The 113,674-nt window shown below is 64.8% G+C and carries 95 protein-coding genes, 3 tRNA genes, 1 other RNA gene and 6 pseudogenes (2 of these 105 only partly in view); 71 read left to right on the top strand and 34 right to left on the bottom strand.

Annotation, left to right across the window (positions count from 1 at the left end; translation table 11 throughout):
- On the top strand, positions 1-626 hold the final stretch of the coding sequence (locus D573_RS0103500; protein WP_018937725.1) for a TolC family outer membrane protein. The gene continues 760 nt to the left of window position 1, outside the view; only the last 626 of its 1,386 coding nucleotides appear in the window; the start codon falls outside the window, past its left edge; its stop codon occupies positions 624-626.
- Between the two features lie 229 nt (positions 627-855).
- On the opposite strand, the gene D573_RS0103495 is transcribed toward D573_RS0103500, so the two are convergent.
- Together D573_RS0103495 and D573_RS0103490 are read right to left on the bottom strand one after the other, a co-directional pair.
- Positions 856-931 (bottom strand) — tRNA-Thr (locus tag D573_RS0103495).
- A 68-nt stretch (positions 932-999) separates the two neighbouring features.
- Positions 1,000-1,086: transfer RNA gene (locus tag D573_RS0103490), tRNA-Leu, on the bottom strand.
- Between the two features lie 104 nt (positions 1,087-1,190).
- Between D573_RS0103490 and queA the strand changes: the two genes are divergently transcribed.
- From queA to secF, 5 genes are all read left to right on the top strand, one after another.
- Positions 1,191-2,267, top strand: a complete 1,077-nt coding sequence (gene queA / locus D573_RS0103485) for a tRNA preQ1(34) S-adenosylmethionine ribosyltransferase-isomerase QueA (protein WP_018650223.1) — start codon at positions 1,191-1,193, stop codon at positions 2,265-2,267.
- On the top strand, positions 2,257-3,372 hold the full coding sequence (gene tgt / locus D573_RS0103480) for a tRNA guanosine(34) transglycosylase Tgt (protein WP_018937724.1): 1,116 nt from the start codon (positions 2,257-2,259) through the stop codon (positions 3,370-3,372). The genes queA and tgt overlap by 11 nt, the downstream gene beginning before the upstream one ends.
- A gap of 84 nt (positions 3,373-3,456) precedes the next feature.
- The gene (gene yajC / locus D573_RS0103475; protein ID WP_018145833.1) at positions 3,457-3,786 is read left to right on the top strand and encodes a preprotein translocase subunit YajC; all 330 of its coding nucleotides are present in this window, start codon (positions 3,457-3,459) and stop codon (positions 3,784-3,786) included.
- A gap of 21 nt (positions 3,787-3,807) precedes the next feature.
- Positions 3,808-5,676 (top strand): protein translocase subunit SecD, encoded by a 1,869-nt coding sequence (gene secD, locus D573_RS0103470; RefSeq protein ID WP_018937723.1) that lies wholly within the window; start codon positions 3,808-3,810, stop codon positions 5,674-5,676.
- A 14-nt stretch (positions 5,677-5,690) separates the two neighbouring features.
- Positions 5,691-6,638 carry a protein translocase subunit SecF gene (secF, locus tag D573_RS0103465; protein WP_018937722.1) on the top strand — a complete coding sequence of 316 codons (948 nt, stop codon included), beginning with the start codon at positions 5,691-5,693 and terminating at the stop codon, positions 6,636-6,638.
- A gap of 117 nt (positions 6,639-6,755) precedes the next feature.
- Here the strand turns inward: secF and D573_RS0103460 are convergent, their stop codons facing one another.
- The 4 genes from D573_RS0103460 to D573_RS0103445 form a co-directional block, all read right to left on the bottom strand.
- A complete protein-coding gene (locus D573_RS0103460) occupies positions 6,756-7,274 on the bottom strand; it encodes a DUF302 domain-containing protein (protein ID WP_018937721.1) in 519 nt (172 codons plus the stop codon).
- Between the two features lie 99 nt (positions 7,275-7,373).
- Complete coding sequence (locus tag D573_RS0103455; protein WP_018169633.1) at positions 7,374-7,766, bottom strand: C40 family peptidase; 393 nt, start codon at positions 7,764-7,766, stop codon at positions 7,374-7,376.
- A gap of 132 nt (positions 7,767-7,898) precedes the next feature.
- Positions 7,899-8,699 carry a hypothetical protein gene (locus tag D573_RS0103450; protein ID WP_018937720.1) on the bottom strand — a complete coding sequence of 267 codons (801 nt, stop codon included), beginning with the start codon at positions 8,697-8,699 and terminating at the stop codon, positions 7,899-7,901.
- A gap of 117 nt (positions 8,700-8,816) precedes the next feature.
- On the bottom strand, positions 8,817-10,379 hold the full coding sequence (locus tag D573_RS0103445; protein WP_018937719.1) for a bifunctional aminoglycoside phosphotransferase/ATP-binding protein: 1,563 nt from the start codon (positions 10,377-10,379) through the stop codon (positions 8,817-8,819).
- Between the two features lie 139 nt (positions 10,380-10,518).
- Here D573_RS0103445 and mrcB point away from each other — a divergent pair, with 139 nt between their 5' ends.
- From mrcB to truD, 5 genes are read left to right on the top strand one after another with little or no spacing between them, the layout of a single operon-like run.
- Positions 10,519-12,873: a penicillin-binding protein 1B gene (mrcB, locus tag D573_RS0103440; RefSeq protein WP_155984855.1), complete on the top strand. Its 2,355-nt coding sequence runs from the start codon at positions 10,519-10,521 to the stop codon at positions 12,871-12,873.
- Positions 12,870-13,442, top strand: a complete 573-nt coding sequence (locus D573_RS0103435; RefSeq protein WP_026287907.1) for a tetratricopeptide repeat protein — start codon at positions 12,870-12,872, stop codon at positions 13,440-13,442. The genes mrcB and D573_RS0103435 overlap by 4 nt, the downstream gene beginning before the upstream one ends.
- 19 nt (positions 13,443-13,461) lie before the next feature.
- A complete protein-coding gene (locus tag D573_RS0103430) occupies positions 13,462-15,423 on the top strand; it encodes an ATP-dependent DNA helicase (protein ID WP_018937716.1) in 1,962 nt (653 codons plus the stop codon).
- Complete coding sequence (gene tsaB / locus D573_RS0103425) at positions 15,414-16,097, top strand: tRNA (adenosine(37)-N6)-threonylcarbamoyltransferase complex dimerization subunit type 1 TsaB (RefSeq protein WP_018169639.1); 684 nt, start codon at positions 15,414-15,416, stop codon at positions 16,095-16,097. Before D573_RS0103430 ends, tsaB begins: the two co-directional genes overlap by 10 nt.
- A 14-nt stretch (positions 16,098-16,111) precedes the next feature.
- Positions 16,112-17,167, top strand: a complete 1,056-nt coding sequence (gene truD, locus D573_RS0103420) for a tRNA pseudouridine(13) synthase TruD (RefSeq protein ID WP_018937715.1) — start codon at positions 16,112-16,114, stop codon at positions 17,165-17,167.
- Between the two features lie 7 nt (positions 17,168-17,174).
- On the opposite strand, the gene D573_RS0103415 is transcribed toward truD, so the two are convergent.
- The 3 genes from D573_RS0103415 to D573_RS0103400 all read right to left on the bottom strand — a co-directional run bounded on the left by D573_RS0103415 (position 17,175) and on the right by D573_RS0103400 (position 19,246).
- Positions 17,175-17,606: a PAS sensor domain-containing protein gene (locus D573_RS0103415; protein ID WP_018650214.1), complete on the bottom strand. Its 432-nt coding sequence runs from the start codon at positions 17,604-17,606 to the stop codon at positions 17,175-17,177.
- A gap of 222 nt (positions 17,607-17,828) precedes the next feature.
- A complete protein-coding gene (locus D573_RS0103405) occupies positions 17,829-18,437 on the bottom strand; it encodes a DUF3365 domain-containing protein (RefSeq protein ID WP_018937714.1) in 609 nt (202 codons plus the stop codon).
- Between the two features lie 251 nt (positions 18,438-18,688).
- Positions 18,689-19,246 (bottom strand): Smr/MutS family protein, encoded by a 558-nt coding sequence (locus D573_RS0103400; protein WP_018650212.1) that lies wholly within the window; start codon positions 19,244-19,246, stop codon positions 18,689-18,691.
- A 110-nt stretch (positions 19,247-19,356) separates the two neighbouring features.
- Between D573_RS0103400 and surE the strand changes: the two genes are divergently transcribed.
- Genes surE through rpoS form a run of 5 tightly spaced genes read left to right on the top strand, consistent with a single transcriptional unit; the run spans position 19,357 to position 23,298 of the window.
- The gene (surE, locus tag D573_RS0103395; protein ID WP_018145818.1) at positions 19,357-20,127 is read left to right on the top strand and encodes a 5'/3'-nucleotidase SurE; all 771 of its coding nucleotides are present in this window, start codon (positions 19,357-19,359) and stop codon (positions 20,125-20,127) included.
- Positions 20,117-20,782 carry a protein-L-isoaspartate(D-aspartate) O-methyltransferase gene (locus D573_RS0103390; RefSeq protein WP_018169643.1) on the top strand — a complete coding sequence of 222 codons (666 nt, stop codon included), beginning with the start codon at positions 20,117-20,119 and terminating at the stop codon, positions 20,780-20,782. Before surE ends, D573_RS0103390 begins: the two co-directional genes overlap by 11 nt.
- Before the next feature lie 59 nt (positions 20,783-20,841).
- Positions 20,842-21,426: a YqaA family protein gene (locus tag D573_RS0103385; RefSeq protein ID WP_018145816.1), complete on the top strand. Its 585-nt coding sequence runs from the start codon at positions 20,842-20,844 to the stop codon at positions 21,424-21,426.
- Position 21,427: 1 nt separating this feature from the next.
- Positions 21,428-22,198, top strand: a complete 771-nt coding sequence (locus D573_RS0103380; protein ID WP_018169644.1) for a peptidoglycan DD-metalloendopeptidase family protein — start codon at positions 21,428-21,430, stop codon at positions 22,196-22,198.
- 23 nt (positions 22,199-22,221) lie between these two features.
- Complete coding sequence (rpoS, locus tag D573_RS0103375; RefSeq protein ID WP_018937713.1) at positions 22,222-23,298, top strand: RNA polymerase sigma factor RpoS; 1,077 nt, start codon at positions 22,222-22,224, stop codon at positions 23,296-23,298.
- A 22-nt stretch (positions 23,299-23,320) separates the two neighbouring features.
- On the opposite strand, the gene D573_RS0103370 is transcribed toward rpoS, so the two are convergent.
- Positions 23,321-23,695, bottom strand: coding sequence for an Mth938-like domain-containing protein (locus tag D573_RS0103370; RefSeq protein WP_018145813.1), 375 nt, complete (start codon positions 23,693-23,695; stop codon positions 23,321-23,323).
- A gap of 189 nt (positions 23,696-23,884) precedes the next feature.
- On the opposite strand from D573_RS0103370, the gene alaC reads away from it, so the two are divergent.
- The 3 genes from alaC (at position 23,885) to thrC (ending at position 27,677) form a co-directional block, all read left to right on the top strand.
- Positions 23,885-25,108, top strand: coding sequence for an alanine transaminase (alaC, locus tag D573_RS0103365; protein WP_018937712.1), 1,224 nt, complete (start codon positions 23,885-23,887; stop codon positions 25,106-25,108).
- Between the two features lie 73 nt (positions 25,109-25,181).
- Positions 25,182-26,495: a homoserine dehydrogenase gene (locus D573_RS0103360; protein WP_018145811.1), complete on the top strand. Its 1,314-nt coding sequence runs from the start codon at positions 25,182-25,184 to the stop codon at positions 26,493-26,495.
- A 39-nt stretch (positions 26,496-26,534) separates the two neighbouring features.
- Positions 26,535-27,677 carry a threonine synthase gene (thrC, locus tag D573_RS0103355; protein ID WP_026287905.1) on the top strand — a complete coding sequence of 381 codons (1,143 nt, stop codon included), beginning with the start codon at positions 26,535-26,537 and terminating at the stop codon, positions 27,675-27,677.
- 52 nt (positions 27,678-27,729) lie between these two features.
- On the opposite strand, the gene D573_RS0103350 is transcribed toward thrC, so the two are convergent.
- Positions 27,730-28,515 carry a RibD family protein gene (locus tag D573_RS0103350; RefSeq protein ID WP_018145809.1) on the bottom strand — a complete coding sequence of 262 codons (786 nt, stop codon included), beginning with the start codon at positions 28,513-28,515 and terminating at the stop codon, positions 27,730-27,732.
- A 149-nt stretch (positions 28,516-28,664) separates the two neighbouring features.
- Here D573_RS0103350 and ribA point away from each other — a divergent pair, with 149 nt between their 5' ends.
- Positions 28,665-29,810 (top strand): GTP cyclohydrolase II RibA, encoded by a 1,146-nt coding sequence (gene ribA, locus D573_RS0103345; protein WP_018650207.1) that lies wholly within the window; start codon positions 28,665-28,667, stop codon positions 29,808-29,810.
- Between the two features lie 16 nt (positions 29,811-29,826).
- Here the strand turns inward: ribA and D573_RS0103340 are convergent, their stop codons facing one another.
- Positions 29,827-30,630, bottom strand: coding sequence for a creatininase family protein (locus D573_RS0103340; RefSeq protein WP_018937710.1), 804 nt, complete (start codon positions 30,628-30,630; stop codon positions 29,827-29,829).
- Between the two features lie 45 nt (positions 30,631-30,675).
- The gene (locus D573_RS0103335; protein WP_018937709.1) at positions 30,676-31,455 is read right to left on the bottom strand and encodes an FkbM family methyltransferase; all 780 of its coding nucleotides are present in this window, start codon (positions 31,453-31,455) and stop codon (positions 30,676-30,678) included.
- A 159-nt stretch (positions 31,456-31,614) separates the two neighbouring features.
- Here D573_RS0103335 and D573_RS0103330 point away from each other — a divergent pair, with 159 nt between their 5' ends.
- The 3 genes from D573_RS0103330 to D573_RS0103320 are packed head-to-tail and all read left to right on the top strand — an operon-like array spanning position 31,615 to position 35,152.
- Complete coding sequence (locus tag D573_RS0103330; RefSeq protein ID WP_018937708.1) at positions 31,615-32,772, top strand: ChaN family lipoprotein; 1,158 nt, start codon at positions 31,615-31,617, stop codon at positions 32,770-32,772.
- Positions 32,773-32,775: 3 nt separating this feature from the next.
- A complete protein-coding gene (locus D573_RS0103325) occupies positions 32,776-34,740 on the top strand; it encodes a M1 family metallopeptidase (protein WP_018937707.1) in 1,965 nt (654 codons plus the stop codon).
- Entirely contained in the window at positions 34,730-35,152 is a 423-nt protein-coding gene (locus D573_RS0103320) for an HIT domain-containing protein (RefSeq protein WP_018176866.1), read from the top strand. Before D573_RS0103325 ends, D573_RS0103320 begins: the two co-directional genes overlap by 11 nt.
- Positions 35,153-35,179: 27 nt before the next feature.
- Here the strand turns inward: D573_RS0103320 and D573_RS0103315 are convergent, their stop codons facing one another.
- Both D573_RS0103315 and D573_RS0103310 read right to left on the bottom strand, forming a co-directional pair.
- On the bottom strand, positions 35,180-35,845 hold the full coding sequence (locus D573_RS0103315; protein WP_018937706.1) for an OmpW family protein: 666 nt from the start codon (positions 35,843-35,845) through the stop codon (positions 35,180-35,182).
- Positions 35,846-35,939: 94 nt separating this feature from the next.
- The gene (locus D573_RS0103310; RefSeq protein WP_018937705.1) at positions 35,940-36,644 is read right to left on the bottom strand and encodes an SDR family NAD(P)-dependent oxidoreductase; all 705 of its coding nucleotides are present in this window, start codon (positions 36,642-36,644) and stop codon (positions 35,940-35,942) included.
- A 60-nt stretch (positions 36,645-36,704) separates the two neighbouring features.
- Between D573_RS0103310 and D573_RS0103305 the strand changes: the two genes are divergently transcribed.
- The 4 genes from D573_RS0103305 (at position 36,705) to D573_RS0103290 (ending at position 40,331) form a co-directional block, all read left to right on the top strand.
- A complete protein-coding gene (locus D573_RS0103305; RefSeq protein ID WP_018169656.1) occupies positions 36,705-38,216 on the top strand; it encodes a DUF1538 domain-containing protein in 1,512 nt (503 codons plus the stop codon).
- A gap of 3 nt (positions 38,217-38,219) precedes the next feature.
- Entirely contained in the window at positions 38,220-38,567 is a 348-nt protein-coding gene (locus D573_RS0103300) for a hypothetical protein (protein ID WP_018145799.1), read from the top strand.
- Between the two features lie 12 nt (positions 38,568-38,579).
- Entirely contained in the window at positions 38,580-38,972 is a 393-nt protein-coding gene (locus D573_RS0103295) for a CBS domain-containing protein (protein WP_018145798.1), read from the top strand.
- 84 nt (positions 38,973-39,056) lie between these two features.
- Positions 39,057-40,331, top strand: coding sequence for a diguanylate cyclase (locus D573_RS0103290; RefSeq protein ID WP_018937704.1), 1,275 nt, complete (start codon positions 39,057-39,059; stop codon positions 40,329-40,331).
- A 109-nt stretch (positions 40,332-40,440) separates the two neighbouring features.
- On the opposite strand, the gene D573_RS0103285 is transcribed toward D573_RS0103290, so the two are convergent.
- Entirely contained in the window at positions 40,441-41,202 is a 762-nt protein-coding gene (locus D573_RS0103285; RefSeq protein ID WP_018176861.1) for a class I SAM-dependent methyltransferase, read from the bottom strand.
- Positions 41,203-41,385: 183 nt separating this feature from the next.
- On the opposite strand from D573_RS0103285, the gene D573_RS0103280 reads away from it, so the two are divergent.
- The 5 genes from D573_RS0103280 to D573_RS0103260 all read left to right on the top strand — a co-directional run bounded on the left by D573_RS0103280 (position 41,386) and on the right by D573_RS0103260 (position 47,341).
- Entirely contained in the window at positions 41,386-42,729 is a 1,344-nt protein-coding gene (locus D573_RS0103280; RefSeq protein ID WP_018937703.1) for a phosphomannomutase/phosphoglucomutase, read from the top strand.
- Positions 42,730-42,734: 5 nt separating this feature from the next.
- A complete protein-coding gene (locus D573_RS0103275; RefSeq protein ID WP_018937702.1) occupies positions 42,735-44,165 on the top strand; it encodes a mannose-1-phosphate guanylyltransferase/mannose-6-phosphate isomerase in 1,431 nt (476 codons plus the stop codon).
- 86 nt (positions 44,166-44,251) lie between these two features.
- Positions 44,252-45,337, top strand: coding sequence for a GDP-mannose 4,6-dehydratase (gene gmd, locus D573_RS0103270; protein WP_018145793.1), 1,086 nt, complete (start codon positions 44,252-44,254; stop codon positions 45,335-45,337).
- Positions 45,330-46,295 (top strand): GDP-L-fucose synthase, encoded by a 966-nt coding sequence (locus tag D573_RS0103265; protein ID WP_018937701.1) that lies wholly within the window; start codon positions 45,330-45,332, stop codon positions 46,293-46,295. The genes gmd and D573_RS0103265 overlap by 8 nt, the downstream gene beginning before the upstream one ends.
- Positions 46,292-47,341 (top strand): glycosyltransferase family 10 domain-containing protein, encoded by a 1,050-nt coding sequence (locus D573_RS0103260; RefSeq protein ID WP_018937700.1) that lies wholly within the window; start codon positions 46,292-46,294, stop codon positions 47,339-47,341. The genes D573_RS0103265 and D573_RS0103260 overlap by 4 nt, the downstream gene beginning before the upstream one ends.
- A gap of 17 nt (positions 47,342-47,358) precedes the next feature.
- On the opposite strand, the gene D573_RS0103255 is transcribed toward D573_RS0103260, so the two are convergent.
- Positions 47,359-50,517, bottom strand: a complete 3,159-nt coding sequence (locus D573_RS0103255) for an error-prone DNA polymerase (RefSeq protein WP_018937699.1) — start codon at positions 50,515-50,517, stop codon at positions 47,359-47,361.
- A gap of 182 nt (positions 50,518-50,699) precedes the next feature.
- Here D573_RS0103255 and D573_RS0103250 point away from each other — a divergent pair, with 182 nt between their 5' ends.
- Positions 50,700-51,968, top strand: a complete 1,269-nt coding sequence (locus D573_RS0103250) for a phosphatidylserine/phosphatidylglycerophosphate/cardiolipin synthase family protein (RefSeq protein WP_018937698.1) — start codon at positions 50,700-50,702, stop codon at positions 51,966-51,968.
- 33 nt (positions 51,969-52,001) lie between these two features.
- On the top strand, positions 52,002-52,547 hold the full coding sequence (locus tag D573_RS0103245) for a cyclin-dependent kinase inhibitor 3 family protein (RefSeq protein WP_018937697.1): 546 nt from the start codon (positions 52,002-52,004) through the stop codon (positions 52,545-52,547).
- Positions 52,548-52,562: 15 nt separating this feature from the next.
- Here D573_RS0103245 and D573_RS0103240 read toward each other — a convergent pair whose 3' ends face one another.
- The 3 genes from D573_RS0103240 to D573_RS0103230 are packed head-to-tail and all read right to left on the bottom strand — an operon-like array spanning position 52,563 to position 55,555.
- Positions 52,563-53,819 (bottom strand): FAD-binding domain-containing protein, encoded by a 1,257-nt coding sequence (locus D573_RS0103240; RefSeq protein WP_018937696.1) that lies wholly within the window; start codon positions 53,817-53,819, stop codon positions 52,563-52,565.
- Positions 53,816-54,775: an NAD(P)/FAD-dependent oxidoreductase gene (locus D573_RS0103235; RefSeq protein ID WP_026287904.1), complete on the bottom strand. Its 960-nt coding sequence runs from the start codon at positions 54,773-54,775 to the stop codon at positions 53,816-53,818. Before D573_RS0103235 ends, D573_RS0103240 begins: the two co-directional genes overlap by 4 nt.
- A gap of 6 nt (positions 54,776-54,781) precedes the next feature.
- Positions 54,782-55,555: an SDR family NAD(P)-dependent oxidoreductase gene (locus tag D573_RS0103230; protein ID WP_018937694.1), complete on the bottom strand. Its 774-nt coding sequence runs from the start codon at positions 55,553-55,555 to the stop codon at positions 54,782-54,784.
- A 210-nt stretch (positions 55,556-55,765) separates the two neighbouring features.
- On the opposite strand from D573_RS0103230, the pseudogene D573_RS14935 reads away from it, so the two are divergent.
- Together D573_RS14935 and D573_RS0103210 are read left to right on the top strand one after the other, a co-directional pair.
- A pseudogene (locus tag D573_RS14935) lies at positions 55,766-57,298 on the top strand (FAD-binding domain-containing protein).
- 141 nt (positions 57,299-57,439) lie between these two features.
- A complete protein-coding gene (locus D573_RS0103210; RefSeq protein WP_018937690.1) occupies positions 57,440-58,108 on the top strand; it encodes a bifunctional 2-polyprenyl-6-hydroxyphenol methylase/3-demethylubiquinol 3-O-methyltransferase UbiG in 669 nt (222 codons plus the stop codon).
- On the opposite strand, the gene ubiG is transcribed toward D573_RS0103210, so the two are convergent.
- Positions 58,055-58,813: a bifunctional 2-polyprenyl-6-hydroxyphenol methylase/3-demethylubiquinol 3-O-methyltransferase UbiG gene (gene ubiG, locus D573_RS0103205; RefSeq protein ID WP_038039605.1), complete on the bottom strand. Its 759-nt coding sequence runs from the start codon at positions 58,811-58,813 to the stop codon at positions 58,055-58,057. The genes D573_RS0103210 and ubiG overlap by 54 nt on opposite strands.
- An 85-nt stretch (positions 58,814-58,898) precedes the next feature.
- Here ubiG and D573_RS0103200 point away from each other — a divergent pair, with 85 nt between their 5' ends.
- Positions 58,899-59,570: a DUF429 domain-containing protein gene (locus tag D573_RS0103200; protein ID WP_018937688.1), complete on the top strand. Its 672-nt coding sequence runs from the start codon at positions 58,899-58,901 to the stop codon at positions 59,568-59,570.
- Positions 59,571-59,583: 13 nt separating this feature from the next.
- Here D573_RS0103200 and D573_RS0103195 read toward each other — a convergent pair whose 3' ends face one another.
- A complete protein-coding gene (locus D573_RS0103195) occupies positions 59,584-59,790 on the bottom strand; it encodes a LexA family transcriptional regulator (protein ID WP_018937687.1) in 207 nt (68 codons plus the stop codon).
- Between the two features lie 116 nt (positions 59,791-59,906).
- Between D573_RS0103195 and D573_RS14075 the strand changes: the two are divergent.
- From D573_RS14075 to D573_RS0103185, 3 genes and pseudogenes are all read left to right on the top strand, one after another.
- Positions 59,907-60,270, top strand: a pseudogene (locus tag D573_RS14075) (hypothetical protein); the annotation flags it as partial.
- 61 nt (positions 60,271-60,331) lie between these two features.
- Positions 60,332-60,847 carry a type 1 glutamine amidotransferase domain-containing protein gene (locus D573_RS0103190; RefSeq protein ID WP_018650190.1) on the top strand — a complete coding sequence of 172 codons (516 nt, stop codon included), beginning with the start codon at positions 60,332-60,334 and terminating at the stop codon, positions 60,845-60,847.
- Positions 60,848-60,987: 140 nt separating this feature from the next.
- Positions 60,988-61,308, top strand: coding sequence for a hypothetical protein (locus D573_RS0103185; protein WP_018145781.1), 321 nt, complete (start codon positions 60,988-60,990; stop codon positions 61,306-61,308).
- 293 nt (positions 61,309-61,601) lie between these two features.
- On the opposite strand, the gene D573_RS0103180 is transcribed toward D573_RS0103185, so the two are convergent.
- Positions 61,602-63,032: a phospholipase D-like domain-containing protein gene (locus tag D573_RS0103180; protein WP_018937686.1), complete on the bottom strand. Its 1,431-nt coding sequence runs from the start codon at positions 63,030-63,032 to the stop codon at positions 61,602-61,604.
- Positions 63,033-63,298: 266 nt separating this feature from the next.
- On the opposite strand from D573_RS0103180, the gene D573_RS0103175 reads away from it, so the two are divergent.
- The 10 genes from D573_RS0103175 to D573_RS14770 all read left to right on the top strand — a co-directional run bounded on the left by D573_RS0103175 (position 63,299) and on the right by D573_RS14770 (position 83,693).
- Positions 63,299-63,541, top strand: a complete 243-nt coding sequence (locus D573_RS0103175; protein WP_231362670.1) for a hypothetical protein — start codon at positions 63,299-63,301, stop codon at positions 63,539-63,541.
- Positions 63,542-63,660: 119 nt separating this feature from the next.
- Complete coding sequence (locus tag D573_RS0103170; protein ID WP_018937684.1) at positions 63,661-64,626, top strand: 1-phosphofructokinase family hexose kinase; 966 nt, start codon at positions 63,661-63,663, stop codon at positions 64,624-64,626.
- A gap of 331 nt (positions 64,627-64,957) precedes the next feature.
- Positions 64,958-69,073: a trehalose-phosphatase gene (otsB, locus tag D573_RS0103160; RefSeq protein WP_018937682.1), complete on the top strand. Its 4,116-nt coding sequence runs from the start codon at positions 64,958-64,960 to the stop codon at positions 69,071-69,073.
- Between the two features lie 26 nt (positions 69,074-69,099).
- On the top strand, positions 69,100-71,760 hold the full coding sequence (locus D573_RS0103155; protein WP_018937681.1) for an AMP-binding protein: 2,661 nt from the start codon (positions 69,100-69,102) through the stop codon (positions 71,758-71,760).
- 1,132 nt (positions 71,761-72,892) lie between these two features.
- Positions 72,893-73,987 carry an acetyl-CoA carboxylase biotin carboxylase subunit family protein gene (locus tag D573_RS0103140; RefSeq protein WP_018937678.1) on the top strand — a complete coding sequence of 365 codons (1,095 nt, stop codon included), beginning with the start codon at positions 72,893-72,895 and terminating at the stop codon, positions 73,985-73,987.
- Between the two features lie 490 nt (positions 73,988-74,477).
- Positions 74,478-75,608 carry a cyclopropane fatty acyl phospholipid synthase gene (gene cfa / locus D573_RS0103135; RefSeq protein ID WP_038039601.1) on the top strand — a complete coding sequence of 377 codons (1,131 nt, stop codon included), beginning with the start codon at positions 74,478-74,480 and terminating at the stop codon, positions 75,606-75,608.
- Entirely contained in the window at positions 75,605-76,942 is a 1,338-nt protein-coding gene (locus D573_RS0103130; RefSeq protein ID WP_018937676.1) for an FAD-binding protein, read from the top strand. Before cfa ends, D573_RS0103130 begins: the two co-directional genes overlap by 4 nt.
- Before the next feature lie 716 nt (positions 76,943-77,658).
- Positions 77,659-77,874: a hypothetical protein gene (locus D573_RS0103125; RefSeq protein ID WP_018937674.1), complete on the top strand. Its 216-nt coding sequence runs from the start codon at positions 77,659-77,661 to the stop codon at positions 77,872-77,874.
- Positions 77,875-78,508: 634 nt separating this feature from the next.
- Positions 78,509-80,539 (top strand): hypothetical protein, encoded by a 2,031-nt coding sequence (locus D573_RS0103115; protein WP_026287903.1) that lies wholly within the window; start codon positions 78,509-78,511, stop codon positions 80,537-80,539.
- 139 nt (positions 80,540-80,678) lie between these two features.
- Entirely contained in the window at positions 80,679-83,693 is a 3,015-nt protein-coding gene (locus D573_RS14770) for a site-specific integrase (protein WP_231367852.1), read from the top strand.
- A 21-nt stretch (positions 83,694-83,714) separates the two neighbouring features.
- Here the strand turns inward: D573_RS14770 and D573_RS14060 are convergent, their stop codons facing one another.
- Both D573_RS14060 and D573_RS14930 read right to left on the bottom strand, forming a co-directional pair.
- Positions 83,715-84,005 carry a nucleotidyltransferase family protein gene (locus D573_RS14060; RefSeq protein ID WP_081618733.1) on the bottom strand — a complete coding sequence of 97 codons (291 nt, stop codon included), beginning with the start codon at positions 84,003-84,005 and terminating at the stop codon, positions 83,715-83,717.
- Between the two features lie 219 nt (positions 84,006-84,224).
- A pseudogene (locus D573_RS14930) lies at positions 84,225-84,290 on the bottom strand (nucleotidyltransferase); the annotation flags it as partial.
- A 25-nt stretch (positions 84,291-84,315) separates the two neighbouring features.
- Here D573_RS14930 and D573_RS0103100 point away from each other — a divergent pair.
- The 3 genes and pseudogenes from D573_RS0103100 to D573_RS0103090 all read left to right on the top strand — a co-directional run.
- Positions 84,316-84,585 (top strand): annotated as a pseudogene (locus tag D573_RS0103100) (ribonuclease H-like domain-containing protein); the annotation flags it as partial.
- 75 nt (positions 84,586-84,660) lie between these two features.
- Complete coding sequence (locus D573_RS0103095; protein WP_018937668.1) at positions 84,661-85,065, top strand: transposase; 405 nt, start codon at positions 84,661-84,663, stop codon at positions 85,063-85,065.
- The gene (locus tag D573_RS0103090) at positions 85,062-86,156 is read left to right on the top strand and encodes an IS3 family transposase (protein WP_018937667.1); all 1,095 of its coding nucleotides are present in this window, start codon (positions 85,062-85,064) and stop codon (positions 86,154-86,156) included. The genes D573_RS0103095 and D573_RS0103090 overlap by 4 nt, the downstream gene beginning before the upstream one ends.
- On the opposite strand, the gene D573_RS14050 is transcribed toward D573_RS0103090, so the two are convergent.
- Positions 86,047-86,643, bottom strand: coding sequence for a DDE-type integrase/transposase/recombinase (locus D573_RS14050; RefSeq protein ID WP_231367851.1), 597 nt, complete (start codon positions 86,641-86,643; stop codon positions 86,047-86,049). The two genes, D573_RS0103090 and D573_RS14050, sit on opposite strands and share 110 nt — an antisense overlap.
- Before the next feature lie 3 nt (positions 86,644-86,646).
- Positions 86,647-86,859, bottom strand: a pseudogene (locus D573_RS14925) (helix-turn-helix domain-containing protein); the annotation flags it as partial.
- A gap of 287 nt (positions 86,860-87,146) precedes the next feature.
- Here D573_RS14925 and dndB point away from each other — a divergent pair.
- The 5 genes from dndB to D573_RS0103065 are packed head-to-tail and all read left to right on the top strand — an operon-like array spanning position 87,147 to position 93,626.
- Positions 87,147-88,172 carry a DNA sulfur modification protein DndB gene (gene dndB, locus D573_RS0103080; protein WP_018937665.1) on the top strand — a complete coding sequence of 342 codons (1,026 nt, stop codon included), beginning with the start codon at positions 87,147-87,149 and terminating at the stop codon, positions 88,170-88,172.
- Positions 88,165-89,772 carry a DNA phosphorothioation system sulfurtransferase DndC gene (dndC, locus tag D573_RS0103075; protein WP_231367850.1) on the top strand — a complete coding sequence of 536 codons (1,608 nt, stop codon included), beginning with the start codon at positions 88,165-88,167 and terminating at the stop codon, positions 89,770-89,772. Before dndB ends, dndC begins: the two co-directional genes overlap by 8 nt.
- A 5-nt stretch (positions 89,773-89,777) precedes the next feature.
- The gene (dndD, locus tag D573_RS0103070) at positions 89,778-91,766 is read left to right on the top strand and encodes a DNA sulfur modification protein DndD (RefSeq protein WP_018937663.1); all 1,989 of its coding nucleotides are present in this window, start codon (positions 89,778-89,780) and stop codon (positions 91,764-91,766) included.
- On the top strand, positions 91,763-92,164 hold the full coding sequence (gene dndE, locus D573_RS14045) for a DNA sulfur modification protein DndE (RefSeq protein ID WP_081618724.1): 402 nt from the start codon (positions 91,763-91,765) through the stop codon (positions 92,162-92,164). The genes dndD and dndE overlap by 4 nt, the downstream gene beginning before the upstream one ends.
- The gene (locus D573_RS0103065) at positions 92,142-93,626 is read left to right on the top strand and encodes a DNA phosphorothioation-associated putative methyltransferase (protein ID WP_026287901.1); all 1,485 of its coding nucleotides are present in this window, start codon (positions 92,142-92,144) and stop codon (positions 93,624-93,626) included. Before dndE ends, D573_RS0103065 begins: the two co-directional genes overlap by 23 nt.
- Here D573_RS0103065 and D573_RS0103060 read toward each other — a convergent pair.
- The 4 genes from D573_RS0103060 to D573_RS14760 are packed head-to-tail and all read right to left on the bottom strand — an operon-like array spanning position 93,623 to position 96,331.
- Positions 93,623-94,606 carry a TraI domain-containing protein gene (locus D573_RS0103060; RefSeq protein WP_018937661.1) on the bottom strand — a complete coding sequence of 328 codons (984 nt, stop codon included), beginning with the start codon at positions 94,604-94,606 and terminating at the stop codon, positions 93,623-93,625. The two genes, D573_RS0103065 and D573_RS0103060, sit on opposite strands and share 4 nt — an antisense overlap.
- Positions 94,599-94,889 (bottom strand): hypothetical protein, encoded by a 291-nt coding sequence (locus D573_RS0103055; RefSeq protein ID WP_018937660.1) that lies wholly within the window; start codon positions 94,887-94,889, stop codon positions 94,599-94,601. Before D573_RS0103055 ends, D573_RS0103060 begins: the two co-directional genes overlap by 8 nt.
- Positions 94,879-96,117 carry a site-specific integrase gene (locus D573_RS0103050; RefSeq protein ID WP_026287900.1) on the bottom strand — a complete coding sequence of 413 codons (1,239 nt, stop codon included), beginning with the start codon at positions 96,115-96,117 and terminating at the stop codon, positions 94,879-94,881. The genes D573_RS0103055 and D573_RS0103050 overlap by 11 nt, the downstream gene beginning before the upstream one ends.
- Positions 96,110-96,331, bottom strand: coding sequence for a hypothetical protein (locus D573_RS14760; protein ID WP_018937658.1), 222 nt, complete (start codon positions 96,329-96,331; stop codon positions 96,110-96,112). The genes D573_RS0103050 and D573_RS14760 overlap by 8 nt, the downstream gene beginning before the upstream one ends.
- A gap of 145 nt (positions 96,332-96,476) precedes the next feature.
- Between D573_RS14760 and D573_RS0103040 the strand changes: the two genes are divergently transcribed.
- From D573_RS0103040 to D573_RS14755, 9 genes and pseudogenes are all read left to right on the top strand, one after another.
- Complete coding sequence (locus tag D573_RS0103040) at positions 96,477-96,674, top strand: ribbon-helix-helix domain-containing protein (RefSeq protein ID WP_018937657.1); 198 nt, start codon at positions 96,477-96,479, stop codon at positions 96,672-96,674.
- Between the two features lie 267 nt (positions 96,675-96,941).
- A tRNA-Val gene (locus tag D573_RS0103035) sits at positions 96,942-97,018 on the top strand.
- A gap of 146 nt (positions 97,019-97,164) precedes the next feature.
- Complete coding sequence (locus tag D573_RS0103030; protein ID WP_018937656.1) at positions 97,165-98,730, top strand: phospholipase D family protein; 1,566 nt, start codon at positions 97,165-97,167, stop codon at positions 98,728-98,730.
- Positions 98,731-98,779: 49 nt separating this feature from the next.
- Positions 98,780-99,328: an RDD family protein gene (locus tag D573_RS0103025; protein ID WP_026287899.1), complete on the top strand. Its 549-nt coding sequence runs from the start codon at positions 98,780-98,782 to the stop codon at positions 99,326-99,328.
- A 49-nt stretch (positions 99,329-99,377) separates the two neighbouring features.
- Positions 99,378-100,565, top strand: a complete 1,188-nt coding sequence (locus tag D573_RS0103020; protein WP_018937654.1) for an NAD(P)/FAD-dependent oxidoreductase — start codon at positions 99,378-99,380, stop codon at positions 100,563-100,565.
- 139 nt (positions 100,566-100,704) lie between these two features.
- On the top strand, positions 100,705-101,709 hold the full coding sequence (locus D573_RS0103015) for a class I fructose-bisphosphate aldolase (RefSeq protein ID WP_018937653.1): 1,005 nt from the start codon (positions 100,705-100,707) through the stop codon (positions 101,707-101,709).
- A 456-nt stretch (positions 101,710-102,165) separates the two neighbouring features.
- Positions 102,166-103,899, top strand: a complete 1,734-nt coding sequence (gene soxB, locus D573_RS0103010; RefSeq protein WP_018937652.1) for a thiosulfohydrolase SoxB — start codon at positions 102,166-102,168, stop codon at positions 103,897-103,899.
- 105 nt (positions 103,900-104,004) lie between these two features.
- The gene (gene rlmM / locus D573_RS0103005) at positions 104,005-105,081 is read left to right on the top strand and encodes a 23S rRNA (cytidine(2498)-2'-O)-methyltransferase RlmM (protein ID WP_018937651.1); all 1,077 of its coding nucleotides are present in this window, start codon (positions 104,005-104,007) and stop codon (positions 105,079-105,081) included.
- A gap of 224 nt (positions 105,082-105,305) precedes the next feature.
- Positions 105,306-105,707, top strand: a pseudogene (locus D573_RS14755) (magnesium transporter MgtE N-terminal domain-containing protein); the annotation flags it as partial.
- A gap of 213 nt (positions 105,708-105,920) precedes the next feature.
- Here D573_RS14755 and D573_RS14750 read toward each other — a convergent pair.
- Positions 105,921-106,109, bottom strand: coding sequence for a hypothetical protein (locus D573_RS14750; protein ID WP_018937649.1), 189 nt, complete (start codon positions 106,107-106,109; stop codon positions 105,921-105,923).
- A gap of 13 nt (positions 106,110-106,122) precedes the next feature.
- On the opposite strand from D573_RS14750, the gene D573_RS14745 reads away from it, so the two are divergent.
- A complete protein-coding gene (locus D573_RS14745) occupies positions 106,123-106,716 on the top strand; it encodes a magnesium transporter (RefSeq protein ID WP_018937648.1) in 594 nt (197 codons plus the stop codon).
- A gap of 105 nt (positions 106,717-106,821) precedes the next feature.
- Here the strand turns inward: D573_RS14745 and D573_RS0102995 are convergent, their stop codons facing one another.
- Together D573_RS0102995 and ssrA are read right to left on the bottom strand one after the other, a co-directional pair.
- Positions 106,822-107,241, bottom strand: a complete 420-nt coding sequence (locus tag D573_RS0102995) for a secondary thiamine-phosphate synthase enzyme YjbQ (protein ID WP_018937647.1) — start codon at positions 107,239-107,241, stop codon at positions 106,822-106,824.
- A gap of 59 nt (positions 107,242-107,300) precedes the next feature.
- Positions 107,301-107,661: a transfer-messenger RNA gene (gene ssrA / locus D573_RS14040) on the bottom strand.
- A 133-nt stretch (positions 107,662-107,794) separates the two neighbouring features.
- Between ssrA and purL the strand changes: the two genes are divergently transcribed.
- The 3 genes from purL to D573_RS0102980 all read left to right on the top strand — a co-directional run.
- Entirely contained in the window at positions 107,795-111,670 is a 3,876-nt protein-coding gene (gene purL / locus D573_RS0102990) for a phosphoribosylformylglycinamidine synthase (protein WP_018937646.1), read from the top strand.
- A 60-nt stretch (positions 111,671-111,730) separates the two neighbouring features.
- Positions 111,731-112,267 (top strand): PilZ domain-containing protein, encoded by a 537-nt coding sequence (locus tag D573_RS0102985; protein WP_018937645.1) that lies wholly within the window; start codon positions 111,731-111,733, stop codon positions 112,265-112,267.
- A 93-nt stretch (positions 112,268-112,360) separates the two neighbouring features.
- Positions 112,361-113,674, top strand: the 5' portion of a protein-coding gene (locus D573_RS0102980; RefSeq protein ID WP_018939166.1) for a sigma-54-dependent Fis family transcriptional regulator. The gene runs 66 nt beyond the window's last position; 1,314 of the gene's 1,380 nt are visible here — the first part of the coding sequence; the start codon lies at positions 112,361-112,363; the stop codon falls past the right edge of the window.

Below are 113,674 nucleotides of genomic sequence, written 5' to 3'. Positions count from 1 at the left end.
ATGTCGCACGCTCTGCGTTCCATCCGCGGGTCGATCTTCAGCTGCGTCACGCCTATGAAAACGACCTCCTGGATCGCGATGATACCCGTATTCGCGACACTTCCGCGTTGGTCGTGATGTCCTTTAACCTCTTCCGCGGCGGGGCGGATCAGGCGCGTGTTCGCCAGTTCACCGAAGAATTCAATCAGGCGCGCGATCAGCAGGAAGGGGTGTGCCGCAATGTGCGCCAGACGGTTTCCGTGGCGTATAACGATATCCGTTCGCTCGAGAGTCAGCTGCGTTTTCTGCGTCAGCATCGGGACTCTTCCGATCGTGTTCGCACGGCGTATCGTCAGCAGTTCGGCATCGGGCAGCGAAGCCTGCTGGATCTGCTGGATACCGAGAACGAATACTTCGAGGCGAGTCGTGCTCACGTAAATGCGCAGCATGACATGGAGATCGCCAAGGCTCGTGCCTTGAACGGGCTGGGTCGCCTGCTGGAGTACCTGGATGTGTCACGTGGCGACATGCCGACTGCGGCGGACCTCGGCCTCGTGGACGAGGCTGCGCGGATCGATCCGGAAGCGGTCTGTCCGGCCGACGCCCCGCAGATGACGGAAACGCGTCATGAGAGCATCTTCCGCTAGGAGGCGGATGGTCTCGCGGGTTTGAAGAAAGGGTCAGTCTTCGGGCTGGCCCTTTTTAATGGTGGCGTCTGGACCTAGCAGCACGTTGAACCGCCCCGGGTGTCGCGGAGAGCTCTTGTCATGTGTGGACCTGATCCGGGGAAGTCAAAGGCCGGGCAGCCAGAACGCTGACAGCTTGATGTGTGCCAGCGGGGCTCATTCACGGGGGCTATTTAACTAACTGAAAAAATGGAGCCGGCGACAGGAGTCGAACCTGCGACCCTCTGATTACAAATCAGATGCTCTACCAACTGAGCTACACCGGCCTGGTGCCAGGGGCGCATCATTGGATGCTTCCCTGGGGTTTGGGCCTGGCGGCGGGCCCGAGAAGATTTGGTGCCGGGAGCGAGAATCGAACTCGCACTCTGTTGCCAGAACCGGATTTTGAATCCGGCGCGTCTACCAGTTCCGCCATCCCGGCTTGTGGGGCCGTAGTGTAGCGCAGGTTCTCTGCGGCACAAACGGGGCAGAGCGATCTTCCGCACTCCGCGCCGCGTCGAGTGGTGCGTGGTAGGATCGCGCGCCATGCGTGTTGCCGATTTCGATTACGAGCTCCCGCCGGAGCTGATTGCACAGTATCCGCTACCGGACCGGGCGGGTTCGCGTCTGTTGGTCCTGGAGGAAGAGCGCCCGCGGGACGCTCGCTTTGCAGAGATCGAGGATCTTCTGCGGCCGGGTGACCTGCTGGTGCTGAACGATACCCGGGTGATTCCGGCGCGTGTCTTCGGGCGCAAGGAGAGCGGGGGACAGGTGGAGGTTCTGGTCGAACGAATTGAGTCGCCCGGCCAAGTGCTGGCGATGGTCCGCGCCAGCCGGGCGCCGAAGGTCGGGGCCCGGCTACGCCTGGCGGATGCCTTTACCGTCGAAGTGACCGGCCGCGAGGGCCCGTTCTTCCGCCTGGCCCTGGTTGATGCCGACGATGTGCTCGCCTTGTTGCGCGAGCATGGACACATCCCCCTGCCGCCCTATATCGAGCGCGCCGACGAGGCGCATGATGCCGATCGCTACCAGACCGTGTTCGCGGCGCGCGAGGGTGCGGTTGCGGCCCCCACGGCAGGCCTGCATTTCGATGATGCCCTGCTGGGGCGCCTGCGCTCGGCGGGGGTGGAGACCGCGACGGTGACCCTGCACGTCGGGGCGGGGACCTTCCAGCCGGTGAAGGTCGAGGACACTTCGGCGCATGAGATGCATGCGGAGTGGCTGGAGGTGTCGCCCGAGGCCTGCGCGGCGGTAGCGGCCTGCAAGGCGCGTGGCGGGCGTGTGGTCGCGGTCGGTACGACCTGCGTGCGCTCGCTGGAGACTGCGGCCGCTGGGGGAGAACTGGCGCCGTTCCAGGGCGAGACGCGGCTATTCATCCAGCCGGGGGATCGATTTCGGGTGGTGGACCGGATGGTGACCAATTTTCATTTGCCGCAGAGCACGCTGTTGATGCTGGTGGCGGCATTTGCCGGCTATCGCCGGATCCTGGATGCGTATGCCCACGCGGTGGCGCAGCGCTACCGGTTTTTCAGTTACGGCGACGCGATGTGGCTGGCGCCGGGGCAGGGCGATGATCTGCCCCCGAGTATGACCACCGCCGCGGGAGAGTCCGATGGAGTTTGAGAATCTGGCCGCCGATGGCGCGGCGCGCCGCGGCCGTCTGCACTTCCCGCGCGGGACGGTGGAGACCCCGGCCTTCATGCCGGTGGGAACCTACGGCACGGTCAAGGCGATGACGCCGGAGGAGCTGCGTGAGCTGGGCGCAGAGATCATTCTCGGTAACACCTTCCACCTGATGCTGCGCCCGGGCACGGAGGTGATCCGGGCGCATGGCGATCTGCACGATTTCATGCACTGGGAGGGCCCGATCCTGACCGATTCCGGCGGATTCCAGGTCTTCTCGCTTGCGGAGATGCGCAAGATCAGCGAGGAAGGTGTGCGTTTCCAGTCACCGGTGGATGGCTCGAAGGTGCTGATGACGCCGGAGTCCTCGATGCAGGTGCAGCGCGAGCTGGGCTCGGACATCGTGATGATCTTTGACGAGTGCACGCCATACCCGGCCACCGCGGACGAGGCGCGCCAGTCGATGGAGCTGTCACTGCGCTGGGCAGCACGTTCGCGCACGGCACACGGTGACAACCCGGCGGCGTTGTTCGGCATCGTGCAGGGCGGGATGTACCCGGACCTGCGGCGGGAGTCGGCCGAGGGGCTACAGGCGATCGGCTTTGACGGTTACGCGATCGGCGGGCTGTCGGTGGGCGAACCGGAGGACGAGCGCCTGCAGACGCTGGATGCCACCCTGCCGCTGCTGCCGCAGGATCGTCCGCGTTACTTGATGGGGGTGGGCCGGCCGGAAGACATCGTCGAGGCCGTGCGACGCGGCGTGGACATGTTCGACTGCGTGATGCCGACCCGCAACGCCCGCAACGGGTTCCTCTATACCCGCGAGGGCGTGCTGCGCATTCGCAATGCGCGCTTCCGCGACGATGTCGGCCCGGTCGATCCGGAATGCGGGTGCTACACCTGTCGTCACTATTCGCGGGCGTATCTGAAGCACCTGGACAAGTGCAACGAGATCCTCGGTTCGCGCCTGGCGACGACCCACAACCTCCATTACTACCAGGATTTGATGCGCGGATTGCGCGAGGCGATCGCGGCCGGCGCGCTGAGCGAGTTCGTGGCCGATTTCTACGGCCGACGCGGCATGGCGATCCCGCCTGTGCCATAATCCGCGCGGTATTTTTTTCGCTCGCCGGGTGTGGCCCGAGCTCCCCGGTGGCGTCCGAATCTGAACCGAAGACGGAGTGTTTCGATGGACTTTCTGATTTCTGCAGCGCATGCCCAGGAAGGTGGAGCGGCCGGCGGCGGCATGATCGAGTTCCTGATCATGATCGTTATTTTCTTTGCGATCATGTACTTCCTGATCATCCGCCCGCAGAGCAAGCGCGCCAAGGAGCACCGCTCCATGGTCGAGGCCCTGTCCAAGGGCGACGAGATCGTCACCAACGGCGGTGTGGCCGGCAAGATTACCGAAGTCAGCGACGACTTCATCAAGGTCGACATTGCCGACGGCGTGAACGTGGCGGTACAGAAGCAGTCGGTCGCCTCCGTGATGCCCAAGGGCACGCTGAAAGATCTCTAAACGCCCTCCAGGGTTTTTGATATGCGCAATTCCTATCCGGCGTGGCTGTACGCCCTGATCGTCGTGGTCGTTCTGGGCGCGGGGCTGTATGCCGCGCCCAACCTGTTCCCGGAAGACCCGTCGGTGCAGATCGGCAATCCGGTCACCGGCGAGATCGACGGGAACATCCGTGACCTGATGGGCACCATCCTGGGTGCCCAGGGCGTGACGCCGAAACAGGTGGAGGAGCAGGACGACGGGCAGCTACTCCTGCGCTTCGAGACCAGCGACGAGCAGTCGCTCGCCGCGGAGATCCTGCGCAATGCCCTGGATGACAACCACACCGTCGCCCTGAATCTGGCCCCGGCGACGCCGAACTGGCTGCGCGCGATCAACGGGCAGCCGATGGCACTGGGTCTGGACCTGCGCGGCGGGGTGCACTTCCTGATGGAGGTGGATCTGGATGCCGTGATCGGAACGGCGATGGAACGCTACTCCAACGAGCTGCGCGGCAGGATGCGCGACGAGCGTCTGACGTTCGACACGATCGAGCGCAGTTCCAGTGACCTGACCGTAATGTTCGCGGACGAGGAAAACCTCGCGGCAGCCGAGAGCTGGCTGACCCGCGAATATCGCGGCGAGCTGGAATGGGAGATCCGCGGTAGCGGCGACACCACCCGCATGGTGGGCACCCTGAGCGATGACCACCTGACCGAGCTGCGCCGTCAGGCCCTGCAGCAAAACATCTCTACCCTGCGCTCGCGCGTGGATGAGCTGGGTGTGGCCGAGCCGATCATTGCCCAGCAGGGCGAGCACCGGATCGTGGTTCAGCTCCCCGGCGTGCAGGACACTGCGCGGGCCAAGGAAGTGCTCGGCGCGACCGCCACGCTGGAGTTCCGCCTGGTCTCCGAGGCCGGTGACCCGATGGAGGCCGCTGAATCTGGCCGCGCACCGTCCGGGACGCGTCTGTACCGCGAGCGTGACGGGACCCCGGTGCTGCTGCAGCGCCAGGTGATGCTCACCGGTGACTACATTACCGACGCCTCTTCCGGGATTGCCCAGGATAGTGGCGGCCCGGCCGTGTTCATCAATCTCGATGGCCAGGGGGCGCGCATCTTCTCTCGGGTGACCTCGGATAACGTGGGCCGCCTGATGGCGTCGGTGTTCATCGAGACCACCACCGAGACGGTGGAGGAAGACGGCGAGCAGGTCATGCGTACCTCGCGCAGCGAAGAGGTCATCAACGTTGCGCGCATCAACGAGCCGCTGGGCCGACGCTTCCAGATCTCGGGTCTGGATACCACGCGTGAGGCGCGCAACCTCGCGCTGCTGCTGCGTGCCGGTGCGCTGGCCGCGCCGATGTCGATTGTCGAGGAACGCACGGTGGGTCCAAGCCTGGGCCAGGAGAACATCGATCGCGGCATGCAGTCGGTGGTGATCGGATTCATCCTCGTGATGATCTTCATGATCCTCTACTACCGCGCCTTTGGACTGATCGCGAACGTGGCGCTGGCACTGAACCTGATCTTCATCGTCTCGGTTTTGTCGATGCTGCAGGCGACCCTGACCCTGCCGGGGATTGCGGGGATCGTGCTGACCGTCGGCATGGCAGTGGACGCCAACGTGCTGATCTTTGAGCGCATACGCGAGGAGATCCGCAACGGACTGTCACCCCAGGCGGCGATTTCGTCGGGCTATGACCGAGCGTTCACCACCATCGCGGACGCCAACGTGACCACGCTGATCGCGGCGCTGGTGCTGTTCCTGTTCGGTACCGGGCCGATCAAGGGCTTTGCCATCACGTTGTCGATCGGGATCATCGCGTCGATGTTCACCGCGATCATCGTGACCCGCGCAATCGTCAATCTGACCTATGGGCGCCAGCGTCGGCTGACGCGCCTGGCCATCTGAGCGCGGAGAAAACTATGCTTCCGCATCTGAATTTCGCTGAATCGAACATCGATTTCCTCGGCAAGCGCAAGATCACGATCGCGATCTCGCTGGTCCTGATCATTATCTCGGTGGCGCTGCTGGCCACCCGCGGGCTGAACTTCGGGATCGACTTCACCGGGGGGACCCTGGTGGAAGTGGGCTACCCCGAAGCGGTGGAGCTGGATACGATCCGCGAGACCCTGTCGGCGGGCGGCTATGAGGGGGCGCAGGTGCAGACCTTCGGCACCTCGCGCGATGTCCTGATTCGCCTGCCGCCAAGCGAAGACGACGACAACCCGGCGATGTTGTCCAACCGGGTGTTGAATGCTCTTCGGGATGGCGGGCCGGACGATCCGGATCTTCGTCGGGTGGAGTTCGTCGGTCCGGCCGTCGGCGAGGAGCTTCGCGAGCAGGGCGGTCTGGCGATGATCTATGCGCTGGCCGGCATCCTGATCTATGTGGCAGTGCGTTTCGAGTGGCGCTTCTCCATTGGATCGGTGCTGGCGCTGGTGCACGACGTGCTGATCACGCTGGGGATCTTCTCGCTGCTGCAGATGGAGTTCGACCTGGGGGTGCTCGCCGCCGTGCTGGCGGTGATTGGCTACTCGCTGAATGACACCATCGTGGTGTACGACCGAATACGCGAGAACTTCCGTGTGCTGCGCAAGCAGAGCACGGAACAGGTGATGAACAATGCGGTGAACAAGACCCTGGCGCGGACCATCGTGACCAGCATGACCACCCTGCTGGTGTTGCTCTCGCTCGCCTTCCTGGGTGGGGCGGCCCTGCAGAACTTCTCGATTGCGCTGATCATCGGGGTGGTCGTGGGGACGTACTCGTCCATCTTCATCGCGGCGACCGCGGCGTTGATGCTGGGTGTCGACCGTCAGGTCCTGCTGCCGGTGAAGAAGGAAGGGGCGGAAGAGGATCAGACGCCCTGACCCGGTTCACGCCTGTCCGAATCACCCTGTCCTAGCCATATGTAGGACAGGGGACATAAAAATGCCCGGGGCCGCAAGGCTGCCGGGCATTTTTCGTTGCGACAATGGTCCCTGGGATCAGAAGGCGAGGGCTTCCTTGATGATGCGCTCGACCAGTTCGTTGACGGCGCGCAGGCTTTCCTTCGAGTCCTTGTCGCCGACCTCGGGAACCGGCGTGTAGCCCATGTAGATTGTGCCCGGTTCCTCGGAGAGCTCGTAGACCGTGATGATGTAGGGGCAGAAGAGCATGTTGTGCGGATCGGCCTCCATGGTCGCGCGCGAGTAGGTGGCGCTGCAGAAGTCGACCGATTGCCCGTTGAGGTAGATGCCTTCGCCGCTTTCCTGTCCACCGGTGCGGTCCAGCATGTTGGCGATGTAGCCGACGTTGTTGATGACCAGGCCTTCAGCGGCGATGGCCTCTTCGACCATCTCGAAGTAGAAGTCGTATTCGCCTTCGGTCGTGAAGATGACGCGTTCGTCGGTCTCCATGAACGTCTCATAGGCGCTGGCGCTGCCGCCAACGGCGAGACCGAGGCCCAGGCCGATCGCCAGGGCGGAGTGGCGCAGGGTGCGCGAAATACCGGTGAGTGTTTTCATGGTTCCTTCCTCTATTGTGATTCCAGGCCTGGCCAGGATGGGGTTGTATGCGCGCCGTCAGCGGTGGATCCGGCGACGACGGGCGGGCTCTGATCGCGGTCAGTTGAAGAAATGACCGGCAAAGCGGGTTCGGGGTGCCCAGTACGGGTTGTCCAGATGCTCGATGCGAACCTGACCCCGTGCGCTGGGCGCATGCACGAAGCGGCCGTCTCCCACGTAGACCCCTACGTGGTCGATTTGATTCCCGTTAATGGCGAAGAACACCACGTCACCCGGGGTGGGCGGTCCCTCGCGTCGGGTCGCGGCGCGGGCCTGGTCGCGTGTCGTGCGCGGGACGGCGCGCCCGGCCTCGCGGTAGGCCCGCTGGACGAGGGCCGAGCAGTCCAGCCCGGTGGCATCCGTGCCGCCGTACTGGTACGGGGTGTCGAGGTGACCGAGGGCGGTCAGCACGACCTCGGAGCGTTCCAGGCCAGCCTCGGGCGTGGGGCTCATTGGGCCGTCCGCAAGGCCTTCGGGTGTGGCAACGGGCGCGGTATCCCCTCCGCGCGGTTCGGGGCCCGCACTGCAGGCCGCAAGCAGCAGAAGCCCGGGGCCAGGGCAAGCGGCAGCCGTCGGCGCCAAGTGTCAGAAAAGATCGCGTTCGGCATAGCTGTCGGGGACGCTGAAGAGTGCGGCGCTGAGGTCGTCGGTGGAGATGCCGGCAAGCCGCGTGGTCACGCCGCCCTTTTCACTGACCTGCAGCGGGATGCCGTCGACGCGCGGCAGCAAGGAGGCGCCCATCTGCGAGGCCATCGGCCCGCCGGCCTCAAGGGCGTTCAGGGACAGCTCGTACAGGCGATCCATCAGGGCGCCCAGGGTCGCGAAATCCGCGCTGCCCAGGCCCAGGGTATCCGGCTCCGTTACGCAGACCGTGCTTTGCACCTGTCCGTCGATCAGCACCTCGTAATCGTCGCAGACGAAGTCCCCGATTTCGCGTTGTTCGCCGGTGGCGCGGGTGTCGATCTCGGCATCGAAACCTTCCGCCCCGATGCCCAGCTGCTCCTCGAGCTGCTGGCGCACCTCGGGTGGGAGCTGCTCCATTTGCCGGCGCAGGTCGCTGACCATGTCGGTCATGGCGCGCATCTGCTGGTCCATCACCTCGCGAGTCAGCGGGGTGTAGGTCTGTTCCGTGTCGTCCACGACCGTCAGCTGATCGGTTCTGGCGTCGAAGAGCATGTAGCCGGAGGTGCCGCTGATGGACTCGTTGAGCTCCATGCGCACGATGTCGCCGCGCACCAGGATCTGGCTCTCAAGTCCTTCGTCGTCGACGTAGTGCAGCAGGGCATCGGCCTGGGCGGTGGAGCCGATGGCCAGCAATCCGCCGACAGCAATGGGCGTGAGGGTGCGGCGGATTCGGTCGAGCGGACCGGGGCGGTGATGATGCATTGGGGCTCCTGCGGTTTCCTGGTCGGGTTCCGGGCTCGAGGGCGAGCGCGCCAGTTCCTGTGTCTCGAAGTTGACGGAGTATCCGGGGTCTGTCTATCGCTGATTGTACGCGGTCGCTCAGGTTGCGACGGGTTGCAGCAATTGGCGGGCGAGCGCGTCCGGATCCAGCGGTGCCTCCGGGGCCACCTCGATGAGGCCCTCCTCGGGGCCGGGCCATTCCTGCTGCGGCTGTTGCTGTTCCATCACCTCGACGCCGGCATCCGAGGCATCACGGCCCGCACGGGTGCGGGCCTCGAGTCGTTCGCGCAGTACTTCGTCCCGGGCGCGACAGGCAACCACCGCAAAGCCGGCCGCCTGTTCCAGTGCCAGACGCTGGAACGGGGCGCGCTGGTCCTGGGTCAGGAAGGTGGCGTCGACCACCACGGTCAGGCCGAGCGCTAGCAGGCGTTGGGCGCGTTCGCGCAGATGGCCGTAGATCTGGGCCCGGGCGTCGGCACTGTAGGAGACGGCGTCGGACAGGCGTTTGCGTTCGATATCCGAGCGCAGGCGCACGGCGCCCAGGGCTTCGATGATCTGAGTGCTGATCACGGTCTTGCCGCTGCCGGAGACGCCATGCATCAGGATCAGGCGGGGGGATCCAGGTTCGGTCAGGCGCTCGGCGAGGGCTAGATAGCGGCCCATCTCCGCCTGGTGGGCCGCCTGTTCGTCGGAAGGGAGCTGCGCCTCGGCCCCGTGAATGCCCTGGACCTTGGCCCGGATGAGTGCGCGGTAGACCTGGTACAGCGGCAGGAGCGCGAGACCGTCGAAGTCTTCGCGCCCGTCCAGGTAGGCATTGAGTAGCCGCCAGGCGTGGGCGCGCGACTGACGGGCCAGAAGATCCATGGTGGTAAAGGCGATCTCGGAGATCACGTCGATCCAGCGCAGGGCGGGGTCAAACTCGATCGCGTCAAAGGCGACCGGCACTTCCTCGCCGTTCTCGTCATCGACATAAACCAGGTTGCCCAGGTGCAGGTCGCCATGGCCATGGCGCACGAAACCCTCGTCATGCCGAGCTTCAAGTGTAGCCTTCAATCGATTGATTTCCGATCGCGTCCACTGTTCCAGCCGTTCCAGGCGTGCCCGGTCCGACGCACCACGAACGGTCTCCTTCAGGGCCGGAAAGTTGTCCAGCATCGGTTGGGTGGCGGCCTCTGCGGTGCCGTACTCGGACTGCGCATCGGTGCGTTCGGTGCGTTCGTGGAAGGCGGCGATGTAGTGCCCCAGGGCATCCATGGCGGCGGCGGGCAGTTGGCCCTTGTCCAGAAGGTGGTCCAGCTGCCGTTTGCGGTCGAACCGGCGCATATGCACGGCGTAGTCGAGGATGGGCCCCTCGCCGTTGATCACGGGGTGGGCATCGTCGCCATTGAGGGTGGCAACCTCCAGGTAGATCTGGGGTGCCAGACGGCGATTGACCTCCAGCTCGGTCTCGCAGTAGTGCTGGCGGGCCTCGAGGGTGGAGAAGTCGAGGAAACCGAGGTTCAGCGGTTTCTTGAACTTGTAGGCGTCCTCACCCGCGAGGATGACCGTGGAGATGTGGGTCTCGATGGTGCGCACGGAGTTCGCATCCGGCACCGGGGCGGGAAATCCACCGCTCTCGACCAGTTGGCGCAGGCGGTTATGGTGCTGTTCCAGTTCGGTCATCGGGGCTCCGCAGTAGGACGTGGGGTGTGGGGCATCCGGATCCGCATCTTTTTCCCGGAATCGCTGGCTATGCACCCGTTTTCGCTTACCCATCAGGTTACCATTGCTGCCGTTTCGGTCACCTCGCCCATCACACGCCATGCCGCGAAAAGCCACTACACGTTCCCGCAAGCGAAGCGCGCCCCGAAGGGGCCGACTCCGGCGCCTGTTCGGTGCGGGCAGCTGGACCCTGGCGGGGCTGCTGCTCGCCGGGCTTACGGTGGGTGGCATCTATGTGCATCAACTTGACCGCGAGATTCGTGAGCGGTTCGAGGGGCAGCGTTGGGCGTTGCCGGCGCGGGTGTATGCGCGGCCCCTGGAGCTCTATGCGGGTCGGCCGTTGACCGCGGATGCGCTGGAGACCGAGCTGCGCACTTTGAACTATCGCGAGACGCCGGATGGCGGCGGGCCGGGCGAGTTCCGCATCGAAGGCAGTAGCGCGCGCCTGACCACCCGGCCGTTTACCTTTGGGGACGGTCGGGAGCCGGCGCATTCGGTGCGGGTGCGCCTGTCCGAGGGCCGCGTGGAGTCGGTCGCCGAACAGTCCAGTGGGCGCAATGTGGACCTGATGCGCGTGGAGCCGCTGCTGATTGGCAGCATCTACCCGACCCATGGCGAGGATCGCATCCTGGTCGATATCGACGAGGTGCCGCGCGAGCTGATCGGGGCCTTGCTGGCGATCGAGGACCGCCGCTTCATGTCCCATCGGGGGGTGGACCCGGTCGGCATCGGGCGGGCCGCGGTCGCGAACCTGCGGGCCGGACGCACGGTGCAGGGTGGCAGCACCCTGACCCAGCAGCTGGTGAAGAATTTCTACCTGACCCGTGACCAGACGCTGACGCGCAAGCTGAACGAAGCGGTGATGGCCCTGTTGCTGGAGCACCGCTATGACAAGCGGGAAATCCTCGAGGCCTACCTGAACGAGGTGTTTCTGGGGCAGACCGGTGAACGGGCGATCCACGGCTTCGGTCAGGCTGCGCAGTTCTACTATCAGCGCCCGTTGAACGAGTTGCGGCTGGACCAGCTGGCGCTGCTCGTGGGGCTGGCGCGCGGGGCCAGTTACTACGACCCCCGACGTTATCCGCAGCGTGCCACGCAGCGCCGGGACCGGGTGCTGGAGGCGATGGCCGAGACGGGACTGGCCGAACGCGACCGGGTGGATCGGGCGCTGGCGACGGCGCTGGATGTTTCCCCGGTTATGCCGGAAGGGCGCAGTCGCTTTCCGGCGTTCCTGGATCTGGTGCGCCGGGAGCTGCGTACGGATTACGCGGACGAGGACCTGCGCAGCGAGGGCCTGCGGATCTTCACGACCATGGACCCGGTCGTCCAGATGCGCCTCGAGGAACGGCTGGTACGCGGCGTGGACGACCTGGTCCGGCGTCGCGGGGGCGGGACCGACCTCGAGGATTTGCAGGCCGCGGCCGTCGTGACCGACCCGCAGGCCGGCGAGGTGCTGGCGGTGGTCGGGGATCGCAACCCGCGTTATCCCGGCTATAACCGGGCGGTGGAGGCCCAGCGGCAGGTCGGTTCGGTGATCAAGCCGTTCGTGTACCTCGCGGCTCTGACCAACCCGAACCGATACACCCTGGCGACGCTCCTCGACGACAGCCCGCTGACCCTGCAGCTGCCGCATGGCGAGCCCTGGACGCCACGCAACTTCGACCGCGAACACCGGGGGCCGGTGACCGCGTGGGAGGCCCTGGTGCAGTCGTACAACATCGCTACGGTGCGTCTGGCCGAGGATATCGGGATCTCGCAAGTGGTCAGCTTGCTGCAGACGCTGGGTCTGCAGCGCACGCCGGCCCCGCTGCCGTCGCTGGCGCTGGGTGCGATCGAGCTTTCGCCACTGGAGGTGGCCGGGCTCTATCAGGCCCTGGCGAACGGTGGCTATGCGACCGAAACCCGGGTGATCCGCGACGTGCTGGATCAGGACGACGAGATGCTCTCGCACTACGGGCTGTCCCTGCAGGGCGCGGTGTCGGATGGTGCGGTGCGTTTGTTGACCCACGCGCTGCATGACGTGACCCGGGAAGGTACTGGGAGCCGGATCAATGCGCGCCTGAACGGTGAGGTCGTGGCCGGGAAGACCGGGACCACCAACAACTTTCGCGATAGCTGGTTTGCGGGATTTGATGATCGCCATGTGGCCGTGGTCTGGCTGGGTATGGACGATAACCGTCCCACCGGTCTGACCGGTGGGGTGTCCGCGGCGCCGGTGTGGGCGGAGATCATGGCGGGGATCGGGGTGCAATCCCTGCGCCTGGAGGGCCACCCCGGCATCGACTATCAGGGGGTCGATCTTGCCTCCGGGTTGCGTGTGGAAAGCGATGACCACGCCTGCGAGTCGGTGAAGAGGCTGCCGTTCTGGCAGAATTCGAGCCCCGAGACACGCGCCGAGTGTGATCTGCGCAGTGATTCCAGCCCGCAAGGCTGGTTCGAGAGGCTATTCCGGTGAAGATGTTGTGTACCGCACGATCCCCGTTTCGCGTCGCGCTGCCCGCCGGTTCGGCGTGGCGCCCGGCGCAGTGGCTGGGTGCTGTTGCGCTGGCCGCGCTGCTTGCCGCTTGTGCGACGCCGGCGCCCCGGGATGCGAGTGCCCCGGTGCCCGACGACGGGGATGTCACCGGGGAGGATGCAGCGCCCAGCCAAGATCGGGCCGAACCCCGTGAGCCGGAACGCGCGGCGACACCCGCCGCGGCCCTGAACCTGGCCCAGCAGGCCGAGTCCGCGCGCCAGGCCGGGGACACCGCGCGAGCGGAGCAGCGTCTGGAACGCGCCTTGCGGATCGCGCCGCGGGATGCCGGGCTGTGGCACCAGATGGCCGCGCTGCGTATGGAACAGGGGCGCTATCAGCAGGCCGAGCGGCTGGCCGGTCGTTCGTTGCAGATGGTGGGCGGTGGAGACCGCGACCTGGCCCTGCAGAATTGGCGACTGATCCTGAAGGCCCGCGAGGCGCAGGGCGACGCGGCCGGGGCCGACGAGGCCCGCGAAGCGATCCGCCGCCTGGAAGCCGACATTGTCTGACTCGTCGAACGCGGTAACGGTGGAGTCGGCGGCGGTACGGGCCCTGAGCCCGGGCGGGGATCTGGCCACCGCGGTCGCAGGCTTCCGTCCGCGCGAGCCGCAGCAACGCATGGCCGTGGCGGTGGAAGAGGCGCTGGCGACTGCGCCCACCGCCCTGTTGGTCGAGGCGGCGACCGGCGTCGGCAAGACCTTCGCATATCTCGTGCCGATCCTGCAGTCGCGCCGGCGTGCCCTGATCTCCACCGGAACCAAGACCCTCCAGGACCAGCTCTTCGATCGCGACCTGCCGGTGGTCTGCGAGGCCCTGGGATACCGCCCGCGGGCTGCGCTGCTGAAGGGCCGCGCCAACTATCTGTGCCACTACCGCCTGGAACTGGCCGCGGCCGAGGCCGGGGGTGCGACCGGCAGCCCCGTGCGCCGCGAGCAGTTGCCGGTCATCGAGGCCCTGCAGCGGTTTGCGCGTACAAGCCCTACCGGCGACCTGGGGCAGGCCGGGATCCTCGCGGAGGACTCCAGGTTGTGGCCGCAGGTCACCTCGACCGTGGACAACTGCCTGGGAGGGGAATGCCCGAGCTACAACGACTGCTTCGTGGTGCAGGCCCGCAAGCGCGCACAGGAGGCCGACGTGGTGGTGGTCAATCATCACCTGCTGCTCGCGGATATGGCCCTGAAAGAAGAGGGCTTCGGCGAACTCCTGCCGGAGGTCGACGCGGTGATTGTCGACGAGGCTCATCAGCTGCCGGATATCGCCGGGTCGTTTTTTGGCATTGCGGTCGGCACGCGCGCGTTGCGCGAACTGGCACGGGACACCCGGCGCGAGCAGGAACAGCATGCCCCGGAGATGCTGGATATCCGCCAGCGCATCGCGGAGCTGGAGGCGAGTGTGGCCGAACTGCTGGATGCCTCGCGCACCTGGGAGGGCCGCTCCAGCTGGGATACGGTCAGTCCCGGCGGCGAGCTCGATCCGTTGCTGGATCGGCTCGACACGAATCTCGGTTTTGTCGGCGACGCGCTGGAGGCCGCGGCCGCACGGGCACCAGGCCTGGAGCAGCTGCGCGGGCGCAGCGCCCTGTTGCTGGAACGCCTGCGCGACTGGCGCGAGGAGACCCCGGACACGGTGGCCTGGGCGGAGCGTTTCAGTCAGAGCCTGATCCTGCACCGGACGCCGCTGGATGCGGCACGGCCGCTGGCACAGCGGCGCGCCGCGCGGCCGGCGGCGTGGATCTTTACCTCGGCCACCCTGGCGGTGGGCGAGGACTTCGGCCATGCGGCGCGCCGACTCGGCCTGCCGGCCGATGTCGCAAGCGAACGCCTGGACAGCCCGTTCGATTTCCCCAATCAGGCCTGCCTGGTCCACCCACAGCCCCCGCTGCCCAATCCGAACGACCCGGGCTATACCCGCGCCTGCATCGCCTGGGCCTGGCCGCTGCTGCGTGACAACCCGGGCGGCGGATTCTTCCTGTTTACCAGCCATCGCGCATTGCAGGAAGCGGCGGCGATCCTGCGTGCAGAGTTGCCGGCTGATCGCGAACTGCTGGTGCAGGGCGAGCAGCCGCGAGGCGACCTGCTGGCGCGTTTCCGCGAATCGGGCAATGCGTGGCTGCTGGGGGCGCACAGTTTCTGGGAAGGCGTCGACATCCGCGGCGAGGCACTGTCGGTGGTGATCATTGATCGTTTGCCGTTTGCCGCGCCGAATGACCCGGTGCTGCAGGCCCGCGCGTCCGCGCTGGAAGCGGAGGGGCGTTCCCCGTTCATGGAATTCACCCTGCCGCAGGCCGTGCTGGCGCTGAAACAGGGCGCGGGGCGGCTGATTCGGGACGCCGACGATGCGGGCATCCTCGCCTTGTGCGATCCGCGGCTAACCGGAAAATCCTACGGCCGGCGCTTTCTGGCCAGCCTGCCGGCGTTTCACCGTACGCGGGAGCCGGCCGCCGCGCTGCGTTTTCTCGCACAGGCCCGGGGACGCAACACATGCGCTTGATCGCACTGGAGACCGCTTCCGAACAGTGTTCGGCAGCCCTTTATCTTGATGGCGAGATCCATTGTGTGCGCGAGCGCGCGGCGCGCCGGCATGGCGAGCTGATCCTGGGGCAGATCGAGCAATTGCTGCGCGAGGCGGACGTGCCGCGCAGCAGTCTGGATGGCGTGGCCGTCGGACGGGGGCCGGGGGCGTTTACCGGTGTACGCCTGGGGCTGGGCGTGGCGCAAGGGATTGCCTTCGCCCTGGACCGTCCGGTGGTTCCGGTCTCCACGTTGCAGGCGCTGGCCCAACAGGCGCTGCGCGATGATCGCCGGCCGGCGGCCGTGCTTGCGGCGCTGGATGCTCGCATGGGGGAGGTGTACTGGAGCCTTTGTCCGGTTCAGGGCGAGCGCGTGGGCCTTGGGCCGGAGCAGGTGGCCGCACCGGAGAGCCTGGTCGTGGCCTGGCCGGTGGGCGAGCGCTATGGGCTGGGGTCGGCCTTCGCCACCTTCCCCGATCTGGCCGCCGCGCAGGGGCTGGCGAGCGAGGCGGTGGACGCCGACGCGTTGCCCGATGCGCAAGAGGTTGCGCTGCTGGCAGTGGATGCCTGGGAGCGTGGCGAGGCGGTGGCGCCTGAAGACGCGCAGCCGGTCTATGTGCGTGACGATGTTGCCCGGCCGGCATCCCCCCGATGAGTCAGGAGCCCGAGATGAACGCGACACCCTACCCCTGGCACCCGCCCCTGACCGCGATGATCAAGGCATGCCCGGAAGATTTCCGGGTTGAGGAATTGCCGGCAACGACGCCCGAAGGTGAGGGGGAACATGTCTGGCTGGAGATCGAGAAGCGCCTGCTGAACAGCGAGGACGTGGCGGTCTGGTTGGCGCGCGAGTCGGGTGCAGGCCGGGGCAAGGTCAGCTACGCCGGGCGCAAGGACCGCCAGGCGGTGACGCGCCAGTGGTTCAGCGTGCAATGCCCGCCGGAGTCCGAGCCGGATTGGACGGCCCGGGCCGAGGCCTGGAATGCCGCCCAGGAAGGCGGGGAGGCGGCGGGCCGGATGCGGGTGCTGCAGATCGCCCGCCATGCGCGCAAGTTGCGTACTGGGCACCTGGCGGGCAATCGCTTCGAGATCCGTCTGGGTGATGTGCAGGGCGATCGCGCGGCCGCGGAACAGATCCTCGAGGCGATCCGTAGCGGGGGGATTCCCAACTACTTCGGGGCGCAACGCTTTGGCCGCGACAACCTGGCCAAGGCGTGCGCCTGGCTGGGGGGCGGTCGCGCGCCGCGCAGCCGCAACCAGCGCAGTCTGCTCTTGTCCGCCGCCCGTTCCGCGATCTTCAACGCGGTACTGGCCGAGCGGGTCCGCCGCGGCGACTGGGACCGGTTGCTGCCGGGCGACGTGGCCAATCTCGAAGGCTCGGGCAGCGTGTTTCCGGTGGCGGAGGTGGATGCCGAGCTGGAGGCGCGCGCTGCCCGGCTGGATCTTCATCCGACGGGGCCGCTGTGGGGCAAGGGTGCGATGCAGACGGAAGGCGAGGTTGAGGCACTGGAGACAGCGATGGCCGCTGGCGAGCCGGCGTTGGCGGAAGGACTGGCCAAGGCGGACGTGAAGGCGGCGCGGCGCGCGCTGCGCATGGTGCCAGGCGCCGTGGAGTGGCGCTGGGAGGGGCATGACCTGTGGCTGACGCTGGAGCTGGGGGCCGGGGAGTATGCGACCGGTGTGCTTGAGGCGATCTGCGTCCCGCGGGCGGCGGATCGCGCCTGAGTCGGCGTCAGGCGGAGTTCTTGAGCTTGCGTTCGGCGCGTTCGGCGCGCTGCTCGGCTTCCACGCGGTCGGTGATGTCTTTCTGGATACCGATGTAGTAGGTGAGTCGGTCTTCGTCGTTGAACACCGGGGTCAGCGACAGCTCGTTCCAGAACAGGCTGCCGTCCTTGCGGTAGTTGCGCAGGGTCACACGGCAGGGCCGGTTTTCGTCGATGGCCGCACGAATCTCCTGGCGCACCCCCTGGTCGGTATCCTCCCCCTGCAGGAAGCGGCAGTCGCGGTAGAGGATCTCCTCGGAGCGATAGCCGGTCAGTTCCTCGAAGGCACGATTCACGTAGATCAGGATGTTGTCGTCGCCCTCGCGCTCGGCGATCACGATGCCGTCATTGGAGGCATCCACGGCGAGGGCAAGCAGTTCGGCATCTATGGTTCGCGTCATATATGGCGTTTCGGTCGGGTCTGCGGGTCGTGCGCGCGGAGGGGCGTTTTTTGGGCGCCCTTCTCGGCTTCCATGGCACGAAAATAGCACGTTCCGGTGCGGTTGTGCTCAAGAATGGTGCCTGTGGTGGGTGCTCCGGGATCGTCCCGGCCACAAAAAAGGCCGCCCGGAGGCGGCCTCTTCCGATGGGCCCGGGACTCGGGCCCGATGGTCCCGGAATGCCTACATTTCCTGGGTCACGGTGAAGGCACCGCGCACGTCTCCCTCACGGAAGCCGGTCGCCTGATCGTCGGGGTAGAGACGTTCCAGCGCGTGCTTGACGTCGCCACTGACGTCGGAGCCGTGGCAGGTCAGGCAGGCGCCGCCGGTCGGGATGGCCGCCATGAAGCGGAATTTCGGGTCACCATCATCGGATTCGACCACGCCAAAGCGCGGCGGAAGATCCGTGGCTGGAGTGCCAGCCGTATGCTGGGCCTCGAAACCCTGCAGGGTCAGGCGTTCCCAGCGGTCGGGGGCGTTGTCCTGGTTGCGCAGCTTCAGGCTGGTTCTCCCGATCTCGATGCCGGTTTCCGCCGAGATGTCACGCGCAATTGCAGGGGCGCGCTCGTTGCAGACCTGGATCGCCTCGGTGGGGCCGCCGGACTGCATGGCGGACATCAGTTCGCCCTGGAGGGTGCTGGCAAACTTCTGAATGGCGTCACGATTGGCAGCGATGCGCTCTTGCAGGTCGTCCTGAGAGAGCTGCGGCATGCTGTCTGCGCCCGCTTGGCCGCTGGCGGCAGAGAAGGCGATCAGGCCGAGGGCCAGGGGGGCGAGCTTCCAGTTCTTCATGGCAAATACCTCGTAGTGCAGAGTCCGTTGCGTCCTGTGTCTGTACAAGACCTGTACAAAGCATGGACCGATCGTGGATAAAGTGCAAGGTCGGTGTTCACCAAATGATAGATGAATCCGGGTCAGGATTCCGGGGCCGCCTTGCGGGTCTGAATCCAGTCTAAGCATCCACATCGCAAAATGCGAATATATCGAAAGGCGTATGTGAGGGCGCCGTTTGTCGCGTGGAAGATGGTCTCTGGATGCGGGTTTCAGCGGCCGGGATCCGGGCTCCGGGACCGCTTGAGGAGGACATAGACGGCACCGGTGCCGCCGTCGGTCGGCCGCGCGGAGCAGAACGCAAGGACATCGTCGCGCTGGCGCAGCCAGTGGTCGGTCAGCCCTTTGAGTACCGGGCCCTTGTGGCGTGAGCGCAGGCCCTTGCCGTGCACGATGCGTACGCACAGCGCGCCGCCCCGGCGGGCATCGTCAAGGAACAGGCCAATGGCGCGGCGCGCCTCGTCGGCGAACAGGCCGTGCAGGTCGATCTCGTCCTGTACGCGGTAGTGTCCGCCCCGCAGCTTGCGGAATACACGGGGGCTGATGCCGGGGCGGGCAAAGCGGAGTTCATCGCCCGGTTGCAGATCGGCGGCGTTAAGCGGATCGCTCAGCCAGTCGGCATGGGCGCGCGCCTCGTCGGCCTCTCGCTGGCGTGCCCGGGCTGCGGGAGGCGGGGGACGGACATCGGCCTGATCACTGTGCAGCCGTCGCACGTTGCCAACAGCCTGCAGGAATTCGTCGAAATCGTTGGGATCATCCCCGGAGTTCATGGCAGGATACTCGCACTTTTCGGGGGGCGGGCGCGATCGAGTCGATTCGAGAGCGTCTCCCTGGACGGTTTCCAGTATATTGAACGCCCTCCCAACGGCCCTGTTCCTGCATGCGCATTCTGGTTAGCAACGACGATGGAATTCACGCCCCGGGCATCCAGTGCCTGGCGACGCATCTGCGGCGGATTGCCGAGGTGCACGTGGTGGCCCCGGACCGGGATCGCAGCGGTGCCAGCAACAGCCTGACGCTGGTGCGGCCGCTGCGGGCGCGTCACCTCCAGAGCGGTGATGTACAGGTCGACGGGACCCCGACGGACTGCGTGCACCTGGCGATCACGGGGTTGTTGCAGCAGGAGCCGGATGTGGTCATCTCCGGGATCAATGCCGGTGCGAACATGGGCGACGACGTGCTGTATTCCGGCACGGTGGCAGCTGCGATGGAAGGACGCTTTCTGGGGCTCCCGTCGATTGCGGTGTCGCTGGTGGGTCCGGATCTGCAGCACTACGACGCCGCGGCAAGCGTAGTGGTCGAATTGCTGGACCGCATCAACCGCGTGCCACTGCCGGCGGCCACCATCCTGAATGTGAATGTCCCCGATCTGCCGCGCTCGGAGATCCGTGGTGTGCAGGCCACGCGCCTGGGGCATCGCCATCGGGCCGAGCCGATGATCGCGGACGAGGACCCCCGCGGGCGTCCGATCTACTGGGTCGGGCCGGCCGGGTCGGAACAGGATGCCGGCCCGGGTACCGACTTCCACGCGGTTCGCGAGGGCTACGTCTCGGTGACGCCGATCCAGGTGGACCTCACGCGCTTTGACGCCATCGACACGGTGGGACGCTGGCTGGACGACTCGCTCCCGGAGGCTGGACATGGTTCCTGACGCCACCGGCGCCGGTCTGACCTCGCAGCGTGCCCGTGACCGACTGGTGCGGTTGCTGGAGGGGCAGGGCATCCGCGACCCGCGAGTACTGGAGGCGATCCGTTCGATTCCCCGCCACCTGTTTGTCGAGGAGGCGCTGAGCCATCGCGCCTACGAGAACACGGCGTTGCCGATCGGACATCGCCAGACCATCTCCCAGCCCTTTATCGTCGCGCGCATGACCGAGGCACTGCTCGAGGGCGAGCGCCCCCGGACGGTCCTGGAGATCGGGACCGGCTCCGGCTATCAGGCGGCGGTCCTGGCGCAGATCGTGGATCGGGTGTTCTCGGTGGAACGCATTCAGGCGCTCAGCCGGAACGCCCGTGAACTGTTGAGCCGTCTGGGCATCAACAACGTCAATCTTCGGCACAGTGACGGGGCCGACGGCTGGCCGGACAAGGCGCCGTTCGACGGCATCATCCTGACCGCCGCGCCGAAGGAGGTTCCCGAGGCATTGCTGACCCAGCTGGCGCTGGGCGGGCGCCTGGTCGCGCCGGTGGAAGGCCCGGACGGGCGTCAGCAGCTGGTGCGCTATACCCGGACGGAAGAGGCCTATGTGCGCGATATCCTGGATGCGGTGATGTTCGTGCCGATGCTTCCGGGGGCCGAGCAATGACGGCGGACCGTGCAGGTCGAGGCATTTGTGGCTGAACTGGTCGCGGTGGTACGGCATCGATGAAGCTCTTCGAGCCGCTCTACGACCGGGTGATGGCCTGGTCCCGCCATCGTCATGCGCCGCGTTATCTGGCTGGGCTCTCGTTTGCCGAGTCTTCGTTCTTTCCCATCCCTCCGGACGTGATGCTTGCGCCGATGGCGGCGGCGCAGCCGCGTTCCGCCTGGCGGCTGGCCGCGCTGACCACCCTGTTTTCCGCGCTTGGCGGTTTGCTCGGGTACCTGATCGGGTGGCTGGCGTTCGAGTGGATCGGGCCCTGGCTGCATCAGGTCGGGTACGGCGAGGAGTTAAGCCAGGCCGAGGCCTGGTTTGACACCTGGGGAGTCTGGGTCGTCCTGGTCGCCGGCTTTTCACCGATCCCCTACAAGCTGTTCACCGTGACCGCCGGGGCGCTTTCGATGGCCCTGTTGCCGTTCTTGATCGCGTCGCTGGTGGGGCGCGGGCTGCGTTTCTTCCTGGTCGCGTTGTTCATGGCCTGGGCCGGGCCGCGTGCGGAGCGCCATCTGCGACCGTATATGGAGCGTCTGGGCTGGGCGGCCATTATCCTGCTGGCCGTGGCCATGGCGATCTATCTGGTAATGGACTGACATGCGCCGGCGCATGGTTCAGGGATTGGTGACGGGGTTGGTGCTGGTCCTGGTTGCGAGTGTCCTGGCCGGTTGTGCGGCGCGTGCGCCCAGCGGGGCCTCAATGCCGGACACCCACGTGGTGCAGCGCAACGAGACGCTGTATCGCATTGCCCAGCGCTACGGCTTGGAATGGCGCGATCTGGCCCGACGCAATGCCATCGGTGCCCCTTATGTCATCCATCCCGGTCAGCGCCTGCGGCTGCGAGGTGCGGCGCGCTCGTCGCCGCCCAGCGCGCCACAGGCCTCTTCAGCGCCGAGCACGCGGCAACCATCCTCGGGCGCCTCTGGCCGCGACAGCGGTGGCGGAACCTCGTCCGGCTCTACCTCAAGCTCGTCGACTTCGAGTCCGCCGCCCTCCGATCCGGGTGGCTGGCAATGGCCGGCGGCGGGCGAGGTGCTGCGCGGATTCTCCAGCAGCGGCACGCGCCGAGGGCTTGCGATCGGCGGCGAACGGGGGGATCACGTACGGGCAACGCGGGCCGGGGAAGTGGTCTATGCAGGTGGCGGCCTGGTGGGGTATGGTCGATTGATCATCCTCAAGCACGACGCGCGGTTCCTCAGTGCCTACGGGCACAACGATGAATTGCTGGTGAGCGAGGGTGACCAGGTGCAGGCGGGCGACACCATCGCGCGTCTGGGGTCATCGGGGGCCGAGCGCCCGATGTTGCACTTCGAGATCCGGGTGGACGGGACGCCGGTAGACCCGGCGCGATACCTCCCGGACCGCTGACTCGATCGAGAGCAGGACACTACATGGCCAAGACCCGGCAACCGGCCGCTCCGGAACTGCACAACGACAACCTGACCCACGAGCCGGATCCGGAGGAGGCGACCCAGGTGCCCGAGGATCTGGCCCATCCGGTCGAAAAGATCGAGGAATCCGAGGATCCGGAAGACGTCTCGGAGGCGGTGCTACCCGACGTCACCGCCGGCTTGAAACCGGAAGAAGGCGCTCCGGTACGGCCGAAAACCCTGCGCGACGCCCGTCCCGCGGAACTGGATGCGATCCAGATCTACCTGCGCGATATCGAATACCGCCCGCTGCTGACCCCCGAGGAAGAGCGCAAGTACGCGCGTCTGGCGCGCGAGGGAGATGAGAGTGGCCGCCGGCGCATGATCGAGTGCAATCTTCGATTGGTGGTCAAGATCGCCCGTCGCTACCTGAACCGGGGTCTGCCGCTGCTTGACCTGATCGAGGAGGGCAATCTCGGCCTCATGCACTCGGTGGAAAAATTCGACCCGGAGCGTGGCTTTCGCTTTTCCACCTACGCCACCTGGTGGATCCGCCAGACCATCGAACGGGCCCTGATGAATCAGGGACGGACCATCCGCATTCCGGTGCATGTGAGCAAGGAGTTGCGCATGCACGCGCGGATTGCGCGCAACCTGACGCAGGAACTGGGCCGCGACCCCACCGAGGAAGAGCTGGCGGAGCGCCTGGGCCGGCCGGTGGCGGAGATCCAGAAGCTGCGCGCGATGTCCGAACCCTCCACCTCGATGGATTTGCCGTCGGGCCCGGACGGCGATCGCTCGCTGGCCGATATCCTTGCCGACGTGAATGCGCCCGAGCCCTCCACTTTGCTGGAGGATCAGGATCTTCATCATCTGGTGGATGCCTGGCTGGAAGAACTGGACTACAAGCAGCGCGAGGTGCTGGTGCGGCGGTTCGGGCTGCACGGTTTCGAGCGCTCGACCCTGGAGCAGGTCGGGGCGGAGATCGGTGTGACCCGGGAGCGGGTGCGGCAGATTCAGATGGATGCGCTGAAGCGGCTGCGGAAGCTGCTGGAGTCGCGTGGAATGAAGGGCGACGAGGTCCTGCCGAGTTCCTGAGAGGGTCGCCGGGGCGGGTCGCTTATCCGTTAATGATCAGGGCAGCGGCGACGTCGCGGCCCTCGGCCATGATCAGGTTGTACGTGCGGCAGGCGGCCGCGGTGTCCATGATCTCCACCCCCAGGCCCTGCGAGCGCAGATGACGCCAGACCGCGCGGTCCGGGAATTGCTGGACCGTACCGGTGCCGATTAGCAGGACCTCGGGCGGCGCGTCCAGTATTGCTTGCAGGTGATCCACGCCCAGTTGTTCGACCGAGTCGACTGGCCAGTCGGTGCGCAGTTCGTGCGGGCGCACGATCAGGCTGCGGCTGTGCGCGATCTGGTTGATTCCGACGCGCCCCGACTCGTAGCCGGTCACGATGTAGGAGTCTTCGCTGGTGACTTCGGAAAAGAGCATCCCCTTACGCTACTCCGAGCCCGCGACAGGCTCAAGATTCGATCCGCGCTTGGGGGAGTGCCCAAGCCTCGATTCGTTGACAGCCGGGGGCCCGGGTTATACTTTGGCGCGCTTTCCGGTGCGGCATCCGGAGGGGCCGTTTTGGCCCTGCAAAGCGTTCCCCAAGGCCCCAACCAGGACCCAGAATCCGTGACCGACGTCTTTCCCCGTATCGAGCGCCTCCCGCCCTACGTCTTCAACATCGTGAACCAGTTGAAGGCCGAGGCCCGCGCCCGCGGCGAGGACATCATCGACTTCGGCATGGGCAACCCGGACCAGCCGACGCCGCAGCACATCGTGGACAAGCTGTGCGAGGCGGCGCAGCGCGGCGATACCCACCGCTATTCCGTATCCAAGGGCATCCCGCGGCTGCGCCGGGCGATCACGCGCTGGTACAAGACCCGGTTCGATGTCGATCTGGACCCGGAGACCGAGGCGATCGTGACCATCGGTTCCAAGGAAGGTCTGGCGCACCTTGCGCTGGCGACCCTGGGGCCGGGCGATGCGGTGCTGGTGCCGAATCCGGCCTATCCGATTCATCCCTATGGTTGTGTGATTGCCGGGGCAGACGTGCGCCATGTGCCGTTGACGCCGGATGTCGACTTCTTCGCCGAGCTGGAGCGGGCGATCCAGGACTCCTGGCCGAAGCCGAAGATGCTGATCCTCAACTTCCCGGCGAATCCGACCACCCAGTGCGTGGATCGGGAGTTCTTCGAGCGGGTCGTGGCGATCTGCAAGGAACATGGCATCTGGATCGTGCACGACCTGGCCTATGCCGAGATCAGTTTTGACGGCTACAAGGCGCCTTCGATCTTCGAGGTGCCGGGGGCGAAGGACATTGCGGTGGAGTTCTACACCCTGTCCAAGACCTACAACATGCCGGGCTGGCGCGTGGGCTTCATGTGCGGCAACGCGACCCTGGTCGCGGCCCTGGCGCGGATCAAGTCGTATCTGGACTATGGCACCTTCACGCCGATCCAGGTCGCCGCGATTGCGGCACTGGAGGGCCCGCAGGACTGCGTGGAGGAGATTCGCGAGCTCTACCGGGTGCGCCGTGATGTCCTCTGCGAGGGGCTGAACAAGCTCGGTTGGCAGGTCGAGAAGCCGAAGGCGACCATGTTCGTCTGGGCGCCGATCCCCGAGCCCTACCGCGAGATGGGCTCGCTGGAGTTCGCCAAGAAGATGCTGAGCGACGCCAAGGTGGCGGTCTCGCCGGGGGTGGGTTTCGGCAACTACGGAGACGACCACGTGCGCTTCAGCCTGATCGAGAACGAACAGCGTACGCGTCAGGCCCTGCGCGGGATCAAGGCGATGTTCCGCGCGGACTCGATCCTGGCCGACGCCTCCGAGGAAAATCCGGGTTCGGGCAGCTAGTTCGACCGCCGCAGACCCTCAACGCAATGAACACGGGGCGCCGCTGGTGCCCGACGTCAAGGACAGCAAGGCTATGACGCCGGTAAAGATCGGAATTCTGGGACTGGGAACTGTCGGCTGCGGGACGATCAACGTGCTCGCGCGCAACGGCACCGAGATCGCTCGCCGCGCGGGTCGCGACATTCAGGTTGTGGCGGCCGCCGCGCGCGACATCCAGCGCGAGCGCGAATGCGATTGCTCGCAGATCCGCCTGACCACCGATCCGGCCGAGGTCGTCAACGACCCGGAGGTCGAGGTTGTCGTCGAACTGATGGGCGGGACGGATCTCGCCCTGAGCCTGGTACTGGCCGCGATTGACGCGGGCAAGCACGTGGTCACCGCCAACAAGGCCCTGATCGCGCTGCATGGCAACGCGATCTTCGAGCGCGCCCAGGAGAAGGGCGTGATGGTGGCCTTCGAGGCGGCAGTCGCCGGTGGCATTCCGATTATCAAGGCGATCCGCGAGGGTCTCGCCGGCAACCAGATCGAGTGGCTGGCCGGGATCATCAACGGTACCGGAAACTTCATCCTCAGCGAGATGCGCGACAAGGGTCGTGACTTCGAGGACGTGCTGGCCGAGGCCCAGGCATTGGGCTATGCCGAGGCCGATCCGACCTTTGACGTGGAGGGGATCGACGCCGCGCACAAACTGGCGATCCTGGCCTCGATCGCCTTCGGCATCCCGCTCCAGTTCGACCGTGTCGCGGTGGAGGGGATCAGCGATATCACCCGCGAGGATGTCGGCTTCGCCGCGGAACTGGGCTATCGTATCAAGCACCTGGGCATCGCCCGGCGGACGCCGAAGGGCTACGAGCTGCGGGTGCATCCGACGTTGATCCCGGAGCGCCGGCTGATCGCGAACGTCGACGGCGTGATGAACGCCGTACTGGTGAACGCGGATGCGGTCGGCCCGACGCTTTATTACGGCGCCGGGGCCGGGGCCGAGGCGACCGCCTCCGCAGTGGTGGCCGATCTGGTCGACGTGGTGCGCGCCCTGACCACCGATCCGGAGAACCGCGTGCCGCATCTGGCGTTCCAGCCGGATGCCCTGTCGGACAAGCCGGTGCTGGATCTTGCCGAGGTGGAGACCTCCTTCTACCTGCGCCTGCGCACCCAGGACCGCCCCGGCGTTCTGGCCGACATTACCCGTATTCTGGGCGAGCACGGCATCAGCATCGAGGCGATCCTGCAGCGCGAGCCGGACCCGGAGCGCGGCGAGGCCACGATCATCATGCTGACGCACAAGGTTCGCGAGGGCGCGATGAACGAGGCAATTGCCGCGATCGAGGCCCTGGACCATCTGTTGACCCCGATTACCCGTATCCGCATGGAAGGACTGGCGCGCTAGTTGACGCTCTATCCCTTTCGCAACGACGAAGAGAACACCATGGCCTTTGGACATCGCTATACCGGACTGATCGAGCGCTACCGTGACCGCCTGCCGGTACACGACGACACGCGCATCATCTCGCTGGGCGAGGGCAACACGCCCTTGATCCGTCTGAACAACATCCCGCGCGATCTCACGCGCGAGGTCGAGATCTACGTCAAGTTCGAGGGGCTGAACCCGACCGGGTCGTTCAAGGACCGGGGGATGACCATGGCCGTGACCAAGGCCATCGAGGAGGGCTCGCGGGCGATTGTCTGCGCCTCCACCGGCAACACCTCGGCCGCTGCCGCGGCGTATGCGGCGCGTGCGGGCATTACCGCGTTCGTGGTGATCCCGGACGGCAAGATCGCCCTGGGCAAGCTCGCCCAGGCGATGATGCACGGCGCCACGGTGATCCAGATCGAGGGCAACTTCGACGACGGCATGCGTCTGGTCAAGGAGGTTGCCTCCAATACGCCGGTGACACTGGTGAACTCGGTGAACCCCTATCGCCTGCAGGGCCAGAAGACGGCCGCCTTCGAGATCGTCGAGGAACTGGGCCGTGCCCCGGACTACCACTGCCTGCCGGTGGGCAACGCGGGGAACATCACCGCGCACTGGATCGGGTACAGCGAGATGGCGGCCAAGAGCAGCGACGACGTGACCGAAGCCTGTTCCTATTGCAAGGGCCACTGCAAGTACGCGGGTGGCGGCATGGTGGGTAACCGTCCGCACATGGTCGGCTATCAGGCGGCGGGATCCGCGCCCTTCATGCGTGGGGCGATGGTCGATAACCCGGACACCGTGGCGACCGCGATCCGTATCGGCCATCCGCAGTCCTGGGACATGGCCTGGAAGGTCCGCGAGGAATCCGGCGGCTGGTTCGACGAGTGCCAGGACGACGAGATTCTGGCTGCGCAGAAGCTCCTGGCGGAAAAGGAAGGCGTGTTCTGCGAGCCGGCTTCTGCCGCGTCGCTGGCGGGTGCGCTACGCGACATCCGCGAGGGCAAGATCCAGGAAGGCTCCAGCGTGGTGTGCACCCTCACGGGCAACGGCCTGAAGGACCCGGATACGGCCATCGCCCAGAGCGTGATTCAGCCAGCCAAGGTCCCGGCGGAGCTGGACGCGGTCTCCCGCGCGATCCGCGACAACCTGGTTTGAGGCACCCCGCCATCGCGCGTGACGCGATGGCGAAGAGCGAATCTGGGTCGGGTCAGGGCTTGCTGCGCAGGTCCAGGTCGAACAGGGTGTCGCCGCCGAGGCGGAAGATACGGCAAGGCGGGCGTAACGCCTGATCCAGCGAGTCGATCTCCGGCAGGGTCACACCCGGACGCCCGGAGCCGATCAGCATGGGCGCAATGGTCAGGTGCAGCCGGTCCAGGGTGTCGGCCTCGAGAAAGCGCGAGACCGTCTGGCCGCCGCCTTCGACCAGCAGGCGATGCAGGCCCATCTCCGCGAGTTGGCCGCGGATCCTGGCGGGGTCGAAGCGGTCGTCGGCCCCGGTGGGCATCTCCAGGCATTCGACATGCTCGGGCAGGCCGCAGGGTCCATACCCGGCCGCGTGCAGGACAATGGTCCGGACCTCGGCATTGCGAAAGACATGCGCATCAGCGGGAATGCGGCCATCGGGGTCCAGGATCACGCGGACCGGGTTGGGGCCCTCGGTCTTGCGCACGGTCAGGCGAGGGTCGTCGGCTACGACCGTGCCGGCGCCGACGATCACGGCATCGACCAGGGCCCGCAGGCGATGCAGGCGCTCGATGTCCTCGGGGCCGGTGACGTAGTGCGACTTGCCGCTCGCGGTGGCAATGCGCCCGTCCAGGCTCTGGCCGAGCTGGGCCACGGTGATGCTGGGGGCCTCGACGATCGGGCCGTAGAGATCCAGCAGCTCGTGGGCACCCGGTGCCAGGGGGCCGGGCAGGGGGCAGCACCCGGGATCGGCCCGCTGTGCCAGCAGCCAGCGCCAGGCCTGCTCCTCGGTTACCGGATAGGCCGTCATGCCGCAATCCCCGGGGTTACGGGACCGCAAGTAGCGAGTTGGGGTAGGCTAACGCCGTCTTCGACCTGCCTGGCCAAGCCGGGAGCCGCCTCCGGGGAATTCGCGGTTTGCGGGCTGGTCATAAACAAAACTCCGTATGGAAGCACCCGATGCACAACGCCGATCGCGGGATCTTTGATCTTCGCCGGGGCCATCCGGTCCTGGTGAGTGGTTCGCAGTCGAGTGTACTCGTTGCGGCCGTCGAGGGGCTGACCCCTGTGTTGCTGGATCGCCTGACCCACATGACCGGGTCCGCGCCTCGACTGATTCTAACCGCGCACCGCGCCTCTGCAATGGGCTGGTCCCAGCCGCTGCAGGAAGGCTGGGAAGGTGTGGCCCTGGAATTCGCTCCGAATACCGATCCCGAGGCCCTGTTTACACTGGCCAGCGCCCCGGAGGCCTCGAACGAGACCACCCATCCGTACGCCGCGATTGGGGAGCCCACGGTGGTTCGTGCGCTTCCCGCAGAGGTCGCGGCCCTGGAGCTTGTGCGTGCGGGGCGTCTGTTGCCGGCGGTGGTGGCCGCGCCGGTCCCCGAGCCGGTGCCGGAGGCCATTCGCACGGCGCTGGCGGACGGCATGTTCCTCGACGTCGACGAGCAGGAGGCGCGCGCGGTGGCCAAGCACCCGCGCCTGGAACTGGCCTATGTCAGTGAGGCCCCGGTGCCGCTGGCGGACGCGCCGGTGACCCGGTTTATGCTGTTCCGCGAGGGCAACGGGATCCTGGAGCACGTCGCGGTGCTGATAGGGGAGCCTCGCGACTGGCCGGATGCGGTACCGGTCCGGCTGCACTCTGCCTGTCTGACCGGGGATCTGTTCGGCAGCCTCCGCTGTGACTGCGGCGATCAGCTGCGTCTGGGCGTGAAGACCATCAATGACTCGGGCGGCGGCGTCCTGTTGTATCTGGCGCAGGAGGGGCGTGGTATTGGACTGGCCAACAAGTTGCGCGCCTATACCATGCAGACGGCCGGACTCGATACCATCGATTCCGATTGCCAGCTGGGTTTCGAGGCCGATGGCCGGCGCTACGATGCGGCCGTGGAGATGCTGGAGTTCCTCGGCATCGACAGCGTGCGGCTATTGACCAACAATCCCGGAAAAATGGATGCCCTGCGTGCCGGTGGCATCGACGTGGTGGCACGCGAGCCGGTGCATGGCAAGCTGAATCCGCACAACCTGCGCTATCTCAGCACCAAGGCCGACCGTGGCGGCCACTGGCTCCAGGAGCTGCTGGCCTCGGAGGCCGAGCGCGGCTGACGCATCTCGCTCCCTCTCAGGGCGCGAGATGCGTCAGGTCGAACCGCGCGGCGTCGCGGATCGTCGCGGCCAGGGTGCGAGCGTAGTGCTCCACCAATTGCTGTCCCAACTCGGCGGTTGCGCCGCGGGCATCACCGACGACACCGGACGGGTGGAGGTCACCCGCCATCCAGGCGAAGGCCGCGCGCCCTTCGGGTTCCAGCACTTCCAGCTTTTCTGCGAGCTCCGCGCCCAGTGAAGGCGCGTCCAGGGCCGCTTCCATGCGCACGTGCTCGGGAGCGAGGAACCGCATCATCGCGGTCTCGATCAAGCCGCCGTGCAGGCCGTGGCGGAGCTCGTCGGGCGCGATGCGGGGTGCATCCGGCGCGGGCTGGGTGAAATAGTGATGCTTGACCACAAGCATGCCGTGGGCCCGGCGCAACTCCAGGGAGGCCAGATCGCAGATCGCGGTATTGCCGCCATGACTGTTGACGAGCAACAGGCGCCGCAGGCCGCTGCGGGACAAGCTGTCGCCGAGGTCGCGCAGGGCGGCCAGGGCGGTTTCGGGCTGCAGGGACAGGGTGCCGGGGAAGCCGGTGTGTTCGGTGCTGGTGGCGATCGCCATCGGCGGCAGGACCGCGATCGGAAGGTCCTCCGGCATGGTCTCGCAGGCGGCCTGCAGAAGGCCCAGTCCGATGCGATAGTCGGTATCCAGCGGCAGGTGGGAGCCGTGTTGTTCGATGGCCGAGAGGGGCAGGATCGCGACCGCGTCGCGAGCGGCGAGCGCGGCGATCCCGTCGCTCGTGTGGTGTTGCCACCAGGGGAGGTTGTCGGCGTTCATTCGCTCAGCCTTGCCGCTCGGACCGGTTCCGTCAAGGCGACCCCATCAAGCATCGTGTCGGCGGGCGTACAGGTCGCCCGAACCCAGGTTTTCGCCGTGTCGCTCCAGCCAGGCAAGGATCGCCGCATCGGATTGCCAGACGGCGAATTGATACTCGCGGCGTTCGCCGCGGATCAGGTTGTATTCGTACGGGCCCAGTTCCGCGATCTGCTCGAGGCAGTCGCGGGTGACGTCCAGCGCGCCGGCTACGAACTCGAAGGACAGGGCGGAGATGGGGTGGCTCAGGCCGCGCAGAACCTCGGCCTCCATTCCCTCGACGTCGATTTTGCAGAAGGTCGGTAGACCGTATTCGGCGATGAGCTGGTCGAGGGTGACCATGGGCACCGCGATCTCTTCGTCCCAGCGTACGTGTTCAAAGCTGCGGTTGCGGGTGCGCAGAGATCGCACCCAGGAACGCGAGGCGGAGGAGACGGTCGGGTGACGTCGGCTGACCTGCAGCTGTGCGGTACCTGGTCGTGGCCCGGCCACCTCGCGTCGAATCGAGATGCCCGGGCGCCCGCGCACCGCGCGGCGCAGCCAGGGCAGGAGCTGCGGTTGCGGTTCCAGGGCGACCACACGCGCGCCAAGATCGGCGAAGGCGCGGGTGCGGTCGCCGACATGGGCTCCGATGTCGAACACCAGATCCCCGGACTGAATAAACGGGGCATACATATGCTGTAGTCCGCGCTGGCGTCCGGGGCGGCGATAGATGATCAGGGATCGCAGGACACCGATGGTCTGATCGAGCCAGGCCAGGTGGCGTGGGTTTTGCGGGGGTGTGCTCATCCTTTCAGGCTAACCGAGCGGAGGTCTCGGGGGAACGCTGGAGGCGCCGCAGGGTCTTCTGGATAGTTGGCCGTGCAGGGACCCGGGCTCCGGGTTCGTGGAAAAGTGGGCGTTGGAAAATGGTCCCGCGCGTAGTGGGTTCGCAACGAGGAGTACTGCATGCAGGCGGGTTTTCGGGTGGGGACATGGGTGGGCGCGGTTGGCCTGCTGGCGACCTTGTTGGCGAGTACCGTGAAGGCGGGTAGTGATTGTCCGGCTCCGGGGGCGTGGTCCACGCCGGCGGGCGAGCCGCTGGATGCCGCCGAACTGTATGCCGACCTTGCCACCCGCGAGGTGGTGCTGCTGGGCGAGCGCCACGACCGGATGGATCATCATCGCTGGCAGTTGGGCACGCTTTCTGCGCTGCATGGTCAGCGCCCGGACATGGTGATCGGGCTGGAAATGCTGCCCCGCTCCAGGCAGCCGGTGCTGGATGCCTGGGTCGCGGGCGAGCTGGACCCGGAGGCATTCCTGGAGAAGAGCGGCTGGTACGAGCACTGGGGTTTCGACCCGGAGTTGTACTGGCCGATCCTGCACTTTGCCCGCGTCCACGACGTGCCGCTGCTGGCGCTGAACCTGGAGCGGGAGTATATCCAGCGTCTTGGTCACGAGGGCTGGGATACCGTGGATGCCGATACGCGCGATGGGGTGTCGGCCCCGGCCGCGGCGAGCCAGGGCTACCGTGACTATCTGGAAGCCGTGCTGGAACGTCATCCAGCGGGCATGGGACCGGACTCGGAACGGTTTATCGCGACGCAGCTGGCGTGGGATCGGATGATGGCTGGCGGGATTGCGGCGCACATCAAGGCGGGCGGCGATACGCCGCCACTGGTGGCCGCGATCATTGGCTCCGGGCACCTGGAATACGGCTATGGGGTGCCGCATCAACTTGCCGATCTGGGCGTGAACGAGGCCGCGGTCTTGTTGCCGCGCGAGCCCGGCGGTTGTGCGGACAGCGATCCGGCGCTTGCGGACGCCGTCTTCGGTGTGCCACACGACGAGCGTTTTGAACGTTCGAGTTTGATGCTGGGCGTGCACCTGGAGTCCGATGACGCGCCGGGGATTCGCATCCTGCGCGTGCAGGAGGGGTCAGTCGGTGAGGCGGCCGGCCTGGAGGCTGGAGATCGGGTTTTGCGGGCAGGCGAACAGACCATCCGCGCCGCTGGCGATCTGCAACGCGTGGTGCAAGCGACGCCACCGGGCATGTGGCTGCCACTGCAGATCGAGCGTGAGGGCAAGCGGCTAGAGCGCGTGGCACGCTTCCCGCGCGAGGACTGACGCATGCGCCTGGGGTTGTGGGTGTGCAGTGTTGCCTTGTGGCTGGCCAGTGGAGCGGCTTCGGCCGACGCGGCATACGGGGGTGTGACGCTGGAGGTGGAACTGGATCCCAGCCATGCGCGGCTGGAGGGGCGGTTCGAGGCGGATCCGGCCCGGATCGACCCGGCCTCGCTGCGCCGGTTCCGACTGGATCCGGGCATTGCCGTGGATGCAGTGACGCTTGGCGGGCAGGTAGTCGAGTTCGACCGCAGCGAGGATGGTTGGCTGGAACTGGCGCGCGAGCCGGGTGCGGATGACGGGCCTTTGGCGATCCGCTATGGGGCGCGTCTTTCGGCACCGGACCAGGCACGTCCCGGGAGCGGATACCTGGGTCCGGACGGCGGGTATCTGCCGCCGGGCGCCGACTGGTATCCGCGCCGTCCCGATGCCGAGCCCCACGCTGTGCGGATCGAATTGAAGAGCCTTGGTGGCCATCTCGGGGTGGCTTCCGGTTCCCGCGTGGCCGAGGAGCGCCGGGGTGACGAATACCATGCCACGTTCGAGCACCCCGCTGGTCGCGCCCTGGCGATCGCTACCGGCCCCTGGGAGTCGGCCGAGCGACGGGTTGGAGATGTGGAGGTACGCACCCTGTTTCCGGTCGGCCTCGAGGAGCGATTCGGGGAGACCTATCGCGAGCAGGCGGCCAAATACCTGCAGCGCTTCAATGACGAGATCGGCCCGTACCCGTTTGCGACCTTCACGATCGCCGCGAGTCCGCAGCCCGTGGGGCTGGCGTTTTCCGGCTTTACGTTGTTGGGGGAGCGTGTGATTCCGCTGCCATTCATTCCGCACACCTCGCTGGGCCACGAGGTCCTGCACGCCTGGTGGGGAACCGGGGTGTATGTGGACTATTCGGGTGGCAATTGGTCGGAGGGGCTGACGACCTACATGGCCGACTATCAGTTCAAGCGCGAACGCGGCGAAGGGCGGGAGGAACGGGGCCAGTGGCTGCGCGATTACGCGGCCTTGCCGGCCGGGGAAGATCGCGCGCACGGGAGCTTCCGGGGTGGCAATTCCGGGGCGGCTCGCATCGCCGGCTATCACCGCGGCGCGATGCTGTGGCGAATGCTGGAGGATCGAATCGGGCGCGAGGCGCTGCTGTCGGGTGCGCGGGCCCTGTCCGACGAATGGCGCTTTCGCGAGGCGGACTGGGACGCCGTGACCGGGGTGTTCGACGGAGCGACGGATGAAGACCTGCGGCCCTTCTTTTCCCAGTGGGTAGAGCGCGCTGGCGCGCCTGCGCTGGAACTGACGGGACAGCGCCGCGAGGCGCGGGGAGAGGGCTGGCGAGTACAGGGCCGGCTGCAACAACGCGACGAGCAGGCCCCTTGGGAGCTGTATGTGCCGCTGGAGCTGGAAACCGAGAACGGCCGCGAGACGCATTGGGTCGAGCTGAATGCGGCAGAGAAGGGGGTTTCGCTGGAGACCTCCAGCCGTCCCCTGGCCATTGCCATCGACCCCGACTGGCGAATGTTCCGCCATCTGGCAGCGGACGAGTCGCCCGCCATCCTGCGTCAGGGGGCGCTGGACCCGGAAGCCCGGGTGGTGGCGCTGGAGGATGCGGAACCCTCCGAGGTCGCCCCCTGGCTGGGTCGAGTGCCGGGCTCCGCGGACGACGCAGAAGGCATGCGGATCGTGCTGGGCTCGCATTCCTCCGTGGCCGGTTGGCTGGGGCGGCATGACTTGCCGAGCGACCCGGTCGCACTGGCGAATGCAGGCGAGATCGGTCCGGGTGCGCGGGCCTGGGCCGTACCGGATTCCCGGTTGGTTGTCATCAGTGGGGCGGACGCGGATACACGGCGCGAGGTATTGGCCGCATTGCGGCATCGATCCCACTACAGTTACCTGTTGCCCGGCGCGAACGGCGAATGGCAGACCGGCCTCTGGTCCCAGCCGGGAATATGGCAGGAGTTTGATGATGACGAATGAATTTCTGCTGGATCCACGCCTGGAGGCCGATACCTGGGCTGTGGCCGAGTGGCCACTGTCGCGGCTGCGGTTGATGGATCATCACGACTATCCCTGGTTCATCCTGGTGCCGCGTCGCGCCGATGTGCGCGAACTGCATCAACTGGCCCCCGAGGATGCCATCCAGCTGGCGCGCGAGTCCGGTGCGCTGGCGCGGGCGATGGAGCAGGCCTTCGCTCCGAAGGCGCTGAACGTGGCCAAGCTTGGCAATATCGTGGAGCAGCTGCACCTGCATCATGTAGCGCGCTGCGAGGGGGACCCGGCGTGGCCCGGCCCCGTGTGGGGTGCCCCGAAATCGCGCGGGCTGGAAACGCAAGAGGCCGAGGACCGCATTGCGCGGGTCCTCGGCCTCGTCGGAGACGTCGGCGGCTAGGCCGGCGTCAGACGGTCGTGGCTAGCGTCAGAAGCGGTAGCCGACGTTCATCCCGAAGGTCCACGGATCGATCTTGACCGTGCCCAGGTCGGCGCCGCCCAGCGACACGTCGGTTTCGATGTCGATCCAGCGAACCTCGGCGTTGACGAACCAGTTTTCGTCCACGGCAAAGTCGATGCCGGCCTGCACCGCGGCACCCCAGGAGTCATCCAGGTCGATGTCCTGCCCCAAAGTCACGTCAGCCGTATCTTCGTCGAAGAAGTGGGTGTAGTTGATGCCGGCGCCGACGTAGGGTCGAACGGCCGTTCCGGTGTTGAAGTGGTACTGGAGGCTCAGGGTCGGCGGCAGGTGGCGGGTGCTGCCGATGTCGACACCGCCCACGTTCAGATCATGCTTGAACGGGATGGCGACCAGCAGTTCCAGGCCCAGGTTGTCGGTCATCATGTAGGTGATGTTGCCGGAAGGGCGGGTGTTGGAGCCGACGTCAGCTGGTGCAGTGGCGCTCAGGCCCAGGCCTCTTGCATCCAGATTGCCATTGTCGGACTTGGGGGCCACGTGGGTCAGGCCGCCACGCAGCAGCCAGTCGCCAGCGGAGACATCGGCGTTGGCAGCGGTCGCGTGGGCCGGGATCATGGCCGCGGGGGCCAGCAGGCCGGCCAGGGTCAGAGCGCGCAGGGTGGTGGAACGTTGCATGTCGAGCCTCCGAATCGGTGTATGTTCGCAGGCACTATCTCGCCATCGGTATTAGCGGTTGTTGATGCAGATCATGGTTGTGGCGGGTGAGCGTTCAGAATGGCAGGCGCTGGCCCTCGAAGTCGTGGAAGCTGCCGGACTGGTCGGCCTCCAGATGGTCCAGGACACCGAGCAGACGTTCGCTTGCGTATTCGGGGCTGAGGACCTCCGGGGCGCGTGACCGGTACGGCTCCGACAGACGGGTGTCGCAGGTGCCAGGCTGAAGCGCAATCACCAGCGCATGGCGATGGCTGAAGCGTAGTTCCAGGGCCGTGGTCCGCACGATCTGGTTGAGCGCGGCCTTGGAGGCGCGATAACTCACCCAGCCGCCCAGATGGTTGTCCTCGATGGAGCCCACCCGGGCCGAGAGGGTGGCCAGGATGCCCTTGCGGCCCCGCGGGAGCAGGGTTGCAAGGTGCTTGAACAGTAATGCAGGGCCGATGGCGTTGATGGCGAAGGCACGGGCCATAATCGTCGGGTCGAGATCGCGCAGGCGCTTCTCCGGGCCGTGGCCGTCGATGGTCAGGATCCCGGTGGCGTCGAGGATCAGGTCCCACTCGGGTGCCTGGTCTCGCAGCCAGGCGGCGGCGTGTTCGATGCTGGCCTCGTCGAGCAGGTCCACGGACGGGGTGCTTTGGCGTCCGAGGCCGACCACGCGTTCGCAGTTCGGGTCGTTCTCCAGGTGATCGACAAACGCGGCACCGAGGCCGCCCGTGGCGCCGATGACCACAGCGCGATAGGGTATCTGCAGGGATTCCATGCAGCGTAGGACCATTACGCTTGCGATTGATTCCGGGGCGGCGCCTCGGTTAGGGAGCGCATGAATTTTCTCCACACCCTGGGTCATGCGGCACGCAACCTCGCTCCGATCGTGATCGTGGTGGCGGTGTTCCAGGCGCTGGTGCTGCGCACGGTGCCGGATGGCCTGCTGTCGATGGTGGTGGGCCTGGCCATCGTGGTGTTCGGCGTGGCCTTGTTCCTGCAGGGCCTGGAGATGGGGATCTTCCCCATCGGCAAGAACCTGTCCAACGCACTGGCGCGGCGTGGATCGTTGCTGTTGCTGATGGCCTTCGGCTTTACGCTCGGGTTTGCGACGGTGATCGCGGAGCCGGCACTGATCGCGGTGGCGGAGCAGGCGGAGGTGATCAGCGAGGGCCGTATCGAGGGCATGGTGCTGCGGCTGATTGTCGCGCTTTCGGTAGGGGCCGTGGTGGCGCTGGGGATCCTGCGCACGGTGCTCGGACATCCGCTGCACTGGTACATCCTGACCGGATATGTGCTGGTGGTGCTGGTGACCTTCTTCGCCCCCGAGGAGATCGTGGGCCTGGCTTACGACTCGGGCGGGGTGACCACGAACATCGTGACGGTGCCGCTCGTGGCGGCACTGGGCCTGGGGCTGGCGGCCTCCATAAGCGGGCGTAACCCGCTGCGCGACGGCTTCGGGCTGGTGGCGCTGGCGGTGATGGTGCCGATGATCACGGTGCAGATCTACGGGATCATCGTGTTTACAGGAGCGGAGATCGCGGCTCCAACCGGCGCCGAGACAGCGGCCATGGATCCGGGAACCGATCTGCCAGGCGCAGGCGAGCGGCACTGGCTGTCCGCGATGGGCATGGACCTGTTGCTGATGCTGCGTGACGTGGCACCGATCATCGCGGTGATCGTGGTGTTCCAGTATTTCGTGCTGCGCAAGCGCATCCCGTATCTGCCGCGGGTGATGTTCGGTTTCGTGTTGGTGGTGCTGGGGCTTTATGCCTTCGTGGTGGGGCTGAAGCTGGGCCTGTTCCCGATCGGCGAGAGCATGGCCGAGCAGTTGATTACCAACGAACTGTTCGTGTGGGTCTATTTGTTCGCCTTTTCCATCGGGTTCGCGACCACCATGGCGGAACCGGCGCTGATCGCGATTGGCCAGAAGGCCGAGGAGGCCGCTCGCGGTTCGTTGCGCGGCAATGTAATCCGCATCCTGGTGGCGCTGGGCGTGGCCATTGGCATCACCATCGGAGTGCACCGCATCCTGGCGGGGGACTCCATCCACCACTACATCATGGGCGGCTACCTGCTGGTGATCGTGCTCACGATCCTGGCGCCCAAGCAGATCGTGGCACTGGCCTTCGATCTTGGCGGGGTGACCACCTCCGAGGTGACTGTGCCCCTGGTGACGGCTCTGGGGATCGGCCTGGCGACGCACCTGGAGGATCGCAACGTACTGATCGACGGCTTCGGTCTGATCGCGTTCGCGTCGATATTTCCCATCGTCACGGTGATGCTCTACGCGATCGCCGTGGACCTTTACGAACGCTGGTCCGCTCGCGACGAGCGGCAGGAGGAGTGAGCAATGCGATTTTCTGCACTGGTGGCCGTCCTCTCGGATGATCTGGAGGAACAGGCGATTGCCACGGCCAAGGAAGCGGGCGCTGGTGGCGTAACCATCATGGATGCGCGCGGGATTGGCGCCGAGGCCCGCAGGACGTTTCTCGGCATGACCTACGAGGGCAGTCAGTCGGTCCTCTTGTGGGTGCTGGAGAAGAAGGTGGCCCTGGACGTGCTCAAGTGCATCTCGAGGGAGCTGGACCTGGCCAATGACCCGCGGGGAGTGGCCTTTACGGTGGATGTGGCCCATCTCGCCGGTATCGGGCGCAAGCAGATCGAGCAGTTCCAGGAACAGGTCAAGGAAGAACTCTGACGGAGAGCCAACATGCTGGTAAGCGAAATTCTAAGACCCAATGTCGTCACGGTGTCTCCCCTGGCACCGCTGCGCGAGGCGATGCAGCTGATGCGCAAGCATGGCGTCAAGTCGCTGGTGGTGGAGAAGCAGCACGCCCACGATGCCTACGGCATCATCACCTACACGACCATCCTCAAGACGATCGTGGCGGAAGAGGGCGATATCGACCTCTCGAATGTCTATGATGTCTGCACGAAACCGGTGATCACCGTGCCCGCCGAGATGGATGTGAAGTACGTCGCGCGGCTCATGGTGAGCCAGGGGATCCGGCGGCTGGTGGTGCTGAAGGGCAACGAGCTGGAAGGGATCGTGACGACCAGCGACATTGTTGGGTCGATCCTCGAGATGGCGGACATGGACTGAACCGCGCCGCCCCAAGCGGGTCGGATTTCAGTGACCTCGCGCATGACCCCGTGTCGTGCGTTCATTTTTTGCAGAAGGCCCGATATGGCGTCCGTTTCGATCATCGAGGGGTTCGAGAAACTCCGACTGCTGGATGCCGCTATCGAGCAATCGTACAACTCAGTGGTCATTACCGACGCCGATCTGGACGGCGGTCCGCGGATCGTTTACGTCAATGCCGGTTTCGAGCGCATGACCGGGTATTCGCGGGAGGAAGCCCTGGGGAAAACCCCGCGTATCCTTCAGGGCCCGGCAACCTCGCGCGCCGTTCTGGACAGGTTGCGCGGGGCCCTCGTCAGTGGCGAGTATTTCGAGGGTGAAACGGTCAACTACCGCAAGGATGGCTCCCCGTACGAGGTTCGCTGGCACATCTCGCCCGTATATGCCAGCGATAACGACCGTGACATCACCCACTTCGTCTCGGTACAAAAGGACATTACCGAGGAGCGGCGGCGGGATGACGAGCTGCGGCTATTGTCGACCGCGCTTGAGGTGTCGGTGGACCCCGTGCTGATCACCGACCCGGACGGCACGATCACCTATGTGAACGCGGCCTTCGAGGAGCAGACCGGATACAGCCGGAATGAAGCGGTAGGCAAGAATCCGCGGTTCCTTCAGTCCGGTCAGCAGGAGGCCGGGTTCTATCGCGAAATGTGGGAAACACTTGGGCGCGGCGAAGCCTTTCGTGGCGAGTTCGTGAACCGCCGCCGCGATGGCACTCTGATGAACATGGAGCAGAGCATCAGTCCGGTGACCGATGCCCATGGCCGGGTGACGCACTACGTGTCGATCAGCAAAGATGTGACCGATCGAGTACGCATGGAGGACGAGATCCGGCGACTGGCGCATACCGACTGGCTGACGGGGCTGGCCAACCGCCTGAGCCTGGGCAACACGCTGGAGGCGGAGATGGAGCGCAGCCGCCGCTACGGACGGCCCCTTTCCCTGATCATGTTCGATATCGACCATTTCAAAGACTTCAACGACGACTACGGCCACGAGACCGGAGATGACGTCCTCAAGCGGCTGGCCGATACGGTTCAGGGCGCGTTGCGCGAGGCGGATGCCCTGGGGCGCTGGGGCGGGGAGGAGTTCATGGTCGTCGTTCCGGAGACCCCTGGGGCGGGCGCCGAGGCCATGGCCGAAAAGCTGCGCAAGGCCGTGGCGGTCATGGAAACGGCGTGCCCGGTGTCGGTTACGGCCAGTTTCGGGGTGACCGAGATGCGCCAGGGCGATACCCCCAAGACCTTCGCCCGCCGCGTGGACGAGGCGATGTATCAGGCCAAGGAGGCGGGGCGCAACCGCGTCGTCTTGCTCTAAGGCCGTGGTTCCGGTAGTGCGGCGGCGGCCCCAACGAAAACGGGCCGACCCCAAAAGGGCCGGCCCGTCCTGTCGGGGATGCCATGCCCCGAGATTGGCAGCGTCCGGACTACGCGCGGCGGCGCAGCACCCAGATCTCCAGCAGGGCCCAGTCTTCGCCCGGATAGTTCTCCTGCTCCAGCGGCGACAGGCGGCGATGGCGGCTGGCGGTGCTACCGACGAATTCCAGGTGTTCCAGCAGCAGGCGCTTGGTCGCGTCGGCCTTTTCCAGGGCGAAGGGGTTCAGGAAGTTGACCAGCATGTAGCCCTCGCGCGGGGTCTCGGCGAAGGAGCGGATCAGCTTCTCGATTGCCGGCGGGTCCAGATAGACCAGCGATGCGGTGGAGATCACGATGTCCGCGTCGGCCATCGATTTTTCGATCGCGGCCTGGGTCTCCGGTGCGGGCTGGTTCAGGTCGGCCTCGAAGGTTTCGTCGAACAGCCCGGCGCTCTTGCCATAGGCCAGCGCGTTGCCCGAGATATCGATGCCGGTGGTCTTCATCGGCAGGCGGCGCGGGGCGGCGACGGTCTTGCAGGCCTGCTCGTCGGCCCAGTTGGCGCGGATCGCCTCGACATCCATATTGTGGATGGCGGCCATGGTGGTGTTGCCAAAACAGCAGCACAGATCTACGTAGTTCAGGGTCTTGCCGGTGGCGGCCTGCTGCTCGGCCCAGGGAAGGATCAGCCGGTCGAAGGTTTGCCGGTTGAAGTCGTCGGAGATGTAGTCGAGCGCGTCGATGATGCGCTCCTTGAACGGCACCGGGGTCTCGGCGACGTAGATATCGTCGAAATGCTGTTTCTTCTCCTCGGTCTTCACTTGCGGCTCACTCATCGGCTTTTCCTCGTTGTATAAACCCACCATGCTCGGGGGTATGCGTGTAGAGCGTCAAGTAACGGCACTCACGCCAGTGATGCTGGCATGGCCTCGCGGAGCCCTTTGGCTATGTATCATGAAGGTGTACGCAGCGGATTTCCGTCCGGTGCGGGAATCGAATGATGCCGGTAAGGGGCGTGCATGAAGATCGACTGTTTCAAGGCCTACGACATACGTGGCCGGGTGCCGGACCAGCTCAATCCGGAGGTGGTGCGAGCGATCGGGCGCGCCTTTGCCGAGGAGATCCGGCCGGGACGGACGGTCGTCGGGCACGACATCCGCCTTTCGAGCCCGGAACTGGCGCGGGCGCTCACCGAAGGACTTACGGCGGGCGGGAGTGACGTTGCCGATATCGGCATGTGTGGCACCGAAGAGGTGTATTTCGCCACCGCCCACTACGGGGCCGGTGGCGGGATCATGGTGACGGCCAGCCACAATCCGCTGGACTACAACGGTCTGAAGCTCGTGCGCAGCGACGCGCGCCCGATCAGCGGGGATTCCGGGCTGCAGGCGATTCGCGCTCGCGCCGAGCGTGGTGACTTCCGGCCCATGCCCCACGGGCAGGTCCGGCACCTGGATCATCGGGCGGACTACATCTCCCGGTTGCTGGCTTCGGTCGACCGCGAAACCTTGCCGAAACTCAAGGTGGTCGTGAACCCCGGCAACGGGGGGGCGGGGCCGGTGCTGGAGGCCCTGGAGCCGCATCTCCCGTTCGAGCTGATCCGCGTCAACTTCGAACCGGATGGGCGTTTCCCCAATGGCATTCCCAATCCATTGCTGCCGGAAAACCGCGCGGCCACCGCGGAGGCGGTGCGCAAGCACGGCGCCGATCTGGGCGTGGCCTGGGACGGCGACTTTGATCGCTGCTTCCTGTTCGACGCCCAAGGCAACTTCATCGAGGGGTATTACATCGTGGGCCTGCTGGCCGAGGCATGCCTGGAGGGGCACGCCGGGGAGTGCATCGTCCATGATCCGCGCCTGACCTGGAACACCATTGAGATGGTGTGTGCCGCGGGGGGCGAACCCATCCAGTCCAAGACCGGACACGCCTTCATGAAGGAGCGGCTGCGCCACGAGGATGGAATCTACGGGGGCGAGATGAGTGCTCACCACTACTTCCGGGACTTCTACTACTGCGATACCGGGATGTTGCCCTGGTTGCGGGTGGCCGAGCTCATGGGCCGACGCGGCCAGGCATTGGGCGAGATGGTGGCCGAGCGCATGGCGCGCTTCCCCTGCAGCGGCGAGCTGAATTTCGAGGTCGAGGACGCCGCCGCCGCCACCGATCGGGTGATGCAGGCCTACGCGTCGGAAGCCGTGGGGCTGGATCATACGGACGGCGTCAGCCTGGAATTCGCGGACTGGCGCTTCAACCTGCGCAGTTCCAATACCGAGCCGCTGTTGCGGTTGAATGTGGAGACCCGCGCCGATCCGGCCCTGCTGGAACGCCGCGTGGACGAGATTTCACGCCTGATACGGGGGTAAGGCCGATGGAACATACGCAAAGCCGGACGGAACTGCAGCCGGTGATCCTGGCCGGCGGATCGGGGACTCGGCTGTGGCCGGTATCGCGCAGTCACTACCCCAAGCAGTTCCTGCCCCTGACCGGGGAGCAGACGTTGCTGCAGCAGACGGCCGAGCGGCTCGACGGTCTGGGCGCGTCGGCGCCCCTGGTGCTGGCCAACGTCGAGCATCGCTTCCTGGCGGCCGAGCAGTTGCGGGCGGCAGGTGTGGAGCATGCCCGTATCGTGCTGGAGCCGGAGGGGCGCAATACCGCCCCGGCGATCGCCCTGGCGGCATTGCAGGCGCAGGCGGAAGGGCGCGACCCGTTGTTGCTGATCTTGGCGGCGGACCACCACATTGGTGATCCCGAGGCCTTCCAGGCCGCCGTGGCGCGAGCCATGACGCTGGCGGAGGCGGGCCACCTGGTGACCTTCGGGATCGTGCCTACCGCTGCGGAGACCGGTTATGGCTACATCCAGCAGGGTGAGTCCCTGGGGGAGGCGGGGGCGCGAGTGGCGCGTTTCGTCGAGAAGCCGGATGCCGCCACCGCGCGCGAGTACGTCGACAGTGGCGATTACCTCTGGAACAGCGGCATGTTCGTGTTCCGCGCCTCGCTGTACATGCAGGAGTTGCAGCGTTTCGAACCGGGCATCGTCGAGGCTTGTCGCGCCGCGCTGGAGGGCGCCCGCGAGGACCTCGACTTCCTGCGGGTGGACCCGGAGGCCTTCGCCGCGGCCCCGAACATCTCGGTGGACTACGCCGTGATGGAGCGCACCGAGCACGCCGCCGTCACACCGCTGGCCGCCGGTTGGAGCGACATCGGCTCGTGGTCCGCTCTGGCGGGCGTGCGTGGCATGGATGAGCAGGGCAACACCCTGCGCGGGGACTGCCTGCTGGAAGATAGCGAGGGCTGCGTGGTGGATGCCGACGGCCTGCTGGTCGCCGGCATTGGCCTGCGCAACCTGGCCGTGGTCGCCACCCGTGACGCCGTACTGGTTGCCGACCGCGACCGCGTCCAGGACGTCAAACTCATCGTGGAGCGCCTGAAAGCCGACAACCGCAGCGAGCACGTCAATCACACAGCGGTTTATCGTCCCTGGGGGTGCTACGAATCCATCGATACCGGGGCGCGCTATCAGGTCAAGCGCATCACCGTGAACCCCGGTGCGCGTCTTTCCCTGCAGATGCATCATCATCGGGCCGAACATTGGGTAGTAGTCAGCGGCACCGCGCGGGTGACCAATGGCGAGCAGAACTACCTGGTCACCGAGAACGAATCGACCTTCATCCCGATTGGCCAGGTTCACTGCCTGGAGAACCCCGGCGCGCTCCCGCTGGAACTGATCGAGGTGCAATCCGGCAGCTACCTCGGCGAGGATGACATTGTCCGTCTGGAGGACGTGTACGGCCGCGCGTGACCGGGCATCGGGTGGTTCCGGGAATGCTATGATCCGCCCTTTTGGGTGGCGCGCGGACGGGGCGTGGCCTGCGAGCAGGAGTTGGCATGGCCAAAGTGGCATTGATCACCGGGATTACCGGGCAGGACGGGGCCTACCTGGCCGAGTTTTTGCTGGACAAGGGCTACGAGGTGCACGGCATCAAGCGCCGCTCCTCTCTGTTTAATACCGATCGTATCGACCACCTGTATCAGGATCCGCACGAGAGTGATCGCCGGTTCATCCTGCATCACGGGGATCTGACCGATTCGACCTGCCTGATCCGCATCATTCAGCAGGTGCAGCCGGACGAGATCTACAATCTCGCCGCGCAGTCGCATGTCGCGGTCTCGTTTGAGGAGCCGGAGTACACCGCCAACTCCGATGCCCTGGGCACGCTCCGCGTGCTGGAGGCGATCCGCATCCTCGGTATGGAGCAGACCACGCGCTTCTATCAAGCCAGCACCTCGGAGCTCTACGGGAAGGTTCAGGCCACCCCGCAGGACGAGACCACCCCGTTCTATCCGCGCAGCCCGTATGCGGTGGCCAAGCTGTATGCCTACTGGATCGTGGTGAATTACCGCGAGGCCTACGGGATGTATGCCTGCAACGGCATCCTGTTCAACCACGAATCGCCGGTGCGCGGCGAAACCTTCGTCACCCGCAAGATTACGCGCGCCCTGGCCCGCATCAAGCTGGGGCTGCAGGAACGGCTCTATCTGGGCAACCTGGATGCCAAACGGGACTGGGGGCATGCCCGTGACTACGTCGAGATGCAGTGGCTGATGCTGCAGCAGGAAACCCCGGACGACTACGTGATCGCCACCGGCGAACAGCACAGCGTGCGCGACTTCGTGGATGCCGCGGCGCGCGAGCTGGGCATGCGTATCGAATGGCGCGGCGAGGGCGTGGACGAACAGGGATTCGACGAAAAGGGCCGCTGCATCGTGTCGGTGGACCCGCGCTATTTTCGTCCCACCGAGGTCGAGACCCTGTTGGGGGATGCCAGCAAGGCCAAGCGCGAGCTGGGCTGGGAACCGCGCATTCGCTTTGACGAACTGGTGGCCGAGATGGTGCGCGAGGACCTCAGGAGCGCCGAGCGGGACGAGCTGGTGCGCGACCACGGCTACCGGACCCTGAGCCGCCATGAGTAAATCGCAACGCGTCTTCGTCGCCGGACACCGCGGGATGGTGGGCAGCGCGATCTGTCGCCAGCTAGAGGACTGGCCGGGGGTGGAACTGCTGACCCGCAGCCATGCGGAGCTGGACCTGACCGATCAGGCGGCGGTCGAGGCCTTCATGCGCGTGGAGCGTCCAGATCGGGTCTACCTCGCGGCGGCGAAGGTCGGGGGCATCCATGCCAACAACACCTATCCGGCCGAGTTCATCCGCGACAACCTCGCGATCCAGACGAACGTGATCCATGGCGCGCACATCGCGGGCGTGCGGCGGCTGCTCTTTCTCGGGTCCAGCTGCATCTATCCGCGCGAGGCGCCGCAGCCGATCCCCGAGGAGGCCCTGCTGACCGGGCCGCTGGAGCCGACCAACGAGCCCTACGCGATTGCCAAGATCGCCGGCATCAAGCTGTGCGAGAGCTACAACCGGCAGTACGGAACGGATTACCGCTCGGTGATGCCGACCAACCTCTACGGCCCGGGTGACAACTATCACCCGGAGAACAGCCACGTGATTCCCGGGCTGATTCGGCGCTTTCACGAGGCGAAGCGGGCCGGAGCCGGGCATGTGACCGTTTGGGGGAGTGGCACCCCGCGCCGGGAGTTCCTCCACGTGGATGACATGGCGGCGGCCTGTGTACACGTGATGAACCTCGATCACGTGACCTACGCAGAACACACGCAACCGATGTTGAGCCATATCAACGTCGGCACCGGCGAGGATCTTGCGATCGCCGACCTGGCGCGGCTGGTGGCGCGGGTGGTCGGCTTTGCCGGCGAACTGCGTTTTGACACCTCGCGCCCGGACGGGACGCCGCGCAAGCTGCTGGATGTCTCGCGACTCGCGGCGCTGGGATGGAAGGCCCGAATCGAACTTGAAGAGGGGCTCTCCGGGGCCTATGCCGAGTTCCTGGAACGCGGCGGAGATCGGCCGTGACCGAGCCCACCTCGCGTCCGATTCGGGTCAAGTTTCTCTCGACCATGCGCGAGGGTATCTGGCGCCACCAGTTGCCGGACGGCGAGGCGCGCTGGGGGCGCTGCGAGTTCGTTTTCGACCCCGCGGTAACGGACTACGACTGGCTGGTGGTTTACGACGAATTTCCTTCCAACACCGGGCGCAACCGGCACTACAGCGAACAGCTGACCTGTGGGGCCGAGCGCACGCTCCTGGTAACCATGGAGCCGCCGTCCATCAAGTCCTACGGCCGGCGTTTTACCCGGCAGTTCGGGCGCGTGCTGACCTCGCACCCGGAATGGGCCCTCAAGCACCGGCGGCGCATCCATTCCCAGCAGGGGATGCTCTGGTACTACGGTTTCGGCAGTCAGGGCGAGCGGGCGTACAACGATATGCACGCGAAGCCGCCGCTGGAGAAGACCCGCGAGATCGCCACCATGTGTTCGGCGAAACGCCAGCGCCACACCTTGCACCGGCGGCGCTATGACTTCACTTGGGCGCTGAAGTCCGAGTTGCCGGAACTGGAGATCTTTGGCAAGGGGGTGCAGCCGCTGGATGACAAGGCCGAGTGCCTGGACGCGTACCGGTACCATCTGGCGGTGGAGAATTACGTGGGTGCGCACCACTGGACCGAGAAGCTGGCGGACGCCTTTCTCGGCGCGACGCTCCCGTTTTACTACGGTGCGCCCAATGCGACGGACTATTTTCCGCCGGAGAGCTTCATCGCGATTGATATCGAAGACGTGGAGGGGACGGCGGAACGCATTCGCCGCGCCATCCGCGACAACGAATACGAACAACGCCTGCCACACATCCTCGAGGCCCGGCGCCGGGTGCTGGAGGAGTACAACCAGTTTGCCGTGGTCTCGCGGATTATCGAGTCTGCACACGACGCCGAGCCGGCTGGTCCCACGGGGCAGTGGATCCATTCTCGTCGCGCCCTGCGGCGCCGCGATCCGCTGGCCGCTCTGGAAGGAGCCTGGGAGAAGGTCAGCCAGCGCATCGGCCACCTCGCCGGACGTACCTGAACTGGCCGCTTTGCGGTTCAGCCGAAGTCGCGGGAGTGGGTGGCGAGTTCGCCGAGCCAGGTGCTGCGATCGATCAGGCGCTGCACGATCAGGTGGCCGACGCCCTCGCTGTACTGCCACTCGCCGTGGGCCTCCAGCAGGCGGCCGTGCAGGACCTCGGCGCGAAAGCGCTCCACCCGATCCGGCCAGACGATCAGGTTGAGCGTACCGGTCTCGTCCTCCAGGGTCAGGAATACCGTACCGTTGGCCGAGCCGGGGCGCTGGCGGGTGATCACGAGGCCGGCGTAGCGGGCGCCACTGTGGCCGGGCTGTTCAAGTAGCCGGGCGGCGGTGGCCAGGCGGTGCTGTTCCAGGGACGGGCGCATCAGCGCCAGCGGGTGCGGGCCCAGGCTCAGGCCCTGGGTGGCGTAGTCCTGCACCAGGTCGTCCACGGCATCCGGGCGGGGTAATAACGGGGTCACGTCGGCCTCGCGCACGGTCTCGCCCGGCCCCTCGGCGAACAGCGGCAGGGGCTCCTCCACCGCCTCGGTCGCCCAGCGCGCCTGGTGGCGGTTGCCGGCCAGGCCCTTGAGCGCGTCGGCGCGGGCCAGGCGATTGGCCTGGGCGCGGGTGAGCCTGGCGCGGGCCACCAGATCCGGCACGTCCGCGAAGGCCCGCTCAACGCGGGCGGTGACCACGCGCTCGGCGACGTCGCGCGCCAGCCCGCCGACGCGGTTCAGGCCCAGGCGCAGGGCCAGCGCGTCGCCCCCGGCCAGCGGTTCCACCGTGCACTCCCAGTCGCTGTGGCGCACGTCCACCGGGCGGACTTCCACGCCGTGGCGGCGGGCGTCGGCGACGATCTGCGCCGGGGCGTAGAAGCCCATCGGCTGACTGTTCAGCAGGGCGCAGGCGAAGATCGCCGGTTCGTGGCACTTGAGCCAGGACGAGACATAGGTGATCAGCGCAAAGCTCGCCGAGTGCGACTCGGGGAAGCCGTATTCGCCAAAACCGAGGATCTGCTTGTACAGCTGCTCGGCGAATCTCTCCGGATAGCCGCGTTCGCGCATGCCGTCCATCAGGCGCTCGCGGTAGCGCGCGAGCTGGCCGGTGCGGCGCCAGGCGCCGATCGCGCGGCGCAGCCCGTCCGCCTCGCCGGCGGAGAAACCGGCCGCGACCATCGCCAGCTCGATCACCTGCTCCTGGAAGATCGGCACGCCCAGCGTGCGTCCGAGCACGCGCCTGACCTCTTCGTTCGGATAGCGCACCCGCTCCGGGTGGGCGCGGCGCTTGAGATAGGGGTGCACCATTTCGCCCTGGATCGGGCCGGGCCGCACGATGGCGATCTCGATCACCAGGTCGTAGAAGTTCGTGGGCTTCAGGCGCGGCAGCATGCTCATCTGCGCGCGCGACTCGATCTGGAATACGCCCAGGGTGTCGGCCTTCTGCAGCATGCGGTAGACCGCCGGATCCTCGGCGGGGATGTCGGCCAGGCCCCAGTTGCGGCCGCGGTGACGCGCCATCAGTTCCAGCGCGCGGCGCACGCAGGAGAGCATCCCCAGCGCCAGCACGTCGATCTTCAGCAGGCCCACCGCGTCGAGGTCGTCCTTGTCCCACTGGATTACCGAGCGCTCCGGCATCGCCGCGTTCTCGATGGGGACCAGCTCGTCCAGCCGGCCCTCGGCGATCACGAAGCCGCCGGTGTGCTGCGACAGGTGGCGCGGGAAGCCGAGCAGCTCGGCGGTCAGGGTCTGCCACTGGCGGGCCAGGGCGCCGTCCGGGTCCAGCCCGACCTCGCGCAGGCGCTCGGCGGGGATGCCGTCGTCCCACCAGGCGAGGTTGGCGGTCAGCGCATCCAGCCGTGCACGCGAGATGCCCAGCGCCCGGCCGACGTCGCGCAGGGCGCTGCGGCGGCGGTAGCGGATCACCGTGCAGGCCAGCGCGGCGCGCTCGCGGCCGTAGCGCCGGTAGATGTACTGGATCACCTCCTCGCGGCGTTCGTGCTCGAAGTCGACGTCGATGTCCGGCGGCTCGCCGCGCTCGGCGGAGATGAAGCGCTCGAACAGCATGCTGGAGCGCGAGGGATCGACCGCGGTGATGCCGAGTGCGTAACAAACCGCCGAGTTGGCGGCCGAGCCGCGCCCCTGGCACAGGATCCCGCGGCTGCGGGCAAAGCGCACGATGTCGTAGACGGTCAGGAAGTACGGCTCGTAGCCCAGCTCGCGGATGATGCCCAGTTCGCGTTCGATCTGTTCCTGCACGTTCGGCGGGATGCCGTCGGGCCAGCGTTTGAGCGCGCCCTTGAGGGTCTCCTCGCGCAGGTAGGCGGACGGGGTCAAGGTCGTCGGCAACGGGTCGGTGGGGTAGCGGTAGGTGACCGCGTCCAGCGAGAAGTCGCAGTCCCGCGCGATGGCTACACTGGCCTCAAGCCAGGCGGTGGGATACAGCGCGGCCAGCTCGGCCCGTGGGCGCAGGCAGCGTTCCCCATTGGGGAAGCGTTCATGCGCCACCTCCGCGACCGTCGAACGCAGGCGCAGGGCAGTAAGCACGTCCTGCAGGGCGCGCCGGCCGCGCCGGTGCATGTGCACGTCGCCGCAGGCGACGAGCGGGAGTCCAGTGGCGGTTCCCAGCGCCCGGGCGCGGGCCGTCAGGGTGGCATCTTCGGGGGTACGCAACTGGCTCACGGCCAGGTGGCCCTGACCTGGGGCGGCCCATCCGGACAGCCAGTGGGCCGCTTCGGCGAGCGATGCCCCTGGGCTGTCGGCCTCGACCCGCAGCAGGCTGTGCCAGCCGGTGCGGCTCTCGGCGGGCAGGGTATCCAGGTCGGCGCGCGTCAGGTGGTAGTGTCCCTTGTCCGCCGCGCCGCGGGCCCGAGTGATCAATCGACACAGGGCGGAATACCCCGTGGGATTGCGCACCAGAAGCGTCAGGGTGGGGCCATCGGCCAGCCGGAAGGTCGCCCCCAGGATCAGGTGTAACCCACATTCCTTTGCTGCCGAGTGTGCTCGTACTACACCCGCCAGCGAGGCGATATCGGTCAGCGCCAGCGCGCGATAGCCCAGTGCCTGCGCCTGCTCGACCAGTTCCTCCGGGTGCGAAGCCCCGCGCAGGAACGAGAAGTTGCTGAGCGTCGTCAGTTCGGCATAGGCCGGGGGGGCGCCGGCATGCTTGCGGGTGGGGGGATGGGCTGCGGATTCCATATACTGTCGATATATACAGTATATGGAATCCGTCCCACAATGACCGGGGGGATCGCCAACCCATTACGCTTCAACGCGGTGCCGGGATAACAGGCCACCTGACGAACCTTCGCCGGTTTTTGTAACCGGCTGTGTACACTGAGCCAAAATCCTCATGTATTCGCTGCGTGCCTGGAGACCCCATGCGCTACGTCCTGCTCCCGGTGGTGCTGATTGCCCTGATCTTTGCGCTGGGGAATGTGGTGCTGTTCAATGCGTTGCCGAAACCGGACCGGCTGAAAGAGCCGCTGGCGCTGGAGTACGGGACTTCGTCGGAGCAGTTCCGGCGGGACATGGGCCTGCTCCTGCAGCAGCCGATCATGAGCGGCAACCGCATTGACCTGTTACAGGACGGCGAGGCCATCTACGCGGCCAAGATCGAGGCGATCGAAAACGCCGAGCATTCGGTCACCTTCGGGGTGTACGAGTACTGGGGCGAGCAGGCGGCGATCTTCTCCGAGGCCCTGGCGCGTGCGGCGGAACGCGGGGTTCGGGTGCATGCCATGCTGGATTTCCTTGGTTCGCGCGATGCTGACCCGGAGATGTTCGAGCGCATGGAAGAGGCCGGGGTGGAGCTGGTGCGCTGGCGCGAGCCGTCCTGGTACCAGTTGTCGCGCTTCAATCACCGCACGCACCGCAAGCTATTGGTGGTGGACGGTCATACCGGCTTCATCGGGGGAGCCAATGTGGCCGATCCCTGGGTTGACGGTGACGACCGCGATGGCTATCGCGACAATCACTTCCGCATCCAGGGCCCGGTGGTCGGCAATCTGCAGGCGGTGTTCCTGGAGACCTGGCTGGACGCCACGGGGCGGATGCCCACCGGCGAGGCGTATTTCCCCGAGCTGTCCGAAATGGGGGATCGCGACGCCCAGATGGTTAACAGTGCCCCGCGCGAGGGGCGTCACCGGGTGCGCCTGATGTTTCTGCATGCCATCGCCGCGGCGGAAGAGCACATCACGATCGGTACGGCCTATTTCTATCCCGATCCGCGGTTCCTGGAGGTACTGGAGGAGGCGGCCGACCGGGGCGTCCGTATTCGCGTGCTGGTCCCGGGCGACAGCATGAACTTCGGTTTCTTCCGTCATGCATCGGTTAATCGCTGGCGGCCGATGCTCGAATCCGGGGTGGAACTGTACGAGTATCATCCACGCATGTACCACTCCAAGCTGATGGCGATCGACGACCGCTGGGCCAGTATCGGCTCCGCGAATCTGCACAACCGGTCGTTTCGGCTGAACGACGAGGCCAACCTGAACATCTGGGACGAAGGCTTCGCCCGCGAGATCCGCGAACTGATCGAGGTGGACAAGGCCGATGCGGAGCGCCTGACCATCGAGGACTGGGAGAACCGGCCGCTGCGGCGCCGCCTGGCGGGGTGGATCACGCACCTGATTGGTCCCTACCTTTGATTCATTACCACCATATTTCTGCAGGAAAGCACCGTGACACTGACGACCACCCATTCGGCAGACACGCTTGAAATCGGCACGATCCACCTGCTGGAGGGTGGCGCGATCGGTATGACCCGTTGCCCTGGCAAGCGTCGGGATCGCGAGGTCTGTGAGGCGCGGGATGTACAGGCGGATCTGGTGGCCCTGTCTGGCTGGGGCGCAACTGCGGTCGTGACCCTGAACCAGGAGGGTGAGCTGGAAAGCCTTGGCGTACGCGATCTGGGGAAGGCCGTGCAGGCTGCGGGCATGCGCTGGCTGCATTTGCCGATCGGTGACATGGCGGCCCCCGACCGACCCTGGGAAGAGGGCTGGAAGGACATCGGACCACGGGTCCACCAGTGGTTACAGGCCGGGGAGCGCGTGGTTTTCCACTGCGGAGGGGGGCAGGGCCGAGCCGGGACCATTGCCGCCCTGACCCTCATCGAACGCGGATTGGCGTCGGAAGACGCCATTCGAGAGGTGCGATTGGCCCGCCCCGGCGCGATCGAAAGCATCGATCAAGAGCGCTACCTGCTGAATCATCCGCGCCCGACCTGATCGGACTGCCTGGCGCTACAAGCCGTTGCGGGCGAGCAGTGCGGGGATCTTGCGCTTGAAGCGGAAGAACCCGTGGGTTGCATGGGGCCAAGCGAGATCGTCCCACGTCCGGCGCAGGGGGATGATCTCGATTCCGTCTTCCGCCAACTTGTGCGCAAGAGTATCGAGGGCGTTGGCCAAGGGCCCGACGGGCGCCTCGGGTGTGGCAATGGTGGTCACGCTGGCGGCGACGCACTGCACGCGGAGGGCATCAGCGTGTAGCCGCGGGAGCACGGATGCGGGCTTTTGCAGGGCCTCGCCCGCGTGCTGCACCGCGTCCTTGGCCAGTGCGTCGACCCAGGTGGCGGCCTTGGGACCAAACGGCCAGGGCATGTCGGGGTGACCACGCGGAGTGACGGCGACCGCGGCCACGTTGGTTCCTTTCGGCAGCAATTCATGGCCATTGAAGTCGTCTCCGTGAAGCAGGAGCAGCACGCGCCGGTCCCGCGGTAGAGTTCGCGGTGCGGGCAGCGCTCCGGGCGGAGGTGGGGCCTCGTCGCGGATCGCGGGTGCCTGGGGCGCCAGGCCGGTGGGGCGGAATCGGTTATCGGTAAAGCGCGCGATGTTGTCGGCACTGGCCTGGTAGGTCTTGCCCGGCGTTTGGATGCCGGCGATCCAACGCCAGCCTAGGGTGTTCGAGGCTGGGTCGGCATCAAGCAGGTGACGCATGAAGAAGTCCGCCCCAAGGGTCCATGGAAGCCTCAACGTGAAAATCCAGATGGAGGCGAACCACATGCGGGCGTGATTGTGCAGATAGCCGGTTTCGACCAGTTCGCGGGCCCAGTGATCGAACCCCTCCAGCCCGCTGCGTCCAGCCTCGGCGGCAGCGACCGCCTCGCGCAACCCGTTGTCCCTGGCGAGGCGCGCCTGTTCGATGTCGCGCTCGTCTAGGAATGACCGCCAGACCTGGGGGCGCATCTGCAGCCACCCCTTCCAGTAGGTGCGCCAGAAGACCTCCTGGACAAATTTCTCGGCCGCCTTGGGTGAATGGTGGGCGAGCACCTTTGCGATCACCTCGTGTTCGGTAATGGCCCGATGGCGGATGTAGGGCGAGAGCAGGGATACGTTGTCGCGTTCACCTGGACCGGGGTCGCGGTTTCGCTGAGCCGCGTAGTGACGACTCGCGAGGGGGCCGAAGTCCGAGAGCCGTTCCAGGGCGGCTGCCCGCGTCGTGGGGAAGAAGGCGGTGTGACCATCCGGCGCCTGGCCGGTGGACTTGAAGGGGCTGGTCACTGGGCGTGCCGGTCCGGCGCCGGAAGGGCTTGAAGGACCGTGTCGGCCAGTGCTTCGCCGCTGTCGAATGCAGCTTCTACCCGCGGCCCCAGGGCCCAGTCGCCGCAGGCGCCGAGCCGTTGCTCCGCGTCCCAGAGACAGGACTGGTCGGCGGCCTGTTCGACCCGTGCGTATAGCCATCTATGGACCTGATGCTGGAGGAGGCGGGCTGAGCCGAGCAGGGGCCGGAGGGCCGTCAGCAGCGGTTGCGCTAGCTGATCGGGGTCTTTCTGGATGTGCTCACGGGACCAGTCTGGGCCTGCGTGGGCCACGAGCGTCTCCGGTTTTGCGTTGCGGCCGGGTTTGGTGTTGTTGCGGGCTACCCAGGCGAGCGGTTGCCCGGAGAGTTCCTGCGATGGTCGGTCCATTGTGATCTGGCCTTCGAAAGCTGCCAACAGCGCAATGCAGGGTGCGTAGCGAACCCCGTCGAGCTCCGGAAAGCCCATTCCGGCGGTAACCGCCAGTTCGGCGGCCTGGGGTGCTGGAAGCGCAAGCAATACTGCGTCGAATGGTCCGTCCAAGTCGGCGTTCTCCGACGGCCTCTCAACTCGTAGATGCCAGCCATCGACTGACCGTAGAAGCGTCTCGACGCGGGAATTGAGCCGCACGTTTAGAGGGGTGGCCAGGGCGTCGGCCGGGGCTGTCATGCCAGGGCAGCCCACCAGCCGGCCGTCTCCCCAGGTCGCTACGACACCTTGCTGCTGCCAAGCCTGGACCTGTCGCGCAAAGCGTGCGCCGCGGGCCGTGAAAAACTGGGCACCGTGATCGAAAGTCAGGTGATTAGCGCGCCGGGTCGCCATGCGCCCGCCAAGGCCCCGGCTCTTCTCCAGCACAAGGCAGTCATGTCCGGCATCATGCAGGCGCCGGGCGGCAGTGAGCCCGGAGATACCGGCGCCAATGATCGCTATGCGTGCCAAACCCCGTTAGCCGCCCGTTTGCACCAGAGGTCGCACACGGGAGAAACCGCCATCCACTGACAGGATCTGTCCGGTTACCCATTCGGCTTCGTCGGACAAGAGCCATGCGGCGGCCCGTGCGAGATCCTCCGCCTGCCCGTAGCGTTGCAGCGGATACTGCGCCGTGATCTGTTGCTCGGCACGCGGTGACGCAAACAGGCGTTCGGTAGCTCCCGTCCGGGTCAGACCCGGGGCGATGCCGTTGATGCGGATGCCGTGACCGGCGTAGGTCGCGGCAGCGGCGGGGACCAGGCTGGCGATGGCGCCTTTGGCCATGGCGATTGCCTCGTGATTGGAGACCCCGATCTGAGCGACGACGGAGCTGAACAGGACGGCACTGCCGGAGGGTTCGTTGGCTTGTAGCCGGGCCTTCACCCAGGCTCGAAGGGTGTAGAAGGCGCTGTCCTGGTTGGCGGCAATGCAGGCGCGGTACTGCGCCTCCGTCGTGCGGTGCAAGGGCGCCAGAAGCGCGCTGCCCGCGCAGTGGGCGAGTTGCGTGGGGGACTCTCCGAGATGTTCGGAGGCCTGGGCCATAGCCCGATCCGCGCCTTCCGCGGTGCTGACATCCGCGACGATTGTGTATGCCTGGAGGCTCTCTGGCAGGTGGGCACACAGGGTTTCCAGTCCGTCGGCGTCTCGCGAGATCAGGGCGATCCGGTCCCATACGGGATCGAGTGCCTGCAACAGCGCTCCCGCCACGCCGCCGGTGGCGCCGGTCACCAGTAACGAACGTCCGCTCATCGGGCGTGGCTCCTGTCGGATGGTTCCTCGGGGCAAGACAAAGCGTTCGTCCTGTGTCGGACGAGCAAGTTCAATGTCGGGTTTCGTGCAGCCATTGGGCTGGGGCTCGAGCGAACCTGGCGGCATGCTGGGGAGTCTGCACTGGGAAAGATTGGGCCGGCGCCTTCGATGCAGGCCGGTTCAGGCCCCATGTTCCGGAGTCCGTACCGAATACCCGAGCCCGTCCACCTCGTATGGTTCAAGCGCGATCTGCGCGTCGATGATCACGCCCCGCTCCAGCACGCCGCACAAGCGGGGCCGATACTGCCGCTGTACATCGTGGAACCGGGTTACTGGGAGCTCTCGGACACCAGCCGGCGTCACTGGGATTTCGTCCGCGCAAGCCTACTGGAACTGGACCAGGCCGTGTCCGAACGGGGTCGACCTCTCGTCGTGCGCGAGGGCGATGCGGTGGATGTGCTCGAACAACTGCGCGAAGAGATCCCTGTGGTCTCGGTGTACAGCCACCAGGAAACCGGAAATCGCTGGACCGATGACCGTGATGGCGCGGTCGCGCACCTGCTTCGCTATCGCGGCATCCCATGGCGGGAGTATCGCCAGCATGGGCTAGTCCGAGGTCTGCGTAACCGCGATGGCTGGGTGTCCCAGTGGGAGGAATTGATGCGCGAGTCCGCGTTTGTGCCGCCCGGGGCCCTGGCCGCCGGACCCGCCGTGGCGGGTGGCGTGGAGCGCCTGCCGCGCTGCCCGAAGGGTGTGGTGGCAGATGCCGTGATCGAACTGCAGGAACCGGGCTCGGAGGCAGGACGCGGGGTTATGCGCGATTTGCTGCCGGAACGCGGGCAGCGTTAGGCCGGCGGTATCAGCAGCCCCGGCCGTGCCTGGACGGCAAGTTCCCGCCTGAGTCCGCATCTGGCCTATGGCACGGTTTCGTTACGCCGCGTGCTGCAGGCCTTGCGTGACCGCCAGATTCAGTTACGGGCACCAAGCGGCCAGGATCGCCGGCAGGCCGCGTGGTAAAAGTCGCTGTGCCAGTTCGAAGAACGGCTGCACTGGCACTGCCACTTCCTGCAGAAGCTGGAAGATGCCCCGGACATCGAATTCCACAACCTGCACCGTGCGTGTGATGGCCTGCGCGAAGACGCCTTTGACGAGCACCGAATTTGTCCCTGGAAGGATGGCCTCACAGGATACTCGCTGGTCGATGCGTGCATGCGCGCGATGGTCGTCGCGTTCGCCTCGTATCGCCTCTGGCTCCACTGGCGGCGACCGGCGCTGCATCTGGCTCGCATGTTCACGGACTACGAGCCGGGCATCCACTACAGCCAGATGCAGATGCAGTCAGGCACGACAGGCATCAACGCCCTGCGAATCTACAACCCCGTGAAGCAGTCACTGGAGCAGGAGCCGGAAGGCCAATTTATTCGTCAGTGGGTGCCTGAACTGGCAAGGGTGCCGGGCGACTGGATTCATCAGCCATGGAAGATGCCGGAAAGCCTGCAGCGCCAATCCAGTTGCAGCATCGGACACGATTATCCGGCGCCCTTGGTGGATCATAAAGAGGCTGCGAGGAGGGCACGTGAACGCTTCAAGGCGGTGCGGGGAAACGGTGCTTTCCGCCAGCAGAATGCTGGCATCCATCGGCGTCATGGCAGCCGGCGTCGACTCTCGGCGCGTATCCAGGGCCGGGCGGGGCAGGGGCGTGCGCGGGATCAACTGGATCTCTTTCCGGACCCGGATCCATGAGTGGCTTCCGGACCTGTCGATTTGGCGCTTCCGGGTGGTCCGATCATCGTGCCCCGTCATGCGGTAGGGTGGCGCATCGCGGTCGGCGCGCTTGCACGGCCCCGCCGCGACAACCCTCCCCTGTACCTGGCGAAACGTTCCATGCGAAGCGCAATCTATGATTTTCTGATTCTCCGGCTGACGGCGCGCTGGTACGCAGCCGCACTGGATCGGATGCCCGAGGGGGCCCGGGTGCTGGACGTTGGCATCGGCACGGGCGGGGCGTTGCTGGCGAATGCTGGGGACGTGAGGCGTAAGCGGTTGCGCCTGACCGGGATCGATATCGATGGCGACTATGTCCGGCGGGCTCGGCGGCGTCTGGCGGGATCGCCGCTTTTGGACAGCGTCGAGGTGTGGAAGGAATCCGTGTATGACCACGTGGCTGGGCCCTACGACGTGGTGTATTTCTCTGCGAGCTTCATGCTGCTGCCCGATCCGGAGCGGGCCCTGCGCCACTGCAAGGGTCTGCTGGCAACCGATGGCCGGTTCGTGTTCACGCAGACGATTCAACGGCGCACTGTGCGCTGGATGGAGACGCTGAAGCCCTTGCTACGGCGGATCACGACCATCGATTTTGGGCATGTGACCTACGAGGCCGATCTCCGCGCGCAGCTCGCCGCCGCGGATCTGGTGGTGGAGGAATGGAGCGTGCTGGCCACCCATGGGTCGCGCGCTTCCTGCCTCGTGGTGGCGTGTCCGGCGAGCGAAGACGCCGGATTAGGCAGGGGGCTTGCGCGCCAGGATCATGTAGTTAACGCTCATGGATCGTGACAACCACATCCGGCGGTTGAGCGGATTTACCTTGACCCCTGTCTGCGCCGCGGGTTCCAGGCCGTCCCGGGCGAGCAGCTCCCGTGTTTCCCGCGGCGTCACAAAGCGCTTCCATTGATGGGTGCCCCGGGGCAGGATGCGGAACAGGTACTCGGCGCCGACAATCGCCACCACGAATGAGACCGGACTCCGGTTGATGGTGGCCACAAAGGTGTGGCCGCCGGGGCGGAGCATGCGGTTGACGCTCCCCATGAACGCGGGCAGGTCCGCGACGTGTTCGACCACCTCCATGTTGAGGATCACGTCGAAGGTTTCCCCGCGTGCGGCGAGGGCCTCGGCGGTGTTGACCTCGTAGCGGACATCCAGGCCTTGTTCTTCGGCGTGATGCCGCGCCGCGGCGATGTTGCGGTCGACGACATCCACCCCGAGCACGTCCGCGCCCAGGCGGGCCATCGCCTCGCTCAACAGGCCGCCGCCGCAGCCGATGTCCAGCATGCGCAGGCCGGCCAGGGGGTGGTCGGCTTCCGGGTCCCGTCCGAGCGAGTGGCAGAGCTGATCCCGGATGTAGTCGGTGCGCAGGCGATTCAGCACGTGCAGGGGCCAGAGTCTGCCATCCGGTTGCCACCACATCTCGGCCAGGGCGCGGTAGCGCTCCACCTCGTTCGGATCGACGGTTCGGTCGCGTTCCACATCCGGAGAATTCATTGGCTGCGCGGCTCACCATGTATGTGAAGGTTACTTTCGGACCACGCGATCCCGTTTTTGATCGCACCCGGCCAGGATCGATGCGATGGTGGCCCTTCGTCAGAAGCGGGCCGAGGTAGATCGAATGGGGCAGACGATCATCGGGGTGGACCTGTCCGGTCCCGGGAGTGCCGCGCATACCTCCGTCGCCGTGTTCCGTGAACAGGGTGGGGCGCTCGATCTGTTGGAGCTGGTGGCGGGGGCCGATGACCAGGCGATCCTCGACCGTGTACCCGCGGGCGCGATTGTGGGGCTGGATGCGCCCTTGTCGTATTCGCCCATCGGAGGCAGCCGCACATCCGACCAGTCCCTGCGACGCGTGGCGGTCGAACACGGATTGCCGGCCGGAACCGTCATGGCACCTTCCGCACCGCGCATGGCCTACCTGACGCTGCGGGGCGTGGCGGTCAGCCGCCTGCTCCGCAGCGAGCGCCCGGACGCCCGGGTGGTGGAGGTACACCCCACCGTGGCGATGGTCCTGAGGGACGCCTCGGTGGCGACATTGAAGGCCATGAAGCATGATTCAGAGGCGCGCCGCGAGCTGCTGGTCTGGCTGGAGGGGCAGGGGCTCCACGGGGTGTGCGATCTCGATCAGGTCAGCGATCACTCGGTGGCCGCCTGTGCCGCGGCCGTGGCGGCCTGGTGGTGGAGCCAGGGCAGCCCCGCCTGGATCCACCCGGCCGAGCCGCCGCTGCATCCGTTCGACTTCGCCTGCTGACGGGCTGCTTCGATCAGAGGTGACGGCGCATCTGCCCGACCAGTACGGCCTGGATGCGGAGTCGGTCCGGGGCGACCAAGAGGGGCGCATAGGTCCGAGTCTCCGCGTGCAGCAGGACGACATTCGGGGTCTGCTCGATACGCTTGAGGGTGGCTTCTTCGCCATTGATCAGGACCACGAGGATCTCGCCGTTGCGGGCATGGTTGCGCGATTCGATCACCACCCAGTCGGGTTCTACCCCATTTCTGCGGACGGTTTGGAAAGGGCTGAAAACTTCAGATCCTGAATGGCGATGCGGCGCCGCATCCTTGGATTGTGGAACCGCTCAATGTAGCCAAACAGATCGTCGCGTACCACGAGTCGGGGCATGCCCTTCTGGCGTATTTGTTACCCAAGGCTGATGCTCTCGAAAAGGCGACCGTGATCCCGCGCGGGCACGCCCTTGCGGTAACGGCGCAGGTGCCCGAGGAGGAGCGCTACAATTTCGGCGAGTCCTACTTGCGCGACAAGATCGCGGTGATGTTCGGGCGGGCGTCTGGCCGAATCTCTGGTATTCAACGAGGCTCGCGCTCGGGAGACACTGGAAAAACACCGCGAAGCATTCGAAACCCTTGCCCAGGCCCTGGCGGAACAGGAAACCCTGGAGGTGGAAGCAATCCGCGAGATCCTGAAGGATCAGGCGATGGAAGGGCAGGCGTGACGCTCTTCCGCCGCGGGCTTGACTACACCCGTCATGAAAACCCCTGCATGGAGGAAGCACCATGAGCCTTGCCGACAAGCATGTCGCCATCCTCGCAGAAGATAATTACCAGGAGTTGGAGCTGCACTATCCACGGCTGCGCATGCTGGAAGCCGGGATGCGGGTTTCCGTTGTTGGCGCCGGCAAGCCGGAATACGCCAGCGCCAAGGGCTATACGGTGAAGGCGGACGTCAGTGCCGTCGGGGTCGATGCGAACGACCTTGATGCGCTGATCATCCCGGGCGGCATGGCACCCGACAAGATGCGGAGGCATCGGGCAATGGTCGATCTGGTGTGCGCCGTGCACCAGCGTGGCGGGCTGGTGGCCTGGATCTGTCACGGTGGCTGGATGGCCGTATCGGCCAACATACTGGCCGGGCGGCGGGTGACCTCGTTCCATTCGATCCGTGACGATATGGTCAACGCAGGTGCCGACTGGTTCGACGAGGAAGTCGTGCAGGATGGCAACCTGATCAGTAGCCGCACGCCGGATGACTTGCCTGCATTTTGTCGGGTGTTGCTCGAAAAACTGGGATGATTCCCCCGCACATACAGCAGAGGGCTTTAGTTTGAGCCAGCAGGCCCTAGTCCCGGACCAATGCTTCCGCTAACGGATGTATTGGGGCGTGTTCAGGGCGCAGCTTTATATGCTGCGGATCCTTGGTTCGCAGCGGACCCATGCAATTCACGAAGAACAAGGATACGGACGAGATGAGTGATCGCGAACAATACGTCGAGAAGATGAAAGCAAAAATTGACGAGTGGAACCACGACCTGGGAAAGCTGGAGGCGAAGGCCAAGCAGGCGGATGCGGATCTGCGCGCCAAGTACGAAGAGCAAATCCAGGAACTGCGTAAACGGCGCGACGAGGCCGAGGAACGGCTACGCCAGGTGCGCGAGGCGAGCGAGGATTCGTGGAAGGAGTTGCGGGAAGGAATGGAGTCCGCCTGGGATGACATGGCAAAGGCACTTCGGAACGCTTCGGATCGCTTCCGGTAAGAACGAGGCCTGGCGAAATGGAAACGGTCGCGCGAGCCGCGTCGCCGCCCCGGTCGCCTTTTCTTGCTCCCCGGCCCAGTGCCTGGCATTGCCAGAGGCATGGCCGCGAGTCCGTCCCGGGGGGTGGTGCGTCCCCGGTGGAGGGAGGTCGCTTCGGTGGGTTCAGCCCAGCGTGGTGTGGCCCGCGCCTGCTGGTTCGCGAATAACCGCCATACTCGTGGGCGACCGCCCTCGGCGTGGTGTTTCCGAGTGTGGAACGGGTCCGCACCGCAGTAAGCGGTGTCTGGTGCGGATCAGAAAGAAGACAGCCCGGTTGCCTCCATCATCCGGTAGCGCCAGTAGCGCAGCCGGGAGTCGTCGGCATATTCCTGGTAGGGGAGGCTGTGAACCCGGCCCGGCTCGTTGTGCCAGCGGGTATCGAAGAATTGGGCGGCATCGGCGATAACCGGAGTCCCGGCCTCGGCCTGAATCTGCACGTTGGTCTCCAGGTTGAAATTGTCCAGGTTGCGCCGGGTGAAGTTCGCGGAGCCCGCAAGCAGCGTGGCATCTCCATCGCGAGGACGATGCAGGAGCATCTTCGCGTGGCACTGCTCGCCCTGGGTGTTGCACCAGCGCACCGAGACGCCCCCGGCGTTCAGTTCCAGCGCCACTTGCCGGTTGGGTAGTCCCTGCTTTTTCCGGCCGAATGCATCACGGTTCGGATCGAGAAGCACCCGCAGGTCGACGCCGCGCTGCTGCGCGGCCAGAAGGGCCTTCACGATGGCCCGGTGCGAGAGGTAAAACATCCACAGGTCCAGCTGGTCCCCGGGATCCGAGGCGTCAATCATCTCCAGGGCGGCGTCGCGGATCCGTGACTCGGTCAGGACTCGGATCCCGACGGGCGAATCGACGGCTCCGTTCGCTTCCACGCGATCCGGAAGGGCCGTTCGGGTTCCATTCGAGAACTCTGCGACCGCGCGCTCGGTGTGCAGCAGGTCGATGGCCGCGGCGCCCCGGAAACGCACGGCGATGTTGTCGTGCCGGCTGCTGGCGTCATGCGGATTTCCCGAGGTCACCAGTCCGGTCCAGCCGTCCGGCCCATCCGTGACCAGCGTCTTGCGGTGGTTCGCCTTGAAGTTTAGAAGCGCAAGGTACGTGCGCAGGGTGACGGGTGTATCGCCCACCGGGTTCGGGAGCCAACCACCATGCGAACTGTTGCCGAACCACTGACAACAGATGCGCCAGGTGGCCGACCACAGGGGGTTGGGATCGCGCAGGGCCCGCAGATTCGTTTCGATCACGGGGATCCCCTGCGCCTCCAGCCGGGAGAGCAGGGGCTGCTTGATGCCGCCGTAGAGGGTGTTGAAGGGATCGGTGATCAGCAGCGCCTCGACCCCGTGGCGTTGTGCGTGCCACTCCGCCAGTCCGAGGACGAACTCGCTTGAGAGTGGACGATGCGCAGCCTCGGACGTCGCCGCAAACTGGTTCACCAGAAAGAAATCCGCGACGACCAGCGACTGCGCCTGTCCGATCATCTCCAGGGCGGCATCGAATATCTCCTGCTCTGTGTGCTGATTGCCCTGCGTGTCCGTCCACGTGGCATCCGCGAGGAACTCGACCCCCTCGGCGGGATGGTAGGGCGTGACGACATCGAGCCCTTCGGGAAGCGGCTTGTACAGGTGGTAGGCGCCGGTCGAGAGGTAGACAGCCAGCAACCCAAGCAGGAACCAGCGCCCGCGCCTCATGCGCAGCCCGAAGCGCCGGCGGCCAGGGACGAACGCGGCGGCGTTCCGGTCCTGGCACCATCGCCGATCAGGCCGTGATCCTCGATCGGCACATAGCCGTCCAGAGGTGACGGGGGCATCTCAGTGACGTTCAACGGGACCCCTCCGATGGTGGGCTACACTGATGTCAGGGAACCCGCCCGGCTGCGGTGGCGGGTGGCCCCTGAAGCGCAACTGCTTGTCCGGGCCGTAGGACCGCGTAGCGTCTGCCTAGAGACTGGGGTTTGGTGGCGAAGTCTGTCAATGCGCAGGCGGGTCCCTGGACGCCAGTGCCGGACAAGTGGTCTCGCGATCCCGGCTTCGGCGAGAGCATCGCCGCGAACGGTGTGATGCTGGAAAAGGCCCGGGACGCCGGTGTGGAGACCGGCCTCGGCGGTCGGGCCCCGAACGACTACCCGGAGTTCGCCGCGTTTCGGGTGGAGCAGGGGATCGAACGCATCCTGGTGAGTGTCCGGACAGCTTCATGGTGAAGCGGAGGGTCGCGCAGGCCGAATGCACAGAGGAACTCGCAGCCGATGAGTGGGGCGCTACGCCGATACCCGGATTCGGTACTTGAGAACATCCGCGCGCAAGCACCGGAGGAAATACGATGCAACCGATCGTCACGCTCACGATGAATCCCGCACTCGACGTCAGCACGTCGGTGGAGGAGGTGGTCAGCAAACACAAGCTGCGCTGCTCGGGCGGCCGTTTCGATCCCGGTGGCGGTGGCGTCAATGTCGCCCGCGTGATCGAGCGTCTGGGAGGCGAGGCGACGGCGCTCTACGCCGTGGGCGGCCCGATGGGCGACGTGTACCGCGGGTTGCTGGAAGCCGAGTTGGATGGGGCACAGCCGATCGAAATCGAGGGCAGCACCCGCCAGAGCTTTAACGTGACCGAGGACTCGACCGGAAAGGAATATCGCTTTGTTCTGGAGGGTCCGGAGTGGCAGGAGAAGGAGTGGCGCGGGGCGCTGGACCGTGTGGAGGAGGTGCTTTCGGACGGTGGCTATCTGGTGGTGAGCGGCAGCCTGCCGGAAGGGGTCCCGGACGATTTCACGGCCCGGGTGGCACGGCTGGCAAAGCAGGCAGGGACCCGCTGTGTTGTCGATGCTTCCGGCGCCTCCCTGGAGGCTGCGCTGGATGAAGGGGTCTTCCTGGTCAAGCCCAACAAACAGGAATTGCGCCAGCTAACCGGGGCCGATCTGGATTCGCGGGAAGAGCAGGAGGCCGCGCTGCAGAAGATCCTCGACGCCGGCGGCTCGGAGATCGTCGCGCTGAGCCTTGGCGGGGAAGGGGCGCTGTTTGCCTCGTCCGAGGGTGTCTTCCATCTCCCCTCGCCAGAGGTTGAAGCCCGCAGCGCGGTGGGTGCGGGTGACAGCTTCGTGGCTGCTCTCGTACTCGGGCTGGCTGGTGGAAAGTCACTCGGGGGTGCGGCCCGGTATGCCGTCGCCGCGGGTGCCGCCGCGCTGTTGAGCGAGGGTACCGTGATGTGCCGTGCCGAGGATGTCGAGCGGTTGTTTCGGGAGACTCGTGGTGAAGACAACGATCGGTCCGGTCCGGACGATCTCCCATAACCGGTAGAAGTCCGCATGAAAGATGGCCTGGAAACAGGCGATCCTCGTTGAAACACCCGCGCCTTGGGGCGACCCAGGCCCGGGGCGTGTGCCCTGATCTCCGGGCCGGGGATGATGATCAGCCGCTTGGCGAACTCGATTGGCTAATCACTCTGAAAAACCCCGTTCAGCACGACAGTCGGGGTGCTCATTATCTGCGCGAGGGTGATATCCGTGCCGCGTGGCGGCGGCAGGGTTTCATCGAAGATCAGGGTTTCTTGGCGAAATCTTTCCATGCGTATGATGAAAGTGGGGGTTGCCTGCAGGCGCCGCCATTCGACCGAGGGATTTCATGCAGCGGGAGGCCCGCATGAAGGATCAGGCGGAACGAGGGGCAAACACCAGGGCCGTGCTGTTCGATATGGACGGGGTGGTGACGGATACGGCACGCGCCCACGCTGCGGCCTGGAAGCGCCTGTTCGACGAGTTCCTCGAGGCGCGCGCCGAGCGTTTCGGAGAGACGTTCGAGCCCTTCGACGCCGATGCGGAGTATCGCCGGTATGTGGACGGGCGCCCTCGTGCCGAGGGCATCCGCACGTTTCTTGACGCGCGCGGCATCGAACTGCCGGCCGGCAGCGACGAGGATGGCCCGGAGGCGGAGGCGGAGGCGGAGGCGGAGACGGAGACGGTCGCGGGCCTGGGCCGGCGCAAGAACCGGTATTTCCATGCCTGGCTGGAGGCAAACCGGGTGCAGCCGCTCCCGGGCACCCTGCGACTGCTTGATGTACTGCGCCGCGGTGGCATCCCGACCGCGGTGTTCTCTTCCAGTCGCAATGCGGAGGCCGTCCTGCGCAGCGCCGGCTTGCTCGACGCCTTCGACGTACGGGTGGATGGCAACGAGCTGGCGCGGCTGGATATCCCCGGCAAGCCGGATCCGGCGATGCTGCTGGAGGCGGCGCGGCGACTGGGCGTAGCGCCGCAGGAATGCGCGGTCCTCGAGGATGCGGGCAGTGGTGTCGAGGCGGCGGTGCGCGGCCGCTTTCGGCCCGTGATCGGCATGGCCGGTCCCGACCGTGCCGATGCCTTGCTCGAGCTCGGCGCCGACCTGGTGGTCCGCGATGCCGCCGAGCTTCGCTACAGTCGTGCCGCCGGACTGACCCGACGCACGCTCGTCGATCTGCCCCGTGCCTGGGATCGCGAGAGCGAGATGTTCGCGCGCCTGCAGGCCGCGCGTCCGGTGGTGTTTCTGGATTACGACGGCACCCTGACGCCGATCATCGAGGATCACACGCAGGCATGGCTGGCCGGCGACATGCGCGCGACGGTGGGGGCGCTGGCCCGGCACTGCAGTGTGGTCATTGTGAGCGGTCGCGATCTGATGAAGCTTCGGGAGCTGGTCGCCCTCGACTCCGTGTGGCTCGCGGGCAGCCACGGCTTCGAGATCGCCGGTCCGAAGGACGACGACCGAAGTCTGGAGAAGGGCGATGAGTTCCTCCCCGAACTGGATACGGCGGAACAGGAACTAACGCAGCGGCTGGCCGGGATCGAGGGCCACATGGTGGAGCGCAAGCGCTTTTCCATTGCCGTGCATTACCGGCGTGTCGCCACCGCGGAGGTGGATCGGGTCGGCGCGATCGTCCGCGAGGTGCTGGAGGCACACCCGAAACTGCGTCTCGGCCACGGCAAGAAGGTGCTGGATATCGGTCCGGGCATCCACTGGAACAAGGGCGAGGCCGTGCGCTGGATTCTTGGCGAGGTGGACGGCCCGGGCGAGAAGTTCGTGCCGGTGTATGTCGGCGACGACCTGACCGACGAGGACGCCTTCCGCGCGCTTGCGGGGGAGGGTATTTGCGTCGCGGTGCGACATGACGAAACCCGGGCGACCGCTGCCGACTGGGTGGTGGATGACGTCCTCGGCGTGAAACGTCTGCTCCAGTCCCTGACCGGGATCCTGGCGGCGCGCGTCTCCGATGCCGCGGCGGCGGATACACGGGACAAGGGAGGCTGGGTGTTGCGCTACTCCGGCTACCGTCCCTGGCAGGAGCGTCTGCGCGAGGCGCTGTGCACGCTGGGCAACGGGTATTTCGCGATGCGGGGTGCCGCGCCGGACGCGTGGGCGGATGACGTGCATTACCCGGGCACCTATCTCGCCGGCGGCTACAACCGCCTGATCAGCGAGGTGGCCGGTAGGAAGGTCGAGAACGAGGACCTAGTCAACCTACCCAACGCCTTGCCGCTGACCTTCCGCGTGGATGACGGCGACTGGTTCCGGCTTGACGACACGGAGATCCTGTCGTTTGCACAGGAACTCGATGTTGACCGCGGCCTGTTGCTGCGCAGCCTGCGTTTCCGCGATCCGGCGGGCCGTACCACGCAGTGGCGCGAGCGTCGGTTGGTCAGCATGGATAACCCGCACCTCGCGGCCCTGTGCGTGGAGCTGACCGCGGAGGACTGGTCGGGACGGGTCACCCTGCATTCCGCGCTCGACGGCGGGGTGGTCAATGATGGCGTGGCGCGCTACCGGGGGCTCGAGAACCGCCATCTCGAGATTCTCGAGGCGGACCACCGGGGCGACGACACCCTCTTTCTTCGGGCCCGGACCAACCAGTCCCGGCTCGACATTGCGCAGGCCGCCCGCACCCGTGTGTACCACGAAGGCGTGGAGGCCGGGGTCGAGCGCCAAACGCTGCGGGAGGCGCAGGGCGTGGCGCAGGAGATCATCCTCGATCTGCCGGAACGCGCGAACCTCCGGATTGAGAAGGTCCTCGCGCTGTACTCGTCGCGTGATGCCGCGATCGCCGAACCCGGCATAGAGGCCCTCCGAACCCTCGGCCGTGCCGGTGATTTCGACGCCCTTCGCGCCCGCCACGAGATGGCCTGGCGCCACCTGTGGGGGGAATGCGACATTGCGCTCGAGGATGACGCGGCGCCGGATACCGAACTCAAGCTGCGGATCCACATCTTTCACCTGCTGCAGACCACCTCGAAGCACTCGGTCGATCTCGATACCGGCATCCCCGCGCGGGGCTGGCACGGCGAGGCCTACCGCGGACATGTCTTCTGGGACGAGTTGTTCATCTTCCCCTTCCTGAACCTGCGTATTCCGATGCTGACCCGGGCGCTGCTCCGCTACCGCTATCGCCGCCTCGGGGAGGCCCGGCAGGCGGCGCTTGAGGCCGGCTATCGGGGCGCGATGTATCCCTGGCAGAGCGGCAGCGACGGACGCGAGGAGACGCAGCGACTGCATTTGAACCCGACTTCGGGGCGGTGGCTCCCGGATACCTCCCACCGGCAGCGGCACATCAACTCCGCGATCGCCTACAACCTGTGGCAGTACTTCCAGGCCACCGGTGACCAGGAGTTCATGAACTTCTACGGGGCGGAGATGCTGTTGGAGATCGCCCGGTTCTGGGCCAGTGCATCGGTCTACAACCCGAACCTGGACCGCTACGAGATCAAGGGTGTGATGGGGCCGGACGAGTATCACACCGCGTATCCGGACGCCGACCCCGAGGCCCAGGGCGGGGTGGACAACAATGCCTACACCAACGTGATGGCGGCCTGGGTACTGACCCGCGCGCGGGACGTCATCGACCTGCTTCCGGAGATCCGCTGGCGGGAGCTGCGGGAACGTGTCGGCCTGGACGACGCGGAACTCGATCTCTGGGACGAGATCAGCCGCAAGCTGCGCGTGCCGATGGACGCGGACGGGATCATCTGTCAGTTCGAGGGCTATGAACAGCTCGCAGAGTTCGACTGGCAGGAGTACCGGGAACGCTACGGTGATATCCAGCGCCTGGACCGGATCCTGGAGGCCGAGGGCGATTCGTCAAATCGCTACAAGGTCTCAAAGCAGGCCGACGTCCTGATGATGTTCTATCTGTTCTCGGCGGAGGAGCTGGCGATGCTGTTCGAACAGCTCGGCTATCCGTTCGATCCGTCGATGATCCCGCGCAACGTCGATTACTACCTGGCCCGCACCTCGCACGGCTCGACCCTGAGCCACGTGCCGCATTCCTGGGTGATGGCGCGGTCTGACCGCTCCCATTCCTGGGATCTCTTTCAGCGCGTCCTGGACAGCGACCTCGAGGACATCCAGGGCGGTACGACGCCCGAGGGCATCCATGTCGGCGCGATGGCCGGGAGCGTCGATCTGGTTCAGCGTTGCTACCTGGGGATCGACATGCGGGGTAACGTGCTCCACTTCGATCCGGTGTTCCCCCCGGAACTGCACTGCGTTAAGGTGCGATTGCATTATCGCAACCAAACGCTGGAGGTGGAGGCCACCCGCGAGTTGCTGGAGATCCGCAGCGGTGCCTATACCACCCACTCGATCATGGTGGCTTACCGCGGTCATTACCGGGAGTTGGCGCCCGGCGACGACTGCCGCTTCCGGCTGCTGAAGCCGGAGGAACGCGTGCGCGACGAGAATCGCACCGGCGGGGCCGAGCCCGACGCGGCACATTGATCCGTGTTTCCCTGGAGGTTTCCGACATGAATGCCCAGACCGTCGACGAACTCTTCGCCTCGCAGTCGCCGGAGGAGGGGCAGGTGGCGGTCGTCGCGATGACCCGCGATGGCCTCGAAACCACTTCGCGGGCGGATCTGCTCGAGCGAGCCGGGCGTCTGGCGGCCGGACTCCGGGAGGCCGGCCTGGAACGCGGAGACCGGGTGGGGCTGTTCGCCCCGAACAGCCCGGAGTGGGTCATCGCCGCGCTGGGGGTGATGAACGCGGGGGGCACTGTGGTTCCCCTGGACACGCAGATGCCCTCCGAGGATCTGCAGCACGCCCTGTCCGATTCGCGGCCGCGCTTCATCTTCACTACCTCGAGGCTGGAACAGCGCCTCCCGGCTGATTTGGGTGAGGTGCGCACCTGCGTCTTTGATGCCGAGCCGGAGGCTTCCAAGGCGTGGGAGGGGCTTCTGAAGCAGGATGCGGCATCGTCGGTTGCGCGACACGACGATGTCGCGGCGGTCTTCTACACCTCCGGTACCACCGGACCGCCGAAGGGCGTGCCGCTGACCCACCGGAACCTGACGAGCAATGTCGACGCGCTGTGTGCGGAGGAAATCGCGGACCATCGCGACCGGGTCCTGGTCCCTCTGCCGTTCCATCATGTCTATCCGTTCACCGTCGGCATCCTGGTCCCCCTGACCCTCGGGGCGCCCATCATCGTGCCGTTCTCCCTGGTAGGGCCGCAGATCGTGCGCGGCCTGCGCGACGGCGAGGCCACGGTGATGCTGGGGGTGCCGCGGCTCTACGAGGCCGTGTGGAAGGCCCTGGAGGACCGGGTTACGGGGCGTGGGCGGATCGTGGCGCTGTTGTTCCGGCAGATGCTGGGGCTGTCGAGACTGGCGCGCCAGCGATTCGGGCTGCGCCTGGGTCGCCGGCTGTTCAAGGGCCTGCACCAGCGGCTCGCCCCGCGCCTGCGCCTGGTGGTCGCCGGGGGTGCCGCGCTCGACCCCAAACTCGGGCGCGACCTGCAGGCGCTGGGCTGGGAGGTGGGTACCGGCTACGGGCTCAGCGAGACCGCGCCGATTCTCACGTACAACCCCCCGGACCGGTTGCGACTGGAGGCTGCGGGGCTGCCCCTTCCGGGCGTCGAGCTGGCCATCGACGACACTGATTCCCGCGACGGGCGCGGCGAGGTGATGGCACGCGGCCCGAACATCTTTGCCGGCTACCTGAATCTTCCGGACAAGACCGAGGAGGTCCTCGACGAGGACGGCTGGTTCCGCACTGGGGACACGGGCGAGATCGACGACGATGGCTACCTGCACCTGCACGGTCGCGAGTCCTCAATGATCCTGCTCTCCGGGGGCGAGAACGTCGACCCGGAACGGGTAGAGGGCGCCCTGCAATGCATTGACGAGATCCGCGAGGCCGGCGTGCTGGCGCATGACGATCGCCTGGCGGCGCTCGTGGTTCCGGAGTCGGGGCTGTTGCGCGAGGTCACCGGCGAGGACCTGGAGAAACGGGTGAAGGATGCGGTCAAGCGCGCGGCAGAGGAGCTGCCGAGTCATCACCGCCCGGGCGTGGTGCGCATTGCGCTCGACCCCCTGCCGCGCACGCGCCTCGGCAAGCTGCGCCGGCACAAGCTCGAAGAGCTCTTCGAGAAATTAGGCAAGGAAAATACCGTTTCCGAGGCGCGACCGGAGCCGGTCTCTCCGGAGTCGATGGCCCCCGAGGACCAGCAGCTGCTCTCGGACCCGGGCGCCGAACGTACCTGGAACTACCTCGCCGAGCGCTTTGCTGATATCCGCGTTACGCCGGATAGTAGCCTCGCCGAGGAGCTCGGGATCGATTCGCTCAGCTGGGTCGACCTCACGCTTGCGCTGCAGGACCGCGCCGGGATCGATCTGGATGATTCGGCGATCGAACGCGTCGAAACCGTCCGGGACCTCCTGCAGGAGGCGGCCGGGGCCTCCGAAGCCAAGGAGGGCCGGGGCGAACTGAAGGCGCAACTCGAAGATCCGGAAGCGCTGCTCGCCGAAGACCAGAAAAAGGACCTGGAGCCCCCCGGCACGACCCGCCGCGTGGTCGGCGGCCTGCTGCTGGTTTTTGCGCGGCTGCTCTCGCGGTTGCTGATGCGCGTCGAGGTGCAGGGCAGTCTTCCGGCCGACGGTCCTTACCTGCTCGCACCCCGCCATCTGAGTTTCGTCGACCCCCTGGCGTTGCTGCCCGCCCTGAGCAGGCGGGATCTCGAGTCGCTGTACTGGGCCGGTCTGGAGGACTATTTCTTCTCCAATCGGTTATATGGGGCGCTCAGCCGCACTGCGCGCGTCCTGCCGGTCGACCCCGGATCCGCGCCGCGTAGGAGCCTCGCTCTGGCTGCGGCCAGTGTGAAGCGGGGACACAGCCTGATCTGGTTTCCGGAAGGCCAGCGCTCCCCGGACGGCACGCTCCAGAGACTGCGGCCCGGTATCGGGCTCGTGCTCGCGGCACAACCCGTCCCGGTGGTGCCCGTGTGGATTGAAGGCACGCGCGAGGTGCTGCCGCCGGGCAAGCATTTCCCGCGTTTCGGCGGAAGGGTGCGTGTCGTCATCGGGGAGCCGGTTCTGCCGGAGCAATACGGCACCGACGAGCGAGAGATCGTCCGCACCCTGCAGTCCGCTCTGGAGGAACTGGGCGCTGCGGCAGAACACGGCAGGTGACCACTACGTTGACCGATAGGGGAGTGTCTGGCGTCAACTACGCTGGCTGGCGGTCAGGGGTGCGGCGTGGTATGCCGTCGCCACGGGTGTCGCCGCCCTGTTATGGAGACGCTGATTGAGTTGCGCGCTCGCGCTCGAGTCGCTTTTGCGTGCGAACAAGGCGCGGTGACTGCCGTGCAGTCATTCTGCACAAGGGAACCGCAACGCCGTGCGCGCGCACATTTTCGTCAACAACGGGCGGCCGAGCCCCTGCATTCAATGGCTTGTGGGGTTGGTGCCCCCTGTTCCCCGATCCTGTGTTGCGCCGCTTTCGGGTAGAATCACTACCCGCTGCACGCCGCGCCTTGTCTCGGAAAACAGGGGGCACCAACGCGAGCGCGTGATTCAATCAGCGTCTCCTTAAGCGAAGGAACCGTGATGTGCCGTGCCGAGGATGTCGAGCGGTAGTTTCGGAACGCTCGTGCTGAAGACAACGGTCGGCCCGGCCTGGACGATCTCCCGTAACCGGTGGACTTCAGCATGAGAGACGGCCTGGAAAGAGGCGATCCTTGTTGAAGCCTTGAGCCTTGAGCCTTGAGCCTTGAGCCTTGAGCCGTGAGCCTTGAGCCTTGGGGCGACCCAGCCCTTGTGTGTCCTGATCTCCGGGCCGTGGATGATGATAAACCGCTTCGCGAACTCGATTGGCGGATCACGCTGACAAACTCCTCTCACCACGACAGTCGGGCCGGCCATCGGGGCGGCCCCCGAGCTTGCTATCTGGTAGGCAGCATCTAATCTCGGGGTAATGCCCTCATGTGACAGGGCGAGCGTTTTGGCCAGCCCGGCTCTGTAATACCTGCACTTGGTATGGTGCAGGCCAAGGCGATTGTGTTCTGTACCACTTCGCCGTGGAGGAATTTCAATGGACAAGAATATTTTCATCGTTGGGGCCGACCCTTTTAACATGAAGAAGATCAGGGCGGTTGATATCGGCGTCGACTATAAAACCCATGAACTATTGAGTTTTGATTAGGTAAAAGACAAAGGGTTTTATCCTGTCGAAAAATGCCTCGATAAGGCACGCGAACGTCTCCAGGAATTCGACGGTTCGATCGACGGAATTCTCGGTTATTGGGATTTTCCAGTGACCACGATGGTGCCGATCCTCTGCCGCGAATATGGACTTTCCTCACCCTCGCTCGAGAGTGTCCTCCGCTGCGAGCACAAGTACTGGAGTCGGCTGGAACAGCACAAAGTCATCCCGGGCATGGTCCCGCGGTTCGATGTCGTGGACCCGTTCGATGATGCCGCCATCGACGCCATAGACGTTCCCTTTCCCTTCTGGATCAAGCCGGTTAAGGGGATGGACTCGCTACTTGCATTCAGGGTAGGAAACCAGCGCCAACTGAGCCACGCCATTGGCCAGTTCCGCGCGCGCATTGATCGCATCGCCGGACCCTTCGACCAGATCCTATCGTACGCAGATCTCCCTGAGGAGATTGCCGCCATCGGCGGCCGGAACTGTATCGTTGAACAGGCTGTCGGCGGGCGCCAGTGCACGATAGAGGGTTACGTGTTTGCCGGCAAACCGCAGCATTACGGGATCATCGATTCGATCAATTATCCCAACCGTTCGTCGTTTCTTCGCTATCAATACCCGTCTAGCCTTCCGAAGCGGGTGAAGAACAGGGTCAGTGAGGCGACCAACAAAGTATTGCTACACTTTGGATACGACAATGCGACCTACAACGTGGAGTTTTTTTACCGGCCGAAGACCGAGGAACTTACGTTGCTGGAAGTCAATCCGCGACTGTCGCAATCACATAGCGATATGTTCGAAAAAGTTGATGGGGCTTCCAATTTCCAGATCATGCTTGAGCTGGCATTGGGAAGGGCACCGGATTTCCCGTTACGACGCGGCCGCTATGGGTGTGCCGCGAAGTTTCACGTGCGCGTGTTCGAGGACGGAATCGCCACGCATGTTCCCAGAGCCGGCGATATCGAGCGTATCCAGGAGGAATTTCCGGATACGCTGATCGAGCTCAAGGTCGAGCAGGGGGCGTGGCTCTCGGACCTGCTGGAGCAGGACAGCTACAGCTACGATATCGCCCATGTCCATACGGGCGCAGAGGATCGCAAGGCATTGCTGGAAAAATACAGCCGTATTCTGCAGGCCCTGCACTTCGAGTTCGGTTCTGTTCCAGAGATTTCAGGCGAGGCCCCGGAGGTGCAGAATGCTGTGTCCTGAGATGCGGCCTTCGCTACGGGATTGGAATCCGAAATGGCCCCGGGGTGTGCGAGGGTGCGCGACCGGGGTTTCCGCTTTGCACGGGATACGGCTTGCGCGCATGGTCTGACGGGCGATCATGTTCCAAAAAGCAGTGTTCGGTAGTCCCGGGGCATATGAGCGGATCAATCAGTCGCGTTTGCGGACCTGCGGGAGGCGGTCTGATGAGGTAGCCCGGCACCGGTGGGCTGCTTGCCGACGTAGCGGCGCAGCCCTGGCCTGGCCGTACATCTTCTGGGTACGGGCTGTGATGTGGGGTGGCTTATCCCGTCGCAGGTCCTTTTGGTGGCGGATCGTTCATGCACAACGGCGGAAGGCGGGTGAACGAGGGGACCGGATCTGGAGGAGAACGGACCATTGCGAATTTGGGTCTAGCTCATAACTCTGCCTAAAGTGGAGGGATTTATCGCGGCTGGAAACCGGCCGTCCGATTCTTGCAAGGAGCACGAGCATGTCAGCAAGCCAACAAGTCACGGAACTATTGCTCAGCGCTGACATCGAGGTTGGTGGCGAGCGGCCCTGGGATGTTCAGGTCCACGACGAGCGGCTGTATCAGCGGATTCTGGCCGAGGGGTCGCTCGGGACCGGCGAGGCCTACATGGACGGCTGGTGGGACACCGAGCGGCTCGACGAGTTGTTCTTCCGGATCCTCCAGGCCAGCCTGGACGACAAGGTCCGTACGCCGTCGGTACTTGGCCAGGTGTTGCTGAGCTGGCTCGGCAACGAGCAGAGTCGCCGGCGCTCGCGGCGGGTCGCGGAGCAGCACTACGACCTCTCGAACCGGCTCTACGAAGCCATGCTTGGGCCGACCATGCAGTACACCTGCGCCTATTACGGCCCCGACGGGGCTGACGCGACCCTGGACGAAGCCCAGCGCGCGAAGCTGGACCTGATCGCGCGCAAGCTGCACCTGGAGCCGGGTATGCGCGTGCTCGAACTGGGCGGCGGGTTCGGCGAGCTGGCCCGGTTTCTGGCCGCGGAGCACGGATGCGAGGTGGACAGCTACAACATCAGCAGTCAGCAGGTGGAGTACGCGAGAGGGCTTTGCGAGGGCCTGCCGGTCGACGTTCGGCAGCAGGACTACCGCGAGGCGGCCAACGAATCCCGGCAATACGATCGTGTCGTGAGCATCGGCCTGATGGAGCACGTCGGCCCGAAGAACTTTCGCACCTTCTTCGAACTCGCGCGCTCCAGCCTGAAGCCCGGTGGCCTGATGCTGCTGCACACCATCGGGGGCAACGTCAGCCGTAGCAGCACCGACCGCTGGATCGCCAAATACATCTTCCCCGGTGGCGTGATCCCATCCGAGGCGCAGCTCACTCGGGCCAAGGAGGGGCTGTTCGTGCTTGAGGACTGGCACAACTTCGGCCCGGACTATGACCGCACCCTGATGGCCTGGGACGACAACTTCGTCGCCGCCTGGCCGGATCTGAAACAAAGCGAAGGCCTGGATGAACGCTTCTACCGGATGTGGCGCTATTACCTGTTGAGCTGTGCCGGCGCCTTCCGGGCGCGCCAGCTGAATCTCTGGCAGCTTGTGCTCAGCCACGGGGATCTGCCGCGTTACGAGCCGGTCCGATGAGCAGCGCCGCCTGGGCCGCCCACCGCAATCGTGTGGAGGCGATGGCCGCGGCGCTGGCCGGGTCGGACGGACCGGTGCGCCTGAGAAAGTCCACCAGCAACCTGTTCAGGCCGCGCGAGGAGGCCCGCCGGACGGAGATCGACGTGGCTTCGCTCAACCACGTGATCGAGATCGACCCCGAGGCCGGCGTTGCCGAGGTCGAGGGCATGACGACCTATGCCGACCTGGTCGACGCAACCCTGCCGCACGGCCTGGCACCGGCCATCGTGCCGGAGCTCAGGAGCATCACGGTCGGCGGCGCGACCACCGGGATCGGCATCGAGTCGGGCGCGTTCCGCTACGGCCTGGTGCACGACATGGTGGACGAGCTCGACGTCATGGTCGCCGACGGCCGCGTGTTGACCTGCTCGCGCGAGCAGCGCCCGGAACTGTTCTACGGCTTTCCGAACTCCTACGGCAGCCTCGGGTACGCCACCCGGGTCCGGCTGCGGCTGATTCCGGTGCAGCCCTATGTCCGGCTCGAGCACACCCGCTTCCGCGCCCCCGAAGAACTGTTCACGGCGATCGCCGAGGAATGCGCGCACCCGACCTGCGCGTTTCTCGATGGCGTGTACTTCGCCCCCGGCGATTTCGTGCTGACCCGCGCGCATTGCGTGGAATCGCCGCCGGCGGGCACCGAGGCCAGTGACTACACCTGGATGCGCCAGTACTGGCAGAGCTTGCGCGAACGGCGCGAGGATTATCTGAGCATCCACGACTACCTCTGGCGCTGGGACACCGACTGGTTCTGGTGCAGCAGGAATGTCGGCGCCCACCTCAAGCCGGTGCGGCTCCTTCTCGGGCGCAAACGCCTGTCGAGCGTGACCTACCAGAAGATCATGCGCGCCAGCCGCCGCTGGCCGCTGAGCCTGCTCCATGGGGTTCGTCCGCGCACCGAGGCGGTGATCCAGGACGTCGACATCCCGATCGCCAGCGCCGCGGCGTTTCTGGAAGATTTCGAGGCCGAAATCGGTATCCGTCCGGTGTGGATCTGCCCGTTTGTCGTGCCCGAGGCCGGGTTCTCGTTGTTCCAGCTGCGTACCGACACGGCGTACATCAACTTCGGCTTCTGGGACATGGTCCGCTCCAGCGAGCCCGATGGTTATTACAACGCTCGGGTCGAGGCACTGGTCGCGAAGCACGGCGGCAAGAAAAGCCTGTACTCGCGCAGCACCTACGACGAAGCTACCTTCTGGCAGAACTACGACCGCCCGGCCTACGAGGCCCTCAAGCGCGAATGTGATCCCGAAGGACGCTTTCCGGGACTCTATGAAAAGGCGGTGCAACGGGGCTGAGGCCGGTTGGGTCTCGAGGCCGGAACCGCTCGTCCACACCCTGGTGCGTCGCGCGCTGGGAAACCGCGGCGACCGGCAAGAGCGCGATCGACGGTCAATGCAGCGTTGCGCGTCCAGGGTGCCGTGGCCGACCCCGTTAACGCGGCACGCAAAATGAGTTAACGGATGCTTTGACAGGGGGCGGGGAGTCGGTAGAATACGCGGCTCGAAGACGACAGGCGCGTAGCTCAGCTGGTGAGCACCACCTTGACATAGTAGTCCGCGTCCTCAGGCCCTCCCTCGAAATTCCCATATTCAAGGCCTTACGAGGCATCTGAAGTCATCCCAGATCCCCTGTTGGGCTCAAAACGTCTCTAGTTGTGTCTCAAGAAAAGATCCCTAGTCTGTGCCAATGTGGCACTCTAGAGTGAACACCACTCAGCACAGACCACCCCATGCCACCAAGACGCAAGCCTGAATGGAAACAGGTGCCCTTCGACAGCATCGTTGTTCCACCGAATAGCCCTCAAGCACGACTCCCAGAAGCATCCATCAGGGTCGCGATCCAGAAGCTTTCACCACACCTTTCGACGCTCGAGTTACTCCATCCGATAGTCGTTGACCAGACGGATATGAGCCTTTGTGGCGGTCATCGAACCTACCGAATTATCCGCGCATTGGCAGACGATCCAAGGCGTCTTACGTGGGTCGTATCGTCGTCGTTCCAGAGCCCCGAGATGGTTGCAGTGCTCGACGAACTGGTGTGTCCGCTCCTTGGCTCACCAACCGACGAGGAGACCATTTTTCGATACTTAAAGGCCGCTGATCAGAACCGCAGATGGCTCCGTTTTCTGTGGGTCGATCCGACGCGGGAGGGGATCGCGGAGTTCTTGGGGGTAAGCAGGCAGACGGTGCAGCGGGTGGTCAAAAAAGGGGGAGGTGAAGGTGGCTGAGGCCTCAGTCTATGCATTGTTCTGCAAACTCCTGGGTCCCGATCTGTGCCGCTTGCAGGAGAGTTTCAAGGAAGATCTGCAATTGCCCGAAGGTTGTGAAGGGCTATTGCTGATTGCTGAAAATCTCGTCGATCTTGAGCCCAAGCTGTCCGTATTGGAGGAGGGCTGGGGACACCGAACAGAGCAGATTGTTCGATGGGCTAGAGAGGTGGACAACCTCAAAAATAACGAAATTCTCCGGGCCGGTTTCTCGGAACTCTTCTACGGGCATGTTGAGCGCGATCGTATCCGCCCACCCTTGCACGGCGTGTATACGAAACACGGCATTTGGGCCGCGATGTGGTTTCGTTTTTGGGATCCGCATTCGCGAACTGATCGGGGGGATACGTATCGTTGGTTGCAAGCTCAAGCCCTCATCGCATCGATCTTAGTTCGACGGCGATTCGACCTTCCAAAAAAACTGTTGGACGATCGCCGTTGCCAGGCGGGTCGGTTGATCAGGAACCTTCATGATCAGCGTACTGAGTGGCTTCTAGACCGCTTGAAGGAGTCTTGTCAGCATCCTCGGGAGTTGATGGAATCGCTGAAATACCAAGGCGAGCAAATTGGTCCGGATTGGCAGGATCCAAGGGGAATGGATCCGGTAAAGGGGAAACGGGGCGGTCAGTATCGATCATTGCCGGCGGATCTGAAAGCGTTCGGCGATCTGCTTTCGATTGCGTACAGATTTGCGGACGATCGATCTGACGGGGACTCGAAGGCACCTCAGAAGCGAACGCAAAACGGGCGCCTTCCAGCCCAGTTTCTCTACTCCCACCATGCGATGTACTGGTCCATCCTCAAGCGCATAGAGGATGTGCAACTGTGGAAAGAATCAGGGATCGAGCTGGGGTTCTACGTTCCGAGTGGCGAAGCTCGAAAGGAACTGCTCGATGCGGACATAGATCCTGCGGAGTTCGGGGATCCGGAAGGCGCCGCGATTGCGCTTGAAGATGTACTGGGGTTCGACCCGGACATGTCGGATCTGGGTGCATTGCCCCACCTTTCGACAGTGTTCGCCAAGGCGGCGCACAGAGGCCGCCATATCGCGGTCCAGAATCAGCGACTCCGAATCGCTCGGTCGCGACCGAGGCTCCCGGAGATCAAGCGCCTCGTTAGCGGTCTGAACGATGTTTACAGGATGGCGAGGTCCAGTCAACTGCCCGACGAAATTTCCGCGTCTGAGCGCGAAAAGCTTTGTCGCACGGTGCAGTTCGCCGCGGCGTGCCTGGTCACGGGCACGCCGGCCCAGACTGTGAGGAATGCGCGAATCGTCATGGAGGCGGATAAAGGGCAACCGCCGGGGGAACTCAATATCGACCTGGCGTCTGGAGTATGGGTTCGTAGCTACAAAGGACCGGAACGCAGGGAGGTTCGAGAGGACGTCGCGAGTGAGATGATTCCGAGCATACAAAAGGTTTTGATCCCGGATGTCTGGGGCCTTCTTCGATGGAAGAACGGGACGGCGATTGGCGAAAAGCCGTTCGCCATGCACCAACTGGATACGTACACCGACGTATGGGATCGCCTGGTTCGTCCTCTGCTCGAGCGGATGGGCGTGTCGGAGCGTCACCAGACATTTGACGGTATTGCGGCGGTCTTACCGGCCTGGTTCAGAGGCCTGGAAGAGGGAGAGCATATCAGCCCCTCAATGTTGTTCGGACAGAAGGACCCGCTCGCGGCTACGCACCAGTTCTACACCGCGGTTAACCGGGAGAAGCTCGCGCAGAGGTTTCAAGAGGTTATGGATAATCTGGGCGCCGCCATCGAACTCCCATCGGTGGATCAACGGAATGACGCTGTTCTGGCACGATGCCCGGCGGATTCATACTCGAAGGCAACCATTGGCACGATCAAGAAAAGCTGGGTTGGGGATGATCGGACGCCACGCGTCTTGCCGATGCGTAAGTTTTTGCAGCGAGTCCGCGACTCGATCGACGCCACGGACGTTGAAACTGCGTATACGTTCCACAATCGCCTCGCACTGTACACATCGCTGGGTTTGGTTCTCGCTACGGGGGCCAGAGCTATACGCACTCCGATCCCAGATCTAACCGCGATCCATGGGCCAACCCGAACGCTATGTCTGCAAGAGAAGGACCGTGGTGACGGCTTGCACGCTCGCCTCGCGGTGCTGCCGCAACGGGTGTACGAACAGGTGCAGATCTATCTCGGCTGGCTGCAACGGAGCTTTCTTTCGGGTTCGTTGGACATGCCAACGGTGCTTCAAATCAAGGCGACCAAAAGCCGGGACCGGAGCCGGTATGGGTCTGAGGGCTTCCCGTTGGACCTCAGGAAGTCGGTCTATTTTTGGGAAGAAGTAGCGACTGACGAGTGGCGTCCGGTGGAGTGGACCGGAAAAAGCCTGCAACAGCAGTGCGAACAACTGAGCACGGGCTCCTGGCCTATCGAGAACCAGGCACGTCATTTTCACCGGACTTATGTGACAGCCATGGAATTGGCCCCGACCCTGATCAACACGATCATGGGGCATTGGCATTACGGGGAAGAGCCTTGGACTGCTTACTCGTCGATGGACCCGCGTCGATTGCGAAGCGAAGTGGAGCCGATTCTGGATCAGATGCTGGACGACCTGAGATTTAAGGTCTGCGGCTGTGATGTCTGAAGAAAAGGTTACCGGTCAGATCTGTGGGCTCTGGCGGCATCTCATGGTGCCGACGGAGGATCTTCTAGCCTTGAGGGATCAGACCTGGTGCGTTCGAGAAGAGCTTTCGTGGGATCCCCGCTCGGAACCGGGCCGGGTTATGTCCGCGATTGAAGCGCATCACCCTGAGGTGTTTTGGCGGGACCGGATTCCTGAGTCGGTCTGGACTCGTGAACAGTTTGTCGCCCTGATGGACACGGTCCGTCGAGAAGCCCCTCGGGGTTCGTCGTTTCGGGCACGCTGGCGCGTCGCCGAGGTCCTGGATGCGGGCAATCGTTTGGGCGTGTGGAAGATTCCCCTATATGACATCCCCGCGCCGCTCCCACCACCCGGACGGCCGATATTCCGCCCTGAAAACTTCGAACGGATGGTCCGGTATGAGCCGTTGTATATGCGGTTCGTGAAGGCGTTGAGCGCTGATGTACGGGATCTGGATGACGGGCGTCTGGCATGGGGGCAGATTCTAGGCTGCTTCCTGCTGTGCGGTGGTTTGGTTCAGCCGGCCTGGCTTGGCGCGGTCCCGGACTCCCTCAGAAACGCACCGGCGCATTTGCGGTGGCTGGATATCGTGCGGTCATTACCCGACAACCAACGACCGGTGATTCGTCGGCATTACCTGGATCCGATTACGCGTTCGGTGGTGATGCACTGGAGAGACGATGGTTGGCCGAAGATGCCTCCTGGTAAGGGGCGGAGCCCGGCGTTTCTCAGTCGCGTGATTGGTTCCTACTTACGGCGTTTGGACCCCAGCCTGCGGATTCCGGACAACTGGACGGAATTGCGCGACTTCGTCGAAACCCGCCTGGCCTTGTACGTCCCACCGCACATGATGGGGTACGCCACGGGCTTTTATAACTCCGTATCGTTGTCGCCGGAAGTAATTCAGCGAATAGAGTTCCCGCCTGGTCAGGTGCCTTCGGGCGAAGGACTCGTCACTGCTGACTCTGAAGGCGTAGTGCCAGTAGGACAGCCGGCTGCTGGTGAAGATTCTGACAGCCAGGGCAGGCAAATTGCCCCGCCCGCGGGCCCCTGGATTCGCGAATTGGGAAGTGCAATCCGTGGGGGATCGGCGGGGGACCCCAAACGTGTGGCGGCCTGGCTTGAACGCCAAGCGAATGGTGAGGGCTCTGGGCCTGACTCGGTACCACCGAGTGTCGTGAGGATGGGAGAGTGGGCCCAGCGTTGGCTGTTTTCGAGTCGTGCCGGTGCACGACCCATGAAACCCAAGACGGCCTACGATCGCTTCAATGCGTTGGCCGTCCCTCTCGCCGGCTTTCTCGGCAACGAGGATCCGGCCACGTTCGAATGCGTGGACGACTTCGTGGAGGTCTACACCGCAGTCCTTGAAACAGCCGACACCTTGTCAAAGCGCAAGCGGTTAGCCGCAGCTCTGGCGGGCTTTCATGACTTCCTGCGGAACGCGCACGGGGCACCAGACATTGCGTCGGCGGGTCTCTTCACGGTGCGCGGGCGCCAGCCCCACGCTGTCGATGCGAATTTCATCGAACCGCGCGCGTTTGAATGGGCGGTTCGCTGGTTGGATTGTCGTTACGCCGAGGATCCTGAGCTGCGGGAGAGCCTCGTTTTGATCGCGTGTCTCGGGTATTTCGGGGGGCTGCGGCGCTCTGAGGCGATTGGGCTGCTCATTGGTGATCTTGATGGCGAACCCGCCTGGGACTGCGTCGTGCGACCGAACCGAAATCGGGGGCTCAAAAGCTCAAGCGCGCACCGAGTCGTCCCACTGGGCGTGCTCCTGCCTGCGCGATACCTGGACCGACTGCAGAAGTGGTGGGCTGAGCGTCGAAAAACGATGCTCGCGGAAGGTGGCGATCCTGCGACGGCGCCGCTGTTCGACCGTCCCCGAAAAAAGGGAGCGGAAAACGACAATCTGCGGCGCTTCGATCGGGACCTGGAACGAGTTACTGATGCCTTAATACGGGTGACGGGAGATGGGGGGTTGCGCTATCACCACCTGCGGCACTCGTTCGCCAATCAGCTCCTGCTCGCGTTGTGGCGGCACGAGCACCGCGATGATGCGCTGGTGGTCGAACGGCTTGATCCCCTGATCGGTTTTGAAGACGTCGCGACGTTACGAACAACCCTCCTTGGCGACTCCCCGGTTCAGCGCCGCAGCCTGCGGCTGATCAGTGCCTTGATGGGGCATCTGACGACCGAGATCACGATGAATCACTACATTCATCTGACGGATCTTGTTTGGGGCCAAGCCGTGCGGGGAGCGCTTCCCTCGCTCGAATTCCATGATGTGGCTCGAATACTGGGTGTGTCTCTCAAGCATGTTCAACGAAGCGAGCGAACCTTCCAAACGGGGAACCCGGTACTTCTGCTTGAAAGGATGCTGGACCGTCATCTCGGCAGCCCTGTCCCCGCGGACATGGATGCAGGAAAGCCCAAGCAGCTACTCCCGCCGCGTGATCCTCATGCAGCACTCCTGTCCTTGACTGACCATCTGAGTCGCGCTTCGCAGGACGATTCGAAAGTCGTTCATTTCGTGGGACCTTGGCAAGGGCCCACTCTCGATGTGTTGAAGGCCTGGATATCGGACGTTCCGGAGCACTTTCGCAGACCCCCCACAGGGCGCCATGAACGGATCATTGCGCCACCCCGGACTCAGCAGGGGCTGGGTTTATCGAAGGAAGCGGTCCAGTTACTCCTGGGTGTGAAAGGCGCCTGGAGCATGGAAGAACGCGCTCGGCTTCTTAGGATCTTTCTGTCAGGGAAGCTGGCGAGTGGTCCGCTCGACGTTGTCTTGGCGACCTTGCCCGCGCTGGATCTTTGGGTGCGGTTCCTCCGAGAGATCCAGCTCGATGATGCCTTCGAATACATGCATTTCTCAGGTAAGGGTGGAGGCCGAGAAACGCCGATGGGGCAGTATCAATACTGGGCGCAGCGCGCACCGGTCGCGCTCGAGTCTGGTGACGCCAATCCCGAGCCGTTCGCGGAACATCTCCCCGCGAAACGAAGAGGCGTTGTGATTGCCCGGCACCGACGAAGTGGCGAGGCTGGCCGGCACCGCTGGGTGTACGGGGTCTGTTGGGCACTCGTTATGCTGAAGGCGAACGACGAGCATCGAGAACTGGCACTGCTGACGCCATAGCGCGTGCTCCGGCCCTTTGGCTCATATGGCTCGCGCTGTCTCGAGCACTTGAGATCTCCACTTTTCGGGGAGCGCGCCGGGGGTGACGACGTCGACCTCGACACCGAGGAGTTCTTGCAGCTCCATGCGAATTGCACCGATATCGAAGAGGGAGGTCTCGTCCGTTGGGTCGATCAGGAGATCCAGATCGCTGTCGGGGGTGTCCTGTCCACGAAGGACCGAGCCAAAAACACGTGCGTTATTGGCGTGGTGACGTTCGACTACTCGCCTGATGGCATCCCGGTGTTCCTCTACGGCCTTCGAGAGTTGCATGGTCCGGCTTCTCGGCTGCTCGATGAGCAAACCTTACTCCACAAGGGCTAGCTAGCGCAGCGCGGGGTCGGGTTCTACCCGGTTTCGGCGGACGGTTTGGAAACGGCTGAAAACGTCAGATCCTGGGCATCGACGTGGCGCCGCATCCGGGGATTGTGGAACCGTCCAATACAGAGACGTCTCTTCAGTAGGATCAACGAGTAGATCCAGATCGCTGCTTGGCGTGTCCTCTCCTCGGTGGACGGAGCCAAAAACGCGACCGTTCCGTGCGTGGTGTCGTTCGATGATCTGCCGTTATGGCGGGTCGCCCCGCATGCAGCGCCGACCCGATGTCCCCGAGACCGCGCACACCGACTTCCTGCACCCGGTGCGCAGCCTGTATGGGCACGCCTGGCCGGACTGCCGCCTGCGCACCGTCGAGGAACGCCTGCTCGGGCTTGACTGCCAGGACGACTTGCCCGGGTCCGAGGCCCCGTGGGCCTGGAAGGCCTATCTCAGCTTCGGGCGCAGTGACGATCTCGAGCGCGTAGTCCAGCACAACACCGATGACATCCTCTCCCTCACGCTGCTGGGACCCCTGTCTGTCAACCTGAAGCCATACAGCCCTTGTATGGGTTAACGTAGATTTCAGGGTCATGACAGCAGGAGCCGACTGATGCCGAAGGCACCGAGTGAGTTACCCGAGTCTCAGGTGAGCCCGGACCCGAAACAAGAGCGGCGGACACGCCGCCGTTTTACCGCCGAGTACAAGTTGCAGATCATCGCCGAGGCCGACCAGTGCCAGCGGGGCGAGGTGGGCCAGCTACTGCGACGCGAGGGTCTGTACAGCAGCCAGCTCAACCAGTGGCGCCGCGAACGGGCCGCTGGTGGTCCGGAAGGGCTCTCCAAGTCTGCTCCCGGTCCGGCCGCAAGCACGACCCCGGAGCAGCGGCGCATCGAGCAGCTGGAAAAGGAGAATGCCAAGCTGAGCAAGCGTCTGCAGACCGCCGAGGCATGCATTGATCTGCAAAAAAAAACGTTGTCACTGCTCGATCACGTGAACAATGGGAGCTCTGTGTGAACCAGGTCGTCACCGAACGGCCCGAGGGCCTGTCCGTGACGGCGGCCTGCCGGGCCCTCGGGCTCAATCGCAGCACGGTCTACGCGCGCCAGCGGGAGGGGCTCAGTGAAGAGCAGCGGGCCGCCAACCGCTCCCGCAAGGAATTCGTGCAACCGCGCGCCCTGAGCGCCGAGGAGCGCCAACGTGCCCGGGACGTGCTGTACAGCGAGGCGTATCAGGACCAGCCGCCGGATGAGATCTACTGTGACCTGCTGGAGCAGGGTGAGTACATCGGCTCCGTGCGCACGCTCTACCGCATTTTGGCCGAGGACAGGGCCACCCGGGAGCGTCGTAACCAGCGGCCGGCTCAGCACCACGCCATCCCGCGCCTGCTGGCCAAGGCCCCCAATCAAGTGTGGACCTGGGACATCTCGAAGCTCCCGACCACGGGCCAGGGCCCCTACCTGTCTCTCTACGTGGTCATGGACTTGTACAGCCGCTACGTGCTCGCCTGGATGGTCTCACGCAAAGAGAACAGCACCCTGGCTCAGCAACTGATGAGCGAGGCGGCCGCCCGCTACGCCATTGCCCAGGGTTCGCTCACCCTGCATCAGGACCGGGGAGCCCCCATGACCGCCCATGGCTATCTCGATCTGATGCATGAGCTGGGCATCGTGTGCAGCCACAGCCGCCCGCGCACCAGCAACGACAATGCCTTCAGCGAGGGCCAGTTCAAGACGCTGAAGTACCAGCCGGACTATCCGGGCCGGTTCGAAAACGCGTCCCACGCCCGTCAGTGGTGCGAGGCGTACTTCGACTGGTACAACTTCCAACATCACCACAGCGGCATCGGCGGCTACACCCCGGAGCAGGTCTTCACCGGACGCTTCGAGCTCGTCCATGCGCAGCGCCAGCAGGCGCTAGACGCCCAATACCGCCGTCACCCCGAGCGCTTCGTCCAGGGCGCCCCAGTCGCCCCACGACCACCCGAGTGGGTGACCATCAACCCGGTAACGCCCGAAGCGGCTGACACCGGTGAGTCGTTAGGCGTGAACTTCCCAACCCTGAGCGCCGCCAGGGCACGGGTAGACAATACGTTATCCTCCGCGTGACGTGTTCAAAACAGGTTGACAGGTTCCGGGTGCGGCGATGGCGGATACCCAGTCGGCGGCAGGCCTGGCTGAACGCCCGGGCGTGGTAGCAGGGCCCGTTGTCGGTCAGCACCCGCCGGATGGTGATGCCCAGGGTCGCGTAGTAGCGCACGGCCGCTTCCAGGTGCGCGATCGCATCCTGGGCCCGCTCCGCGGGATGGATCGCGCTGTAGGCGATGCGCGAGCGGTCATCGATGGCCACATGCACGTACTCGTAGCCCGCTCCGATGGAGTCCTTGGCGCGAACCCCGGTCACGCGGTGGCCCGGGTGACGGAAGCGCGCCAGCTTCTTGATGTCGAGGTGGAGCAGATCGCCGGGGTGTTCGTGCTCGTAGCGCCGGGGTGGCTCGACGGGCTCCAGTGCCCGCAGGCGGTTCAGCCCCTCACCCCGCAGGATGCGGCTGACGCTGGCCCTCGAGATCCCCGTGAAGGCGGCGATCCGATCCATGGCCCAACGTTGCCGGCGCAGGGCCACGACCTGCCGCTGGATCCGTCGAGGGGTTCGGCGAGTCGGCTTCCGGGGTCGCGACGAACGATCCAGGAGGCCGGCACGGCCCGCCTCCTGGAACCGTTGGACCCAGCGGCGGACGGTCTTTGGATCCACGCCACAGACCCGCGCCGTGGCCCGAAGCGTCTGGCCATGGTCGACCACCAAGCGGACCATCCGCTCTCGACCACGAGGTCCCATTAAGGCATTTTGATGAAGGTTCACGGGGCGTGCTCCTCGGAATGGCTCAGTCGGCAAACTCAGCATTTTTCGGAGTCGCCCCGTGGACAACCTATTGAGAGATCACACCCAGGGTTCGGAGAGAGGGCTAGTTAGACAAACGTACGCATCCTGTTTAGCATACATGGAAGGTAGCTCTATGGGGATCTCGTGTGGCGACAGGGTTTGGATATAACTTTCCTGCGATTAAGGGACTTCAAGGTGGGCGCGAGTATTACGTCTCAATGTGTCCCCTGCGGATTATCCCAAAGATATTTCTCTTTGATGAACAGGAGCTTACGCCAGAACTCCGGGCGCAGCGTACCCTTAACGTAAGCCGGGTGCCCGAGATGGCGAGGTATGTAGCCGAGAATCCCCACGATTACGTGTTCTCCGCCCTTACGGCTTCGATTGATGCTGACGTTGGGTTTGAGCCTCTTGGGAAAGGGCAGGAGGCAAGTAAGGTGGGCGTGCTCTCCGTGCCGATGGATGCACGTTTCATTATCAATGATGGCCAGCATCGGCGTGCAGCGATCGAAGCTGCGCTCGAGCGAGCGCCCGAGCTTGGAGATGAGACCATCGCGGTTGTCTTTTTCCTGGACAAGGGGCTGGAACGGTGCCAGCAGATGTTCGCGGATCTGAATCGGCATGCGGTGCGTCCGAGCAAGTCCTTGGGCGTGCTCTATGACCACCGGGACGAGGGTGCGGGGCTCGTGCGGCTTCTCGTCTTGCGCTCGGCGTTCTTCCGAGATTTGGTGGAGATGGAGCGGAGCACGTTATCGCCTCGGTCCAGGAAGCTGTTTACCTTGTCGGCTCTGTACCGAGCGACGCAAGAGCTACTCGACGGTATTGAGTTTGACGGGTCAGATGCTGCTGCCAAGCAAGCGGCAGAGTATTGGGAGGCGGTGTCTGAACACTTCCCGCAGTGGCAGCAAGTGCGGGCGGGAAAAATGTCGGCCGGGGAGGTTCGGAAGGACTTCATCCACTCCCATGGCATCGTCTTGCAGGCGCTTGGGACCGTTGGCAATGAGCTCCTGCGCCGATATCCGGAGACCTGGGGTGATCGGCTGAAGCCGCTGACTTCCGTGGATTGGGCTCGGTCGAATCAGCGGTTGTGGGAAGGTCGCGCAATGATTGGGGGTAGGGTTTCGAAGTCCTCGCACAATGTCACCCTGACGATAAACGCGATAAAGACGGCTCTAGGGCTAGACCTGATGCCGGAGGAGCAGAAGGTGGAGGACGCATACAATGGTGGGCATAACGATGGCTGAGTCTGAGAGAGATCCGGCGTCGGCATTCCATGAGCTGGGGTTGGACGAGGTGGTTGAGACCGCCAAGGCGGAGATCCGCCAGCTTTATCGGGAAGATAGTGTGCCCTGGGTGATTGGCTATAGCGGGGGGAAGGATTCGTCCGCGTCGCTGCAGCTCATGTGGCTTGCGCTCGAAGAGCTACCGGAGGACGAGCGGACTAAGCCGGTGCACGTGATCTCCACGGACACTCTGGTGGAGAATCCTGTGGTTGCGAGCTGGGTTAATCGCTCGCTTACCTCGATTCAGAAACATTCTGACGAGGCCCATTTGCCCTTCGTCGCGCATCGCCTTACCCCGCCTGCGGGCGACTCCTTCTGGGTGAACCTGATCGGCAGGGGATACCCTGCGCCAAGGCCGAAATTTCGCTGGTGTACTGAGCGGCTCAAGATCAATCCGTCCAACCATTTTATCCGTGAGACGGTGCGGGAGAATGGGGAAGCAGTTCTTGTGCTCGGAACCCGTAAGTCTGAGAGCGTTGCACGCGGACGAACCATGGCGCGACATGCCGAGGGTGCGGTTCGTGACCGCCTCACCGTGAACGGGAGCCTGCCTAACTCGCTTGTCTATACGCCCATCGAGGATTGGACCAGTGACGACGTTTGGGCATTTCTGATGCTCATCCCAAATCCCTGGGGTATCGATAACGCTGAGTTAATGGGCATGTATCGTGGTGCGACGGCCGACGGAGAGTGCCCCCTGGTGGTGGATACGAGCACGCCAAGCTGTGGGAACAGCCGGTTTGGCTGCTGGGTGTGCACGCTTGTGGATGAGGACAAGTCCATGGGGGCCATGATCCGGAACGACGAAGAAAAATCCTGGATGCAGCCACTTCTCGACTTGCGCAACGAGTTTGATTTTCGTTCCGAGCAGAATCGCAAGCGTGACCGCTCGCGGCGCGACTTCCGACGAATCGGTGGCCATCTGACCTACTACACGGATGCAGGCGGTGACGGGCAGTTGGTGCCGGGGCCTTACAAGCAGGAAGCCCGTGAGTACTGGTTGCGTCGTTTGCTTGAGACCCAACAATGGATCCGTACCAACGGCCCCGATTACGTTCGAGAGCTGGAGCTGATCACGAACGATGAGCTGCACGAGATCCGGCGTATGTGGATTGTCGACAAGCACGAGGTCGAAGACCGTCTGCCCGAGATCTACGAGAACGTGTTGGGTGAGCCGTACCCCGGGCCGCCCATTGAAGAGAATCTCGTTTTCGATCGGGAGACCCTCGCGCTTCTACGTGAAACGTGTGGCGAGGAGAATCCGCTGCACTACGAAATGCTCCGCACGCTGCTCGAACAGGAGCGGCGGTACAGGACGATGGCTCGCCGGAAGGGCCTGTTTGAGACCTTGGAGAAGACCATCACGAAGTGCTATTTCCAAGATGAAGCGGATGCGCTCGACTTCGAGAGCCGGAAGGCGGCAGCCGCTAGCCGAGAAACGCTTGGCCCAGAAGAACCCATGACGTTCGTGGCGATGCAGAATCTGCCACATACGGATGAGAGTGGGGCTGAAGAGGCTGAAATACTCTCCTCGTCCGACGCAATTGTGAGGCAGGACTAGCCGGAATGGTTATCGACGAGCTTGTTCTGCATAACTTTGGCATCTTCGGCGGACGCCAGTCGATCCGCCTCGATCCGCCGAGTCCCGATAAGCCGGTGATCCTATTTGGAGGACTCAATGGCGCGGGCAAGACAACTTTGCTCGAGGCCTTGCAGCTTGCCCTTTTCGGCAAGCTTGCGCCGCCGGCGAGGGACTCGGATGGGGGGTATGAAGAGTATCTGGAGCGTTCGATTAACCGCCGAGTGAGGTTGAAGGACGGTGCAAGCGTCGAGATTGCGTTTCGGTCCACGGGGGATGGTGAGGAGAAGACCTATCGGGTTCGGCGTTCCTGGGCTCTAAGGCGCACCAACATCCAAGAGACCATTGATGTCGAGGTGGATGGTTCTCGGGACGCTGCGCTTTCCGACACCTGGGCTGACCAGGTCCATCGCTTCTTGCCACCGCAGCTTGCCCCTCTATTTTTGTTCGACGGTGAACGCATCGAGTCACTCGCTGACCCCGAAACCTCGGAAGGTTTCCTATCCGTAGCGATTGAGTCTTTGCTCGGAATGGACTTGGTTCGGCAGCTGGAAACGGATCTTTCGGTTCTTGAACGCCGTAAGCGGGCCGAGTCGCTCTCGGACCAGGCGCGGGCGCGGGTGACGGAAGAGAATTCGACGCTCGAAAATCTGGATCAGGACATTCGGGCCCGCAAAGAAGAGGCTGGACAGCTCCGAAACACGTTGGATGGGCTGGAACGCCAAAGGCAGTCGATTGAGCGTGACTACCGGGCGCAAGGAGGAGAACTGCTCCAGCAACGAGAAGCGTTGGAGACGGAGCGACAAGCGCTCAAGGACTCGATCGCTTCTAACCGGAGCGCGCTCGGCGAGTTGGCTGCGGGAGCCCTGCCGCTGGCTCTTGCGTCAAATCATTTACGGCAGACGTTGCGGCAGGCCGATTATGAGGCAGAGCAGAAACAGTCGCTTGCCGATCAGCGCCAACTCCGGCAACACCGGGAACAACTTGAGACGTGCCTTTTGGGTGCCGGCGCCTCAGAAGCAGTGTTGGGTGCTTTGACCGAATACTTCGACTCTGTAGCCGGACAGGCTGATTCCGCCACCCAGGCATCCTTATACCTCGACCTTGCGGATGGCACGCGGCAGGCGGGTCATCGTGTGCTCCAGTCCGTCCTAGATGAGGACCTCGGACGAGCGGCGGGTATCGTTGATGAACTGCAACGGAATGTCGATCGTCTGGATGATGTTGAGCGCCACCTGGCAGCGGTGCCCGAGGCAGATGCCATTCGCGATGTCGCGGCTCGACGGGAGCACGTTCTTTCCGAACAGCGTGAGACCCAGGTGCGGCTGGATGAGATTTTACGGCAGCTTTCTGAGCTTGAAGCTAAGCGTGTTCGCCAGCAGGAGTTGGTCGATCGGCTTTTGAAGGATGCGGCGAGTGAAGGGCTGGAGGAGGAGCGGCGGCAGCGTCTGTTAGAACACTCGTCCTGGGCACGAAACACGCTAGGGAAGTTCCGTCAGGCGGCGCTAGAACGCAATCTGGAGCGGATTCAGGACTATGTGTTCGAGTGTTACCGCTTACTGCTGCGCAAGAGTTCTTTGGTCGCGTCTGTGCGTATCGACCCAGAGCGGTACCGGATGTCTCTGATCGATAACATGGGGAACGAGATTTCTCCCAAGCGCCTCTCTGCGGGGGAGCGTCAGCTACTCGCGGTTGCAACCCTTTGGGGGTTAGCTCGGGCTTCAGGGCGCCCTCTTCCCGTCGTGGTGGATACGCCCTTGGGGCGTCTGGACGGCACCCACCGGGAGCACTTGGTCGAGCGCTATTTCCCAGAAGCGAGTCACCAAGTCCTCCTCCTGTCGACCGATGAAGAAATTGTCGACCGGTACCTTTCTGCGTTGCGCCCATCAGTGGGCCGCTTCTATCGCCTGGAATACGATGACGAAACCTGCAGCACGCGGGTAGAAGAAGGCTACTTTGGCGAGGTTGCAGCATGACTATCGACAACGTGCGGGTTTCCAAGCAAGGGCGCGATCAGTTATCTCGATTGAAGGCGCGTACAGGGATCGGGCAGTGGAATATCCTGTGCCGGTGGGCTTTGTGTATTTCCCTGGCCGAGGAGGGTAATCCGCGAGCCGTTGCTGGTGGCGAACGGCCTATCGAAATGACATGGCGTACGTTTGGTGGTGAATACGCGGATGTCTATCTGGCCATGATTACGGAGCGCTGTGCACACGACGGACTCGAGTTGTCGCCTTCCGTTCTCTCGGAGCAGTTGCATGCTCACATCCATCGAGGAATTGGGTATCTTGCGGGTGACCCGTCCATCAAGTCCATCGATCATCTGATACAGAAAGCGCTTGCCGTTAGCCATGGTGACAGAGCCCCAACCTAAGGATATTTTCCGACACCGCACGGCGATCGGTCGGACTCATTTCTCTCGCCCTGTGCGCCTTGCGATCGAATCGGGCTTGCTTTCGAGTAAACGGTCGTTCTTCGATTACGGGTGTGGCCGTGGGCAAGACCTGAACCGCCTTACACGGATAGGGTTCAACGCCAACGGCTGGGATCCTGCGTATCGGGCACAACGATCGAAGAATCCCGCTGATGTCGTAAATCTCGGGTATGTCGTGAACGTGATCGAGGACCCTCAAGAAAGGGTCCGTGCGCTGGAAGAGGCATGGGATTTGGCGCTCCAAGTGCTCGTCGTCGCTGCGCGCTTGGACATCGATCGAAAGGGGCTTTCCGCAGAGGACTACGCCGATGGCTGTGTAACCTCAAGAGCGACGTTTCAGAAATTCTTTTCTCAGCAGGAACTAAGGGACTGGGTATCTACATCGTTGGGCGCACCAACGGCACCAGCGGCGCCTGGTGTTTTGTTCGTCTTTCGCGATGAAGGAATGCGCCAAGCCTATCTGGCCTCACGGTATCAGCGCCGGCGTGCAGCACCCAGGATTCGCAAGGCGGATAAGGTTTTCGAGGAACACCAGGATACGCTGGCTCCGCTGGTAGCCTTCTTGAGTGAGCATGGGCGTGTCCCCGCGTGCCACGAGCTCGAGAATGCAGAGGAACTTCGGGCCCGCGTTGGAACGGTTCGCCAGGCATTTTTGATCCTGAAGCGTGTGATGGGGGCGGACGCATGGAACGAGGTCCGACGCGAGCGAGCCGATGAATTACTGATCTACCTTGCTGTGGAAAAGCTAGCCGGGCGCCCGAAGCTCTCGGATCTACCCGACGCCTTGCAGCTCGATATTAAAGAATTCTTCTCATCCTACAAAAATGCCGAAGAGAAGGCGGACGAACTACTGCATCGGGCGGGAGACCATGATGAGCGCGAGCGAGCGATGCGGTCTTCATCTGTGGGGAAGCTTACGGGCAACGCGCTTTATGTTCACGTAGATGCGGTTCCGGACTTGCCAGTTGTTTTGCGAGTCTATGAGGCATGCGCTCGTCAGTATGTGGGCGAGATTGAGGGCGGCAACGTGGCCAAGCTCAATCGCGCAAAACCGCAAGTCTCGTATCTGTCCTACCCAGATTTTCACCGGGACCCGCACCCGGCTGTGAAGCAGTCTCTGGTGGTGCGTCTCGGCAATCCGCGCATTATCGCTCGTGACTATTCAGACAGCCCCAATCCTGGGATTCTCCATCGGAAAGAGGAGATGCTGCCCCAGGAGCACGAGCACCGAGAAAAGTATTCACGTCTGACTCGACAGGAAGAAGCTTGGGGCCTTTACGAACACCCGGAATTAATCGGTACATGGGAGGGTTGGCGAGCCATTCTTGCATCGAAAGGTGTCGTACATAAAGGGCACCGTCTCGTGCGTTCCAAGCGGGAAGGCTCTTCAGGGGTTGGTTAGGGGAGGTTTTGCCCAGTCCACGGCACGCCGGGATGGTTGAGTTCCGGTGGGATCCAGACCGGGCGCCGGCCTCCGAGCTTGGTCCAGTAGTAGCCGGGGTTTGAGGTGAGATGCGTCTTGAGCCCGCTGTTCTGGGCGCTTGTCCCATCCAGGCCGCGAATGACTCCTGCCAGGGGCATGTTGTAGGTGTCGCCGCTTTGGTATGCCTTGATCGTGCCCCAGAGAACCCCGGTAGCATTCTGATTGGTTTGCTTCAGCCGGGTCAGCGGACCACTAAGAGCCAATTCCAACAGGTGGTCGTGGTCGTGGTGGCGACAGGGATAACGATGGCCGGCGGGTCCGCGCAGCAGAACCTTCCCGGCGTCGTGAAGCAGGGCGACCACCACAGCGGCTTCCGCGAACAACTCCGGGGTATTTGGGAGCTCGCGCGTGGCCGCCTTAATCGCCTCTGCGACTTCCAGGCTGTGCGCGAGCAGGCCACCGGCGTCCGTGTGGTGACAGCTTTTGGATGCCGGGAGCGTCACGAAGAGTCGGGTGAAGGACTGGTCACAAAAGACGTTCTCGAGAAATGCGCGATAGGCGGGCGTGCGCAAGGCGCTGGCCAAGTCGACAAGCCGTTCCAGGTCTTCGACATTGGGGGCGACGTGGCCAGGAAGCAGTTCGATTGAGGATCTCGGATTATCGGTTTCCCGAGTGGGACGGAGGACCGCCTGGGCTTGCCCGTGGCGGTCGCGTCGCAATTCGATACCGCAGTCCAGCGTTGATCGCGGGCCAGGGAGGATTCCTTGCCAGTCCGTCTTCGGCGCGAAGGCGCGAACGCTGCCGGTGTAATCCCAAAGATCCACGGGGTAGTACGCCACGCCATTCTGTCCGGACCTCGGTTTGCCAATCTCTGCACCGAAGGTCCCAGTGACGGGAACGTCGATCTCGAACTCCGGGTTTGCCAGCAGGTTTTTTACGTCTACGACGGTCTTACACATGCCCGGTCGCCTCCTGAGCCTTGAGCTCTTCCTCGAGGCGGAATGCGAGCCAGTTCATCACTGCGCCGTCCAATGCCAGGGGTGTGCAAGGTAGTTCCCTGGCGATCCATGCGGCGACCGTTTCAAGGACGGGCTCGCTAGAATCGGTTCCAAGCGCTTGGGCGAGGTCGGGCCGGTGCTCGAGCTGGTATGCCTGAATGAGCGCAAATGCCATCTTTCGAGGCGCGTCGGTTTGCGTCAGGTGGTCGCCGACGCAGTTCGTCTTCGGGGACTCACTCATCATCGGAGACCCCCTCGGTGGCCGGATCGAGAGTGGTCTGAGGAAACTGCATGCGCGAACGCAGCAGTCGTTCCATAGCGGAGCCATCCTGGCGAGTGAGGTTCGGGACATACCTCGAGTACACGGTGAACAGCATCTTGGTGTTGGAGTGCCCCATCTGACGGGCAATCCACTCCGGACTCTCACCGGCGGCAAGCCACAGCGTCGCGGCCGTATGGCGCGTCTGATAGGGGTTCCGGCGTTTGAGGTGGGCCTTCTTGAGCGTCGGATACCACACGCGGTGATTCACGTTGTGGTACGAGAGCGGATAGCCGAAGCGACTGGAGAACACGTAATCGCTCCGGCAGGAAACGGGCCGCTCGCGCATCGCTTCTCGGGCCTGTAGGAGTGCTTGGTAGACCATCTCGGACATCTGGATGGTGCGCATCGAGCCATCGGTCTTGGTCGTGGTGTCTTCGCCGTTGACGCGGGCGGAATAGACGAGGATCTCGCGCCGATCGAAGTCCACGTACTGCCACTTCAGACCGTCCACCTCGGACGTCCGCATCCCCGTGAAGAACCGGACGATGAAGTAGGGCCGCCACTTGGGGTCGACGGTATCGAGAAACTTCTGGACCTCCTCCAGCGAGAAGGGGTCGACCTGTGTCCGGGGGACACGCAGCGGCTTGATGCCTTGATAAGGCGTGATAAAGTCGAATCGGTCAGCGGCTTCCACCAGGATCTGCCGGAGCACATTCATGATTTGATTGATCCGGGACGCGGACAGCGTTTTTCCAGTGTTGCGGCATACTTTGGCGAGTTCGGCGCGGTACTGGAGGATCTCGGATTTCTGGATGTCGCTGACTTCCTTTTCCCCGAACTGCGGGGCAAGTTGCTTATCGAAGATGTCCCGCAGCTTCGTCCGGTAGGACGGCTTCCAGGTGGGCTCGTTCTCGGCAAACCAGGTCTCCCCAAACTCCTGGAACGTAGGGCCTGCGTTTGCGCCTTCTGCGGCCTGTAGCACAGACGTGGGTTGAGAGAACCGTGCCGCGCGAGGGCTGTTGGGAAACGTTTTGGCGTAATCGAAGGTGCCCAGAAGAATTTCCGCTTCGATTCGCTCGAGCATTTTCTGAAGTCGTTTCCGGTTTGACGGTGTGTCGTCAAGCGCGGTGTACTCCCGACACCGGGTCTTCCGGTAAGAAAAATCCAAGTACAGGCGGCCGTTCTCTTTTCTGGCGCGGATATTACCCATGGCAGGCACCCCCGTTGGCCATTGGGATTGCCGGCATGGCATCGGTGTACATGTCCTCCTCGATGTTCTCCCAGATGTAGAGGACCTTCCGTCGACCGAAGGGTCGAACGTAGTGTCTGCCTTCGGATAGGGCTTCCCTCCTGAGTACGTTGTTCACGTAGCGCGGATTCATGTGGAGTTTGTTGGCGAGTTCTACTGAAGTCAGATAAGTCATGATTCCTCCGGATGTATAGCCGCTATACGGCCTGACTTAACTGTATAGCGGCTATACGCCGGTGTCAAGATCTTTGGAAGCGAGCTATACGGCTATACGGAGGGGCGCCTATAATTCGCTCTTAACCAGACAGATTGGATATCGGATGAAGCCCTCTCGAACGCAGCAGAAGCAGGTGAATATCCGTCTGGACGACGAAACGCTCGCGCGGCTTGATACCTGCCGTAGCGAGCTCCGCGATCAATTCGCGAATATTCCGACTCGCTCGGACGTGGTGCGGATGGCCATTGAGGAATTCCTGGAGAAGCAACGTGTTGGGACGGGGCGCGGTTCGACGAGCTAAGTTCCGACCAGCCCGATGGTGGGGTAGTGCTCAAAGTCGGAGGCTTAGATTCGTTGGGCCGACAATGAGGTTGCCCCAGATCTGTCTCACTTGTGTCCCAGAAGTGTCCCAGCCACTGACGGGGAGGTGGAATGCCGGTGGGAGCCTTGCCGTTGTCCGACCCGTTCTATCGGTGGTCCGGATCGAAGGGATGCCCAGAAAACAGTGCGTTAACGGAGGCTTTGACAGCGGGCGGGGAGTCGGTAGAATACGCGGCTCGAAGACGACAGGCGCGTAGCTCAGTTGGTTAGAGCACCACCTTGACATGGTGGGGGTCGTTGGTTCGAGTCCAATCGCGCCTACCAGATTGTGAAGAAGCGAGTCAGGGTCCGCCCGGCTCGCTTTTTTTATGCCTGGGCGGTCGGTATCGACAGGGCGCGTACGCGGCGTCAGGCTGGCAACGGGCGTGCTATTTGATAAAGGGGGCATCGCGTCGGGCGATTGCTTGTTCATGCGTGATTCGTACCGGTTTTCCTGGCTTCTGGCAGTGCTGCTGTTTCTGGCACTCGCGGCGGGTTGTGCGCCGTTGCAGCCGGCGCCGGAACGCGGATGGCAAGCGCTGGAGCCCCCCGCCTCAGAAGGACCGCTAGCGGAGTGGCTGGAAGGATTTGCGCCGGCCCGCGATCAGGGCAAGACGGGATTCCGGCTGCTGGACGAGGGGGCTGAAGCCTTCCGCTGGCGGGTGATGAGCGTGCGCATGGCGCGCGAACGAATCCAGGTGCAGGCCTATATCTGGCGCGACGATGCTGCCGGACGGGTGTTGATGGGCGAATTGCTCGGGGCGGCCGATCGTGGCGTTCGGGTCTCGTTGCTCCTGGATGACGTCGACGCGCGTGGGCGGGACGCGACGCTGGCCGCGATTGCGCAGCATCCGAACGTTGAGGTTCGGATCTTCAATCCCTTCCGTACGCGCGAGGGCCTGCTGCGGGCCAGTGCCGAGTTCTTTTTTCGTGGTAGCGACCTGAACCACCGGATGCACAACAAGGCCTGGGTGGTGGACGGGCGCCTGGCGATTACGGGCGGGCGCAATGTCGGGGACGAGTACTTCGAGGCGAGCCCCGATTACAATTTTGCGGATCTGGATCTGGTGGTGGTGGGGCCGCTGGTGCGCGAGATCGACCGGTCGTTCGTGGAATTCTGGAACAGTCCGGGCGCGATCGGAGTCGAGCGCGTTGCGCGAAAGGACGGTTCGCCGGAGCGCCTGGCAATGCAGCAGGGGTCCTTGCGAGCCTGGCTGGCGCAGAATCACACCCATCCCCTGATGCAGATGGAACCCTTGAATGGGCAACCGGTGCCGCAGCCGATTGCCGATCCGGCGGCATATGTGTGGACGACGCAAGCCGAGTTCGTGGTCGATGACGAGGCCAAGGCGCGTGCACGAGGCGATGGTTCGCGCGTTGCGGACGCCCTGGGTGAGCGGCTGCTGGGGGTGGAGAAGGAACTGCTGATCGTCTCGCCGTACTTTGTGCCGGGGCGCGACGGGACGGCCCAGCTGTCGCGGATGAGCGAGTCGGGGGTGCGTGTACAGGTGCTGACGAACTCGCTGGCGGCCAACGATGTGGCCTTTACCCATGCCGGCTATGCGCGACGGCGACATGCGTTGCTGGATGCACGCGTCGAGCTGTTCGAGCTGCGTCCGACCGGGCCGCCGCGCTGGGCGCGCCTGGAGCGCGATCGCGGCATCGACGCCTCGCAGGCCAGCCTGCATTCCAAGCTGCTGGTTTTCGACCGCGAGGAGGCCTTTGTCGGCTCGTTCAACCTGGACCCGCGCTCGGCGCATACGAACAGTGAGTCCGGTGTGTTCCTGTCCGAGCCGGTTTTGGTGGAGCAGCTGGCCGCGCTGCATCAACGGGGGATTCGGCCGCAGGTGGCCTACCGGGTGGAGCGGGATGCATCAGGTGGTCTGGTATGGCGGGACGGTTCCGGAAATGCCTACCGCCAGGAGCCCAAGGCCGGTCTGTGGCGTCGGTTTGTGTCCGGGATGACCCGGATCCTTCCCGTCGAGCCGTTATTGTAGGCGGACCGTCCCGGCGAGAGCGCACAACCTAAAGGGAGAGCGAGACATCATGGATTGTGGACAGTGTGGTAAGCAGAACCCGCCAGAGGCGCGGTTTTGTATTCAGTGTGGTGCGCCACTGGCGGCCGGAGTCGGTAGTGACGACGGCCCGCCCGAGGCGCGCGCAGCCTACGGTGGCTTCTGGGTGCGCGTGGGGGCCTATCTGCTGGATGCGGTGATTGTCGGTGTGCCGCAGATCGTGGCGCAGGCGCTGATCAGCCCGGAGACCCTGGCTGCGCGCGGGCCGGATGATCCCGTGCCGCCGGGGGAGGCGGCCTGGTTTCTGGTGAATGTCGTGGTGGCTTGGTTGTACTGGGCCGGCATGCACAGCTCCCAGTACCAGGCGACGCTGGGCAAGATGGTGTTCGGGCTGCGGGTGGTGGACTTCCAGGGCGAGCGGATCTCGTTCCTGCGTGCGACCGGGCGGCATTTCGCGACCATCCTGTCCGGGCTGATCCTGATGATCGGCTACATCATGGTGGCCTTTACCAAGCGTCGGCAGGCCTTGCATGACCTGATCGCGCAGACCCTGGTGGTGCGCAAGGAGTGGGTGCGCTGATTGTGCCAGGGACGACGCCCGACTCCCGGTTCGAGCCGCAGCGCGCGCCATGAGTGAGGCGGCGAAGCATTTCGATGTGGTCGTGATCGGGGGCGGGGCGGCCGGGCTGATGTGTGCCCTGACGGCGGGCGATCGCGGGCGCCGGGTGCTGGTGATAGATCACGCCAACCGGGTCGGGAAGAAGATCCTGATGTCGGGCGGCGGCCGCTGCAACTTCACCAACATGTACTGCGAGCCGGAGAATTTCATCTCCGCGAACCCGCATTTCGTGAAGTCCGCGCTCAGCCGCTACAGCCAGTGGGACTTCATCGCCCTGGTGGAAAAGCACGGCATTCCCTACCACGAGAAGAAGCTGGGCCAGCTGTTCTGCGACCGTTCGTCGAAGGATATCGTGCGGATGCTGCTGGACGAGTGCGCCGCGACCGGAGTCACGGTGCGCACGGACACGCCGGTGACGGATGTGGAAATGGGCGCGCCTCACCGGCTGCAGGCCGGCGCGGAGGCCATTGCCTGCGAGTCGCTGGTGATTGCCACGGGGGGGTACTCCATTCCGCGCATGGGGGCCACCGGATTCGGGCTGGACCTTGCGCGTTCGCTGGGGCTGCCGGTGCAGCCAACCCGTCCGGCCCTGGTGCCGTTTACCCTGAGCGGGCGGCCCCTGGAGGAGCTGGAGGGGCTGTCGGGGGTGGCGCTGGATACGGTGACGACGGCCGGGGGCATGGGGTTTCGCGAAAATCTGCTGTTCACGCATCGGGGATTGAGCGGGCCGGCGGTGTTGCAGGCGTCGTCCTACTGGGAGGAGGGGCAGGCGGTGGCGATCGACCTGTTCCCGGGCATTGATCTGGCGGCGCATTTGCGCGAACTGCGCGAACAGCGACCGAAGCTGGAGCTCAAGAGTGTGCTGGGCGAGCAGCTGACGCGCCGGGTTGCGCAGCGCTGGTGCGAGCTGTGGGTGGAGAACCGGGCGCTGGAGCACTTGAGCAACGGGGATATCGAGCAGGTAGTGGCCGCTTGTCAGCCATGGACGGTGTGGCCCGCAGGGACCGAGGGTTATCGCACGGCGGAAGTCACCCTGGGCGGGGTGGACACCGCTGCGCTGTCATCCAAGACGATGGAGTGCCGGACGATCCCGGGCCTTTACTTCATTGGCGAGGTGGTGGATGTAACCGGGCACCTGGGTGGCCACAACTTCCAGTGGGCTTGGGCCTCCGGACACGCCGCGGGCGAGTACGCCTGAGCGGTTTTCATGCGCCGTGGACACGGCCTTTCGTGCTGTTCCGGAAACTGTGGTGGGGTTTTCCCTGTCGGGTTGGAAGAACCCGCGGAGGGTGACTACTCTTCGAAGGCAGTCCCACGCAGAAATGCAAGGAGCAGGCATGAAGATCGATCAGTTGGTAGAGACGGCCGAAGCGATGGTGGCCCCCGGCAAGGGCATCATCGCCATTGATGAATCCACCGGGACGATTGCCAAGCGCCTGGGCGCGGTCGGTGTCGAGAATACCGAGGAGAACCGCCGCACGTACCGCGAGCTGTTGCTGACGACGCCGAAGCTGAAAGAGTACATCTCGGGCGCGATCCTGTATGACGAGACGCTTCGCCAGTCCACCCGTGACGGCAGGCCGTTCGTGGACGTGATGAACGAGGCCGGCATCCTGCCCGGCATCAAGGTCGATACCGGCGCGAAGGATCTGGCCGGCTTTCCCGGGGAGAAGGTGACCGAGGGCCTGGACGGGCTGCGCGAGCGGCTCGAGGAGTACGCGCGGATGGGGGCCCGGTTCGCCAAATGGCGCGCGGTCATCACCATTGGCGAGACCATGCCCACGGATACCTGCATCGAGTCGAATGCGCATGCCCTGGCACGGTATGCCGCACTGTGCCAGGAGCACGGGATCGTGCCGATCGTGGAGCCCGAGGTCCTGATGGATGGCGACCATGACATCGAGACCTGTTACGGCGTGACCGAGGCGAGCCAGCGGGCCGTGTTCCGGGCGCTGTACGAGCATCACGTGCTGCTCGAGGGCACCATCCTCAAGGCCAGCATGGTGCTGCCGGGCAAGGACTGCCCCGAGCAGGCCAGTGTCGAGGACGTCGCCCATGCGACCCTGCGCTGCCTGGAATCCGCCGTGCCGGCGATCCTGCCGGGGGTGGTGTTCCTCTCGGGCGGGCAGAGCGACGCCGATGCCACCAATCACCTGGACGCCATGAACCAGATCGGTGGGACACCGTGGCCGCTGTCCTTCTCCTATGGCCGTGGCATGCAGCAGGCCGCGATGGAGCTTTGGGGCAAGGATCCCGCCGCCAATTTCGAGAAGGCCCAGCAGACGGTGTTCGAGCGCGCCCGGGACAACGGGCTGGCGGCCCAGGGAAAGTACGGGGCCTGAGGTCGCCGCCTGCCAGCCGCGGTGCGCAAGCGCGGCAGATGGATCGGCGTATATATTGATCTGGATCAAGAAAGACCGTCGGAAGGCTGACTAGCCTGAGATCGTCGGATCCGATCCTCGGCCCAGCAAGGGATGCACGATCCCCCAGCGTGCGCTGCGGGCCGATTGCTTCCGACGGTGTATGTCGCGTCTTGGCCTGTTATCTCCGGATAGCAGGCTTTTTTGTGTCTGCACCGGTGTGAAATGTGACGGGCCTGGCAAAAAGATGGAAATCCGCCAACACTCAGGAAATGGCGTGTTTTCCTCCCGATCTCCATCAAACAGCGCCAAAATACGCTGTTGTTGTGCGCATTCCCCCGTCCGGTCCGGGGAACATTCGCGGTGGCCGTGCGTCGGGAGCTTGGTAAGGGGTGCGATTGGCGTCCCGGATAAAACCAAGCCACCAAGGAGATCCATATGAGTCTTACGCGCAGAGAGTTTCTCGAAGCCATGGTCGCGGCCAGTGCCGCCGGCTTCTCGATGAATGCCTGGGCAGGCGAGAAGGGGTCCTGGAAGCCGGCCGATGCAAACATGTACGACCTGCCGAAATTCGGCAACGTGTCGCTGCTGCACTACACCGACTGCCATGCGCAGCTGAAACCGGTGCACTTCCGCGAGCCGGACGTGAACATCGGCGTGGGCGATATGCAGGGCAAGCCGCCGGTGCTGGCCGGCAAGGAAATGCTGGAATATTTCGATATCCAGCCGGGCACGCCGCTGGCGCATGCTGTCACCCATATGGACTTCAAGTATGCGGCCGAGAAGTACGGTCGTCTGGGTGGGTTCTCCCATCTGTCCACGCTGGTCCAGAAGCTGCGCGCGGATCGCCCGAATTCCCTGCTGCTGGATGGTGGCGATACCTGGCAGGGCTCCGCCACCTCGCTGTGGACGAACGGGCAGGACATGGTCGATGCGCAGAAACTGCTGGGCGTGGACATCATGGTCGGCCACTGGGAGTTCACCTTCGGCGACGAGCGGGTGATGGAGATCATCGAAAACGACTTCAAACCCAACAACATCGAGTTCCTGGCGCAGAACATCGAGGATCGCGACTGGGGCGACCCGGTGTTCGAGCCCTATACCATCCGCGAGATGAATGGCGTGCCGGTCGCCGTGATCGGCCAGGCGTTTCCCTATACATCCGTGGCCAACCCCGACTACATGTTCCCGGACTGGAGCTTCGGCATCCGCGACGAGAACATGCAGCGCATGATCGACGAGTGCCGCGAGAAGGGCGCCAAGGTGGTGGCGATCCTGTCTCACAACGGCATGGTCACCGACATGGAGATGGCGCGTCGCCTGCGCGATGTGGACATCATCATGGGCGGGCACACGCATGACGCGGTGCCGGGCGCGATGGAGATCGAGAATGCCGGCGGCGAGACCACGCTGGTCACCAATGCCGGTTCCAACGGCAAGTTCCTTGGCGTGATGGATCTCGACGTGACCGACAGCGGCATCCGCGACTACAAGTTCACGCTGCTGCCGGTGTTCTCCAACCTGATCGAGGCGGATGCCGAGATGGAGGAGCACATCCGCTCGGTGCGCGAGCCCTATGAGGACAAACTGAATGAAGAACTGGCCGTAACCGACGGTGTTCTCTACCGCCGCGGCAACTTCAACGGTACCTTCGACGAGGTCATCATGGATGCGATGATCAAGGAAATGGATGCCGAGGTGGCCCTGTCGCCCGGCTTCCGCTGGGGCATTAGCGTCCTGCCGGGTTCGCCCATCACCTTCGAGGAGTTGATGACGCAGACCGCGACCACCTATTCGGAGACGCAGCGCAACGAGATGACCGGTGCGCAGCTGAAGAATGCCCTGGAGGACGTGGCCAACTCGATCTTCAATGCCAATCCCTACCATCACCGCGGCGGGGACATGGTGCGAACCTCGGGCATCGAATACACCATCGATCCGCACGAATCGATGGGTAGCCGTATCAGCGACATGCACATCAATGGCGAGCCGCTGGACCCGGACAAGAACTACGTGGTGGCCGGCTGGGCCAATGTCCACGAGCCGCTGGATACCGATCCGGTATGGGATGTGGTCGCCGGGTATCTGCGCGATCGCGACACCATCAGCCCCGGCAAGCCCTACCTGCCGAAGCTGAAGAACGTGGCGGGTGATCCTGGCCTGGATCGCTGATCGGCGTTTGGCTTGGCCCGCGCAAGCGGTCCGGGTAGTCTCGCAGCCGCCGTGCACCATTCGGGTGTGCGGCGGCTTTTTTGTGTGTGGGAGAGGGGTTCTGGGATGGGAACGAGCGGATCAGGCTTTTCCGGCCTGCTGCTGTATTGTCGCGCGGGCTTCGAGGCGGACCTGACGGCCGAGCTGACCGACCGCGCAGCGCGCGCGGGGCTGGGTGGTTTTGCGCGGGTGCAGCCCGGCAGCGGGTACGTCCATTTCGAGCCGGCTGGCTGCACGGTGGAGGGGCTGGCGCGCGCATTACCCTTCGAGGAATTGATCTTTGCCCGGCAGGTCTTTCCGGCGTTGCCCGCACTCGAGGGCCTGGATCGCGCGGATCGGCTGACGCCCATCATCGAACAGGCGTTTGCAGCCGGGTGCCCGGTGGATTCCATCTGGCACGAGATGCCCGATACCAACGAGGGCAAGGGCCTGCGCCGGTTGATCAAGGCCGTGGAACGCCCGCTGGCCTCCGTCCTGCGCAAACGCGGGGTGCTGCGGGCGCAGGCAGGCGGGCTGCGCCTGCATGTGTTCTGGCATTCCGGCGACTGCGTGCAACTGGGCCTTAGCCGGCCCGGCGAGCGCAGCGAGTGGCCGGGCGGCATCCTGCACCTGCGTTCGCCGCGCGAGGCACCCAGCCGGTCGACCCTGAAGTTGGAGGAGGCCTGGCACACCTTCATCCCGCGGGAGGCCTGGGACGCGCGCCTGGCGCAGGGGATGCAGGCCGTGGACCTGGGCGCGGCTCCGGGCGGCTGGACCTGGCAGCTGGTGCGACGCGGTATGTACGTGCACGCAGTAGATAATGGCCCGATGGATGCCCCGTTGATGGCAACCACCCAGGTGGAGCACCACCGCGAGGACGCCTTCTCCTGGGTGCCACCGAAATCAGTCACCTGGCTGGTCTGCGACATCGTGGACAAGCCCTCGCGGGTGGCCGCACGCATGGCGGACTGGCTGGAGGCCGGCTGGTGCCGCGAGGCCATCTTCAATCTCAAGCTGCCGATGAAACAGCGCTGGCAGACCGTATACGACTGCCTCGACCACATCGAGGAACGCCTGCTGGACGCCCGGATCGCCCACCGGATGCGGGCGCGACAGCTCTATCACGACCGCGAGGAGATCACCGTGCATGTCGAGCGGGGCTGAATTGGATGTACTCGCCCTGACGCGACCGTTTTGCGTCCGAAATTGCACGAATAAGCGTCCCATTGGGCGGTTTTTGTGGGCATAAAAGACGTGGAGTCAGGTGGTTACCGTGGTCCGACCCTGGCGGTCACCCGTCGGGCCGGGCGGTGGCCATGTACCATATGTCAGGACCGCAGAAGAGGGTTGCGGTCGGACCCCTGCACCTGGACTGAAGAGGCCTGCTAATGACTCCCGCCACCGAAGACGCCCCTGATCCGCAACGGGAGACTTCGGTTCCGGCCAGTGACGGTTCCGCCACGATCGAAGAGTTGTTGCTTGGCCTGCAGGCGCAGCTCGCCGAATCGGACTCCCAAGCCGCTGTCTGCGATTTCCTGGAAGGGCTGGACGAACAGGCCATCGCCTTGTTGCTGGAATCGTTTCCATTCCGCGAGCGGGAACGCATCTGGTCCTGCATACCTCAAGACCAGCGCGGGGAGGTATTGGCCGAAGTCGGCGCGGATGCCCGCGAACATTTGATGGCGGACATGCCGGTCGAGGAGGTCACGGCCCTGGCGCAGGATCTTCCACCGGAAACGGTGGCGGAGCTCCTGGACACGATCGACGATCCGATCCGCGAATCCGTGATCGAAACGCTGGCCGCGGGAGTGCGACACCATGTCACGACGCTTCATGGCTACGATGACGATGCGGTCGGGCGTTACATGGATCCCGAAACCACCAATGTGAAACCGGATGTAACACTCGAGGCCGTTCAACGGTTTGTACGCATTAGTCACTCGCTGGACAGCGAGTCGCAGGAATTGCTGGTCACGGACAAGGATGCCCGCCTCGTTGGCTCGCTACGTCTGGTCGACCTCGTGCGCAACCATCAAAAAAGGACGGTTGCCGATTTCATGTACATGCCGACGTGCCTGCTCGACACCATGGATATCCGCAAGGCGGCAACCATCCTGCGGGCCCGGGAACTGCAGTTTGCGCCCGTGGTAGACGCCGAAGGCGTCCTCGTAGGTCAGCTGAACATGAGCCACATCATGGAAGATCGTGCGCGAGAATGCGGACGCGACCCTGCTCGGGATGGCCGGGGTCAAGGAAGAAGGCGAGCTGTTCGCACCGATCCGGTTCAGTATTCGCAGTCGCGGTATCTGGCTCGGCATCAATCTGGCAACGGCCTTTCTGGCCGCCTACGTCATTGGCCAGTTCGAGGCCGTGCTCTCGCAGGTCGTCGCCCTGGCGGTACTCATGCCCGTGGTGGCCAGCATGGGGGGTATTGCCGGGAGCCAGACCCTGACCGTGGTCATCCGTGGCCTGGCCATGGGTCAAATCGCCGGTACGAATCGCTGGTGGCTCTTGAACAAGGAGCTGTGGGTCGGCCTGGCCAACGGGATTATCTGGGCATTGGTTGTCGGCCTGGTGGCCCATTTGTGGTTCCAGGACCTGGCGATCAGCCTCATCATCACGCTGGCGATCATCATCAACATGACGGTGGCCAACGTGGCCGGGATCACCATACCGCTGACCTTGAAACGCCTCGGCATGGACCCCGCTCTTTCCGGAGCGGTCATCCTGACGACCGTCACCGACGTGGTCGGGTTCCTGTCATTCCTGGGGCTGGCGACGCTGCTGATTCTGGTCTGAGCTTCGTGTTTCAAGCCTTCCCGGGCCTCGCGGCATTCGCCGATCCGGGTACGCGTTGATGAGGTCCGGGATTACGGTGCACGTGGAGCGGGGTTGAGGCGGGTTCTACTCGCCCTGGACCGTGATCGTGAGCTTGCGCGTGTGGGCGGCGTAGCGGTGTTCCCAGAGGAACAGGCCCTGCCACTGGCCGAGGATCAGGCGGCCCTGGCCGACCGGAACGGTCAGGTCGTTGTGCGTGAGCATGGCGCGGGCGTGGGCGGCCATGTCGTCGTCGCCTTCCATATCGTGGCGGTAGGCGGGGTCGCCGTCCGGGGCCATGCGCGCGATCAGGGTCTCCAGATCGTGGCGGACGTCGGGATCGGCGTTCTCGGTGACGAGCAGGGAGGCGCTGGTGTGATGCTGGAAGACGTGGCAGGCGCCGGTGGTAATGCCGGAGGCGCGTACGATGTGCTCCACGGAGGTAGTGATGTTGTGGGTTCCGCGGCCTCGGGTCTGCTGGGTCAGGGTGTCCTGGTAGACGGCCATGCGATTCCTCGAATGCAAACAAAAAAGCGCCCGTAGGCGCTTGATTGGTCGATCTAAATTGGTGGAGGCGGCGGGAATCGAACCCGCGTCCGCAGGACCTCCGCCTTCGGCTCTACATGCTTATTCTGTCTTTTAATTTAACCAGCGACCACCCGACAGTCAGGGCATGTAGCTGGCGATCCCGGTTGAGTTTTAATGGATCCACGCCGGGCGCGCTTCACCACGAGCTTATGAGAGTCGACGCCCGATACTGGACGCATAAGCACGGCTCCAGTCGGACGGCATCTACCGGTTTTTAAGCGGCGAGTGCGTAGTTGTCGTCGTTGGCAACTATTTTTTTGCAGCGGTTTTAACGAGGTCCACTACAGCCTCGGCATGCACCTCAGGTTTCGCGACCCGCGTCGAAGCCATGTCGCCCCCAAGTACTACATGGACAGGGTAACGCATCGGGAGTTCCCCAACCAGCGCAATTGCGGTCCCGTACCGGTCCCGCGCGGCAGGCGCCTCCGGTACAATGCGCGGCTTTCGGTACGTCCGGTTTCGAGGAAGCGTAATGCGGGTTGTGGAAGGGGGCGCGGCGGTCTCGCCGTTTCGACTGCGGGCTCTGGAGGCAGGGCTGCGGACAAGCGTACCGGGTGCCGGCCCGCTGGCGGCACGGTTCATCTATTTTGTGGAGACTCGCCGCCGGCTGAGTCCGGACGAGGAGGCGGTGCTGGCGCGCCTGCTGCGCGAGGGCGAGGCCTGGGAGGCGCCCGAGTTTGCGGTGCAGCGCGAACTGGTGGTGATTCCGCGCTTTGGCACGATTAGCCCGTGGTCGTCCAAGGCCACCGAGATTGCCCACCATGCTGGACTGGAAGACGCGGTGGAGCGCATCGAGCGCGGCATCCACTGGCAGATCGGGGGCGAAGCGGCGGCGAGCGCGGATCTGGAGGCGCTGGCCGACTCGCTCCACGATCGTATGACCGAGGCCGTGATCGAGGACCCGGCCGCGGCGGCCCAGCTCTTCCACAGCGAGACGCCACGGTCGCTGGGGCGTGTGGAGCTGGGCGAAGACGCCCGCGCGGCGCTGGAGCGCGCCAATGGCGAACTTGGCCTGGCGCTATCCCCGGACGAGATCGATTACCTGGCCGATGGGTTCTCCGCGCTGGGGCGCGCGCCGACCGATGCCGAACTGATGATGTTCGCGCAGGCCAACTCGGAACACTGCCGGCACAAGATCTTCAATGCCGCCTGGGTGCTGGACGGCAAGGCGGACGGTCGCACGCTGTTCGGGATGATTCGCCAGACCCATGCGCGCCATCCCGAGGGTGTGTTGTCCGCCTACAGCGACAACGCATCGGTGATCGCCGGGCATCAAGGGACGCGCCTGATGCCGGATGCGATTACCGGCGAGTATCGTCGCGAGTCGCTGGATCTGGCGATCCTGATGAAGGTCGAGACCCACAACCATCCGACCGCGATATCACCGTTTCCCGGCGCCGCCACTGGCTCCGGCGGCGAGATCCGCGACGAGGGCGCGACGGGGCAGGGGTCCAAGCCCAAGGCGGGACTGACCGGGTTCTCCGTGTCCAACCTGCGGATTCCCGGCTTCGAGCAGCCCTGGGAGCGGGATTTTGGTCGCCCGGGCCGGATCGAGAGCGCGCGCCAGATCATGCTGGACGGTCCGATCGGCGCGGCCGCGTTCAATAACGAGTTCGGGCGGCCGGCGCTGGCCGGTTACTTCCGCACCCTGGAGATGGCGCTGCCGGATGCCGCGGGCGGCGAGACCCTGTACGGCTATCACAAGCCGATCATGCTGGCCGGTGGGGTCGGGTCGATCCGCAGCGAGCATGTGCACAAGCAGGATGTGCCGGCCGGTACCCCGATCGTGGTCCTGGGCGGCCCGGCGATGCTGATCGGGCTGGGCGGCGGGGCGGCCTCGTCCATGGCGAGCGGGGCGAGTTCGGAGCAACTGGACTTTGCCTCGGTGCAGCGCGGCAACCCGGAGATGGAGCGGCGCTGCCAGGAAGTGATCGACCGCTGCACGGCCCTGGGGGCCGGCAATCCCATCCTGTCGATCCACGATGTGGGTGCGGGCGGGTTGTCCAACGCCATCCCGGAGATCCTGGACGACGCCGGGCGTGGCGGGGTGATCCAGCTGCGCGACCTGCCTTCGGCGGAGCCGGGGCTTTCGCCGATGGAGCTGTGGTGCAACGAGGCGCAGGAACGCTATGTGCTGGCGATTGCCCGCGAACACCTGGAGACCTTCCGCACCCTGGCGGCGCGCGAGCGCGCCCCGTTCGCGGTAGTGGGCGAGGCCACGGACGAGGGGCACCTGAAGGTCGAGGACGACCTGTTCCACGAGCCACCGGTGGACATGCCCATGGGCATGTTGCTGGGCAAGATGCCGTTGATGACCCGCGAGGACCGCCGCCAGATGCCACCGGTGACGGACTTCGACCCCGAGGCCTGTCCGTTGGCGGAGGCGCTGGAGCGCGTGCTGCACATGCCCTCCGTCGCGGCCAAGCACTTCCTGATCACGATCGGGGATCGCAGCGTGGGGGGGCTGGTCGCGCGCGATCAGATGGTCGGTCCCTGGCAGGTGCCGGTGGCGGACTGCGCCGTCACGCTGACGGATTTCGATGGGTATACCGGCGAGGCGATGGCCATGGGCGAGCGCACGCCGCTCGCGATCCTGTCGGCGCCGGCCTCCGGGCGCATGGCGATCGGCGAGGTGGTGACCAACCTGGCCGGGGCCGATATCGATGGCACGGATGCGATTCGCCTTTCGGCCAACTGGATGGCCGCCGCCGGGGTACCGGGCGAGGACGCCAACCTGTTCGACACCGTGCGCGCCATTGCCGAGGACCTGTGTCCGGCGCTGGGGATTTCGATCCCGGTGGGCAAGGACTCGCTGTCCATGCGCACGGTATGGGAGACCGAGGACGGGCAGGCGCGGCACATGCACGCGCCGGTATCGCTGATCGTGTCGGGCTTTGCCCGGGTCGCGGATGCACGCCGGACTCTGACGCCCCAGCCGGACCCGGCGGCGGATGACCGGCTGTGGCTGATCGATCTGGGCGAAGGCCGCACGCGCATGGGGGGCTCGGCGCTGGCTCAGGGCTACGGGCATATCGGCGAGACCGCCCCGGACGTGGTGGATGCGGCCCGCCTGCGCGCCTTCTTCGATGCCATCGGCATCCTGCGCCGCAACGGCCTGTTGCGCGCCTACCATGACCGCTCCGACGGCGGGCTGATCACGACCCTGCTGGAGATGGCCTTCGCCGGGCGCTGTGGGCTCGATGTGGAGATCCCTGGCGGCCAGCCGGTAGCGGCCTGGCTGTTCAACGAGGAACTGGGTGCGGTGGTCCAGATGGCCGCGGGTGCCGAGTCCGCGCTGCGCGACGCCTTCGCGGAGGCGGGGCTGGAGGCGCACCTGCACCCGGTGGCGCGCCTGCGCGAGGACGAACAGATCGCCATCCGCCAGGACGGGCGGGATCTGTACACCGGTGACCGTGCCGGTCTGCAGCGTCAGTGGCAGGAGACCTCGGCGCGGATGCAGCGGCTGCGCGATGATCCGGAGTGTGCCGACGAGGAGCTCGCGCGGGTGGATGCCGGTGGCGGTCTGCAGCCACGGGTGAATTTCGATCCGGCCGAGGATGTGGCCGCCCCGATGATCGCGCGCGGCGAACGTCCGCGCATTGCGATCCTGCGCGAGCAGGGGGTCAACGGGCAGCTGGAGATGGCGGCGGCGTTCGAGCGCGCCGGGTTTGCCCCGGTGGACGTGCACATGACTGACCTGCTGGATGGGCGCCAGGATCTGGGCTCGATGCAGGGGATGGCCGTCTGCGGCGGGTTTTCCTACGGCGACGTGCTGGGTGCCGGCGGCGGCTGGGCGCAGACCATCCTGAATCATCCGGCTCTGCGGGATGGCTTCCAGGGGTTCTTCGAGCGTCCCGAGACCTTCACGCTGGGGGTCTGCAACGGCTGTCAGATGCTTTCGCATCTCGCGCCGCTGATCCCGGGAGCCGATCACTGGCCGCGCTTTGTGCGCAACCGTTCCGAGCAGTTCGAAGCGCGCCTGTCGCAGGTGCGCATCGAGCCGGGCCCGGCCGTGCTGCTCGACGGAATGGCCGGCTCGGTGTTGCCGGTCGTGGTCTCGCATGGCGAGGGACGCACCCGCTACGCTGACGGTGTGCCGGTCCACGATCAGGCCACCCTGCGCTACGTGGAGGCCGATGACACCCCGGCGACGGTTTATCCGGCCAACCCGAATGGTTCTGCCGGCGGGGCCACCGGCTTCGCCAGCGAGGATGGGCGTGCGCTGATCATGATGCCGCATCCAGAACGGGTGTTCCGCAGTGTGCAGCATAGCTGGCACCCGGCGGACTGGGGCGAGGAGGGCCCGTGGTTGCGGCTGTTCCGCAATGCCCGGGTATTTGTCGGCTAAGGCCCACCATGGTCTATAACGGAAACATTTGTTCCGGCGACGAGGGAGGCGGGAGCGCACATGGATGACGCCAGTCAGGACGAGTTTCTCGGAGATGACCTGCGTGTGACGACCGCGCTGATGATTGGTCCGTCGGTCCGGCCCGCCACCGATCCGGTGCTGGCGCAGCGCCTCATCGAAAACCTGGACCTGTTCGACGCCGCCCATCCACGCGGCGCGATGCCGCACGAGGACGAGACTTCGCCCGAGGTGCAGCGCCTGGAACACAAGCTGGATCTGTTGTTGCACCTGGTCGCAGAGTCGCTCCACCCCGAGCGTCCCGATCCGGTGGAGGCGACGCTCAGTGGCCACGGGATTGTGCTGCCCGCAGGCACGTTGCCGGAGGGTTGTGAGCGCGTGGAGGTCTACCTCAGCCGCCTGTTGCCCCAGCCGTGCGTGCTAGGCGTCGAAAGTCCGACGACACGCGGAGGCCTGCAGATGACACGCTGGACGGGGGTTGAAGGTCCCCTGGAAGAGGCGATCGGTCGCTGGATCTTTCGCTTGCATCGCCGCGAAGTCGCCGGGAAACGCCAGAAAGTTGACGGCAATCACAAATAGGCTCGATACTGCGAACTCGATCACACCATTGGATGCCGGCCGGGGCTTTTCCCGGGTGGGCGCATCCGATCGCGGCAGTCGGGGCACAGCGGTATGCGGGATTCGGGGGAACAGCAACAGGCGATGCGCATTGCACTTAGCGGCGATGCAGGAGCCACGGACGCAACACAGGCGATCCTGAACTGCCTCGGCTGCGTGGCCGAGACCCACACCAACCCCACTGACCTGATGGATGGCACACCCGCCGCAGCCGTTTGGCTTTGCGGGCCTGCCGCCGAGCTGTCCGCACGCCTGCAGGAGCCGCGCGGGGATTTGGCGCCGGTTGTCGTGCAACCGACTGACGGTGGCAAGGTGCAGGCCGACGGGGTGGATTGCATCGTCGAGCATCCGCTCTCGATTGGCCGGGTTTCTCAGGTCCTCCAGTGGCTGCGCTTCGGTCGCGAGCCGGGGTACGACGATATCCCGGGGCTGGTCGGGTCGCATCCGACCATGCAGGCGGTCAAGCGTCTGGTCGGGCAAGTGGCGCGAACCGATGCCACGGCGCTGATTCTGGGCGAGACCGGTTCCGGCAAGGAGGTGGTGGCCCGCGCGATCCACAACGCCTCCGACCGCGCGGATAAACCATTCGTGGCAGTCAACTGCGGTGCCATCCCGGCGGACCTGCTGGAAAGCGAGCTGTTCGGCCACGAGAAGGGCGCGTTTACCGGCGCCTTCACCGCGCGCGCCGGCCGGTTTGAACTGGCCGAGGATGGCACGCTGTTTCTCGACGAGATCGGCGACATGCCGTTGCCGATGCAGGTGAAACTGCTACGCGTACTGCAGGAGCGGGTGTTCGAGCGGGTCGGTTCCAACAAATCGATCCCGGCCCGCGCGCGAATTATTGCGGCCACCCACCGGAATCTGGATGACGCGGTGGCCGATGGCGGTTTCCGTCAGGATCTGTTTTTCCGCCTGAGTGTATTCCCGATCGAGCTGCCACCCCTGCGCGAACGCACCAGCGACATGCCGCTGCTGATCGCCGCTCTGGAAGACCGGCTGCGCGAGCAGGGCATGGCCCCAGCCCACCTGACCCCTGCGGTGGTTGCCCACCTGGGTCAACTGGCGTGGCCGGGTAATATCCGCGAGCTGGCGAACCTCCTGGAGCAGCTTGCGATCATCTATCCGGATCTACCGGTGGACCTGGCGCAGCTGCCGCCACGGGTTCGTCCGGACGGAATCGAGGATCTGACCCTGCCGCCGACTACGCCGAATGGTTTCGAAGGCGGTTCCGCGGCGGGCGCCAACCTGCTGGCCGGTGGCCTGCCACCGGAGGGCGTCGATCTGCGCAGCTTCCTCAACGACCTGGAACGCGACATGATCACCCGTGCCCTGGACGAGACGGGACACGTGGTGGCGCGCGCCGCGCGG

The sequence above is a fragment of the Thioalkalivibrio sp. AKL9 genome, assembly GCF_000377825.1.
GTDB lineage: Bacteria > Pseudomonadota > Gammaproteobacteria > Ectothiorhodospirales > Ectothiorhodospiraceae > Thioalkalivibrio > Thioalkalivibrio versutus.
The sequence above is the reverse complement of the archived record's forward strand: the minus strand, read 5'-3'. Positions and strand labels throughout refer to the sequence as shown.

What these genes read in the sequence shown, in the direction of transcription:
- D573_RS0103025 (WP_026287899.1), top strand. Translation starts at nt 98,780, where the DNA reads ATGGATTGTGGACAGTGTGGTAAGCAGAACCCGCCAGAGGCGCGGTTT.
- D573_RS0103450 (WP_018937720.1), bottom strand. Translation starts at nt 8,699, where the DNA reads ATGCATCATCACCGCCCCGGTCCGCTCGACCGAATCCGCCGCACCCTC.
- D573_RS0103255 (WP_018937699.1), bottom strand. Translation starts at nt 50,517, where the DNA reads ATGGAATCCGCAGCCCATCCCCCCACCCGCAAGCATGCCGGCGCCCCC.
- D573_RS14050 (WP_231367851.1), bottom strand. Translation starts at nt 86,643, where the DNA reads ATGGATCGGATCGCCGCCTTCACGGGGATCTCGAGGGCCAGCGTCAGC.
- D573_RS0103155 (WP_018937681.1), top strand. Translation starts at nt 69,100, where the DNA reads ATGAATGCCCAGACCGTCGACGAACTCTTCGCCTCGCAGTCGCCGGAG.
- D573_RS0103380 (WP_018169644.1), top strand. Translation starts at nt 21,428, where the DNA reads ATGCGCCGGCGCATGGTTCAGGGATTGGTGACGGGGTTGGTGCTGGTC.
- tgt (WP_018937724.1), top strand. Translation starts at nt 2,257, where the DNA reads ATGGAGTTTGAGAATCTGGCCGCCGATGGCGCGGCGCGCCGCGGCCGT.
- yajC (WP_018145833.1), top strand. Translation starts at nt 3,457, where the DNA reads ATGGACTTTCTGATTTCTGCAGCGCATGCCCAGGAAGGTGGAGCGGCC.
- D573_RS0103445 (WP_018937719.1), bottom strand. Translation starts at nt 10,379, where the DNA reads ATGACCGAACTGGAACAGCACCATAACCGCCTGCGCCAACTGGTCGAG.
- D573_RS0103295 (WP_018145798.1), top strand. Translation starts at nt 38,580, where the DNA reads ATGCTGGTAAGCGAAATTCTAAGACCCAATGTCGTCACGGTGTCTCCC.
- queA (WP_018650223.1), top strand. Translation starts at nt 1,191, where the DNA reads ATGCGTGTTGCCGATTTCGATTACGAGCTCCCGCCGGAGCTGATTGCA.
- D573_RS0103400 (WP_018650212.1), bottom strand. Translation starts at nt 19,246, where the DNA reads ATGAACTCCGGGGATGATCCCAACGATTTCGACGAATTCCTGCAGGCT.
- D573_RS0102985 (WP_018937645.1), top strand. Translation starts at nt 111,731, where the DNA reads ATGGATGACGCCAGTCAGGACGAGTTTCTCGGAGATGACCTGCGTGTG.
- D573_RS0102995 (WP_018937647.1), bottom strand. Translation starts at nt 107,241, where the DNA reads ATGGCCGTCTACCAGGACACCCTGACCCAGCAGACCCGAGGCCGCGGA.
- rpoS (WP_018937713.1), top strand. Translation starts at nt 22,222, where the DNA reads ATGGCCAAGACCCGGCAACCGGCCGCTCCGGAACTGCACAACGACAAC.
- D573_RS0103460 (WP_018937721.1), bottom strand. Translation starts at nt 7,274, where the DNA reads ATGAAAACACTCACCGGTATTTCGCGCACCCTGCGCCACTCCGCCCTG.
- surE (WP_018145818.1), top strand. Translation starts at nt 19,357, where the DNA reads ATGCGCATTCTGGTTAGCAACGACGATGGAATTCACGCCCCGGGCATC.
- D573_RS0103370 (WP_018145813.1), bottom strand. Translation starts at nt 23,695, where the DNA reads ATGCTCTTTTCCGAAGTCACCAGCGAAGACTCCTACATCGTGACCGGC.
- soxB (WP_018937652.1), top strand. Translation starts at nt 102,166, where the DNA reads ATGAGTCTTACGCGCAGAGAGTTTCTCGAAGCCATGGTCGCGGCCAGT.
- D573_RS0103455 (WP_018169633.1), bottom strand. Translation starts at nt 7,766, where the DNA reads ATGAGCCCCACGCCCGAGGCTGGCCTGGAACGCTCCGAGGTCGTGCTG.
- D573_RS0103050 (WP_026287900.1), bottom strand. Translation starts at nt 96,117, where the DNA reads ATGGGTAATATCCGCGCCAGAAAAGAGAACGGCCGCCTGTACTTGGAT.
- D573_RS0103405 (WP_018937714.1), bottom strand. Translation starts at nt 18,437, where the DNA reads ATGAAGAACTGGAAGCTCGCCCCCCTGGCCCTCGGCCTGATCGCCTTC.
- secF (WP_018937722.1), top strand. Translation starts at nt 5,691, where the DNA reads ATGCTTCCGCATCTGAATTTCGCTGAATCGAACATCGATTTCCTCGGC.
- D573_RS0103320 (WP_018176866.1), top strand. Translation starts at nt 34,730, where the DNA reads ATGACGAATGAATTTCTGCTGGATCCACGCCTGGAGGCCGATACCTGG.
- D573_RS0103190 (WP_018650190.1), top strand. Translation starts at nt 60,332, where the DNA reads ATGAGCCTTGCCGACAAGCATGTCGCCATCCTCGCAGAAGATAATTAC.
- D573_RS0103095 (WP_018937668.1), top strand. Translation starts at nt 84,661, where the DNA reads ATGCCGAAGGCACCGAGTGAGTTACCCGAGTCTCAGGTGAGCCCGGAC.
- D573_RS0103015 (WP_018937653.1), top strand. Translation starts at nt 100,705, where the DNA reads ATGAAGATCGATCAGTTGGTAGAGACGGCCGAAGCGATGGTGGCCCCC.
- D573_RS0103275 (WP_018937702.1), top strand. Translation starts at nt 42,735, where the DNA reads ATGGAACATACGCAAAGCCGGACGGAACTGCAGCCGGTGATCCTGGCC.
- D573_RS0103055 (WP_018937660.1), bottom strand. Translation starts at nt 94,889, where the DNA reads ATGATGAGTGAGTCCCCGAAGACGAACTGCGTCGGCGACCACCTGACG.
- D573_RS0103065 (WP_026287901.1), top strand. Translation starts at nt 92,142, where the DNA reads ATGGTGACAGAGCCCCAACCTAAGGATATTTTCCGACACCGCACGGCG.
- dndE (WP_081618724.1), top strand. Translation starts at nt 91,763, where the DNA reads ATGACTATCGACAACGTGCGGGTTTCCAAGCAAGGGCGCGATCAGTTA.
- D573_RS0103315 (WP_018937706.1), bottom strand. Translation starts at nt 35,845, where the DNA reads ATGCAACGTTCCACCACCCTGCGCGCTCTGACCCTGGCCGGCCTGCTG.
- secD (WP_018937723.1), top strand. Translation starts at nt 3,808, where the DNA reads ATGCGCAATTCCTATCCGGCGTGGCTGTACGCCCTGATCGTCGTGGTC.
- D573_RS0103250 (WP_018937698.1), top strand. Translation starts at nt 50,700, where the DNA reads ATGCGCTACGTCCTGCTCCCGGTGGTGCTGATTGCCCTGATCTTTGCG.
- D573_RS0103350 (WP_018145809.1), bottom strand. Translation starts at nt 28,515, where the DNA reads ATGACGGCCTATCCGGTAACCGAGGAGCAGGCCTGGCGCTGGCTGCTG.
- D573_RS0103360 (WP_018145811.1), top strand. Translation starts at nt 25,182, where the DNA reads ATGACGCCGGTAAAGATCGGAATTCTGGGACTGGGAACTGTCGGCTGC.
- gmd (WP_018145793.1), top strand. Translation starts at nt 44,252, where the DNA reads ATGGCCAAAGTGGCATTGATCACCGGGATTACCGGGCAGGACGGGGCC.
- D573_RS14060 (WP_081618733.1), bottom strand. Translation starts at nt 84,005, where the DNA reads ATGCAACTCTCGAAGGCCGTAGAGGAACACCGGGATGCCATCAGGCGA.
- D573_RS0103325 (WP_018937707.1), top strand. Translation starts at nt 32,776, where the DNA reads ATGCGCCTGGGGTTGTGGGTGTGCAGTGTTGCCTTGTGGCTGGCCAGT.
- D573_RS0103115 (WP_026287903.1), top strand. Translation starts at nt 78,509, where the DNA reads ATGGATCCGGTAAAGGGGAAACGGGGCGGTCAGTATCGATCATTGCCG.
- D573_RS0103140 (WP_018937678.1), top strand. Translation starts at nt 72,893, where the DNA reads ATGGTGCCGATCCTCTGCCGCGAATATGGACTTTCCTCACCCTCGCTC.
- D573_RS0103385 (WP_018145816.1), top strand. Translation starts at nt 20,842, where the DNA reads ATGAAGCTCTTCGAGCCGCTCTACGACCGGGTGATGGCCTGGTCCCGC.
- D573_RS0103390 (WP_018169643.1), top strand. Translation starts at nt 20,117, where the DNA reads ATGGTTCCTGACGCCACCGGCGCCGGTCTGACCTCGCAGCGTGCCCGT.
- D573_RS0103340 (WP_018937710.1), bottom strand. Translation starts at nt 30,630, where the DNA reads ATGAACGCCGACAACCTCCCCTGGTGGCAACACCACACGAGCGACGGG.
- truD (WP_018937715.1), top strand. Translation starts at nt 16,112, where the DNA reads ATGAACGCGACACCCTACCCCTGGCACCCGCCCCTGACCGCGATGATC.
- D573_RS0103040 (WP_018937657.1), top strand. Translation starts at nt 96,477, where the DNA reads ATGAAGCCCTCTCGAACGCAGCAGAAGCAGGTGAATATCCGTCTGGAC.
- thrC (WP_026287905.1), top strand. Translation starts at nt 26,535, where the DNA reads ATGGCCTTTGGACATCGCTATACCGGACTGATCGAGCGCTACCGTGAC.
- D573_RS14760 (WP_018937658.1), bottom strand. Translation starts at nt 96,331, where the DNA reads ATGACTTATCTGACTTCAGTAGAACTCGCCAACAAACTCCACATGAAT.
- D573_RS0103265 (WP_018937701.1), top strand. Translation starts at nt 45,330, where the DNA reads ATGAGTAAATCGCAACGCGTCTTCGTCGCCGGACACCGCGGGATGGTG.
- D573_RS0103180 (WP_018937686.1), bottom strand. Translation starts at nt 63,032, where the DNA reads ATGAGGCGCGGGCGCTGGTTCCTGCTTGGGTTGCTGGCTGTCTACCTC.
- D573_RS0103200 (WP_018937688.1), top strand. Translation starts at nt 58,899, where the DNA reads ATGGTGGCCCTTCGTCAGAAGCGGGCCGAGGTAGATCGAATGGGGCAG.
- D573_RS0103285 (WP_018176861.1), bottom strand. Translation starts at nt 41,202, where the DNA reads ATGAGTGAGCCGCAAGTGAAGACCGAGGAGAAGAAACAGCATTTCGAC.
- D573_RS0103125 (WP_018937674.1), top strand. Translation starts at nt 77,659, where the DNA reads ATGGTTGCAGTGCTCGACGAACTGGTGTGTCCGCTCCTTGGCTCACCA.
- D573_RS0103210 (WP_018937690.1), top strand. Translation starts at nt 57,440, where the DNA reads ATGCGAAGCGCAATCTATGATTTTCTGATTCTCCGGCTGACGGCGCGC.
- D573_RS0103185 (WP_018145781.1), top strand. Translation starts at nt 60,988, where the DNA reads ATGCAATTCACGAAGAACAAGGATACGGACGAGATGAGTGATCGCGAA.
- mrcB (WP_155984855.1), top strand. Translation starts at nt 10,519, where the DNA reads ATGCCGCGAAAAGCCACTACACGTTCCCGCAAGCGAAGCGCGCCCCGA.
- D573_RS0103415 (WP_018650214.1), bottom strand. Translation starts at nt 17,606, where the DNA reads ATGACGCGAACCATAGATGCCGAACTGCTTGCCCTCGCCGTGGATGCC.
- dndD (WP_018937663.1), top strand. Translation starts at nt 89,778, where the DNA reads ATGGTTATCGACGAGCTTGTTCTGCATAACTTTGGCATCTTCGGCGGA.
- D573_RS0103290 (WP_018937704.1), top strand. Translation starts at nt 39,057, where the DNA reads ATGGCGTCCGTTTCGATCATCGAGGGGTTCGAGAAACTCCGACTGCTG.
- dndB (WP_018937665.1), top strand. Translation starts at nt 87,147, where the DNA reads ATGTGTCCCCTGCGGATTATCCCAAAGATATTTCTCTTTGATGAACAG.
- D573_RS0103305 (WP_018169656.1), top strand. Translation starts at nt 36,705, where the DNA reads ATGAATTTTCTCCACACCCTGGGTCATGCGGCACGCAACCTCGCTCCG.
- dndC (WP_231367850.1), top strand. Translation starts at nt 88,165, where the DNA reads ATGGCTGAGTCTGAGAGAGATCCGGCGTCGGCATTCCATGAGCTGGGG.
- D573_RS0103060 (WP_018937661.1), bottom strand. Translation starts at nt 94,606, where the DNA reads ATGTGTAAGACCGTCGTAGACGTAAAAAACCTGCTGGCAAACCCGGAG.
- ubiG (WP_038039605.1), bottom strand. Translation starts at nt 58,813, where the DNA reads ATGAATTCTCCGGATGTGGAACGCGACCGAACCGTCGATCCGAACGAG.
- D573_RS0103020 (WP_018937654.1), top strand. Translation starts at nt 99,378, where the DNA reads ATGAGTGAGGCGGCGAAGCATTTCGATGTGGTCGTGATCGGGGGCGGG.
- otsB (WP_018937682.1), top strand. Translation starts at nt 64,958, where the DNA reads ATGCAGCGGGAGGCCCGCATGAAGGATCAGGCGGAACGAGGGGCAAAC.
- rlmM (WP_018937651.1), top strand. Translation starts at nt 104,005, where the DNA reads ATGGGAACGAGCGGATCAGGCTTTTCCGGCCTGCTGCTGTATTGTCGC.
- D573_RS14770 (WP_231367852.1), top strand. Translation starts at nt 80,679, where the DNA reads ATGTCCGCGATTGAAGCGCATCACCCTGAGGTGTTTTGGCGGGACCGG.
- D573_RS0103310 (WP_018937705.1), bottom strand. Translation starts at nt 36,644, where the DNA reads ATGGAATCCCTGCAGATACCCTATCGCGCTGTGGTCATCGGCGCCACG.
- D573_RS0103130 (WP_018937676.1), top strand. Translation starts at nt 75,605, where the DNA reads ATGAGCAGCGCCGCCTGGGCCGCCCACCGCAATCGTGTGGAGGCGATG.
- cfa (WP_038039601.1), top strand. Translation starts at nt 74,478, where the DNA reads ATGTCAGCAAGCCAACAAGTCACGGAACTATTGCTCAGCGCTGACATC.
- D573_RS0103300 (WP_018145799.1), top strand. Translation starts at nt 38,220, where the DNA reads ATGCGATTTTCTGCACTGGTGGCCGTCCTCTCGGATGATCTGGAGGAA.
- ribA (WP_018650207.1), top strand. Translation starts at nt 28,665, where the DNA reads ATGCACAACGCCGATCGCGGGATCTTTGATCTTCGCCGGGGCCATCCG.
- D573_RS0103230 (WP_018937694.1), bottom strand. Translation starts at nt 55,555, where the DNA reads ATGAGCGGACGTTCGTTACTGGTGACCGGCGCCACCGGCGGCGTGGCG.
- D573_RS0103330 (WP_018937708.1), top strand. Translation starts at nt 31,615, where the DNA reads ATGCAGGCGGGTTTTCGGGTGGGGACATGGGTGGGCGCGGTTGGCCTG.
- D573_RS0103030 (WP_018937656.1), top strand. Translation starts at nt 97,165, where the DNA reads ATGCGTGATTCGTACCGGTTTTCCTGGCTTCTGGCAGTGCTGCTGTTT.
- D573_RS0103335 (WP_018937709.1), bottom strand. Translation starts at nt 31,455, where the DNA reads ATGAGCACACCCCCGCAAAACCCACGCCACCTGGCCTGGCTCGATCAG.
- D573_RS0103170 (WP_018937684.1), top strand. Translation starts at nt 63,661, where the DNA reads ATGCAACCGATCGTCACGCTCACGATGAATCCCGCACTCGACGTCAGC.
- tsaB (WP_018169639.1), top strand. Translation starts at nt 15,414, where the DNA reads ATGCGCTTGATCGCACTGGAGACCGCTTCCGAACAGTGTTCGGCAGCC.
- purL (WP_018937646.1), top strand. Translation starts at nt 107,795, where the DNA reads ATGCGGGTTGTGGAAGGGGGCGCGGCGGTCTCGCCGTTTCGACTGCGG.
- D573_RS0103280 (WP_018937703.1), top strand. Translation starts at nt 41,386, where the DNA reads ATGAAGATCGACTGTTTCAAGGCCTACGACATACGTGGCCGGGTGCCG.